We start from the raw sequence: 100,773 nt of genomic DNA, 5'->3' as shown, positions 1-100,773 counted from the left end.
ACACACATCGCTCTTCGACCATGCACCGTCAATCGGGCATGATAGTGATAGTCCATCCGTTCCTCCGGAAACTTCTATTTGCTCGTCACAAACAGAATCTCCAGATACAAACGGATGGACAACAACCTCTTGAAACATCACAGGCACCCGGGCAAAAATATCGGTCGTAAAACCCATATTCGAACTTCGCTCGAATCTCCCACCCATCGTTGTCACGATGGATGGGGCACCCAGAGTTGTGCTCTCGATCGGCTTACTTCCACCCACCGCCCAGCGCTGCATACAACTGCACCAGTGAGTTCGCTTCCTGCGATTGCGCCTGGGCCAACTGGAGCTGTGCATCGTAGAGGTTGGTATCCGTGGCCAGCACCTCGATGTAGCTGGTGTTGCCGCCGGCATAACGCAGACGCGCCAGGCGAACAGCATCCGCGGCTGAAGCTACGGCGCGTGTCTGCTCTTCCCTGCGGCTCTGTGTCTCCTTGTAGGCTGTGAGTGAGTTCGACACGTCCTTCAGCGCGTTCAGAATGGCTTTCTGGTACTGCACCACCATCTCCTGCTGCTGTGCCTGCGAGTACTTGTAATTACTGCGGATTCGCCCACCGGCAAAGATCGGCTGCGAGAGCGAACCTGCAGCGTACCAGTAAGCATTGCCTCCGTCGAAGATCTTCTGCAGCTGGTTGCTTGCGGAGCCTCCCATGCTGGTCAGCGAGATCTGTGGGAAGAACTGCGCTTTGGCCACACCGACACGCGCATTCGCTGCCATCAGGGTAGCCTCTGCCTGGCGGATGTCAGGACGGCGCTCCAGCAGCTCCGACGGCAGCCCGGTCGGCACTGCTGCTGGATGCGGCTGATCCTCGATCTTCTGTCCTCGCGCGACATCCTGTGGAGCGTGACCGAGAAGGACGCTGATGGCGTTCTCCTGTGCGGCGATCTGACGCCGAAGCTCCGGCAGGTTGGCCTTTGCCGTATACAGCAGCTCTTCGGCTTGTCTTGTGTCGGCGCGGGAGCCGGCGCCGTAGTTCTCCAACGACTGGGTCAGACGGAGCGAGTCCTCGCGTGCCTGGATGGTGTTCTTCGTGATCTCGAGCTGCGAGTCCAGGCTGCGGAGCTGGAAGTACGATGCCGCCAGTTGCTGGACCAACGCTGTCCGGGTCGCACGCTGCGCCCACTCGGTCTGCAGCAACTCGGCGCGGGCGGCCTCAGTCTGGCGGCGATAGTATCCCCAGAAGTCGAGGTTCCACGCAGCCGACGCGCTGAAGCCGCCACCACGGATGAAGTCGTTCTTCGTACCATCACTGTTCTGCGGAGCAAGGCCCTGCGGAAGCTGCAGTGCCGAGAAGCTGCCACCGGCGTTCACCGAAGGCAACTGCTGTGAGCGCACGATACCGACAACCGACTGAGCCTCCAGTACGCGTTGCGCCGCGATCTTGAGATCGAGGTTGTTCTTCAGCGCCTCAGCGATCAGCGCCTGCAGCGCAGGATCGGTAAAGATGCCCTGCCAGTCCTGCTCCGCGATGGAGGCCTGTGGCGCGGGCGAAACAGCCGTCTGAGTTGATGGCTCAGTTGCGATTGGGGGCGCCAGGGCCCCGCGATAACTCTGCGGAGCCACGGCATCCGGACGCTTGTAATTCGGGCCGACCTTGCAGCCGGTCACCAGCAGCGCGAGCATGCCGCCGAGTATGGCGATGCCTGCGCCGCGAAGTAGAGACTTAGCGGAGTTCGACATGTTGGCCCTCACTAAGCAGATCTCCCGGGCTTGCGACCAGCGACTCGCTTCCCTTCAGTCCGGCAAGGACTTCCACCTCTTTGCCCATGTCCTTACCAATGGTTACCGGAACAAAATGCACCTTCTGCCCGGCATCGACCGTCACCACGTGCATGCCCGCATGGTCGATGACAAGCGAGCTGGTGGGAATGATGAGCGACGTATGTTGCTGCGACAGGGTGAAGTGCACCTGCGCATACATGCCCGGCAAAAGCGAGGCGTCGTGGTTATCGACCTGCACCTCCGTCCGCATGGTGCGCGCGGCGTCGTTCAACGACGATGCGTTGCGAGTAACGGTGCCGGTGTAATCACGTCCCAGGCGCTCGGTGACATCGATGCTCGCCTTCTGTCCGTCGCGAATGTTGACCGCTTCGGACTGCGGCACGTCGACATAGATCCGCAGCATGTCGCTCTGCGCGATGCTGAAGAGCGGCCTGCTCTGAGCCGATGCGCTGACCAGGTCGCCGCGCTCCACATTGCGCTGCGTGATCACGCCGTCAAAGGGAGCCACGATGCGCTCGAAGTTCTGCATCTGCTGCAGCCGCGCCACGTTGGCCTGGTTCGCAGCCACGCTGGCCTCAGCCGCCGCGATATTGGCATTGGCAGCAGAGACATCCGCGACGCGCGCATTGTGATTTTGCACAGCACTATCCACAATCTGCTGCGAGATAGCGTGCTGCTCTCCCAGCGGGACATCACGCTCACGCGTCAGCCTCGCCAGTTCGGCATTGGCCTTCGCTTGCTCCAGCGCTGCGCGAGCCTGCAGCAATGCCGCCTGTGACTGGGCGAGGGTCGCTTTTGCCTGGCTCAACTGCTGATCGATCTCCGGCGAAGAGATCACCGCCAGTACCTGTCCGGCGCGTACCTTCGTGCCGATATCGACATTGCGGCGGTCGAGATAACCGTCCACGCGTGCATACAGGTTCGCCGTATACAGCGGCTCGATATTGCCCGGCAGAATAAGCTGCGATGTCGGCTCACCCTTGGTCGCGTGGATCACGCTGACGACGGGGTGCGTCACCGGAGCTTCGTTCGTCGCCGCCAGCGCCTCGCGATAACTTGCGATGCGAGGGAAGGCGCCGACTGCGGCAAGGGCAAGAAAAACAACGGCGCCGGCGCCAATCACTTTAGCTTTGCTTCTGGATTTCGCCTGGACGCGGTCGCGGGCGGGGGTTTCCTGAGTGCTGATCATGCGGCCTCCTGAGCTGGTTTCTTTCCGTGGATCAGAGTGAACATCAATGGAACAAAGAAGAGGGTTGCGAAGGTCGCCATACTGAGACCGCCGATCACGGCGCGAGCGAGCGGAGCGTTCTGCTCACCGCCTTCGCCCATGCCCAGGGCCATCGGCAGCATGCCGATGATCATGGCGCAGGCTGTCATCAGAATGGGTCTCAGTCGAGTAAAGCCTGCCTGCACAGCAGCGCCGACCGCCGTCTCGCCACCGACACGCAGTTCATTCGCGAAGGTGACCAGCAGAATGGAGTTCGCTGTCGCTACACCGATGGACATGATGGCGCCCATCAGTGAGGGAACATTGAACGTTGTCTGCGTGAGGAACAAAGCCCAGACGATTCCGCAGAAGGCTCCGGGCAGCGCGCAGATGATGATGAACGGGTCAAGCCAGCTCTGATAGTTGACGACCATCAGCAGGTAGACCAGCAGAGCGGCGAAGGTAAGACCGAGACCCAGGCGGGTAAAGGCCTCATTCATGCTCTCCACCTGACCGCGGACGACAATCTTCGTGCCCGGCGGCAGATGTGCACTCTCTTCCTTCACGATGCGGTTGACCTTCGACGCCACCGAACCCAGGTCGCTGTTCTGCGTGTTGGCGTAGATGTCATAGACCGGCGCGCCATTATGGTGGTTGACCACCACGGGCATGATGGCGGGTTTCAGCGTCGCCATATTGCCCAGCATCTCGGTGCGGTTGGCCAGGGTATGGATCGGGATCGGTGTGTTCTGCAGAGCATTAACCGAATCGATGCTGTATTGCGGTGTCTGCGCCGCAACGGCGTAGGTGATGCCCATCTTCGGATCGAGCCAGAAGTTCGGCTGCACCGCCGCGCTGGAGCTCAGCGAGATATACAGGCTGTTCGCCACGTCCTGCTGCGTGAGTCCGAACTGCGCCGCACGTACGCGGTCGATATCGAGATGCAGGTCAGGCGCATTCACCACCTGGTGCATGTGAACGTCGACTGCTCCGGGAACCGTTGCCAGCCGCTCGCGCAGATGGCGTGCGATCTCGTAGTTGGCCGGATCGTAACCCTGTATCTGGATATCGATCGGCGCAGGCAGACCGAAGTTCAGAATCTGCGTCACCATGTCCGCGGGCTGGAAAAAGAAAGTCGCATCGGGGAACTTCTTTGGAAGCTCCGCACGCAGCCGCTTGATATAGCCCTCGGTGGAGTGATGCTTCTCATTCAACGCGATCAGAACCTCGCCGTCGGCACTGCTGATGGTCGAGCCATCACCAAAGGCATAGTTGAAGGTCTCGGGCGTGAGGCCGATATTGTCCATCACCAGCTCGGTCTCATCCGCGGGAATGATCTTGTGGATCTCGTCCTCGACATGGCTGAAGACCACCTTGGTGCTCTCAATGCGAGTGCCGGGACGTGTGCGGACGTGTAGTTTGATCTGCCCGGCGTCGACGCTGGGGAAGAAGTCTCTGCCGATGAAGGGCAGCAGCACAAAGGCTGACAACATCACTGCCACCGAGGCAAACAAGGCGGCACGGCGATGAGCAAGGAAGCTCTCGAGTGCCGAGGTATAGCGATGTTGCAGCCAGGTGTAGCCCTGATTGAAGCGGTCGTTGATGCGGCGGAAGAACCCGCCTGCGCCGGCGGTCAATACATCGCCGGTCGTCTGGCCTTCAAAGTTGTGCTCGGCTCCCAGAAGATAGTTCACCAGCACCGGCACCAGCGTGCGCGATAGCACGTAGGAGGCCAGCATGGCGAAGACTACGGCCAGCGCCATCGGGGTAAAGAGGAACTTCGCCGGTCCAGTAAGAAAGACCACCGAGACGAACACAATGCAGATGGTCAGCGTAGAGATCAGGGTCGGTCCCGCAATCTCGGAGGCGCCGATCAGCACCGCCTCACGCAACGTCTTGCCGTGCATGTGGCGGTGAATGTTTTCGATCGTAACGGTCGCGTCGTCCACCAGGATACCGATGGCCAGCGCCAGACCGCCGAGGGTCATGGTATTCATCGTTTCGCCGAGGGCGGAGAGCACGATGATGGAACTCAGGATCGAGAGCGGGATTGACACCGCGATAATCAGCGTACTGCGCCAGCTTCCGAGGAAGAGCAGGATCATCAATGCGGTGAGTGCTGCCGCAATGACGCCTTCACGCAACACGCCCACAATGGCTGCCTTCACAAAGATCGATTGATCGAAGAGCTCCGTAATCTTCAGTCCCGGAGGAGCGGCAGCACGCGAGGCCGGCAGGACATCGTCCTTGATCTGCTTGACGATATCGAGTGTCGAGACCGAGCCGGTCTTCATGATGGTGAGCAGAGCCGCGGGCTTTCCATTCGAGCGCGCAACGTTCTGCTGCACCGACCATCCGTCACGCACATGCGCCACGTCGCGCATGTAGACCATGGCCCCGTTCACTTCTTTGATGGGGACGTCGTTCAACGAAAGGGCGTCCACCGGGCTGGAGTTGGTACTGACGGTATACTCCGTGTTTTCAACTTTGGCGGTACCCGATGGCAGCGTTACGTTCTGCGCATTGATGGCGCTGGTAATGTCAACCGGCGTAAGGCCTTTTGCCAGCAGGGCATTCTGGTCGAGATCGACCATGATCTGGCGAGCCACTCCACCATAAGGCGTAGGCAGCAGCGTGCCGGGGACTTTAGTGAGTTGCTGACGGACGCGGAAGAGACCGTAGTCGTAGATTTCGGATTCGGAGAGGGTGTCGCTCGAGAGCGATAGCTGGATGATGGGTACGGTCGAAGCGCTAAAGCGTAGAATCCACGGCGGATTCACACCCTGCGGCATGCGGAAGCGGATGGAGTTTACGGCGGCTCCAACCTGCGACATCGCAGCATCGATGCGGACCTGCGGCTGGAAGGAGATCTTGATCACCGCAGCGCCGCTGGTGGTCTGCGAGTCGATGGATTTCACGTCGTTCACCACCGCCATGACGAACTCGCTGAAGGTGGTGATGCGCTGTTCCATCTCCTTTGCCGGAAGGCCGGAGTAGGACCAGATCACCGTGATCTGCGGGATATCGATATTGGGGAAGATGTCGGTCGGTGTCGTCGCAATCGACGAGAAACCCATGATCAGAATGAGGATCGACGCTACTATGAAGGTGTAGGGGCGATCGAGAGCAAAGCGGACGATCCACATAAAGTCGTCTTCCCTTTCGAAGGTCGATTTCCGTTTCGAGTATTTTGATGCGCGTCGAATTAGTTGGATTCAGCTTTTGCAATCGCGCGTCGTTTTAGGTGGGGAGCACGTCTAATTTCGTATGGGCAAGTTGACCGATAAAGAAGCGGCACAGATTGCGAAGGCGCTGGGAGATCCGAACCGGCTCGCAATTTATGGACAGATTGCCCAGGCCGACGAGCTCTATTGCGGCGAGATCTGTGAACGGCACACCATCTCGCCGGCAACGATCTCACACCATCTGAAGGTATTGACGGATCTTGGCCTTGTCACCTCGCGCAAAGAGGGCCTGAACGTGTATTACCGTTCGCAGCCGGAGACGATCGCGGCGTATCGGAAGTATCTGACGGAGCTTGGTGGGAAGTAGCGCTTTTGTTTGTCATCCTTTGCTTCGTTGCGAAATGACGAATGTGCGGTCCGATGTCGTGCATCGACGCCGGTGAATTTTGACCTCAGCGGCTGAAGCCGCACGTTTTGCAGACTTTGTACGGCACGGCTGAAGCCGTGCCCTTAAACGACAATCGCGCTTCGCGCGACTAAAGCACGATATTGCGCTGCGCGCGATCGGATACAGGGCGGATCGTGCGCAGTTCCATCCTTCCGTTGAGCGCAGCGCAACCACTTCGCACCACAGGTGCGAATGCTTTGCTTAAGGGCATGGCTTCAGCCATGCCGTACGGACACCTAAACGAGGAGCGGCTTCAGCCGCTGAGGGCAGCGTCGCAAGAGAAGCAGATTTCTCCGCTGTCGCTACGAAATGACAAAAACGAATCGAGTGTATGGATTTATCGTTTTGAGGTCTTAGGCTTGTCTTCTTCCGCGCGGAAGAGATGCACGATTGCGGCGAAGACTTCGTCCACGATCTCCGGCATGAGACGCTTCTGATCTCTTACCCAGATCTCCACGCACATTCCAGTTGCGGTCATCGTGAGGCTTGCAAGGATTCTGTGTTCCAGTGCGGACTCCTTCACTGCCCGCTTTGAGCGGCTGACAAAGGCCTGCGTTACCTCTCGCTCCAATAAAGGAACCTGAAGAAACTGCGCCATCCGCGCCGCAGGACTGCGCTCTGCTACCTGGACCACGCGTTCCGTCGTGTGCAGTGTCGGTGCGAGCACCTGTTTGATGGCGGCCTTCGCGGCCTCCAGCGAGTTCAGATCCGCCTTCTGATCGCGGATCGCCTGCGCCAATGCCTCTCCGTAACGTTTTACGGTCGCGCCCATCACATCTTCCTTCGACCCGTAGTAGCGGAAGAAGGTACGGCGCGAAACGCCGGCTTTGGCCGCGATCTGGTCGACGTGCACATTGTCGAAGCCGTGCTCAAAAAAGAGATCGATCGCCGCGTTCCAGATCTCGCCGCGTACGACCTCCTGTTTCTTTGCCTGCAGCGAGTTGCGGGGGGAGGGGTCGTGGACTGCCATACGGCGATTGTAACCCTGTTGGCCACGATTGGCACATTAAGTTGACAATGGCACAGTGTGCCATTACGCTCAAATCAGATATTCACCTCGCGACCCGGAAGCTGCCCGATGCCGACACGCCCTTTGCACGACCTTTCCTCCCGATCCAGAAATCTTGCCGCCCTGCTGCTGGTTACGCTGCTGCCTGCCGGCTGCTTCCGCAAGAAAGCAGACAACACGGTCAACGCCGCGACGGTTGTGCAGGTGAACGCGGCACGTGCGATTGGAAGGCAGGTTGCCGTCACCCTCTCTGAGACAGGCAGCTTCGTCGCCGAGGAGTCTTCGGATGTTGCGCCTGCGGTCTCCGGCCGCGTGATTCGCACACCAGTCTCCGTCGGAGCCTTCGTCAAGGCCGGCGAGGTGATCTGCGAGCTTGACCATCGTGATGCCGAGCTGAAGCTGACTCAGTACAAGGCGCAGCTTGCCGAAGCACAGGCTTCACTGCGTCAAGCACAGTCGCGCATCGGCTTGGGTACCGGCAACTTCGACGCCTCACACGTTCCTGAGGTCGCCGCCGCCAAGGCCACCTACGAATCCTCCGCCGCACAGGCCAGACTCGCTGCGGCCGATGCCAAACGCTACGCCAACCTGGTCGCTACTGGCGATGTCTCGCAGAGTGTCTACGAGAAACAGCGCACCCAGGCCGAGACCGCCGAGGCCCAGGCGAATGCATCGCGGCAGCAGTACGAAGGCGCGCTCAACACCGCCCGGCAGAGCTACCAGGCGGTCAACTCCTCACAGGCATCGCTCGAAGCCATGCAGGCGCAGGTTGGGCAGGCGGAGAAGGCGCTCGCCGATACCACCATCCGCGCGCCTTTCGATGGTTATGTCAGCGCGCGGCCAATCGCTGTCGGTGAGTACGTCACCACTTCGAGCTCGGTTGCCACGGTAGTCCGTATGGACACACTCAAGCTGCAGTTGCAGACACCGGAGAAGAGCGCTGCGGGCCTGAAAGTAGGCATGCCGGTCACAGCTCGCGTTGCTGCCTACGGTGACCGTGACTTCACAGGCGCGACCTCCGCCCTCAATCCGGCCGTCAATCCCGACTCACGCTCCTTTGTCCTTGAAGCACGCTTCGCTAACAGCGACAGCACACTGCGCCCGGGCATGTTTGCCAGTGCACGCGTGGTTCTTCCTGGAACAGAAAACGCCGTCTTCGTTCCAAAGGCAGCGGTCGTCCGCGACCGCACTACCGATTCCAACCAGATCTTCGTCGTCGATGGCGGCAAGGCGCATCTGCGCGTTGTCACCTTGGGCGAGACCGAGAACGGCTCCCTTCGCGTCCTCAGCGGCTTGACCGCCGGCGAAATGGTAGCCCTCAACAAGCAGTCTGACCTGTACGACGGCGCCTCCGTCGCAGTACAGGCAGCCCGGTAAGGAGTTCAACCCATGCACGGTTTAGCTAAACTCTGCGTCCGCCGGCCTGTCTTTGCCACCATGCTGATTCTTTCGCTTATGGTGGTGGGCGCCTTCTCTTACTTCAGCCTCGGCGTCGATCTGCTGCCCAAGGTTGATGTGCCTACTGTCGCTGTGACAGTCGCCGATCCGGGAGCTTCGCCGGAAGAGATCGAGACCGAGATCAGCAAGAAGGTCGAGGACGCGGTCAACACCATCAGCGGCATCGACGAACTGCGCTCCAACTCCTCCGAGGGCCAGGCGCAGGTCATCATTACGTTCGACCTGGATAAGAACGGCGACGTCGCCGCTGAGGAAGTCCAGAACAAGATCAACCTCATCCGCAACGATCTTCCGCAGACAGCGAAGGCGCCGGTGGTGCAGAAGTTCGATCCCGATGCCGCTCCCGTGCTACAGATTGCGGTTTCCGCGCCACGATCGTTGCGCGATCTTACGTTGATTGCCGACAAGCTGCTGCGGCAGAAGCTTGAGAACATCAGCGGCGTCGGCCAGGTACAGCTCGTCGGCGGAGCCAAACGCGAGATCCACGTCAACGTCGATCCGGAGCGTTTGCGCGCCTATAGCCTGACTATCACCGATGTGGTTAACGCCGTGCGCCAGCAGAATCTCGAACTGCCCGGAGGCTCGCTCAACGCGGGGACGCGTGAGTTCACGGTGCGCACCATGGGCCGCATCACCACGGCGGCACAGTTCAATGACATCGCCATTGCGCCGCGCCAGGGCTATATCGTCAAAGTCAACGACGTAGGCTCTGCTGACGACAGCTACGCGGAACCCAGAACCTCAGGACGTTTGAACGGGACGCCGGCGGTCATGCTGGTGGTCTCCAAGCAATCGGGAGCGAACTCGGTCGAGGTAGCCACCGAGGTCAAACAACGGCTCGCTGAGATTGCGCCGACGCTTCCCAAGGACGTGCGCACGCAGGTCGTGCAGGATCAGTCCATCTTTATCGAAGCTGCGATTGAGTCCATCAAGCATCACCTGATCGAAGGCAGCATCTTCGCCTGCGCTATCATCTTCGTCTTCCTTGCCAACTGGCGTACGACGCTGATTGCCGCGATTGCTATTCCCACCTCCATCATCTCGACCTTTGCGCTGATGAAAGCGATGGGCTTCACACTGAACCAGATCACCATGCTCGCCCTGACGCTGATGGTCGGTATCGTGATCGACGACGCCATCATCGTGCTGGAGAACATTTACCGTTTCATGGAGGAGAAGGGCATGTCTCCCTTCGAGGCGGCGATCGAAGGAACGCGTGAGATCGGTCTGGCCGTGATGGCGACGACCTTGTCGCTGCTCGCGGTCTTTCTACCGGTGGGTTTCATGGGTGGCATCGTCGGGCGCTTCATGAGCTCCTTTGGCTTTACCTCGGCCTTCGCCATCGCGGTCTCGCTGCTGGTCTCGTTCACACTAACGCCGATGCTCTGCTCGCGGTTCATCAAGGTTCCGGCGAAGAAAGACGGCCATCAACACGCTGCTGGACAACAGGGTTCCGGTCGCCACGGTTCAAAGGACTCGCGCTTCTTCCAGTACATCAACGGCCACTACCTGCGGCTGCTGCAGTGGTCGATGGCCCATCGCAAAGCCGTCGTGATGATCTGTGGGGGCACCATCCTGAGCCTGATTCCGCTTTTCATCCTCGTCGGCAAAGACTTTACTCCCGCCGACGATCAGTCGCAGTTCAACGTCCTGATCCGCACGCCCGAGGGAAGCTCCCTGGCAGCAACTACGCAGGAGACTGAGGCCATCGCACAGGCCATCCGCAAGCTGCCCGGAGTAAAGACCACGCTGATGACAGCGGGTGGTGGAACCGATGGCGCGGTGAACAGCGCCAGCATCTACGTCAAGTTGGTGGATGTCGCCGACCGTCATAACACCCAAACCGACCTGATGCAGCAGACCCGTAAGCTGCTGACCACCTTCCCCAGCAACCTGCACACCAGCGTCGAGCTGGTGGCCGCCGTCGGCAACGGAGCCAGTAATGCCCAGGTGCAGTACTACATTCAGGGTCCGGACCTCGACAAGCTGACGCAGTATTCCGACGAACTGCTGGCGCGGATGAAGAAGATTCCCGGTGTGACCGATGCCGACTCCTCCCTGCGCAGCGGCAAGCCTGAGGTTCGCCTGGAGATCGATCGCGCCCGCGCTGCCGACCTCGGCGTCTCCGTCAACAACATCGAACAGGCACTTAATACCCTGGTCGCCGGCGAGACCGCATCGACCTTCAACGCAGGTGATGAGCAGTACGATGTTCGCGTCCGCGCCGGGGAGCAGTTCCGCAGCCGCATCGAGGAACTGAATAAGATCACGGTTCCTTCGACACGCCAGTTAGGCTACGTCGGGCTGAATGAGGTGGTATCTACCCAGAGCTCCACCGGCCCTTCCTCCGTGAACCGCATCGCGCGGCAGCGGCAGGTCACGGTAAGCTGCAACGTTCTGCCCGGCTACTCGCAGTCGCAGGTCCTCACGTCGCTGCAGAAGGCCGTCGCCGAAATGCACCTGGACCCCGACTACCGCACCGGTCTCGCCGGAGCCTCCAAAGAGCTTGGCCGCACCGGCTACTATTTCCTGCTGGCCTTCGCCCTGACCTTCATCTTTATGTACATCGTGCTGGCAGCTCAGTTCGAGTCGTTCATTCACCCGGTGACCATCCTGCTGACGCTGCCGCTCGCTGTTCCCTTCGGCATCCTGGCACTGCTGCTTACCGGGCAGACGGTCAACATCTTCTCCGCGCTTGGCCTGCTGCTGCTCTTCGGCATTGTGAAGAAGAACGCCATCCTGCAGATCGACCACACCAACGGCCTGCGCGCTGAGGGCATGCCTCGGTATGATGCGATTCTGCAGGCCAACCAGGACCGTCTGCGCCCCATCCTGATGACCACACTCGCGCTGGTCGCGGGCATGCTGCCGCTGGTCATCTCGCGTGGAACCGGCTCAGCCACCAACCGCTCCATCGGAGTGCTGGTGGTCGGCGGCCAGTCGCTCTGCCTTCTACTGACGCTCATCGCTGTGCCGGTCTTCTACTCCCTGTTTGAGGACATCGCCGAACACCCCATCTGGAGCAAGCCGGTCCGTATGGCACAGTCTCTCTTCGCTCGCATTCCCACGTGGAAGCGCAATACGGTCTCCGCGCCGGAACCTTCGAATGAGGTCGCCTAGCATGAAGCAGTTTGTTCTCGCACTCTCTCTCGCTTCGGCGGCCACATTTGCGCAGGAGGTTGGGCCGACATCGCCACCGCTGCCGCCTGCGGTTACGCTGCAGATCGCCCCACGCATCGGCATCACCGGCGAAGCTCCCATTGCGCTGCCTGACGTGATTCAGGCGGTCCTCGCCAACAACCGCGATATCGAGGTCTCGCACCTGGCGCAGCGAAAGGCCGTGCTCAACCTGAAGGCAGCCCGGGGATACTTCGATCCTGTTATCGGCGGCAATGCTCACACCATGCGCCAGGTCACGCCGGTCTCGTCGTCGCTCGGCGGTGCTACGAACGGCGCCCTGACACAGAAGGAGCTCTATGCCGATCCGCAGATCAGCGGCAACTCACCCTGGCTGGGCACGACCTACAAGCTCGACTTTGCTTCGACCCGGAGCAACAGCAACAACACCTACAACACGCTGAACCCCACCTACACCACATCAGCCACAGCCAACTTCACCCAACCGCTGTGGAGCGGCCTGCTCTTCGACCAGAACCGCGAACGCCTCAAGGTCGCACGCAAGAACATCGCACAGAGCGACGAACAGTTCAGGCAGCGCGTGATTGAGACGACGACGCAGGCGATCCATGCCTATTGGGAGCTCGACTATGCGCTGCGCAACCTCGATGTGCAGATCGAGGCCGTGCGCCTGGCCGAGCAGCAGGACGCCAGCAACCGTCGCCAGGTGGAACAAGGCACGCAGGCGCCGATCGACGTCATCCAGACACAGACGCAGATGTCGACCTATCAGCAGAACGTCTTCAACGCGCAGCAGCAGGTCACCAAGGCGGAGAACTCTCTGAAGGCGCTGATACTGCCCAATCGCAGCGATCCGCTGTGGAGCGTTGCTCTGAAGACAGCCAGCAGCCCCACGGAGTCATCGCCTATTCCCACACTTGAGGAGGCAATGCAGCAGGCGCTTGCCGATCGTCCTGACCTCAAAGCCGGAGCCATCGGAGTCCAGGTCAGCGGTCTCGACGCACGTCTCGCCCACGAGCAGGCAAAGCCGCAGATCGACCTTACGGCACAGCTCGGCGTGCAAGGGCTCTCGGGCCGCGCCGTACCGCAGTCCTCCGATCTCTTCGGGAGCTTGTTTGCTCCAGTGATCACGCGCATCAACGATCTTTCGACCCTCGCTGGCCTGGCGCCGATCTCGCTCTCCGGTGGTGGAAGCTCCAGCTCGGTACCATCGTTTTTTGTCGGCGGCTATGACCAGTCGCTCGGCAATCTGCGCGATGGACGTTTTCCCATCGTCAAGGTCGGAATCCAGATGTCGTGGCCTATCGGCAATCGGACTACACGTGCACAGGCCGCCGTTGCCGATGCCAATAAGAAGCAGACCATCGCACAACAGCAGCAGCTTGAGATGACTGTCGAAAGTGACGTGCGGAATGGTTTGCAGCAGCTTATCAATGCGGATCTGGTGCTGAGTGCCTCGCACCGTGCCGCAATACTCGCGCAACAGCAGTACGACAGCGAGCAGCGTCAGTTCAAGGCGGGCACGTCGACGGTTTATCTGGTGCTTCAGCGGCAGAATGAGTTGATCAGCGCCAAGCTGCGTGAGATTCGCGCGGCTGCGGATAGGGGCGAGGCCGAAGCAGACTTTGATCGCGCCACGGCGAATACATTGCGGCGGCAGAATATTGACATTGTTGCGGTTTCGAAGAAGCTGTAATCAGCTACTGCAATCCCTACTGGGTGCCCCACCCTCGCAACGCTAGGGTGGGTTAGGAATACCCATGAACTCTCAATAAGAACAACCCATTTTTGCTATTTGAAGTGATGAATCGATCGTTCATTGCTCTTGTGACTTCCCTGCCCACCCTAGCGTTGCGAGGGTGGGGCACCCCGGTAGGAAAGAACAAGAGCGGTCGCGCGTAGCGCGATACCCCACCCTTTGTCTTTCACCCCAGCGAACAAGTTCGCCGGGGACCCCGATTCGACAAAGAATGGGGCAACGGGATTATCAGCTCAACTGACGATCTGCTTCCTTGATCGGCATGTCATTGATGCTGGCTTCACGGCGCTGCATCAACCCAGAGGGCACAAACTCCCATAGCTCGTTGCCGTAGCTGCGGAACCACTGGCCGCTGTCGTCGTGGCACTCATAGAAGAACTTCACTGCGATGCGGTTCTCGCGAAAGGCCCAGAGTTCTTTCTTGAGCTTGTAGTCGAGCTCCCGGTTCCACTTTCGCCGCAGGAACTCGATCACCGCCTGACGGCCATCGAGGAACTCGGCACGGTTTCTCCAGTGCGTGTCCTCGGTGTAGGCCGCGGCAACGCGCTCCGGATCGCGCGTGTTCCACAGGTCTTCCGCAAGCTGCACCTTGCGTGCTGCCTGTTCGGGATCGGTAAAAGGCGGGGCGATGACGGTGCTCATAAGGAATCTCCTGCTGCAATCATGGTACGGAATTGAGATTACGCCCCGATCAAGGGCAATGCACCTGATTGGAAGTCGTGCGGCGGAAGGGATAAAACAAAACGGTTCGCGCACAGCGCGAATACCCACGTCCCAGAAGCGGGACATGGGGCACCCGGTATGTGCTTGCTAAATTGTCGGGTGGCAGAACCATCCGAGCTCTGATGCCACGGCGAAGGTCTGTTGTATGGTGGCTACTTGTTCTTCACCAGCAATAACCTCCACGGCTTCTGCGATCGTCTTTCCCTCTTGCAGTGCGTCCAGCAGCCGGAACTCGCCTTCTTCCAGCGCGCGGTAGTACACCACGTCGTCATAGCGGTGCACGGCAAGGTATCGCTGCTCCGGAGCCATCTCGGGCAATGTGGTTGTGGCGCTTGCCTGCCGCAGTTGCGCCGCGCCGCTGGTTACGGCTTTCTCATCCGGCTTCTTTACAGCGAGCACAAACTCGTCGACGGGATAGTCTACGACAAGCAATCGGAGATGCGGCTGGAGCGCAAGCGTTGACTCCGGCCCAAGTTGAGCCAATTCATCCGCGGCGAGCGGCTCGATCTCTGCGCCGTCGAAGGCTTCGACATAGGCCCACTCCAGCCGTGCGATATCCACAGCTAATCGATGCTGGTCGCCTGCAAACTCAGAATGCTTTTGCAGGAACTGCGGCAGATCCGCGCTCAGATCCCGCAAGGTCCACGAGGTTGAGGGGCGCTGCTTCAGATACGCCAAGACCAGCGCGTCGAAGTGCTCGTCGCCCAACAACGCCTGCACCGCAGGGTAATCCTCTGAGACGGCGCCGATCGCGCGAAACCAGTACTGGCGGTTGTAGATCTCCAGCCGCTCGAACGATGTCAGCTCACTGTTCTGACGGATATAAGCAGCAGCGATCTCCTCCATCGACTCACCTTCGGTTGTCCGCGGCTGCATCGTAAGCTCTGCCGTCAACGGTCGGCGGACATCCTGCTCCATGCGGCGTTGCAGCTCCAGCAGTGTCATGCGACCGCCTCCTCCACACTTACAGGCTGCAGAAACCGATTCGCTTTCAGCGCCTCGGCATGTACTTCATCGAAGGTTGGAATATTGTCGTCCCACTCGAGAAGCGTCGCCGTCGGCCCGCAGCGTTCAATCGCGCGTGCATAGAGAGCCCACACCGGATCGAGCACCGGATGATCGTGCGTGTCGAGCGTATAACGCTCGAACTGCGAGTGACCGGCGATATGGATCTGTGCCACGCGATCCGCCGGGATGCTGTTCACATACTCCATCGGATCGAACTCGTGGTTCCGCGAGGAGACGTAGATATTGTTGACATCGAGCAGGATGCCGCAGTCGGCAGCATGCACCACCTCGTTCAGGAACTCCCACTCGGTCATCTGCGACTCGTGGAACTCGGCGTAGCTGCTGACGTTCTCTACCGCGACAGGGATCTCAAGGAAGTCCTGCACCTGGCGGATACGCTCTGAAGTTGTCCGCACTGCTTCCCATGTGTAAGGCAACGGCAGCAGATCATGCGTGTAGCGTCCATCGACGCTGCCCCAGCACAGATGGTCCGAAAGCCACGGCGTTCCGGTACGCCGCACCAGGTCTTTCAACCGCCGCAGATGATCACGGTTCGGTGCCTGCGCGCTGCCAAAGTACATCGAGACGCCATGCTGCACTACGCGGTACTGATCGAGGATCTGGTCGAGGATACGTAGCGGCCTGCCGCCATCGACCATGTAGTTCTCTGAGATGATCTCGAACCAGTCGACCACCGGCTTGCGCGAAAGAATGTGGTCGTAGTGCGGGACGCGCAGACCAATGCCAACACCATAGTCTGTATATCCATTGAAGCGATTTGCAGGCATAACAGCTCCATCAAGAGATTGCCGATGAAGGCTCGCTATATGGCTTGCGAGTCTTCACCGGCTTGCCACTGTTACTTCTTCGGCTTGGAACCGTCGGTGGCGCAATCTCCCTTGCCCTTGCAGGAGTTCTTGCCGGCATTCTTGCCGCCGCCCTGACCTTTACAGTCGTTCTTGCCCTTGCAGGAGTGCTTGGGCAACTTCTGGTCGTCCTGTGCCGTCATCGCCACACCTGCTGCGATCGCGGCGCCGGAGACGCTGGCCTCGTGGCCAGAGACAGGCTGTGCATTCAAACGAGCTGTGGTGCCACTCAGCAGGCCGGCGAAGGCTGCTGCAAGTGCGAGATTGCTTGCCTTGTAATTCATGGTGAAGTCCTTTCGGTATAAGCGCCGGGCTTCAAGCCTGCGCGGAGGGAATTGGGCTCAGGATGTTTTCAGTTTTCCCTTGCCGCTTGGTTGGAGACTCCACAAGGCATTTAGTTACAGAGCGCGAAAGATATTTTTATTTACTTCACATTGAGCGCCACGCTCGTGGCGCCGAGAATCTCTTCCTGATGCGTCGTCTGCGCCAGCAGCACCAGGTGCTGTGCTCCATGCGCAAGATGCAGGCTCGACGGCAGCGCCAGATGCGCGCGCTGTTCACCGTCACCACGAACCGTCGCCACCGTGGTCATTAACCGCGCCACCGAAACATGCGTGAGCGAACGTCCGGAGTTCTCTCCGCGAAGCACACTGGATCGATCTGTATCGTCAGTAATCACGGCGACGATCTCTACCGGCTTCGCCTTCTCCGAGCCTTGCGCCAGACCTTGCACCGCGAACCGCAGATCGATCGTCTGCGCCTGCACATCCACCGAGGAGATGGTGACATCTACCGACTTCTTTGCCGCCTCACCATGCAGGGCCTCCTGCAACGCATGAGCATCGCTGCCAAGCAACTGCACACGGCCGTTCAGCACCGCCTGCGGTGTATACGGCTGTCCGTCAGCAAGCCGCGCGGCGTACTTCTCCTGACGGGTCGTAAAGGTCTCCGCCGAGTAGGGGTCTTTCCATCCCAGGCTGTTCCAGTAGGTCACATGCTCGCTTATACCGATCACCAGTTGACCGTCCTGTGTCGTCTTGCCATGGACCTGCTGCAGCAAGACATCCGCGGGAGGACAGCTGGAGCATCCCTCTGAGGTAAACAGCTCCAGCACCGCAACCTTCTGATTCTGGGGTGGAACGGTTGCGGCATCGCCGCGCAGAGTGAGGAAAAGGCCGGCGGCAAGAAAGATTCGAACGTACATAACAACACCTCCATCAGGCGACTACAGCATTTCTCCTGTTGCTGGGTATCCCGGGAGCAGCGTGCGGCGGCGTTTTCATTGCGGAAAACGCCCATAGATGCACAAGCCCTGCACTACACCCACAGGAGAAATGCGACTATCTGATGCCCGCCGAGGCAGGAACGTTACAAATCACACCGGCTGTAACCTTTTGCCCCCTGTCCTCTCTAACGGTGCGGAAAGGGCGGGCGGTACGACCTGCCTCCCCACAGGATGGTTCATGGAACCGCTACTTCGTCTCTATCGCAACGCCGCCGATGCGCTCTCACGGCTGCAGTCTCCCATGCTGCTGGCCGTCCGCCTCTACTGGGGCTATCAGTTCGCGCAGACCGGCTGGGGCAAACTCCACCATCTTGCGCGCATTACCGACTTCTTTACCAGTCTGGGCATTCCCTTCCCCGGTCTGAATGCGCACTTTGTCGCCGGCCTGGAGTTCGCCGGCGGCACTCTGCTGATGCTTGGTTTACTGTCTCGTCCGGTCGCTTTGCTTCTCGCCGGCAACATGTTCGTTGCATACTTGACTGCAGACCGCGAAGCGCTGTTGGCCATCTTCTCGGATCCCGGCAAGTTCTACGTCGCCGATCCGTATACGTTTCTTTTCGCCTCCGTCATGGTGCTGATCTTCGGCCCGGGATGGTTCGCGATCGACACCATCATCCGCAGGAGGCTTGCGAGGCAGTAGCGATGACGCTCCAGGAACAGCAGGGAGAAGCCGAGCTCATCGCCGCCATTCTGGCCGGCGAGACGCAGCTCTACCATGATCTGATCCGCCCCTATGAGCGGCCGGTCTATCTGCTGGCGCTCTCGTATATGAAGAACGAGACCGATGCCGAGGATGTCGCACAGGAAGCCTTCTTGAAGGCCTTCCGGCATCTCTCGTCCTTCCGGGCAGACGCCAAGTTCAGTACCTGGCTCATCAGCATAGCCCTGAACGAGGCACGCGGACGTCTTCGCCGCCAGGCGGCAACTCGCACCGAATCTCTGGACAAAGATCCCGATGAAGAGGGAGCGGTCTCCCCTGCGCTGCTGCGCGATTGGCGTGAGATCCCATCGGAGGCGGTCGAGCGCGGGGAGATCCGCGATTTGCTGCGAAAAGCCGTCGAGACACTGCCGGAGATCTATCGCGAAGTATTTCTTCTGCGTGACGTGGAGGAGCTTAATATCAATGAAACCGCGGAGGCCCTGAACATCAGCGTCTCTGCCGTGAAGGTCAGGCTGCACCGCGCGCGGCTGATGCTGCAGAAGTATCTCGCGCCGCAGTTGAAGTCGGTGACGAAGCCGAAAAGGAGGTGGTTCGCGTGGTCATAGAGTGCAAACACGTGTGGACCTACATCTCCGATTACCTTGATGGAACACTCTCTGAGGAGATTCGCGTGACCGTCCAGAAGCATCTCGAACACTGCGAGCTCTGCTCGGCGATCCTGGACTCGACGCGCAATATCCTTGTGCTTACGGCGGATGACCGCGTCTTTGAGCTGCCGGTCGGCTTCAGTGAGCGTCTGCATCAGCGGCTGGAAGAAGAACTTAAGCAGAAGAAGGGTCCGTGAGGACGGGCGTCTTTTGGTTTGTCATTTCGTAGCGATAGCGGAGAAATCTGCTTTTAGAGCTGTACCTCAGCGGCTAAAGCCGCGTATTTTTAGAGTGTGTACGGGACGGCTGAAGCCGTCCCCTTAAGCAAAACTATTCGCGCTCCCGCGCGAACGTCCCATGTCCCCGAGGGACATGGGGCACCCGATTCAGGCCTCACCGGAGAGCTAGAGCATTTCTCCTAAAGGTGTAGAGCGGAGCCTTGACTGTTTGCGCCGTTTTCCTACGAAGAAAACGGCATTCGCAGATTTATCCAACACTACAGTATTAGGAGAATTGCTCTAAGGCCTTGCCCAACTAGCAACCAGGAACCAGCAACGAGCAACGAGCAACTGCCTTTACGGGACGTGATGAATGATGTGGTGCGTCGCTGCTTCGGCTGTCACCAGCACCAGCGTCACGACAGCCAGTGTGATCTGGAATCGCTCCGACCACAGCGTCTTCGATGTTGGCGGCGTGATGCGCCACTGCGAGGCCGGCCGGTTACGCAGCGATCTGATCCTCCAGATCACGTAGAGATTTACCAGAGAACCAAGAACCGCGATGATCATCATCGGAATGCGGATCGCATCCTGGTGAAAGCCCGACGCCGGATGATGCACCCCAGCTGCAGCCGCCAGGGCACTGAGGCCGATCACAACGCGCACCCCGCTGATTGCCATCACGGCCGTACATGCACTCTGCAGCACAATGAAGCCAAAGCTGGTCAGCGTTACCAGCCAATTCGGCTTCGCCTGCTTTTCCATCTCAACCGACACAATGTCCCTCCGGCCTCTTTATCGTACTCGTGGCGCATAGGCAGAAAATGAGGATGCTTCCTAACGTCTGCGGCGGCGAGGCGCCGGCTTTGCCACACGATGTACGGTCTTCTTTACAACAACAAGCCTCGCCGGCGGAGGCGGCAAGGGCGGCAGGCCTGCCATGGAGAGCAGCAGATCGTTCGCGCCGTAGAAGAGATTGAAGCCGGTGCCTGCCGGACCATCGGTTGCAGCGAGAAATACAGCGGTATGGTGCGCCTGGTTGATAGCGATGTATGTCCGAAAGCCGGCGCCGCCACCGGTCTTCTGGACTATGTGCGATGGGTCGTCGGTAGGAAGAAGATGAATCCACCCCAGCCCCACGCCGCTGGGCATACCGGCGTGATCCAGGCCGACCTGGTGGACAAGTTTCTCCGGCGGGAGATAGACGTCCTGCGCAGCCTTATCCTGAGCCGGCATCCCGTTATCTCCGCTACGGAGCAGATACTTCAGCCAGATCGCCATGTCGGTTGCGGTGGAATAAAGGCCGGAGCTGCCCGCGGTATTCTCCGTCACGGTGCATGGACCTTCATCGTGCGCGCTGACCAGCAGCTTGCTGCACTGGACATCGTTCGGAAAGAAAGTGGTGTTGACCATGTGCAGCGGATTCAGCGTACGGTCCGCCAGCAGCGAGGCGTACTGCTTATGCGTTGCGGACGACAGTGCATCACTCAGCAGATCGAAGCCTACGTTCGAGTAAAGCGCCGACGAGCCAGGAGCATTGTGCAGCCGTTGCTTCGGCAGCCAGCGCCAGCGGGTCTTGTAATCCGGATAGGTAAAGTGCGGCGTATGCGGTGGAACCCCTGCAATCTCACGCGACAGTCCGGCCGTGTGCGTCGCCAGATCCACCAGCGTGATAGGCGAGTCACCGCGTGTCGGCACGACGATCCGCTTCGGGGCGTACTGCTGCAGCGGATCGTCCAGACGGACGACTCGATCGGTAGCAAGCTTGCTAAGTACATCGGTCGTGAAGATCTTCGTCAGCGAGCAGAGCCGCAGCACTGAATCTTGTGAGGGAAGCTGGTGCGACCCCGGAGCCGTCTCTCCGTACCCATGAAAAAAGACCTTGTCGTCGCGCACCACGACCAGAACCATGCCTACCGAACCGGAAAGAACGAACAGGTCCTGGCCCATCTCTTCGGCGTTCTGAAGGGCGGGTAACGCCGTCGAGGCCGCTGCTGCTTTTGCCGAGGCAGAAGGAACACCGCAGAGAGACAACAAGACAGGCAGCAGATACCGCAGACGTGCGCGACGCATGATTTCCATCTAATTCGCAGAGTACAAAAAAATTGCGCGGCCCGGGGGGCGAAAATCTCATGTTTTCGGAGAATGTCTTTAGCAAGATACCGCACGTCCGGTACAGATTCTGCCCGCAACTCTCTATCCCGGAAAGGGTTATCTGACACTATACTGATTGTCGATCAAGCACGAGGAGCACGAAACCCTTGCTGAGCCAGACCGAAGGTTCCTCGAAGAGCGAAACTCAATGGCCATTTGACGATAGCGTTGTGGCAGAGGCGATTCGCGCCTTTGACTGGTCTTCCACCGAGCTTGGGCCCATCGACACCTGGCCGGCCAATCTTCTTTTCGCCATCGACTTGATGCTCGGCTGCGCCTTCCCGGCAACGCTGCAATGGGGACGCAATCTCATTCTTTTCTATAACGATGCATATATTCCCCTGATCGGCACGCATCATCCGCATGCCCTGGGACAACCGCTGCTGTCGAGCTTTCCTGAGATCGCCGCAATCTATCCACCGTTCGCTCAGCGTGTGTGGAACGGAGAGCGCATCGTGCTGGAAGACCAGCTCTTCCACTACACCAGCAACAACGTTCCCGAAGATCGGTGGTTCAACCTCTCCTACAGCCCTGTCCATGATCGCGATGGAAGTATCTGCGGCATCCTGGCCATTGGTCTGGAGACTACCCGGAAAGTGCTGGCGGAACTGGCTCGCTCCACAGCCGACACGCGCCTGAAGCGCGTTCTGGAGACCGATGCCGTCGGCGTTATCTTCTTCGACTACACCGGCACCGTCGTCGACGCCAACGATGTCTTCCTTCGCATGGTCGGTTACACCAGGGCCGAGATCGAAACCCGGGCCGTCACGTGGCGCACCATGACTCCGCCGGAGTGGGTGAAGGTCAGCGAAGAGCAGATGCTGAAGCTCGAACAGACTGGACGGATTGGGCCCTACGAGAAGGAGTACATGCTGAAGGACGGGAGCCGGCGATGGATGCTGTTCACCGGACGAGACCTCGGCGGCGACCGCATCGTTGAATACGCCATCGATATCACCCGCCGCAAACAGGCGGAAGCGACCTCCCAGGCGATGGAAGAACGCTTCCGCGCCCTGGTCGAAGCGAGCTCCGATGTGATCTATCGCATGAGTCCGGACTGGAAGGAGATGCGGCAGCTTCAGGGACGAGACTTTCTTTCCGAAACCGCAGAGCCGGAGAGAACCTGGCTGGAGAAGTACATCCATCCGGAAGACCAGGCCTTCGTCTGGACATCGATTCAGGACGCCATCACACACCAGAAGATCTTTCAGTTAGAGCACCGCGTCTTGCAGGCCGATGGAACCATCGGTTGGACCTTCTCGCGCGCGGTCCCACTTCGTAACAAAGATGGGGAGGTCATCGAGTGGTTCGGCGCCGCCAGCGATGTCACCGCACGGAAACGGGCCGAAGAGGCCCTGCTCCGCAGCGAGAAGCTGGCAACACTCGGCCGCCTGGTGGCCTCGATCGCGCACGAGATCAACAACCCTCTCGAAGCGATGTCGAACCTCATCTACCTGGCGCATCACAGCATAGGACTTCCTGAGGAAGCCCAGGACTTACTGCAACTGGCCGATGCTGAGTTGAAGCGCATTGCGCATATTACCCGGCAGTCACTCGGCTTCTATCGTGAATCCAACGTTCCGGCCGATACCTCAGTGACGCAACTGCTGGAGTCGTCCATCGATCTGCTTCGCGGAAAGATCAACACCCGGCACGTCAAGATTCATTGTCAGTGGCAGGATGACATCACCATCAAAGCCGTTGCCGGCGAGCTGCGACAGGTCTTCTCTAACCTGCTGGCGAACGCCCTGGATGCTCTTGAAACAGGCGGACAGATTACCATTCGGGCAAAGCGTCATCACGGGAAAGACGGCGCCTATGTCAGGATCCTTTTCCTCGACAGCGGACGCGGCATTCCGCTGGAGACACAGCACAAGATCTTCGATCCCTTCTTCAGCACGAAGGGCAACCTCGGTACGGGTCTTGGGCTGTGGGTCACCAAGCAGATCGTCGACAAGCATCACGGATCGATTCGCGTGCGGAGTCGCATTCTGCCTCCAACGACGGGTACGGCATTTCAGATCACGCTGCCAGCGTAGAGCAGGTTACGGTTTTCTCCTGCTTTCCAAGCCGGGGTGCCCCACCCTCACAACGTTAGGGTGGGCAAGGTGGCCACAAATCTTCAGACAGGTATCGTCTGAGAAAATCTCTCGGTCGTCCCTACCCACCCTAGCGTTGCGAGGGTGGGGCACCCAGTAATACCAACCGCATTCAAACCAAAAGCCGGCCTGCAATGCAGGCCGGCTTTGTTCTTGTACAAATTAGAGAAGAGACTGGATCGTTTTCTCGAAGTCTTCCTTGTTGCCGAAGCCCTGCTTCACCGCGCGGATCTTTCCCGTGCGATCGATCAGATAAGTAACCGGCAAGGCATCGGTAATGCCATACGCCGCAGCAGACTTCCCTTTATTCACGCCCATGGGATAGGTGACCTTCAGTTTGCGAGCAACCGGACCGGCGACCTTCCATCCACCTTCATCCATGGAGACACCCAGGACCACAAAGCCCTTGTCCTTATACTTCTGCGAAAACTCTTCGAACCACGGCATCTCGACTCGACATGGAGCACACCACGTCGCCCAGAAGTTGAGCAGAATCACCTTGCTTTTGTACTGCGACAGGTTGATGGTCTGCCCGGACTCGGAAGCGACCGAAAGCGCGGGAGCCACCTTGCCCACAGGCAAAGGGTCCGCAAAAAACGGCTGCGCGGAAGCGAACGTGAGTGCTGCGAGAACTGCCAAACGAAGGAGTTTCATCGTGTGTTTATTGTAGATGGCGTGGTGCGCGGCATGTCTTTTGTTTGTCATTTCGCGCTTTTCTAGCTGTACCTCAGTGGCTAAAGCCACGTGTTTCCAGCGCTGATACGGGACGGCTGAAGCCGTCCCCTTAAGCAAGACGGAGCGCCTTTGGCGCTACCTCCTAGCAAGGCCTCCTTGGGCGGGAGCAGCGGGCTAAAAGCCCGCTGATATCAGGCCTACAAATGGTTGGACTTTAGCCCTGGGCCTTTTGTTTCACATGCAGAAAAGCCCAGGGCTAAAGCCCGAGATCATTTGTTCTTATAACCGCGGGCTAAAAGCCCGCGGCTCCCACCGGTTCGCGCGTAGCGCGAATGCCCGATCCGTCGCCACTCTAGGCCTGCTTCGCCTCTTCATGACGGTGCGCTGTCAGCAGGTAATAGACCACCGGTGTCACGATCAAGCTCAACAACATCGAGACCACCAGGCCGCCGATCACCGCGATCGCCAGCGGCTGCAGCATCTGCGAGCCCGAGCCCAGCGCGAAGGCCAGTGGCAGCATGCCGCAGATCGCCGCAGTCGCTGTCATCAGAATCGGCCGCAGCCGGCGCTGCGCTGCATGCAGCATCGCATCATAAGGCGAGCCACCCTCGCGGCGGTAGCGTTCGTCGGCGTCGAGCAGCAGGATGCCGTTCTTCGCCACGATGCCGATGACCATGATCAGGCCCATAAACGAGGCCACGTTGAAGGTCGTTCCCGTCACCAGCAGCGCCAGCACCACACCCGAGATCGACAAGACCGATGAAGTAAGAATGGCGATCGGAGCCCACAGATTGCGGAACTCTATCAGCAACACACCGAAGACCAGCGCCAGGGAGAGGAGCAGCACCTGCAGCAGCTGACGGAACGACTGCTGCTGTTCCTGGTAGGTTCCGCCGTATTCGATACGCACCGACGACGGCAGATGCATCGCATCGACCGTCTGCTGCACGCGCACGATGGCGCTGCCGAGATCGGTTCCTTCAAGCTGTGCCGTCACTGTCACCAGGCGCTGCAGGTTCTCGCGCCGGATCTGGTTCTGTGGCGGAAGCGGCGTCACCTGTGCCAGTGAACCGAGAGTGGCCAGCTTGCCCGTCGCGCTGTTGAAGACCGTGTTCTGCATCGCATCCAGCGACCTGCGGCTTTCATCACCCAGGCGCACACGGATGGTGTACGGTCTTCCATTCGCAATCAGCGGATCAGTCGTATTCACACCATCAAGGATCGAGGTCGCGTCTTCAGCAACCTCCTGCGGCGTGAAACCCAGACGAGCGGCCACCACGGGATCGACCTGGAAGTTGGTTCCCGAACCGCTGATGGTGTTCTCAATGCCGTTCTCCACGCTGACGACACCGGGAATCTTACTGATGGCATCACCGACGCGCGGTGCAACGTCATCCAGAACCGCGAAGTTATCGCAGAAGAGTTTGATCTGGATCGGCTCCGGCGCATTCGACAGATCGTTGATCATGTCCTGCAGCACCTGGATGAACTCCACATCCAGCTCCGGCTCAGCCTTCTTGATCTCCGCGCGTGCATCGGCGATCACCTCGTCGATACCGCGGTCACGACTCTTCTTCAGCTTCACGGTCATGTCACCTGTGTTCGCTTCAGTCACCGCCGCCAGGCCCATCTGCAGGCCGGTACGCCGCGAGGTGCTCTCCACCTCCGGCATGGAGTGCAGGATGCGATTCACGTGCTCGAGCACACGATTCGTCTCTGTCAACGAGCTGCCCGCGGGCATGATGTAGTCCAGAATGAAGCCGCCCTCATCCATCTCCGGCAGCAGGTCCGAACCCAGGGCGCGATATCCGAGGTACGTGCCCACCACGAGCAAGCCGCAAATACCCAGCAGTATCGCCGGGCGTGCCAGGGACCATGTCAGCACACGATGGTGCGTGGCAATAACCCGCGTCATCAGCTTGCCGTGATGCTCTTCGTGACGCTTCCCTTCTTCGCTGTCCTTACGGTCGCGCAGCAGTGCGAGACTCAACGCCGGGGTCCAGGTGACGGCCAGAAGCAGTGAGGTCAACAGCGCCACCGTCATCGTGATGGCCAGCGCGCGGAAGAAGCTTCCAGTCACACCCGTAACCGAGACCAGTGGAAGAAAGACCACCACTGGCGTAATGGTGGAACCCACCAGTGGCGCCGAGATCTCCTTCAGCGCGAGCCGCGCAGCGCTGGCCCGTGACTGGCCGGTGTCGCGGTGCAGCACGATGTTCTCGACCACTACGATGGCGTCATCGATTACCAGGCCGATGGCCGCCGCCAGACCGCCTAGCGTCATGAGGTTGAAGCTCTGCCCGATGGACCACAACACCAGCACGGTGATCGCCACCGTCACCGGAATTACCAGGCCAGCCACGAGTGACGAGCTCCAGTCGCCAAGGAAGAGAAAGAGGATGACGCAGGCCAACAGCAGGCCGATCATGATGGCGTCGCGTACGCTGCGAATACTCTCGCGCACCAGCTCTGCCTGATCGTAGTAGAGCTTCATCTGCACGCCGGCGGGCAGGTTCTTCTTCAACTGCTCCACCTGCGCGGAGACAGCATCAGCCACGGCAACCGTATTGCTGGAAGGCTGCCGCGTGATGTTCAACAAGACCGCCGCATGATTATCGGCAGTCACTGTCGTATACACGGGCAACACACCCGGCTGCACCGTCGCGACATCGCTCACGCGCACGGCGGTTCCACTGGCGGTCGCCTTCACCACCAGACGTCCTAGCTGATCAGCATCATGTGCTTGCGCTCCTACCAGGCCAAGGATGAGCTGATGGTTCTCCTCGTACAGTCCAGGCGAGTCGACGATATTCGAGGCCTGCACCGCATTCACGATATCCATGATGGTGACGTTCGTCGCCTGCAACCGCGCCATGTTGGGCACGATATGGAACTCCGGCACCTTGCCGCCCTGAACCGTAACCATGCTGACACCGGACACACGGTTCAACGGCGGCTTCAACGCATAGGTCGCCAGTTCCCATAGCTCGGTCTGCGACAGCGTATCGGAGGTGAGGCTGTAACCAATGATGGGGAAGGTAGCGAAGGTCAGACGATTAGTAGTGATGACCGCGGTAGCCGGCAGAGTCTGGCGCACCTTACTCAGCGCCGCATCCACCAGCTGCAGCGTGCGGAACATATCAACGTTCCAGTCGAAGAACAGGCTCACCTCAGCCGAGCCTCGGCTGGTATTGGAACGCACGGTCGCCAGACCGGGGACGGTGTTCATCGCGTCCTCAATCGGCTTGGTGATCGTGACCTGCATCTGCTCCACCGGCATGACGCCGTTGTCTACGCCGATGACGACACGCGGGAAGTTCGTCTCGGGAAAGACGCTGATCGGCACCTTCTGCGAGGCGAAAATACCAGCCAGCGACAGCACGATCAGAAAGAAGAAGATCGATGAGCGATACCGCTCCAGCCAGAAGGGCTTTTCCGGATGGGAGATCATTCCTTCTCGTCTCCCTCACCGGCTTTGCCGACCTTTACCTTGGTGCCCTCTTCCAGCGCATAGGCGCCGTTGGTGACAACGGTCTCTGAACCGTTCAGTCCCTGTGTGATCTGAATATCTTCACCATCGGTAATACCGGTCTGCACCTTCACCTTGTGCGCCGTGCTGTCGGCCTTGACCACCATCACCGACTTCCCGCCATCCTGCGCTGTGACCACCGCAACCACGGGCACCTTTACGGCCTGAGGCACCGAGCGTCCTGCAATCGCGACCCGTACGGGCGTACCCGCCTTATACTTGCCGGCTGCATTGTCGACACGCAGCCATACCTCGACGGTTGTGCTGCCGGGATCGACCGCGGGACTGATGAGCGACACCTTCGCAGGCACCGGATCGGTCACACCGGGAACCATAATCTGCGCCTCGTTCCCCAGAGCCAGCCGCTGCACCATGGTCTGCGCGAGATGCACCTTGGCGATCAGCGCCGAGGTGTCCATGACCGTAATCAGAGGAGAGCCCGCGGTCACCGTCTCTCCGGGAAAGAGAGGACGGTCGGTCACCACACCGGAGATGGGACTACGGATCTCCGAGTAAGAGACCTGTGCAGCCGCTGCCTGGTACTTACCCTCAGCCGATGAAAGCTGTCCCTCCGCCGACTTCAACGACGCGGTGCGATTTACCTTCTTCACCGAGTTCAGATGGTTGGCGGCAACGTCATACGCTGCCTGTGCCTGCACCAGAGCGGCGACAGCAGTGTCATAGTCGCGGCCAGCAATCGCGCCCTCGTCGAAGAGCTTCTTGCGCGCTGCCACAATCTCCTGCTGCAGCTTGAGCTGCGCCTGTGCCTGTGCGACATCCAACTCAGCCTTGGCGGCATCCTCGGGAACCTGAGACTTGGTCTGCATCTCGTAGGTCGCCTGCGCCGAGGTGAACTGTCCCTTGGTATCGAGCGCCTGGGCCGCCAGGTCGCGGTTCTCCAGCAGGGCCAATAACTGGCCCTCTTTCACCTTCGCCCCACGCTGCACGTAGAAGGTCTTGACCGGAGCGGAGATCTTGGGCGAAATTGCTGCCTGCGCCAGCGGCGAAAGCGTAGCGTCGGCCATGATGCGCTCGGAGATCTCTCCGGTCTCCGGCTTTTCGGCCTCTACCGCCACCAGAGTCTCCGCTGCGGTATCGGCAGCCTTCTTACAACCGCCAAGAGTAAAGGAACATGCCATCGCCAGGACCGGGATGCACCCGGCCAATGCCAGCGTTCGTGATGTGTTCTCGATCAATCGTGCCGTGTTCTTCATTACAGGGTTCCTGTCAGGATCTGAAGTGCGGACAATGCGCTCTCATAGCGCACAACACCGTCGGCCTGGGCCGTCTGAGCAGTAAGCAAAGCGTTCTGCGCGTCGACGACCTCCAGCACCGTGGACTCACCCGCCGCGTACCGCAGCCGTGTCAGCCGAAGACTTTCGGCCGCCGTCTGCGCGCTTTGCTCCAGCAGCGCCAGTTGATTGCGCGCTGCCGCGGCTTCGGCATAACTTTCTTCCAGATTGGCGATCAGCCGGCGCTGTGCCGCGGTCAGACTGACCTTGGCTACATTGCGCTGAATCTGGCTCTGCTGAATCTTCTTCTGCGTCGAAAACCAGTCCCACACCGGAATATCCAGCGTTCCGCTGATGGAGTAGCCAAGGTTCCGCACGCCATCGGGGCCATTTTTGGCAAACTGCGGAGAGTCGATACCGTAGGTGAAGTTGAGACCGAGGTCGGGTAGATATCCCGCTTTGGCCGAACGCACACTGGCGTTGGCTGCCGCCAAGTCGGCCAGTGCGCTGCGAACCTCAGGATTGTTGGTCGAGGCAAGTTTGTTCACCTCGTCGCGCGTCGGCAGCTCCGGCGGGTTCTGCGGAGCGTCCGTCACATAGGGCGTACGCGGATCCGGAAAGAGCAGCACGGCAAGCTCCAGCCGCGCCTTATCCGCGGCAAGCTTCGCATCAGCAATATCGCGCTGACGGCCCTGGAGCTGCAGTTGCGCCTTGACCACATCGGCACGCGCGACCTCACGGCCGGCCTCACGCTTCTGCGTAATCTCAGCGAAGCTCTGCGCCTCGGCCAAGCCCTCTTCCATGAGGGTCTGCTTCCGTGCGGCCACGTAGACCATGTAGTACAGATTCACGACCGCACTTACCAGGCCGCGGCGCGCAATCTCCGCTTCGGCCTGTGCGCGGGCAGCAACCGCAGAAGCTACCTGCGCGTTGGCAATCCCCTTCAGACCGACGGTCTCGTTGATCACGGCCTGACTGATGTACTCATGCACCGTATTGTTGGCGATGAAGATCGGCGATGCCTGCGTTCCGACCTGTCCGCCCTGATTGGTCTGGCCATTGGGCTGGGTGTAGAGCATCTGGTTGTGATACGTCGCTGAAGGCAGCAACGCCGCCTTGGCCAGATAGCTGTCAATCTTTGCGGAGCGCCCTGCCGCAACGGCCGCGGCAAAGATGGGTTCATTCGCCTGCGCACGGCGAATGGCCTCGGTCAGCGTGATCTTTTCCGGCTGTGGGTCCTGTGCCCAGCTCACCGGCGCTACAGAAAGCAGCAAGGCGGCACTGACCACATAACCGCCTGCCCGACACACTCGAATCATGTAGATCACTGTAGTTTGCCAACCTTAATGAAAGCTGAACTATTTACACAGGCCGTATTGGGTTTCTTACTGCGCTGATGAATCCTGTGTAAAACGGAGGCTGCTGTATGCCCCATCCATTGCATATCGGGGTCCCCGACGAACTTAGGCGTGTCGACAAATTCGATTGATCTGAGACAGTCCGGAAACCGGGTGGGAGCAGCGGGCTTTAGCCAGCTGGTACAGGCATAAAAGTAAATGGGCTTTTAGCCTTGGGCCTTCTCCGTCCGTCAGCAAAAAGCCCAGGGCTAAAGCCCATTTCTATATTGAGCCCATACCGAGGGCTAAAAGCCCTGGGCTCCCACCCGGTTCGAGCTTCCCTCGAATAGTTCACCCATTGCGAGTCACCCCAACGAACAAGCGATGCCGTCGCCGGTCTCAGTTATTTCACACATTCCCTCAGGTCTGGCTTCAGACTGCCGATAACCAGCTAGCGGGTGGACTGTATGCTCAGCCAGCAGTCTGAATTTCAACCATTACACAAACCGATTCAGGAACAGATCGACCACTTACGGTCGCACAGACTTGCGCGCATGCGCTTTGTTCCAGCGCTGGAGACCCAGTTCGAGCAGAACGTCTCTCGAGTGCGATCCCGCCGTCTGTCGCACGCCATGCTTCTGCTGGCACTGTTCAATGCCTTTCTGTTTCTGGGCGACCTCCGGTCCATTCCCGGCCGCATTCGTATCTCCGGATTTTTACGTCTGGTTTTCTTCCCGCTTCTCGCGTTCGCGGCTGCATTGTTTCTGCGGTTTAATCCACGCCGCCTCGTCCGCGGCATCACCGTGATAGCGGTGGCGGGCTTAGCGGCCGGAAGCTTCTTTTATCTCTATTCCGGTCCCGGAGAGACGCTGCTGGCCCACATGCAGGCAAGCCTGATGTTGTTGCTGCTCATCACCAATATCGTGATGCGCCTGCGCTGGAGCTATGCCCTGTTCTGTTCGGTGGCATACATCGTCACCTCCATCGCGTTTCTCCGTATCAACTGGACCGCATCGCTCCTTGGAACCCTGGGGCTTGGCAGCGTCTCCGCCTGCTGCGCCGCCATGATGCTGCTTGCCAACTACAGCCTGGAACGGGATGAGCGCCTTTCCTATCTCCTGCAGCAGAGCAATGACCTGAAGAACACCGAACTCCACCAACTGAACATAGAGCTTGGACAATTGAACCGTGAGCTGGAGGCGGTGTCGCATCTGGACAGCCTGACCCAACTGGCTAACCGCACAGCCTTTGACCGCCGCGTACGGGAGCTGTGGCAGAACGCGGCAGAGACCGGCCAGCCGCTGTCGGCCGTCATGATCGACATCGATCATTTCAAACTGGTGAATGACACCCAGGGACACCTCTACGGAGATGCGGTGATTCGCCGCGTCGCTGCCCTGGTGCAGCAGTCCATGCGCGGCCATGGCGACTTCGCTGCACGTTATGGCGGCGAAGAGTTTGTGCTCCTGCTCCCCGGCGCTGACCTGATGACGGCTCTGTCTGTCGCGGAACGTGCCCGCATGATGGTGCATACCGCCGGAGCTCCCGCACCGAAACAGCCCATAGCTCGACCGGAGATCGGTTTGTGGACAACCGTGAGCTGTGGCGTCGCGACCGCCCTCCAGATGCCGGACACCGATTTCGTTCGCCTGCTGCACGCGGCCGATACCGCCCTTTACCGCGCGAAAGCGGAAGGGCGTAATCGTGTATGCGCGGCGGCTCCTTTGGTGTAGAACAACCGTAGTACGGCCATAGCAGAGCTATTCGATGGCGATTTCATCTCCAACTCCCTACCGTATCCATCGACCTTTGCCGAGCGAAAACAATAGATAATCGGTGGCAGCATCCGCCAATTCAGAGAATTGTCTGGTGCATTGGTATCCCGCCCCCAGTGAGTACCAGCCAACAGTAAAGCCGTAATCGTTCTCCGTTATGAATGAGGACGGACTGAACCGCTTGTCGCAGGACTCAAGGAGCAGGTCGTTGGCAACGTCGGGGTGTCGGCGGAGATAAGCTGCAATATCTGCCGGCGGAAGATCGGCAATGGCTAATGCTGACTCAAGCCGAATGTTCCTGGTATGGAAATCGTCGGGGTATATTTCATCCCCCGACTGCCCGCTTCGATCCGACATGACATAATTGTCGCTCCTAAAGAAGCCGAGAATTACAGCTTTCAACAAATGGGGCATTCTCCTATCCCCTGAAGTAGGGCGGGACACATCCCCCCAAAGTGGCTGTGACATTGCTTTCCTCTCTGCCATCCTCAAAGCATCGGGACTGATACGGACCTGCAAGAACCATCCCCCTGGAGGATTTCCGTGCCTACATCGTTTGCCCATTTACCGCACAATACTCAGCAGAGAGCGACCGCCCCGCAGAGAATGATCGCCCAGCAGACAACCATCAACTCGGAAGAGCTCGTCGCGCTAAGCCGCACAGGAGATCTCTCGGCCTGGAGCGAGCTGATGAAACGGCACAAAGGAACGGCTTACAAAGCGGCACTGCGTATCCTGAAGAACACTGAGGATGCCGAGGACGCCGTTCAGGACGCCATGTTCCGGGCCTTTCGCAAGCTTTCCACCTTCCGCGGCGAAGCCACCTTCGCAACCTGGATCACCCGCATCTCTATCAACTCCGCGCTGATGCAGCTCAGGAAGAAGAGACGGCACCCCACCCTCGCACTCGAAGATCTGCTCGGCAATGAGACCAGTAAACCGGTCCTGCACCTGGCAGCCACCTGCCCTACACCGGAGGAGCATTATTTCGACTGGGAGGCACGGAGGCGGCTGCACAAGGCGATCGGCCAGCTCCCCACGATCCTGCAGGGCGTCGCCAAGGACAGAATCGTGAAGGAGCTTCCAGTGGAAGAACTCGCCGTCAAGCATGGCCTGTCGAACGCCGCCGCCAAATCTCGCCTGATGCGCGCCCGCCGCATGATTGCCCATCGCCTGGCGCCGGCGGCCAGGGTGGAACCTCCGGTTTACTGCTAACCTCCCCGGCGGGTCTTGCTTTTAATCTCGCTTTCGAGGATAATTTTCCTCGAAAGCGAGGAATGCTCATGGCAGCCGCCGCAACGCTCGTTCTTCCCAGGGTCGCAGGCTATGACTTTGACTCCGGCGCCGATCTCGGCAATCCATCTGAGCGCGCGGAGCTCTCCTCTGCGGCGATTAAGGCGTTTCTCAATCTCCGTAAAAAGTGGGACCTGAACGAGGAGCAGTCGCGCGCGTTGCTCGGTGGAGTTGCCTCTTCCACCTTTCATGCCTGGAAGACCAACCCCAGGCGGACGCTCGATCAAGACACCCTTACCCGTATCTCGCTGTTGATCGGCATCTACAAGGCGCTCCACATCTACTTCGGCAAGCCTTGGGCAGACCGCTGGATTACGCTTGAAAATCGTGGACCGCTCTTCTCCGGCCGAAGCCCGCTAGCCTATATGATCCAGCGTGGCATGCCCGGCATGCTGGATGTCCGCCGTATGCTCGATGCCTGGCGGGGCGGGCAGTGACTCCGCCTGTCCGGCGAATTGACCAGGACCGAATGCATCGCTTGATCCCCTCCCGCTACAGCGACAGCGGTACCGTGCTCAGCGGTCTTGCGGACGATGACGAGATGCTCGCAAAGCTCATCCGTCTCGACGGAGCCACGAACGATCGTATTCAGGGCGAACAGTCTGGTCTGATTGGCATCAGCACCTATGAGCTCGTCTATGGCATCCCAAATGCCCATATCATCCGCGCGGCTTACCTTCATCCAAGCCCTACTGGATCGAGGTTTAACGACTCCACCCGGGGAGCCTGGTATGCCGCGGACAAGCTTGAAACCTCACTGGACGAAGTTGGCTATCACAAGGCAAAGCGTCTGGCGGAGATCGTAGTTCCGGAGTCGCCCGATGGCGTGCCACTCTCCGAATCATCCACCTATGACGATTGGCTCGCCGATTTTCATGCCGACTTTCATACGCTGGAGCCCGCAACCGACTACGCGGCTTGCCTCGCTGCTGAGCCCGTTCCGGAGTGCTATGCGGAATCACAGAAGCTCGCAGTGCGGCTTCTGAAAACGCAGTCAAACGGCATCTCTTACCCGAGCGTCAGGCGCAAAGGTGGACGATGCCTCGCATGCTTTCGACCGGCACTTGTCTACCAGCCCCGACGGGATAAGCGATATGAGATCTCGTTCCGCTGGGAGCGCCGACGGTATAAGCGCGAAGTCCACGAAGTGCCGATAGGCTAGGGTCCTGCGTCAATAATTCGTAGACGGACGTCATCTACGTCAATGAATTGATGACTCGGCTAGACGTTTCGACAAATTAGGTTGATCTGCACAGCCCAGAGCATGACTGAACCGGGTGGGAGACGCGGGCTTCAGCCCGCGTTTGTGGCTCTATAAGAAATGGGCTTTAGCCCTGGGCCTTTTTCCTTACGGAGAAAGAAAGCCCAGGGCTAAAGCCCATCTACTTTTACGCCTTTATCAGCGGGCTGAAGCCCGCTGCTCCCACCCAATTCGAGCTTTGCACCAGCTCCTATTCGATGGCCTGGCTGAGACTGGCTGCAGTTGCCGATACGTCCAGTTCGACCTCTGCTTCTGGTACAGCGAAGAACGTCCGCGAGATGACACCTCCCAGAACCGCTCCGACGATAGGAGCTACCCAGAAGAGCCACAATTGACCCAATGCCCAGCCTCCGACAAAGATCGCCGGGCCGGTGCTGCGCGCCGGATTGACCGAGGTATTGGTCACCGGGATGCTGATCAGGTGGATCAGCGTCAGGCAGAGACCGATGGCGATCGGCGCAAGGCCCTTCGGAGCACGTTCATCGGTAGAACCCAGAATCACCAGCAGGAAGAAGGCCGTAAGCACCACTTCCGCAACCAGACAGGCCAACAGCGAGTAGCCGCCGGGCGAGTGATCCGCATAGCCGTTCGAGGCGAAGCCGCCGGCAAGACTGAAGCCCGGTTTGCCGCTGGCGATAATGTAGAGCACGCCGGAGGCGGAAATGGCGCCGAGCACCTGCGCGATGACATACGCAGGAAGATCGGAGATCTTGAAGCGTCCGCCGACAACCAATCCCACTGAGACAGCAGGATTAAGATGGCAGCCGGAGATATGACCGATAGCGAAGGCCATGGTCAGGACGGTTAGTCCGAAGGCTAATGCTACGCCGACGAATCCGATGCCGAGAGATGGGAAAGCCGCAGCCAATACAGCGCTGCCGCACCCTCCGAAAACCAGCCAGAACGTTCCAAAAAACTCAGCGAGAGCTCGCTTAGACAGGGGCACACCCATGAATCCCTCCAGGGTACGGCGGTATGAGATTTGCGGCGGGATCATCCTAACACGCGGGGAAAAACAGGAGATTTTTATTCGGTTGCGGCGCGTCTGATCTTCGGGGCGTGTCAAGCAATTCGGCTGCTTCCATTCGTTACATCCCGTTCGCGCGTAGCGCGAATGTATTGCTTAAGGGGACGGCTTCAGCCGTCCCGTACCGAGCCCCAAAAGTTACGCGGCTTTAGCCGCTGAGGTCAGCTGTCACTTCTTATGCCGCCTCTGTAGCAGATAAGACAAAGAAAGCCGTACCTCAGCGGCTAAAGCCGCGGTCCCTGTGGACCTTGTTACGACACGGCTGAAGCCGTGTCCTTAAGCGAGACATTCGCACCTGCGGTGCGAAGTGGTTGCGCTACGCACAACAGTGTTGGTTTCGATGGCGGAGCAAATGCGACGAAACGCCTCTATCTATAGGGGATTTCAATATCCGATTCTTGTCCTCGCCGCGGGTATATCGATACTCCTACTGCACATGCTCCTTCACCCAATCCTGAATCTCCTTTTTCAGAATGATGTGTTCACCCAGGCGGCGATAGCTTTCAAACTGCGACTCGGTAAAGAACTGATCGAGTGTCGTATCGAAAGGAAAGGCGTTATGCACACGGTGGTAGTTCAGGATGTCAGCCGGCTCGTCACCCGTGAGCGTGCTCTTCAGATAGAGCAGCTTTCCATACGGCTCGCCCCTCTTGTCTTCGGGATAGTAGATATCTGCCTCCAGCGCGTGGAAGAGGTTACCCGGAAAATGCTTGAACTTGAGCAGGCCTTCTGCTCCTGACGGCTGGTGCTGATTCGGAGGTAAGTTTGCAACAGCATCGACGGGCGGCTCAACGATCTCTACCTGCAACGGCTCATTCTCGTTGGGTTTCTCCTGAAGCGGCGCCTTATCGGAACCCGTGCTGCCTTCTCCTCCGGGAGTCGGGTAGTCCACCGTACTCCTGATCCGGATCTCGATGCCGAAGTCCACACGTACCTTACGAATCGCCATGCCGATGCCTTCAAACCGCAGCGAGCCGTCTGCCTCTGCATCGCAGACGATCACTGTCCGGCAGCGACGGCGCAACAACTCATAGAGACCCATGTTCTCAAAGTGACCACCGTCTGAGAGATATACATATCCCGCGGTGTCGTTCGTCACTCCCCAAAGTTCCTTCACCAGTTGCGCCAGGCCATTGCGCGGATAGTCGGGAATTCCAGCCCGGCGCGGGTTCCTGATCCACCAGCCCAGACGAACATTGAAGACGGTCATAAGGAAGGCCATCGCTTTGCTGGAATGGAAGCCCATGTTGGGCGATGCCGCCGCTCCGGAGATAGCGACTGTGCTTGCAACCGTAATCCCTTTGCCTCGCTTGATGTGATCGATGGTAGGGACGAAGCCGTTGTATTGCAGCGTGTCGTTGGTGCCGTCTGTCCAGCCGGTCGAATATCCGGAATAGAGCGGCGTGATCGCGAAGCTGGCCGCCTTCCGTTCCTGGTACGCAAGCTCGCGTCCGGTGGTGAGGTTGAGCGCGGTACAAAAGATGGGGAACGGCCCCTGATAGGCGCCCGGCTGACCGTTGAGGTCTACCCAGGAAGAAGGCACCAGGTCTTTAACCCGCAGCCTGCCGTCTTCGACATCAAAACCTGTGAAGCGATTCGGCACGCGGTTTGGGTTTGATGCTCCGGCATAGCAGCGCGCCAGGCGGTCGCGGTAGAACGCGTTCATTGAGAACTCATTGATGTCGATGCGGCTGCTGAAGAAGAACGACGTTGCCACCATGGCCAGGAGCAGCCATGCCCACCGGGAGGTAACCTCCATCACGACCCTTTGATCGTTCCCTTCCAGCAGCCAACTGATCAGCGTCGCCAGTAGAACGAACAGGCCGACAATAAAGATGGGCGGAGCGACTTTGACGACCAGCTCAGCTGGACTCCAGCTACCGCCCTGCCCCGGAGCGTCAGGGTCTTCATTCGGTTTGCCGCTGGTCAGACGGCTCTTGCCAAGCAGAACGCCTGAAATTGTGCTGACGACCCATGTGCTCCAGACCGCGTACTTCACGATCACCTGCTGTGCAATCAGTTCCGACACATAGCGCCCAAGCAGCGAGACGCCAAACAAAGCGAACCACACCACGCCATATTGCACTGAGACAGCACGCAGCCGCGCAACCCACTCACGTTGTGCACTGCCGAAGAGCGTGCCCATCAGGCCGGTACAGAGTTCCAGCGAGATGAATGGAACGGCAAGCAACAACGAAGGAAGTACGGCGATACCCAAAGAGGCGATCAGTTTCTGATGGACAAGGAAGGTTCCCACAAAAAACAGATACCCAATGCCGTAGAGCAGCACGATGCAGAAGATACCTCCGAAGAGTGGGAACAGGAGAGAGGTAACCTTCCAACGGAGGGTGGCCGATTCCTTGTGCCCCGCCCAGATGGCAAGGCAGAAGAGGACGCACAACAACGGGAAGGCATCGTAGAGCCAGATCAAGGGAGACTCGTCCAGCCACGTCGACTGCGGCGTGATGAGGTGACGATCCACATATGCCTGATGGGTCGCCTCGCACGGAATCCACTTGGCCTGAAGCATAGCCGGAACACTGCACTTGGGCTTGTAGTCTGACCAGGCGTGAGCAAGGCGCATATCATTCTGCGACGAAACAGACTTGCAGCTATCCCCCTGGTCTTTGCAGATCGTCCACTCTGCCTTAGTTGTGTCAGAGTTTGCCTGGACGATCACACGGTCCGCGGGCAACTGCTGTCTGGGCCGTTGCGCATAAGCGCGATTGGCGCGCCTGCTGAACTGCGATCCACCCGGCACCGAAAGTTTGTACACCACAGGTGCGGCACAAGCCGCAAGCAACAGCCAGCTTGCCACAATCGCATGTACATGCCATGGGTGCGTGCGGTCACCGCAACGGGCTTTCCGGGTTTTCTTATCGGCCTCTGTGACGGCATCGCAGAACCGTGGGAACGCATACCAGAGCACCCCGGCCGCCCAAAGGCCGATACCGGCAAGAAGTGCAAAGATCAGCAGGCGGACCGTGATGCTGCCTACACTACCGACGCCAAGGTGGCGCACCACCCACTCCGTCACTGCGGCATGGGGCAGCAGCAGAAGCGTCATGATGGCCGAGATCAGAATCACCAGGTTGAGCAGCATGTTGCGGATCCAGACGGTAAAGATGGTCCACACATCCGCTCCGAAGAGACTGACGGAAGGCGACAGGTAGTTCGAGTACCGGCGCAGCCAGCGAATCGGCTCCGGCGGAATTATGCGTCCGGAGTCCGCGGCAGGAATGGGGACCATCTTCTCCTGCACACTCGCTATCCCAGCGCGCTTGATCCACGAGGCCAGGAACTGATGGATATAGCCGCCGCCGGAGACACTGGAGAGATAGTCAATCTCTCCCAGCTTCCGCAGTTGCGCCAGTCCCTGAAGCACGCCGAGGTTGAAGGTGGCGCTGCGAATGCCGCCACCGGAGAGACACACCCCGACATCCCGCACCGTCTTCGCACGGTCGTACACATCGGTCGTCGTGTCGGCCGGATCGATCAGGCGCTTGCCTGGATTCTTCGGGTCGAGGCGCGCTTTGAACTCCTGCTCAAGCAGCCATTTGCCAGGCGTGTATTGCGTGAGCAACGCGATCCGCGACTGCAAATCAGGATGGCGCTGGAAGTTGCGGATCAGTGCAGCCTCATCCAGAAACTGCCCTCGCACAACGTCTTCCGTACCGGCATAGGTACCGCTTTCGAGAAGCTGGACAATCTCAGGGCAGCACGGGTGTTTGGCATCGCCACAGCACATCGCGATTGCAGTCTGAGCAAGCCGATGGCGGTATTGCTGGTCGGAATCGAGGGGAGGATTCTGCTGCGTTTGCGAATCTGACATGATGTTCTCTCTCAGCCACGTTGCTTTCCGCTGTGACCGCATGCATGAATTGGGGAAGCCGACGTCTTACGACGCCTTGTTACTCCGGAGAAACCACATACACGAACGGCGCGCTCGACGTGGTGCTTTTATCCTGGGCTGTCTTCGTGACGCTGAAGGAGATCTTTGCCCCAGGGGTAATGTCATTGGCTCCCACCACGGCGCTGAAAGACAAACTGGTATCGGAACTCGCGACCGGCATAGTCTTCACACTGGCCAATGCCGTTGTCGATGCGGAGCCGGTTGCGTCGATCATCGTCATGGTCAACGCGCCGCCAGACAGGAACGTACCGGTCACAGTTCCCGTAATTGTCTGGCCGCTCTTCCAGGTGCCGAGCTGGCGATCGTTCTGGATCTGGACAGAAGAGATGATGGCGGGGACCGACGATACATCCACCGTCATGATGCCGCCGACGACCACGCGAATGTTATTCAGGCTGGCCCGGTTCAGCAGCGCCACGTTCAAGCAGTCCTTTTGCAGGCCGGGGGCGGCTTTTTCATCCGCACATGGACTGGGCGGGCTCGCTCCGCCTGTCTGCCGGGCCTTCGCCTGTTCGTAAGCCACCTCATACCGTGTGACGGAACCAACCAGCGTGCACCGCACGCTTTTCTCGGACGAGTTTTCGCCACACGGTGAGGGCTGAATGAGCCCGGACTCCTCGATCAACCGCAACAGATGTCCCGCGCCGTGACGGCTGGACCGTTCAAAGACCAGCTCGCTGGGGTTAAAGAAAGCCGCGGGAGCCTTCTTATAGATCTCATGCAGCGTCGGAGTGAGGAACCGCTCTGTGGGGAAGAATGCGACCACGATGTCAGCTGACTTGGCGGCGATCACGTGGTTCGTACGGAATCCGATATCGTTCAGCAGATTCAACTGGCTTTGGGAGTTATCAGGCCAGACCAAACCGAGCGCCGGTACCACGTTGCCATTGAACGCCGCCACGCTTGGGGCGAAGAGATCGCTCGCGGTAGAGAAGGAAACAGCTCCCGCCGCCGCGCCGACCGCCGAAGCAATATGGATAACCCAACTCCTCGTACTCCAAAGTTGTGCGTCCTGAAAGTCCGTCCTCACGGTACGCACCTCGGCACTGGCAACCTGCGATGGTTGACTCTGTTGCTGCCAGGTCTCCGGAGGAGCCTGCGCACGATTTGTCAGGCCGGCAAAGACGCCGCTGAAGAGCCATCGGCTGTAATCGAGGAAGACGCTCTGCAGTACGACTCCCTGTTTCGGGTCGCGATTCGAAACGGTGAGCGAGACCACGGCATACTTCTCTGCAACTTCCTTCCCAAAGGTTCGTTTTACGACGCTGTAGGGCAACAGCACCGCCTCTACGCTGACCGTTGAGGAAAGGTCGCTGGCGGTCGAGACCGCAATTCCCTGTTTCGCAGCATTCTCCGCGGCGATCTGTGCCGCATTGGCCGCCGGAGCCTGTGCCGCTGCGGCGAAATCAGACCAAAAGCTGGCCATCAGCAAAAGAAACATGAAGCGCATTGTCCGTAACTCCCTGGGAAACGACCTATCCAATCACTGAATGCGCAACTCAAGGCTGCGGCGGGACACAGACAATTTCAGGGAGAAAAGAAATGCACATCGAAACCTGCTGCGGACGCAGTCAGGAGCTGGGATGAAATGTGTTTTAAACTCCACCCACTATGGCCCACTGATTCGGCATCGTCAAGTATTCGTATCGCGAGACGAGGCCGGGCGCGGTGCTAGGGCGTGTCATCCAACTCGTGCCAGTCAGCGCCGGGAGCAGATTTTTACGAGATCGAGGAATGAGGAGAGAACTATGGCCGGTCCACTGGAACGACGAGTGACGAAGAGATCGGGAAATCGGGGTCCCCAGTCAGCTTTGCTGGCTGGGGTGAAGAAAACCTGCCCCGGCCCTTGGGTTGCGGCGCAAATTGGTCCATACTTCGTTGCAGGCCTCGACTGAACTAATTTGCGCTCGCAACGCTGACGGCAGGAGTTGGATGGCATGCCCTCGACTGTCCGCGTTTCCGGTATTCATCTGTTTGTAGCGGCCCGCTTGTATAGATGTGTCTGCCTGTTTTGAGGAGGAGTTGATGGCAGTCGTTACCGCAACCAAAGGTTCATTCTCAGTAAAAGCCTATATAGGCGATTCGAAAACCCTGCTGGCTTTCAACTTTGCCAGTGCCGCCGATGCCAAAAACCTGGCCGGTTTCAGCATCTACTGCCAGCCACCCAGTGGCGCGAAGCCGTACTACCTCTCCAATAATCTGCGCTTCGCACTTCCCGCGAATCACGCGCAGGTCGCCAGTGAGCCCGATACCTCCACGGCCAACGCTCCCATTCAGAAGTACCGCTGGGTCGCGTTCCCCGGGCTGATGCATGGCGGCACCCAACCGCCGGCGGGCGACTACCTCTACACGGTCACGCCCCGATTCTTCGATGGCAACGGAGCAATGCTCCCGATGGATTCAAGCCGCGCGGCCACGGTCAAAGTGCCCGTCGGCCCCTTTGCCAAAGGTGCGCTGACGGTCGGCTTCACGCGCGGCTACATGCAGTCGCAGGCGTATGCCCACCACTTCGGCACAGCCACACGCATCGAACCGCCAAACCGCGGCCTGCAGTACAACACCTCCGCACAGGCGGGAACCAACGCCGAGGGCACACCCTGCACCTACAACGACATTTATGCCTGGATGGGAGCCTCGGCTCGTAAGCTGGTCTTCGATCTGCTGAGCGAGGTGGAGAATGATGACTCCCTCACGCTCGATGTCTTTGCGTACGACCTTGATGAGCCGGACATTGTCACCATCTTTCTGAAGCTGGCGGCACAGGGCAAGGTCCGCATGATTCTGGATGACGCGTCACTGCACATCCAGCACACGGACTCGAAGACGCATAAGACGATCACGCCTCTGGAGGTGCCCTTTTCGCAGCAGTTCCAGGCGATGGCCAAGGCTCCGGCGGCGCTGGTGCGTGGATGCTTCGACCGCTACTCGCACGACAAGATCTTCATCCTCTCGAAGGACGGCAGTCCAATCCGCGTTCTGACAGGCTCGACCAACTTCTCGGTCACCGGGCTCTATGTCAATGCCAACCACGTGCTGGTCTTCGACGACCCAGGTGTAGCCCAGCATTACTCCGATGTCTTCGAGCAGAGCTGGACCCTGCTGCAGCAGTTTCCGAACCTGTCGCAGGCGGCGGCATCCAGCTTTGCCAGTACGCCTTTGGCGGAGCAACCGTTTACCCCAACCGGACGGCGGGTGCCGCAGATGAGCGTCACCTTTTCGCCGCATACGCTCGACACGACGCAGAGTCTGCTGACTGCCATCTCTGATCGCATCACCAGCGAGGCACAGGCAGACAAAGGAAGCGTCATCTTCGCGGTGATGCAACTGACCGGCAGCAACACACCCGTCTACAACACCCTGGACTCTATCCACAACACAACCACGCTCTACAGCTACGGTATCTCCGATGCGCCCGAGGGAACATACCTCTACAAGCCGGGCACAGCGAATGGCGTGCTCGTTACTGGAAGGCCGGGCAAGACGACGCTGCCGCCGCCCTTTGATCAGGTGCCGTCGCCCCCGGGACATGAGATCCACGATAAGTTCGTGGTCTGCGGCCTGAATGGAGAGGATCCCGTGGTGTATTGCGGCTCCTCCAACCTGGCGACCGGCGGCGAGCAACAGAACGGTGACAACCTGCTGCAGATTCACGACGCGGATGTCGCCACTGCATTTGCGATCGAGGCGCTGCTGCTGGTGGATCACTACAGCTTCTTGAACCGTTACGCGAATCCGAAGAAACCGCATGCGGCACCGAAGCCGGTGGCCACCAAATCGGCCACAAAGAAAGCAGCAAAGAAGACGGCAAAGAAAGCAGCCGTGAAAAAGACCGCCGTCAAGACAGCAACGAAGAAAGTGGCGAAGAAGGCCGTCAAGAAAGCTGCGAAGAAAACAGCAAAAAAGGCCTCAAAGTAAGGCCATAGCTGAAAGGAGACCGTATGGCACCGCGCAAATCGAAAAAAGCCGCCCTAGTATCGACGCCTCAGCCTCAACCGCTGCTAGCCGCACAGCCACAATCTGCTCAGCAGGCCGCGGTGCAGAAGGGGCTGTTTCTTTACACCGATGACTCCTGGTCGCAGGACTACTTCAATAAGAACGACCTGCACTTTATTGAGCGGGAGTTGTTTGGGTAGAAGGAAGTGTCGAATAGTCGTAGAGATCTATTCATCAATCAACAAAGCGCCCGAAGGCGCTCCGTATTGCTTAAGGGCACGGCTTCAGCCGTGCCGAAATAGCGTCGGGAAAGATGCGGCTTTAGCCGCTGAGGTCAATCACTTGGTACCTCAGCGGCTAAAGCCGCGTTCTCTGCTGGTCCGATATGGGACGGCTGAAGCCGTCCCCTTAAGCAAGACATTCGCACCTACGGCGCGAAACGGTTGCGCAACTCGCAACGGTCTTAGTACGATGTCCTCTTCTAGCTCGGACCTTTTGTTTGTCATTTCGCAGTGACCGAAGGAAACGGAGAAATCTGCTTCTCGACTGGTTATCCATACTTAGGTCAGGAAAAACCCACCTACGAACACACCAGCAACCGCTGCGGCTCGAAGCGGAACATATCCGGGAAGCTGCAGAACTCTGGAATACCCAGCTCCAGCACCGGGACAGCTTCTGCAATGCGCTTGACATGCACCCGCATCAGGTCGCGATAGGCATTCCGCTCTTCCGCCGTAAACGGAGCCATCTGGTAGGACATCGTCATGTGGAACTGATACTCCGCGTGGTCGTTCAACCGGAAGGCAAAAGCCTCGGCAAGCTGATCGCGCAGTGACCGCAGCTTCTTGTCTTCCTCCGCATCCGCTCCCACCAGGCGAAGGCTGCACGCCATCGGATAGTTGATGGTGTACTCCTGATCGACGCGCACGCGTATGGGCAATTGGCAAGCGAAGCGCTTCTTCGCGATGCGCTCGCCGACCATGCGGGTGCAGACTTCGATGGGAGCGTCAGAAGGGACATACGAAGGCCATCCATAGGCAGAACGGTTCTGGTCGTTCGCTCCGGGGAAGACGGTCATGTGATAGCTGTCTGTCGAAGTAAGTCCCAGCTTGGTGTGATAACTCGAGCGCTTCAGCTCCTGATGGAGGGTCACCATCGCATCGCGCATCGCGGACTGAACCGGGAGATGACAGATCACGGTATTCCCCGCAAACGGACGCGGTGTGCCGTCGGGGTTGAACTTGAGCGTGGTGTCGCGATTGGGAATCTTAGGTGTCTCTGCCGCGGTGGTTTGCGCGAACAACGAGGACGGAAGCAGCGATGCGGCTGCGGCAGCAGAGGACTCGATAAGAAACTGACGGCGGGTGTGATTGGTCAAATGGATGATCCTTTCCTGAGAGCGTTTTTGAAAAGAAAGGCCGGCAGAACCATGCTCTGCCGGCCTGGGAGGGCGGTGCTGTGGTTAGAACATTTTCCTGTAGGTGTCGTCCAGGGCTTGTCCATCTATGGGCGTTTTCCTCAATGAAAACGCCGCTGCACGCCCCTCTCGGGATACCCAGCAACAGGAAAAATGCTCTTAGAACGCTACGCGCAGTACAAGCTGCACCTGGCGTGATGGATACACACTGGTGCTGCCGGTGAAGCTGCCGAAGCTGCTGCTATAGCTCGGTGCACCTGAGGTAGCATTCACCGACCCCACGCTGGCAGAGGGGCTGATGTAGTTGGTGGCATTGAGCACATTGAAGGCCTCAATCCGGAACTCGGCGTTGTACCGTTCGTTCGGCAGCGCAAACCGCTTGTGCGCCGAAAGATCGAACTGGCCGAATGCCGGTCCGCGCAGAATATTGCGGCCCGCATTGCCGAAGAGCTGTGTGCCCGCGGGAATCGACACACCCGGAGGCGGTGTCGTTCCCGAGCCCGCGATCAGATAGCCGTTCAACGCGCTCGCCGTCTTGACCAGCGCCTTGCCATAGACTGCCGACGGAGATCCGGTAAGATTCGGCCGGATAGCATACGCCGAGCTGGTGGTCGACACTACCTGGTTGCTGCTCGGCGTATAGGTCAGGTTGATGGGCACACCGCTCGTCACCACGTTGATGCCGGTCAACTGCCAGCCACCGAGGATCTGCTGCTGCCATCCAGGAGCGGATGAGCCGAAGCGGCGTCCTTTGCCGAACGGCAGATCGACGATCGCCGACGTAGTGTTGTTCAGCGGCTGGTTGTAGCCCGAAGGTCCACGATCACCCGCCGGGTTCGCCTTGTTGATCATGGCACTATCGCCGTTCTGTGTCTCCAGATCAGCCGAGTTCAGATCGATGCCACGCGACCAGGTGAACGAGTTGATGAGGAAGACGCCACCGCGGAAGCGCCGCTGCAGCTTGGTCTGCAGCGAGTGATAGATCAGAGATCCTGCGTTGCTCTCCGTCAGGATGTCCGAGAAGTTGGCAATTGGCCGGCGGTTGAGTACTGACGTCGTGCACTGGCCCTGCGCTGCAGCCGGAACTTCGCTGGGCAGACACAGGCGGGCCTGGTTGAAGTCCAGAAGAGCCGGAATGTGGACGGTGTGATTGCCCACGTACGCCACTTCCAGCGTGGTGTCATAAGGCAGTTCCTGCTGTACCGACAAATGGAAGGCCTGCACATACGCCGGCTTGAAGTCCTTCGGCGTATATCGCGTCTGAGCCTTGGTGGTGGAGAAGTTTACTGGTCCCGCAAAGTTGGTTTGATAGCCATCCTGCGTTCTGCGGAAGCAGGTCGTCGGATCCTGCGTCAGCGAGGTGCACAGACCCTGGCTCGGTGTCTGGTTTGCGGGCAATGTCGCCGCATAGTTGTTCGGGCCGTTGTAGGCAAGAAGACCTTCTCCGCCGAAGCGGAAGAGATAGGCATAGCTGATGGCGTAACCGCCGCGAATAACAGTCTTCGGCAGCGCCTGGTAGGCAAAGCCTACACGCGGACCGACGTTCTTATAGTTTGGATCGACCAGACCACGATCGGCCAGTGAGTTACCGCCGACGTAGTGAAGGTTATAGACGTGCCCTGGCGCTGTGCTGCTCACATCGGTTCCACTGCCGGCGGCCAGCAGGCGGTTATTGACGGGATCGAAGTTGTAGAGCTTGTTGTTCTCCTCGTAGTTCGGCGTCATGAACTCATAGCGGAAACCGAGGTTTAAGGTCAGCGAAGGCAGCGGCTTCCAGTCATCCTGCAGATAGCCCATGTGCCAGTAGCGCAGATAGTTCACCTCATTGACCGCGTTCAACTGGTAGTTGCTGCGCGCGCCAAAGAGGAAGTCCGCAAGGTTTGCCGCCTGCGCCGTGGTCGCACTGCCCGCCGAGCTGAACGAGCCGGCATAAGTATCCGAACCGAACTTGGGATGGAAGTCGGAGATCGCCTGCGACATCCAGCCGAACTCATAACCTATCTTCAGACTGTGGCGGCCCCTGATCCAGGTGTAGTTGACCTTGGGATTTGCCTGCGTTGGATTGTTGAACTGCGGATTGGTTCCCTGCTCGCCGAACTGCGTGAAGCCGGAGACAGACTGCGGGCTCAGACCTCCGGTATAAGCAGGGTCCTGCGGGACGTTAGGAATGGCTGCCAGAAGATTGGCGGCGCCGAGGAAGATGGGGAACTTACCGCTCTCGGTCCAGGTCTCACCGAAGCGCATCTCCAGGATCGAAGTCGGCGTCAGTGTCCAGTTGTATCCGGCAGCGAGCTGTCGTGTCCGGGCATAGAGGGTTCCATTGCTGTTACCACCCGCGGCACCGGGAAACGGTGGCGGCTGAAAGTAGGTGACGGCGCGCTGGCTGTAACGGAAGAAGCCGTTCTGGCGATCGTTACGAACGAAGTCGACACGGCCATCGCCCTTATCGTCCACCGTCGGCGCGGCGGGAAGATATTGATAGTTCGCCGCCGTCAGTGCGGCGCCGGGGATATTCGGCTGCGGCAACCGGCTGAAGACCTTCAACGCGACAGGATTGATGTTCGGGTCGCCGAGCGGTACACGGCCATTGCTATACACCACGCCGGTATAGGGATTCTTGATCGGGATCGGCGTGCCCGTCGCCGTGCCGTCGGTCGTAAAGATGCCGTTCAGCTCAGCGGTAGTCGGCAGGGTCGCGGTAGTGAGAGAGTGTGAGACAGCGCGCAGGCCTTCGTAATCCACGAAGAAGAAGAGCTTGTCACGCAGCACCGGACCGCCGAAGGTGCCACCGAACTGGTTCTGCACCAACGTTGGCTTGATGCCGGTTCCGTAGAAGGGGCCGAAGGCGTTCAGGACTGTGTTGCGGAAGTACTCGTATGCTCCACCGTGGAAGGCATTGGTTCCGCTGCGGGTGGTGGCGTTGACGATGGCGCCGCCGGCGCGGCCGTACTCCGCCGAGTAGTTATCGGTCTGTACCTTGAACTCCTGCAGCGAGTCAGGCGACGGAATCACGGCCTGGTTCGAGTATCCCTGGTTGGCTTCCTGGTAGGCGTTGTTGTCGATGCCATCGAGGACGAAGTTGTTATCCATCGAGGTGAGGCCGTTGACGTTGTACGAAGCATCGCGTGGTGGGTTAGAGGCAACCGTTGCAATCAACGAGCGGCGAACGCCCGGCACCAGCTGCGCCAGATCGGCATAGGAGCGCCCATTCAGCGGCAGGGTCACCGCTTCGGTTCCCTGGATCGTCTGGCCGCGGTCGCTGGTCTCGGTCTCCAACTGCTCGGCCGCGCCCGTCACCGTGACACTGTCGCCGGTCTGGCCGACGCTGAGGGTAAGGTCGACGCGCTGACGTGCTCCGACGTTTACCCGGAAGGTGTCTGTCTTCAGATTCTGGAAGCCAGACGAGGTCACCGTCATGATGTAGTCGCCCGGCTGTATGCTGTCGAACTCATAGGATCCGCTCGCGTCTGTCTGCCGGGTGCTCTTGACGCCCTTGGCGACGTTCGTCAGTTCGACCGATGCACCGTTGATCGTCGCTCCCGAAGGATCCTTGATCGTACCCAGCACCGCGCCCGAATCGAACTGGGCATAGACCCTGCCTCCGGCCGCCAGCATCAGCAACACGGCCAGGCGAAGAAGTAGCCCATACCATCGGGCAGATTGTTTCTTGTTTATGTTCGGCGTCATTGCATTCGCTCCATAAGTAGTGCTTCCAACAGAAGTAGTGGTTCCAACAGAAAGCCCGCGCATGTTTGTCTCTGGTCAGCGTCAGGAAGAGGGCCGTTGGGGAGAGGAATAGCAGCGACGCTTCCAGCGAAGAAGCGAATTCACGGCGACAACTGCGATACACGCGTGAACTGCTGTGGAATAAATGGTTTACCTAACCTTCATGTATCTTGATACAGTGAATGCCGTGTGAATTAGTTCATGGCGCATTCACACGATCTGCGTAGACTGACGGCAACTCATGCTCACGGCGAAGCAAGATCGCTCCGTAGACTCCCCTTGGTCTGCACGCACGGCTTCTGTGACAGACTGGCCGGAGAGCGCACAACGCGAGTTGATACGGCGTATCCTCGCCTCTCCGACCTTTGCCCGGAGCGAACGGCTCTGTTCTCTGCTGACCTATGTCTGCGACGTTACCTTCCAGGGCCGTGAAGCAGAGCTCAACGAACAGAAGATCGGTCAGGCTGTCTTCGGCAGATCGCCGGATTACGACTCCTCCATCGACGGCATCGTCCGCACCCAGGCGAGCCGTCTGCGCCAGCGGCTGGAGATGTACTTCGAGCAGGAGGGCGCCGAAGAAGTTCTGCGGGTCATTATCCCGAAGGGCAGCTATATCCCTGTCTTCACTCCGCGCCACACCGCCGAGCCGGTCGCACCTGTATCCCCGGTCCGAGATATACCAGCCCTCCCTGCGGAAGTAGCATCACCACCGAAGGAGCGATCTGTAAGCAGTCTGATTCCGTGGCTGCTATGCGCCGCCCTGGCCGTCGCACTGGCGATGGTGCTGATTTGGAATCATGCAACGGCGATGGCGGCTCCTGCCGCTCCTCCAACTCATCCGCTGTGGAGCCAGATCTTCCTGCCACAGCAGCCAACGCTGGAGGTTCCGGGAGACTCGGGCCTGGTGCTCTCGCACACCTTCGATCAGCGCAACATCTCACTGAACGAATATCTGCTCGGTGATTATCGGACCTCGACCTTCAACGCCTCGACCAATCCCCTGCCCTCGGATATACGCTCGCTGCGAGTCGAGATGGCGAACCGGCGCTACACCTCGATCGTCGATCTCGATGCCGCAGTGCGGCTGGCGCAGATCGCGCAGACATTGCACAGCAATCTGCAGGTGCGCTACTCCCGTGACCTGCGGCCCAATGATCTGAAGACCGGCAACGTCATCCTGGTTGGAGCCTTCGAAGCCAATCCGTGGGTCGAGCTTCTGGAACGCAACATGAACTTCCTGTTGCAGAACAACTACAAGGCAAAGGTCTTCTCGGTCATCAACAAGTCTCCGCGCGAGGGAGAGCCTACGCACTGGGACTCCCGGCTCGACGATCCGCAACGTCGTGTGTATGGAGTCGTCGCCTTCGCTCCGAATCTGTCAGGCAACGGCAATGCGCTGCTGATCGAAGGCACCTCGATGGCCGGTACAGAATCCGCATGGGACTTTGTCTCGGATGATTCGGAGCTGCTGCCCTTCCTTAAACGTATCCAGCGGCCAGATGGAAAGATTCCCTACTTCGAGCTGCTGCTCGAAACCCAGAATATGAGCTCCAGCGCGGTGCATAGCAACATCCTCGCGTGGCGGGTTACGAATTAGAGAACCATACACCGGGTGCCCCATGGGTTGCTCTTATCCCGTAACTTCAGCATGCCTTAATGGATACGACGCAGACTGGTGAGGCTGTGCGGAGTTCCCTGCACAGAGTGATATCCAATTCAAAACGAGGAGGGCTCCATGCAACGAGTGATGCGCATTGGAACCATCGTATTTTCCCTTCTGCTTGCCGGCGCTCTGCCGTCTCTGGCACAGAACAAGTGGGCCGAAAAGCAAACCTTTCCCATCGGCGGACAAGGTGGATGGGACTACCTGACAGTCGATCCGGCGACTCATCGGCTGTTTGTTCCACGCGGCACGCACACGCTGGTGATCGATGCCGAGTCGGGCAAGACGCTGGGTGATATTCCAGGCCAGAAGATCGCGCATGGCGTAGCGATCGATTCGCAGGCGGGACGAGGATTCATCAGCGACGGCGGCGGCGAGGGAGCGATTGTGATCTTCGATCTGAAGACATTTGCCATCCTGGGCAAGATCACCGCCCAGCCCGATGCAGACGGAATCATCTACGATCCTTCTCTGAAGCGGGTGCTGGTTGTCTCTGGAGATAAAGGTGTCCTGATGACGTTCAGCCCGGAGATCGATCCCGCGACAGGTAAGATCGAGGCGCCCATTGATCTGGGTGGATCGCCTGAGTTCCTCGCGTCCGATGGCGCCGGAAAAATCTACGTCAACCTGATGGACAAGAACGAAGTCGCGGTCGTCGACATGAAGACGCGCAAGGTGACTGCGCGCTGGCCGGTCGCTCCTGGTGGTGCTCCGGTCGGCATGTCGATCGACACGAAAAAGAAACAGCTCTACATCGGGTGCCGGAAGCCACAGAAACTGATCGTGATGAGCCTGACGGACGGTAAGGTGCTGTCGGCGCTGCCCATCGGTGACGGAGTCGATGCGACCAAGGCCGATGGTGGCGAGATCTTTGCAAGCTGCCGCGACGGTTCCCTTGCAGTCGCGCGGGAGACCTCACCGGGTAACTTCGAGATCGTCCAGATGGTGAAGACGCGGACAGGCGCAAGGACGATGGGAATCGATCCGATGACGCATCGTATCTATTTGCCGACAGCGGAGTATGAGACCGGCCCGAATGGTAAACCGGTTACCAAACCGAACAGCTTCATGATTGTTGTCGTCGCCAGGCAGTAGCTCGCTCGCCTAACGAGTCCTCAACCGAGCGCTGAAGGCCGGGGCTCTATGAACTTGTTCATAGGGGGAAAGGCGCGTTCTGTACCAGCCTTCAGCGCTCTCCCAGCGAACAAGTTTACTGGGAGAGCGGAGCATTGGGGAACCCAATGGTGAGCTACTGTAAACTCTTCTCCAGCTCACGCACCAAGGCTGAATCAGGATTTTCCCCTATGAGCTGTTCCAACTGCCGCTTCGCAGCCATCGTCTGACCAGCCTTCCGATACAGAGCAGCCAGCAGCAGATGCGCCTGTGGATTCACCTTTTCGATCGCGGCTGCCTTCTCTTGTAAAGCTGCCGACGCGTCGGGCGCGGCAGGAACTGGTAAACGGCGATCCTGCAGCACAGCAGCCAGTACCGTCAGTTGCTCCGCGGTAAATCCTGCAGGCGCAGTGAGAGTGCCATCCGGATGCAGCTTCAACTCACCGCCGGCATCGTGAACCGATGCGACAACCTCAGTCGAACGCTGCTTCTGGCGTCCCGCGAGCCCAATCAGCAGCACGATGATCGACACCACTGCCGCCAGCGCAAAAACCCATGTGGGAAGTCGATGAATCTTCTTCGTAGAAGATGTCGACGGATTCGGTCTGGCCGGTTGCGGAGCGGGCATTCGTAGAAAATTTTAGAACAGAAGATCGAGCATCCCACCAAAACCCATCTCGTGCTGATCGCCGATCTTTTCGAGGGCGGAAATGCAAAGGCCATGCTCGCCCGCATTACCGCGCTGAAACAAAGCGGAGTTAACGTCATCGTGCTGCTTGCGCTCTCCGACGATGGTCATCCGGGTTACGGCGCCCGGCATGCGGAACAGATTGCCGCCATGGGCTGCCCTGTCTTTGCCTGCACTCCGGACAAGTCCCCCGACCTGATGGCGGCGGCACTGATGCGCCACGACATCCAACTGCGGGCCGCGAGCCAGGAGATCACCCTTGTGTGTGGCCATGACCAATAAAAACCAGCGGAAGCAGGTCTCGCCCATCGCGGATAGAGTTGGCCTCTGGGGGTGTGCAGTGTCACACTTAGGGCGATCGGTTATTTCGTTGTGAAGCGCCTCTCGATGCCTCTGAACTTCAGCCCGTTGAAAACTGACCTTCTCGCAGTTGCGGCTTGCGTCCTCGCCCTGCCGCTTGCCTGGGAGCTGGATGCGCCTTCCTCCTGCCTTCTGCTTGCGGTGATGGTAAGCAGCCTCTATGGCGGCCGCCGTTCCGGTTATATTTCGGTTGTGGTTGGGGCGGCGCTTTTTTATGTCTTCTTTCTTACGCCAAAGTTCAGCCTGTTTCACCCAAGGGGAGAGTTCCTGCGTCTGTTTGTCTTCATCGTGGCCATGGTGCTGGCGACGGAGTTGATTGCGGCGAGGCACCGCGCGGAAGAGTCACTCCGCCAGACACAGACGAAACTCGCACAGGCAACACAGACCGCGACAATAGCCGAGTTCTCCGCCTCAGTAGTTCATGAGATCAGCCAGCCGCTCAGCGCCGTCGTCGCACACGGGCAAGCCAGCCTGCGCTGGCTGCAAGCCGATCCTCCGGACTTCGCAAACGCTCAGGCGTCGGTCGAACGCGTCGTTCGAGACGGCAAAGATGCCGTCGGCATCATCAAAGGCTTGCGGACGCTCTTCCGCAGATCGCCGCTGCAGAAGGCCCCGATCGACCTGCGGCCCGTCGTCAGCGAGGTCGTCTCGCTGGTGCGCGGCCGCGCGGAGAAAGACGGAGTTGTCGTCGAGGTCCAACTCTCGAAAGATCTGCCGTTGATCTTTGCCGATCGTATTCAACTGCAGCAGGTACTCATGAACCTGGTGTTGAATGGCATCGAATCCATGCGGGATGTCACCGGACGGCCAAAGACATTGGTGATCCATTCGCGAGAACAGGATGACATGCTGTTGGTGGAGGTCCGCGATCAAGGTATCGGCGTCGAGAACTTCGACAAGATCTTTGAGACATTCTTCACCACGAAAGAAAGTGGAATGGGAATGGGTCTCTCCGTCTGCCGCTCGATCATTGAAGCTCATGACGGTCGTCTGTGGGGAACGCCGGGGCCGGTTGCCGGAACGGTCTTCAGCTTCACTATTCCGGTTTTTCGGGAGCATACCGCATGAGCGGCAGGCAGCCGATCGTCTACGTTGTCGATGACGACTACAGAGTGCGGGAGGCACTGCAGGCTCTGCTCGCATCGGCGGGGTACGAGGTCGTCGTCTTTGACTCAGCCGCGTCCTACCTGAACTTCAATCGGCCGGACAGAGCCGCATGTCTCATCCTCGATCTGGATCTTCCCGGTATGAATGGTCTGGAACTGCAACGAAAGATCACCGGAGAAGATACGCCTCCCATTGTTTTTCTTACAGCGCACGGAGATATTCCCTCTACCGTCAAGGCGATGAAGGCAGGCGCGACCGAGTTTCTTTCAAAGCCCTTTGACGACGAGGAATTGCTCCGGGCCATCGAGGCCGGTATTCAACTCGATACATCGACCCGAGCCAGGCTCGCTGAGCTTGATGTCATCCGGAAGCGGTACGCCCTGCTGACTCCGCGGGAGCGGGAGGTACTTCCCTTCGTGATCGCAGGGCTTTTGAACAAGCAGACCGCATGGGAACTGGGTACCAGCGAGATCACCATTCGCATCCATAGGGGCCAGATTATGAAGAAGATGGAAGCAGAGTCCCTTGCAGATCTCGTTCGGCTCGCCGCGAGGCTGGGAATCGAGCCTCTGTCGTCTAATACAAAACGATAATTGTTGGCCCCCTGCCGAATTTCCTACGATGAAACTCGATCGTAGGAGACCGCATGGCCGCTGGAAAAACATCCCGTATCGTCGCAGTCGTCGATGACGACCACCGCGTGCGTGAATCGCTGAAGCAACTCTTCCGGTCCTCAGGCATAGAACATCTACTCTTCTCCTCGGGGGAGGAAGCTCTTGCCCATGAAGGAACGCAGCAGATCGGTTGCCTGGTCACGGATGTTCGCATGCCGGGCATGGACGGCTGTGAGCTGCAGCGGCGGATAGGAAGCAAGCTGCCTAATCTAGCCGTGATCTTCCTCACAGCGCATCAGGACGATGCCGTGTGGCGTCAAGCCCGGCAACATGGGGCCTTCGCCCTTCTCTACAAACCATTTGACGGTGAAGAACTTGTCCGCCTTGTAATGCTGGCCCTAAGGTGGAGCCGCACACGGGAGGCTTTCGATGTGGATTGTTAGGCTGGCGCTTTCGCGTCCGTACACCTTTGTCGTTCTCGCGCTTCTGCTCTTTCTCATTAGTCCGGTCATGCTGATGCGGACACCGGTCGATATCTTCCCTTCGATCAATATTCCGGTTGTAAGCATTATCTGGACCTATAACGGTCTGGTACCAGCGGAGATGGAGTCACGCGTCACGTCCATTTACGAGCGCGCGCTGACCACGACGGTGGGCAATATCGATCACATCGAATCGCAGTCGCTCAACGGGGTTTCTGTCATCAAAGTCTTCCTGCAGCCGCAGGCGAATGTGGATGGCGCTATTGCGCAGGTTACGGCTGAGGCACAGGCAACGCTGAAGCAGCTCCCCTCCGGCATCACGCCCCCACTCGTGATTCAGTACAGCGCCTCCACGGTGCCCATTCTGCAACTCGGCCTGAGCGGGAAAGGGCTTTCTGAACAACAACTGAATGACTTCGGATCAAACTTCATCCGCCCACAGCTTGCCACCGTTCCCGGCGCCGCTGTTCCCCTGCCGTATGGCGGTAAGGTTCGCCAGATCATGGTGGACATCGATTCGGCACAGCTCACCTCGAAGGGCCTCTCTCCGGTCGACGTGGTCAACGCTATCAATGCGCAGAATGTGATTCTGCCCTCGGGCACGGCAAAGATCGGTAAAACCGAATACACGGTGGGCCTGAACGGCACTCCGATCACGGTCGACCAGCTCAATGCGCTTCCGGTAAAGACCATCAATGGCGGATCGATCTTCATGCGCGATGTCGCCAACGTCCGCGACGGATTTGCCGTGCAACAGAACATTGTTCGTCAGGATGGCCAGCGCGGCGCCCTGCTCACGATTGAAAAGGCGGGCAGCACCTCAACCCTTGCTATCGTCTCCGGCATCCGGTCGATCTTGCCGCGCATCGCATCAACACTTCCGCCCGAGTTGGTGATGCGGCCCATCGCCGATCAGTCCGTCTTCGTCAGGGCGTCGCTCAACGGAGTTCTACGCGAAGGGATGATCGCGGCCTGTCTCACCTCGATCATGATCCTGGTCTTTCTTGGGAGCTGGCGTAGCACGCTGATTATCTGCATCTCGATTCCACTCTCGATCCTTACCTCGCTCCTCATCCTCAGTGCGCTTGGCGAAAGCATTAACATCATGACGCTCGGCGGCCTAGCGCTTGCGGTTGGCGTGCTGGTCGACGACGCGACCGTAGAGATCGAGAACATGCAGCGCAATGTGGCCATGGGGAAAGATCTCCGCCAGGCCATTCTCGATGCCGCCCAGGAGATTGCCGTACCCGCCTTTGTCTCAACGATCTGCATCTGCATCGTCTTCGTGCCGATGTTCTTTCTCACCGGCGTCGCGCGCTATCTCTTCGTTCCTCTCGCCGAAGCCGTTGTCTTCGCGCTACTGGCCTCTTACTTCTTCTCGCGCACCATCATCCCCACACTGGTGATGTTCCTGCTTCCCAAAGAGGTGGAGGAACACCGGCATCCTGCATCAGACGCCAGGCCTGGCCGCTTCGCACGGCTCCATCAGCGGTTTGAGGCTGCCTTCGACCGGTTGCGCGATCGTTATACTCACCTTCTCTCGCAGTGCCTGGAACACCGCACAATCTTTGCAGCGTGCTTCATTACCTTCTGCCTGGGAAGCGTGTTGCTCATTCCATTGCTGGGGCGCGACTTCTTCCCCTATGTCGATGCCGGACAGATTCGCCTGCATGTACGGGCAAAAACGGGTACTCGTATCGAAGAGACTGCGCGTCTGGTGGACGAGGTTGACCGGTATGTCAGAACCCAGATCCCCGCAGAGGAGATGGGCGGAATTCTGGACAACGTCGGTCTGCCGACCAGCGGCATCAACCTTTCGTACAGCAACGGCGGCACCATTGGAAACGCAGATGCCGAGGTGCTGATCTCACTCAACCAGAAACACCACCCAACGGCAGAGTATGTGGCACAGCTGCGCGAAGAGCTGCCAAAGCAATTTCCTGGGACAACGTTCTTCTTCGAGCCCGCCGACATCGTCAGCCAGACGCTGAACTTCGGCGTCCCGGCTCCGATCGATATCCAGATCGCCGGCAAGGACTTCGAGAGCAACTTCGCGCTCGCCTCCCAGATCGCAAACAAGATGCGATCGGTTCCCGGAGCCGTGGACGTTCATATCCAGCAGCAGGTTGATCAACCGCGCCTGCAATATGACATTGACCGCACTCGTATTCAGCAGGTGGGCCTGACGGAGCGTGATGTCGCCGGGAACGTGCTCGTCTCTCTCAGTTCCAGCTTCCAGACGACGCCAAACTTCTGGCTCAACCCAAAGAATGGCGTCTCCTACAACATCGCGGTGCAGACGCCACAGTACAAACTCAGCTCTATCGACGCCATCGGAAATATTCCCATCAACTCACCCAGCGCGCCCACGCCGCAGCTCTTCGAGAACCTTGCCACGAGGAGCCGGACCTCTGAGCCCGCGGTCGTGAGCCACTACGATGTACAACGTGTTATCGACATCTATGGCAGCGTGCAGGGCCGCGATCTCGGTGGAGTCGCCAACGATGTACAGAGGATCGTGGATGACGCATCGCATCATCTTGTTCGCGGCAGCCGCATCTTCACTCGCGGACAGGTAGCGACGATGCAGGCGTCATTTACAGGGCTCTTCGCTGGTCTGGCTTTCGCCATCGCGCTCGTCTATCTGCTGCTGGTCGTGAACTTCCAGTCATGGACTGAGGCCTTCATCATCATCACAGCCCTGCCAGGAGCACTGGCCGGTATCTGCTGGTTCCTCTTCCTGACACATACCTCGCTCAGTATCCCGGCGCTGATGGGAACCATCATGAGCATCGGAGTGGCGACCTCGAACAGCGTACTCATCATCACCTTCGCCAACGAGCATTTCCAGGAGAACAAAAATGCGATCAAGGCAGCCATGGAGGCTGGGGCGACCCGCCTGCGGCCGGTCATCATGACCGCCATGGCAATGATCATTGGCATGATTCCGATGGCGCTCGGCCTCGGCGATGGAGGCGAGCAGAATGCGCCTCTCGGACGGGCCGTCATCGGCGGCCTTCTCTTCGCGACCGTCGCAACCCTGTTCTTTGTTCCCACGGTCTTCGCGCTCATTCGCAACAAGCGCAGCACAAACTACGCCCCCACGCCGGGCAACGCATAGGGAGATCAACCATGACTGAACTCACTCCATCTAATTCCGTTTCACCTTCTTCCAACGGCAGACGGCTTCTGTTCTTCCTTCTGGTTCCCGCGGTGCTCTGCGTTGCCGGAGTTCTGACACTCGGCCTGCGGGGGCGGCAGACGAAAGCTCTCGCCGCAACCACGCGCGCCCTGGAATCGGAACCGGTCTCGATCATCCATGCCAAAGCGGGCGCGCCTAACAGCGAACTCACGCTGCCCGGAACCCTGCAGGCCTACTCCGATTCACCGATCTATGCACGGACAAGCGGCTACGTCTCCCACTGGTACGCCGACATCGGTACCCACGTGCGCCAAGGCCAGCTCCTCGCCGAGATTGACTCACCTGAGATCGACCAGGAGCTGAATCAGGCGCGTGCAACCGTGAACCAGGTACAGGCGAACCTCACCCTGGCGAATATCACCGCCAAACGCTACCAGGACCTGATCCGGACGAACGCGGTTTCGCAGCAAGAGGTGGATCAGAACAATCAGAACCTCGAAGCACAGAAGGCAAACCTGCAAGCCGCCGCCGCCAATGTGAACCGCTTGCAGCAGATGCAGGGTTTCGAGCGTGTCGTGGCGCCCTTCGACGGCGTTATCACACAGCGCCGGACCGATATCGGCGATCTCGTCAATGCCGGCAACGGCGGCGCTGCCTTTGAACTCTTCCGCATTTCGAAGATCGACACGGTGCGCATCTTCGTTCCGGTGCCGGAAGCTTACAGCCAACAGATCACTAACGGGCTGAAGGCGGCACTGGAGCTTACAGCGATTCCCGGAAGAGAGTGGAGCGGCAGTGTCACTCGTGACAACCACGCAATCGACGCAGCCTCACATACGCTGCTTACTGAGATCGACGTGCCGAACCCAAAAGGTGAGCTAATGCCCGGCGCCTATGCCACGGTACGCTTCCATATCACACAACCGGTCTCATCTTTGACCGTCCCGTCCGGGTCTGTTCTCTACCAGGCGAGCGGGCCACAAGTCGCCACCGTGACTTCGCAGAACACCATCCTGCTCAAGAAGGTCACCGTCGGACGCGACTTCGGCGACTCAGTGGAAGTCACAAGCGGCATCTCGGCAAACGATGCCGTTGTCTCCAGCCCACCTGATTATCTGATCGACGGCATGCGCGCCGACATTCAGAACGCAGCAGCAGGTCAAAACTAAGGAGGAACCATGCAGAGCAAGCAGCGTTTCACTTCGGCCGTCCTCGCCTGCGCTTTCACCGTGCTGTTAGCGGGTTGTATGGTAGGCCCGAATTATAAGAAGCCGGTCGTTCCGGTGCCTCCCACGTTCGCCGGTGCAAACGCATCGTCCGACAATTCCCAGAGCTCGATCGCATATACAAATTGGTGGAAGGTCTTCAACGACCCTGTACTCAACGACCTTGAGACCCAGGCCGACCAGGCGAATCGCGATATCAAGATCGCCGTAGCCCATGTCGATCAGGCATCCGCCTTTACCCAGGGCGTACGCTCGCAGTTGTATCCGACGCTCGGCGTCGGCGGATCCGCGCTTCGCGCGCGTGAGGCACAGAACCGCCCCAACAACGGCAATACGGCGGGACGGTCGGCCACGTATAACGATCTTCAGCTATCCCTTGCGGCCAGCTATGAGTTCGATGCCTGGGGACGCATCCGGCGCTCGATCGAATCTGCCCGGGCGACACAGGAGGCGTCCCAGGCGGACCTTCGCTTCGTGACGCTCTCCGTCGAGTCCGATGTTGCAGCGACGTACTACAACCTCCGCCAGACGGACCAGGAGTTGCAGATTCTCAGCAACACGATCGATACACTTCGTCAGAGTCTGGAGCTGACGACGAGCTTATTCCAGAAAGGGCTCAGCAGCGAGCTTGAAGTCAAGCAGGCACAGACGCTGCTCGATCAAACGGTGGCGCAACAACATGCCGCCGAGCTGCAGCGGGCGCAGATGGAGCATGGCCTGGCGGTGCTACTGGGACGTACCGTGGAAAGCTTCTCACTGCCCGCCGCTCCGTTGCAGGCTCTTCCTCCACGGATCCCCATCGGGCTGCCGGCGAACCTGCTCGAGCGACGCCCTGACATCGTGGAGGCCGACCGCTCCGTCGCTGCAGCCACTGCACAGATCGGTGTTGCGAAGGCTGCCTACTTCCCGCAACTGTCGCTTACCGGCCTGGCTGGATACGAGAGCAGCAATGCAGTCCATCTGCTCAACTGGCAGAACAGCATCGCCTCCCTCGGAGCGTCTGTGGCAGCGCCTCTCTTTACCGGCGGCAGACTGAAAGCCGGTGTAGAACAGGCTCAGGCTGTCTACAGACAGTCGTTGGCGCAGTATGAGAAGACGGTCCTCGGCGCCTACCGCGAGACCGAAGATCAGCTCTCCGCACTTCACTTCCTGGAACAGGAGGCCGACGCACAAGGCAGAGCGGTGCAGGAAGCGCAGCAGGCACAAGCCATCGCAACAGCAAGGTACAAGAGCGGCCTTGTAAGTTATCTTGACGTAGTGGTCGCGGAGCAGATGGTGCTGGCCAATGAGCGCAGCGCGGCTCAGATCGCCGGAGAACGCATGGTCGCCTCAGTCGTTCTGATCAAAACCCTGGGCGGCGGATGGAATGGGACCGCAACTCCCTAGAATGCCACAGCCAGGCCTAATAAAACCCGGCGATGAGCGAGTTTCGCCCACCGCCGGGACCCTGGAGGCTAACCAAGGAACTTATCTCTTCGCGGAGAGATACTTCTGAATCTTCACGTTTAGACGACGGCAGGACAGAGAAAGACGCATTATTACGAGCTGCGCCTCTACCTTAAGGCGCACTGAATGTCGTGTGATGGGATGATGCAGAATCGCAGCGATGACTACACGGCCGATGCTGTCGTCGATGCCCGATGCGTCTCGCGCCAATCGCCCGGCGGCACACCTTCCCACGAGCGGAAGGCACGGCCGAAGGAGTTCGGGTCCTGGAAGCCGAGCAGATAGGCGGCTTCATTCAGTTCCAGCGCTGAGTTGCTGAGATAGTACCTTGCCATCTGGTGACGCGCCTCATCGAGAACCCGCTGGAAGCTCGAGCCGCCTTCCTGCAAGCGGCGCTGCAAGGTACGCGAGCTCATATGCAGCGCACGCGCCACCACTTCAATGGATGGCCGCTGGCCGGTCAGCCGGTCCTGAATTGCTCGTCTCACCAGCTCGACGAGGCTGTCCGTCGCCTGGTGCAGCTTCATCTGCTCGTCAAACTGCGGAGCCAGCATATCCAGCAGCTCCATGTTCCTGGTCACGAACGGAAGCTTCGCATCTTCTGCGCGAAAGACAATCACGTTCTGGAAGGCGCCGCTCGTCACCGGACAGCCAAAGTGCCGCTCCATCTCACGCACTTTCGATCGTGGCTGAATGTACTCCACGCGCAGAGGCGTCACTGGCTTTCCCGTGCCATGCTGCGCAATCGTCACCATCCACGCGAAACAATGATCCGTTAGCGCCCGGGGCTCCGCTTCCACCGCCTGCAACCAGCGGAAGTTGATGCTGAACTCGTCATCGTTCATCGAGGAGACAATCTCCTCCGGGACGGTCAACTTCTTGAAACGGGCCATGTGCTTCACCGCCGCGACAAAGTTCTCGGTCGACAGAGCAGCGATCCCCATGGGATGAAAGCGCTCCGTCCTTGTCTCCACAGCAAGCCTCAGGCCGATCAATGGGTCGGAGCTCACACTCTCAACCGCATGCCACAGAGCGAAGAGCTCTTCGGTCGATACCAGGATGCGCGTCTGCTGAAAGAGATCCTGCGGCAACCCTGCCTTCCGCAGCACCTCGTGGACAGGCACACCAAGTTCAGTGAGCTTGAGGGCAAGGCGGCCCGCGACACGGAAATGTTTCAGCATGGAGTTGGCCTCCTCCTTACAGCCTACCGGAGTACGTCCAGGCGCAGCATGCCTATTGCGCCATATCACATACAAACCACGCCAACTTCGGCGGCGCGGAATGGCGTATCTTGCAGGGAGATTGGCGGGTGATGTTGGGCGCCGCCGGCCGGTACAGGATTATCGTCAGAGCATCGGAACACTGCCTCCTGCACTCCAACAGGCACGGAGTGGTCAACGGCAGACGGTGTTCAGGAGGAAAACAAGATGCAGAAGCGTCTCTTAGGAAAGAGCAACCTCGAAGTCTCGGCGCTCGGTTTTGGCTGCATGGGACTCAGCTCCGGGTTTGGCCCGCCGACCGAGAGGTCGCAGGCCGTCTCCCTCATCCGCGCGGCCTTCGATCGCGGCGTCACCTTCTTTGATACGGCGGAGGCCTATGGACCGTACCTCAACGAAGAGGTCGTCGGTGAGGCCCTGGCTCCGGTGCGCGACCAAGTGGTGATCGCCACCAAGTTCGGGTTCCGCTTTGCCGACGGCAAAATCGCCGGACTGAACAGTCATCCCGATCGCATCCGCGAGCATGTCGAAGCGGCGCTGAAGCGGCTCCGCACCGATGTGATCGATCTGCTCTATCAGCATCGCGTCGATCCGGAGGTGCCGATCGAAGATGTCGCCGGCACGGTGAAAGAACTCATCGCACAGGGCAAGGTCAAGCACTTCGGTATGTCCGAGGCCGGCGCGAAGACCATTCGCCGTGCACACGCCGTGCAGCCGGTCACCGCTCTGCAGAGCGAGTATTCGCTCTGGTGGCGCGAACCCGAAGAGGAGATTCTTCCCACACTCGAAGAGCTCGGCATCGGCTTTGTCCCTTTCAGCCCACTGGGCAAAGGGTTTCTCACCGGCGCCATCAACCAGAACACAGAATTCGCCCAGAACGACTTCCGCAACCTCTCCCCCCGCTTCAACGAAGAGAACCGGAAGGCCAATCAGACACTCGTTGATGTGTTGGGTTCCATCGCGGAGGCGAAGAACGCTACCCGTGCACAGATCGCCCTGGCGTGGCTGCTCGCGCAGAAGCCGTGGATCGTACCTATCCCAGGCACCACCAAGCTGCATCGCCTGGAAGAGAACCTCGGCGGGGCGAACGTCACGCTGACTGCAGGAGACCTCAAACAGATTGACGAAGCACTCGCGGGCATTGAAGTTCTGGGAGAACGGTATCCGGAGTTCCTGCAGCGCATGATCGATCGGTAGAACGAAACATCTATTTCCTGCCCGGGTGCCCCACCCTCGCAACGCTAGGGTGGGTTGGGAAGCCACAAAACATCTGGGGTATTCCGTACCCACCCTAGCGTTGCGAGGGTGGGGCACCCGGTGGGAAAAGGCTGCGTTCCATTACGTCTCCAGCACGCCCTTCAACCGCCGCACGCCTTCTCGAATCTCCGTCTCCCGCAACCGCGCAAATCCTAAGATCAGTCCCGGCCTCAACGGCTTGCCAACATAGTGCCCAGAGACTCCATAGATCCCAACACCACGCTCGGCCGCGCGCGTGATCACCGCTGCCTCGTCGATACGGCGCTTTGGCCAGAGAACGATGTGCGCGCCTGCACCCTGTCCCGTCACCGTCACCTCATCGCCGAAGACATCCTCCACCGACTCCAGCAAAGCATCACGGCGCGCTACATTGCTTCGCCGCAGCCGCCGCAGATGGCGCTCATACATGCCGCTGATAAGAAACTCCGCCAGCGTCTGCTGTTCCAGGGTTGAGGTGTGACGGTCACACAGCCACTTTGCCGCCATCAGTGCCGGCATCAACGAACGTGGAGCGATCAGATAGCCGATACGCAGTGCCGGAAAGACCGTCCGTGAAAATGTCCCCAGATAGAGCACGCGGCCCTCGCGATCCAGTCCCTGCAACGACTCCAGCGCCTGGCCTCCATAGCGGAACTCGCCATCGTAGTCGTCTTCCACGATCACCGCGCGATTGCGCTTAGCCCAGTCCAACAGCTCCAACCGGCGCGAGAGCGGCAGCACCGCACCCGTCGGAAACTGGTGCGACGGCGTCACAAAGACCATCCGGGCCTCTGCGGGAATCTTTGCCGGCACAATGCCTTCGTGATCCACCGGCACCGACCGCACGCGCGCTCGTGCCGCGCGAAGCCCCTCGCGAATGCCGCGATATCCGGGATCCTCAATCGCGACCGAGTCCTCCGGCTCTACCAGCACACGTATGATCAGGTCCAGCGCCTGTGCCGATCCGTTCACGATCAACACCTGCGATGCATCGCACACCACACCACGCGAACGCTTCAGATGTGCCGCGATGGCCTCCTGCAACTCCGGAGATCCAGCCGCGGAGCCGTAATCCAGCTCATGCACCGGAGCCTTGCGGGCACTGCGCAGCAACATGCGCCTCCACGCCTCGAACGGAAATAGATCGATGTTGCTGCGGCCATAGACAAAGTCATACCGCAGGGGCCGCGGTCGACGATCGGCTGCACCCAGCTCCGCGGCCGTCTGCTCCACAAGCTTGCCGAAGCGCGACATCCGGAACCGCGTGGTGTGCATCCGCTCCTGCACGGCACGCAGATTCAGCGCATCGGTCACATAGGTTCCCGCACCGCGGCGGCCGGCGACGTATCCCTCAGCCAGCAGTTGATCGTAGGCAAGCAGCACGACCGTGCGCGAGACATGAAGCTGTTCCGCCAATTCGCGTGTTGACGGCAGCCGCTCGCCGGATCGCAATTTGCCCGCCAGCACGGCATCGCGCAGGCCATGATAGATCTGCCGGGAGAGCGGTTCACCAGTCGAAGAAATTGGTATCACCAGATTCATAAAAAGTGGACCTTTGAGATTACCACGCAGTCTGGCACGATGAAATCCATGACAGATCAGGTACAAAGGCCCATGACCGAGCGTTCCCAGGTAAGACGTGTTCCCAAGCGCGCCGCCTACGACGCCGCCACCATTCACGCCATCCTGGATGCGGCGTTTCTGGCCCACGTCGGCTTCGTCGTCGAAGGACAGCCATTCGTTATTCCCACGCTCTACGGTCGCAGGGGCGACAAGTTGTATCTCCACGGCTCGGCGGCCAGTCGCATGCTTCGCGAGTCGGGTAAGAGCATCCCGCTCTGTATCACCGTCACGCTGGTCGATGCCCTGGTGCTGGCTCGCTCTGCCTTTCATCACTCGATGAACTACCGCTCGGTGGTCGCCTTCGGTAACGCGCGTCTGATCGATGGCGCGGAGCAGAAGAATGAGGCTCTCCGCCTGATCTCTGACCATCTCCTCGCCGGCCGGTGGGATGAGGTGCGGCCGCCTACTGCACAGGAACTCAAGGCGACGTCGGTGCTGGAGTTCACCATCGAAGAGGCCTCCGCCAAAACCAGAAGCGGCTTCCCAGTCGATGATGAAGAAGATTATGCGCTGCCGGTATGGGCAGGCATTCTGCCTCTGCCGGTCATACCGCAGGCGCCCGTCGCCGACCCGCAACTCCCCGCCGATATTGCTGTATCTGCAAGCGTTAGAGCATTTTCTCTGTAGGTGTAGCGCAGGGCTTCCGGATCTATGGGCGTTTTCCGCAATGAAAACGCCGCGGCACTTCTCTTCCGGGATACCCAGAAACAGGGAAAATGCTCTAGCAACCGATTTACCCGGTGACCGGGGACTACTAACCCGATCACCGGTCTGCCGGTCTAATATGGAGACGACATTTTCGGTCTGGAAGGAGAGGTCCTATGCGCCGCTATTACCTTCTCGCCCTTGCCGCACTGCTTTCCACGACAGGCTACCCACAACAGCCGTCGCCGGTCGTCCAGTATCGGCTTCCCGAACTTCAGGCCTCGCCCGCTGCCTGCCCCATCGGTTTTACCGCGCGTGCCAGCGGAACAGCGGTGATGGTGCAGACAAAGGATGGAAGGGGCAAAGAGTCCGCCCACTCCGTCGCGCTGCAATTCAAGAGCAACGATACCCGCCGTGTTGAAAGCGCAACGGTGACGATCCACGGCATCCGGCAGACAAACCTCTATCTCAAGACCCGCGGTGCTACCCAAGCCAACATCTCCCGCACGTTCTATCTGCATCCCAACGTGGGATCAGATGGACTGGCACAGGATCAGGTCTCAGTAGCGGGAATCACCACACTGCGATCGGCCGAAATTACCGAGATGCGTTATAGCGACGGAACAGTCTGGCATCCTTCAAAACTCTCAGCCTGCCAGGCAGCGATCAGCGGTTTTCGGCTCATCAATACGCCTGTTAAGTAAGAGTTATGGAGCGGGCCCCTTTAACCGCAGTGGGTATAGAGACCTGGGGCGTCGCCCCAGGCTGGTATAGAACGCGCCTTCAGCGCTTGAAGCCTACACCTTTTGTTTGTCATTTCGTAGTGACCGAAGGGAACGGAGAAATCTGCTTTTTAACTCATTTTCTCTACCCGGGTGCCCCGCCCTCGCAACGCTAGGGTGGGTGGGGACTACCGCAAATTTCGAACAACCCACCGACCCATTAACATAAAAAACATGCAGGAGTTCGTGATCGGCAACAAGCAGAAGGTAGACCTCGAAACCTGGGAGCGCCGCTCCATCTTCAACTTCTTCAAAAACTTCAGCGAGCCCTATCACGGCGTATGTCTTCGCATGGACTGCACCGAGACCTTCCACTACGCCAAAGAGCATGGCCTCTCCGTCTTCCTCTCCCTGGTGCATCGTTCACTCGTCGCCTCTCACCTGGTGGAGAACTTCAAGACCCGCATCGTCGACGGTGAGGTGTGGCGCTATGACCAGATCCATGGCGGCAGCGCGATCGGCAGATCGAACGGCACCATCGGCTTCGGCCACTATCAGTTCCGCGAAGGGATCCAGCAGTTCGTACACGAAGCTTCTCTCAAGGTCGATGAAGTAAAACAGCGCGACGATATCGAGCGCTTTCCGGAAGACAACCTGATCCGCTTCTCCGTGCTTCCCTGGTTCGACTTCACCTCCATCTCCCACGCAAGGGAGTTCGCACGAGTTGACTCTGCACCGAGGGTCACCTTCGGCAAGATCAGAGACGCGGACGGACGCTGCACCATGCCCGTCTCTATCCACGCGCATCACGCCCTGGTAGATGGCCTGCATGTCGCGCAGTTCGTCGAACGCTTTCAGGAGTTGCTGCTCGCCCCGGAGGCTCAGCCGGCGCTGCGCAGTGGCGCATAACGGGAAATTCATTGCCGCACACATCCCCTCGGGATACGCTTTTCTTCATGCGCACGACCCGTCTTCGTAATACCATCGCAGTTCTTGCGGCCTTCGGCCTTAGTCTCACTGCCTCTGCACAGATGGAGCATCATCACCACGATGCCGCACCGCCGGCCGCGTCAGAGAAGCTCGGCGCCGTCTCCTTCCCCACAAGCTGCGCCGTCACATCGCAAAAACCCATGGAGCGCGGTGTAGCGCTGTTGCACTCGTTCGGATATACCGAAGCGCAGCAACAGTTCGAGGCCATTGCAAAAGCTGACCCCACCTGTGCGATGGCTCACTGGGGCATTGCGATGACACAGTTCCGGCCGCTGTGGGAGCGCCCTGATGCACAGGCGCTCAAGCTCGGCGCCGAAGAGATGGCCAAAACCCGCGCCCTGGCCGGCAGTGCCACGCCGCTTGAACACGGCTACATCGATGCCCTCAGCGCCCTGTACAAACCGGAGACCACGGCCTACGAGCAACGCACCTCCGACTACGAACGCGCCATGGAAGCGCTGCACGCCGGCTTTCCCAACGATGTAGAGGTGGCGGCCTTCGATGCCTTGGCTATTCTTGCCGCCGCGCCACCCAACGAAGGGAACCTGGAACATCCGCGGAAGGCGCTCGCCATCCTGCAGCCGCTCTTTGCGGCGCATCCCAATCATCCCGGCCTGGCGCACTACATCGTGCACACCTGCGATACACCGGCACTTGCTCCTCAGGGACTGCAGGCGGCTCGCGTCTACGCTTCTATCGCACCATCGTCCGCACACGCTCTGCACATGCCCGGACACATCTTTGCCCGTCTGGGCATGTGGCAGGAAGATATCTCGTCCAACCTTGCTTCGATGGCAGCATCGGAAAAGGCAGAGAAAGCGCACCAGACCGGCGCCGCACACCAGATGCACGCAGATGAGTTCCTGATCTATGCCTGGCTACAGACCGGTGACGACGAGAAAGCCCGCGCTCTGACCGCGAAGATGCGCTCTGTCTCGGCAGAGATGGCGGCCATGCCGTATATGGACGACATGAAAGACTACGGCCCTTTCTTCGACAATGAGCTGCACTCGATCTACGTGCTGGAAATGCGTGACTGGAAATCCGCCGCTGCATTGCAGATCGCACCGAAGGCGCCTCCCTCGTCGCAGTTCTACGTGTACTGGGCAAACGGCCTGGCCGCAGGACATCTCCACGATGCAGCCGCGCTCGATACGGCGATTCACAATATGGATGGCGAGATCGAAGCGGTAAAGCAGTCTCCCTTCGCATGGCTGATCGATGTACTCAATATTCAGCGTTATGAGCTCGTCGGCTGGAAGAGCCTTCTCGCAGGCAAGCCGGACGACGCCATTGCCTCGATGCAATCCGCAACTGCACTGCAAGACAAACTCGGCCAGCAGGAGGTCGACCTGCCGGCGCATGAGATCTTCGCCGATATGCTGGTCACCATGAAGCAGCCGGAGCAGGCGCTGGGCGAATACAAACAATCGCTGAAGGTAAGCCCCAACCGCCTGAACACCCTGCTCAGTGCCGGTCAGGTCGCCGAGCAGTTGGGCCGCACCGCCGAAGCCCGCGGCTTCTACAAGACCGCCGCCGCGCAGACGGCGAACGGTGCCCATAGCCAACGCGCCGATCTGAAACACGCTGTCTCGATTGCCAACGCAAAAGGATCCGGGTTGTAGTTCAAACCGGATCAGCGATGAGATAACGAGCCATACGATCCGCAGCCTTGGTAAGGCCGATGCGGGGCGTTGTGATGATCTCTCCAGCTTTATAACCATCGTCGAAGATGCGGAGGGCGGCATCGGGTTCTGTCATATCGATGCCATCTTCCGTCTTCCGCGCAATGCCGAGGGCCTGGCACAAACGTCCAGGTCCTCCCGTAAGCTGCTTTGCAGATGCCTTGGGCGTTAGCTTCCGAAGCCTCGCCATCGTCTCCAGACCTTGCAGTGGATAGAGAGCGCGAAAGAGCACTCCGCCTGCATGTCCATCGGGCAAACACGATACGTTCAGGCAGTAATACATACCGTAGATGAAATACACATACGCCACTCCCGGCGGCCCGAAGAGCACGGCGTTGCGTGACGTGCGTCCGATATATGCATGCGAGGCCGGATCTTCGAGGCCGAAGTACGCTTCTACTTCGGTGATCCTGCCGCTTAGCTCTTCATCCCCCAGACGGCGCACCAGCACCTTGCCCAGCAGCGCCTTCGCTACGACATCGGGAGTTCGCTCATAAAAGCGGCTTTCAAGCTGGATCGGACGTTTCTTTCTCATCGTTCTTATTTGATTCTCAACCCTAGGGTGTGTCATCAAACTCCTGCCGTCAGCGCCGGGAGCAGATTTTTCTGAGGTCTAGGAGCGAGGAGAGAACTGTAGCTGGTCTACTGGAACGACGAGCGACGAAGAGATCGGGAAAATCTGCCCCGGCCCTTCGGGTTGCGGCGCAAATTCGCCCATACTTCGTTGTCGTCCTCGGCTGTGGGCCCGCCACAGCCTTCGGCCTCCGCCTCGTCTGAACAAATTTGCGCTCGCAACGCTGGCGACAGGAGTTTGATGACACACCCTAGCTCTCCATATCGAGAAGCCGAGCCTTTACATCCAGACCTCCGGCGAAGCCTGTCAACTTACCGGAAGAGCCGATCACCCGATGACAAGGCACAACGATAGAGATCGGATTACGTCCGTTCGCCGCCCCCACGGCACGGCTTGCGGAAGGCCGTCCCAATTGCTTCGCCAGTTGCCCGTAGCTCCGTGTCTCTCCGTATGGGATCGCGAGCAGAGCCTCCCACACATCTTTCTGAAATGTGGTTCCTCGCATATCCAGCGGCAGATCGAAGGCCCGGCGTGAGCCGGCGAAGTACTCCTCAAGCTGGCGTTCCACCTTCAACAGGACCGGATGCCTGTCGTTCTCGACCAGGCCTGTCAGAGGAACGCGTCGCGGGCTATCGTTCTCCCACAGGATGGCTGCCAATCCCTTATCACTCGCAACCAGTTTCAGTGCCCCGACCGGGCTCTCGACAAATTTATAGGCGAGGTTCATTGCATGCTCCTTCCTGGTGGTTGTTACTTCGAATCTCCATCCGCTGCCCAGAGATGTTGTGCGGCATAGGCTCGCCAGGGTCTCCATGTCTCGGCCCTGATGTGGAGCTGCTTCGCCGTCAGCAGATCGCCTGTCACCGTCTTCGCTCCCCGCAGTAGGCCGACATCCGATGCAGGAAAAGCGTCGACCTCTCGCAGAGCCCGCAGAGCGATGTACTGTGCCGTCCACTCGCCAACTCCAGGAATGGCTTTCAGAGACGCAATCGCCTGCTCTATCGAACTCGCCGACTGAAAGATCTCAGGCGACTTCGCTGCGGCACGTGTCACCGATCGCAATGTTTCGAGCCGGGCTGCCGGCATACCGAGACCAAGCGATGACGCCTTTGCCAGGTGCTTCGCCGCAGGAAAGGCATGCGTAAGATCGGGATGCATACCTCCGCCAGACGGCAGAGCCCTGCCGTGCAGCTCAACCAGCTTTCCCGCTAAACGTCTCGCTGCGGCGACACTGACCTGCTGTCCCAGCACGGCGCGGATCGCGAGCTCAAAGCCATCCCATCCTCCCGGCGCCCGGAGCCCCGGCCTGCGGGCAACAAACGGCGCAAGCTGCGCATCGCGCGCAAGATGCTCATCGATGGTGCCGATATCGATATTCAAATCGAACTGCCGGCGTACCCGATGCACAATCGCGGGCAGTGCCTTTACGCTGGGGAATTGAATCGTCACGCACAGGCTCTCGCGTTTGGGCAGATGCTTAACCGCAATCGCGCCCAGCTCACCATCAAGTTCGATGACGCGGTGATAGACACGATTGGCAACCACCTCCACCCCGGGGATCGCGCGTGCTTCAAGAAAATGCAGCATCGCGTCCCAATCGTAGGGAGGCCGGTAACGCAGCCGAAGCATCGTGCCGGCCTCTGTTGCCACAACACTCGATCTGCGGCGCAGCGCGCTGGGAGGTCGGTGAAAGAGATTCTGAAAGACCTCGTTAAATCGGCGCAGGCTGCTGAAGCCCGAGGCCAGGGCCACTTCCGTCATCGGTAGATCTGTATCGTGAATCAACTGCTTCGCAAACAGGACACGACGGGTCTGCGCCACGGCGATGGGTGACGCTCCAAGATGCTGTAGAAACAGCCGCCGTAGCTGGCGCTCGCCTACGCCGAGCCTCTCGGCCAGGGTTTCAACCGTCTGCGCTTGACCATCCAGGGCGCCTTCTTCGATCAGCCTCAGCGCGCGCGAGACGGTGCTGCTTGTTCCCTGCCATGCCGCAAGCTGAGGCGCCGTCTCAGGGCGGCAACGCAGGCACGGACGGTAGCCGGCCTCCTGCGCTGCGGCAGCGGAGCTGTAAAACGTGCAGTTCTCAAACTTCGCCGTGCGTGCCGGACATACGGGCCGGCAGTAAATTCCGGTGGATTTGACGCCCACAAAGATCTGACCGTCGAAACGCGCGTCACGACTCTGCAGCGCCCTGTAAGCGACCGCCTTATCGGGGACAACCATGCCATAAGTGTCGCTTGCTCGCACCCCGGAATACTCGCGGAATTCGGACATCAATGAAAAGAAGGATGTCCCTTGCATTACGTCATGTCAGGCGAGCGTAGGAGGAACGAAACGCAGAAGGCTCTCGACGCGCGCAGCTGGACTAGAGCATTTTTTCCTGCCGGTGTCGTGAAGGCTTGTGCATCTCTATGGGCGTTTCCTCAATGAAAATGCCGCTGCTGGCTCCTCCCCCGGAATACCCAGCAACAGGGAAAATACTCTAACTATGCGCTCTTCAATCACTTAGCTCATCAGAACAGGGCGCCTTTCACCGGCCCGTCATAGCTAACGTGCTTCTCCGTACAAAGGAAAGTAAGATCTTTCCTCAACTTCGCGACCCGGTCGAAACAACACGAGGGGGTTTTATGTGTCTCTAAACGTGAGTCGGTGCCAGATCTGTACCAGGTCTACGCGTAGGCGGATAGGGAGTGTTTTAAGAGTGTTGCAGCCACTACAGCTCGAAGAGGTGAAGAGTCGTTACGCAAATGAGATCGCTGAATTGCGAGACTTCCTCCAGAAAGCTGGTTGTACCCCTGGAGCGCCCGAATCGCTGCGCGCCATCGTCAATCGGTTACAGCGAGACCGCTCGTTTCATCGCGATCTGACCTCGTACATCTGGGTCGCCATTCACAGCGGCCATCGAAACATCAGCTACGCCGACCTGCTTGGCGTACTGGCGGTTGCAGCCGCCGGCGGCCGGTATGCGGCTGAAGCAGAGGAAGACGACGCGCACGCCCTGCTTCGCTTTGTTATCGAAGCGCGAGAATCGCTCGATGGAACAAGCCGGCAAAAGACCCCACCGCCTATCGATCATCTCCCGCCAATCGTCCCGGCGTCTGTAGCCCCACCGCCGCCGGTCGAGCCCAAAGCGGTCCATCCGCAACCCGCTAAGCCAGAACCGACCCCGCAACAGTCTGTAGAGGGACAGCCCGTCCAGTCACAACCGGTGCAGTCACGACGTGGCCGCTCGCGGCACGTCCGGTTGCAGCAGGTCGAACCACAGCACGTCGAGCCGCAGCACGCTGAGCCACAGCACGCTGAGCCGCAGCACGCTGAGCCACAGCAGGCGGAGCTGCAACAGGCCGAGCCGCAGCAGATTGAGCCACAGCAGGCCGAGCCGCAGCAGATTGAGCCACAGCAGGCCGAGTCACAGCCTGTCGAGCCAAGGCCGGTAGAGCCAAAGACCGTCTACGATCATGAGCCGTTTTATCCGCACGCACGTCCTTTTCCCGAAGAGTTCTCTCCTCTGAAAGACGAAGAGGAAGGCACGGGCACGCGGAAACGTTTGATCTGGCTCACAGTGTTTTTTTTGGTGGCCGGTTTAATCGCCAGGGTCGCGTTCCACAATCGCACCATTCTGGATGAGACCGCCGCACCTGCGACAACCGCTCCGGCGGAGAGCCCTGCTCCAGGCTCTACTCCTCCCAGCCCTCGCTCTACCCCCTCCAGTCCTCGCATCGACACAGCGCCGGCGCCCGCACCCGAGCCCGAGGTGGCCGCACCTACTCCTCCTGCAACGGAGGAACGAGGCGGTCGCACTCCGGGCGCCGGCACACGGGCGCGGGGTGCCCACAGACCTCCGCCAGTGAACTCCCCGGCCTCCGCTTATCCCTCAACTCCCTTAGCATCTCCGCAGCCTCGCGTCACGACTCCATCCGGCCCGGCTCCAAAGATCCCCCCTCCACCTGAATCTCACTCAGCGCCAACTCCGGCTCCCGCGACGATCCCGGCTACGCGCCCTGCCTCTCCCTCTGGGCCGGATCTCACTAACACCGACCGAGGCCGCGCAGTCCCCCGCCTTTTACGCCGCACTCCGGAAGATCAGGCAGAGCTGGCCGACGCATCGCCACCCGCGAACTTGCCGTCTCCCACCAAACCGTCCACGGCCGCGGCGTCCAGACCCGCTCCCGTTGCCGCTCCAGCAGCACCACACGGTAGCGTCCGGGCCATCTCGCTGGGGGTAAATGCGTCCAATGTTCTTTACAGCCCCACCCCGGTTTACCCCCAGGCTGCTTCTGACGCGCATATACAAGGCGACGTGAAGGTAGAAACTAATGTCGACCGTAATGGCAACGTCGCTTCCGTACGCGTCGTCAGTGGGCCGCCGCTCCTGCGGGATGCCGCACTCGATGCAGCGCAGCGCTGGCGCTACCGCCCACACTTCATCGGAGGCGAGCAGGCTGCCATGAGCGCCATCACGGTCTTCGAGTTCCAGTTGCCGTAAAACCCTTAAATGCCCTGGCGTCTCTCATAAAACACACCGATTTGCCGATATGATCCAGATCCGCTGTCTCTATGAACTTTCAGCGGCGTTAGGAGATTTATTTGCGGTTTACCGCCAATATCCTAAAATATTGCAATCTGTGGTTCACCGTTGAGCTACTCAGAAGAACCTCGCTCTCTGGATAGCTTGGCTTACGGGGTCCCTTTCCCCGTGGCAATGTCGATGCAGAAGCAGCTATCCAATCCGAAGGCTCCCCTCATCCTGACGCTGCTTGCGGCTCTTGGATCGATCTGCTTCGCCGTGGGTTCCGGACTCTTTCTCTACAGCAATACAGAAAAGCTGATCGCTGCCCGCGAGTGGGTCGAACACACGCAACAGAGCCAGCTTGCGATTGAACGGTTGTCGCGACAGGTCGAGCGCATCGATACACAGACACGGCTGTACGCGGCCAACCATGATGACAGTGCATTGCGCTCCGCGGTTTCAGCAGCAATCGCCCTGCAAAGCGGATCGCTGCGCATGAAAAGCCTGCTCGCCGACAATCGCAAGCAGGACCAAAATGTCGAGCAGATCCAGGAGTGCGCAAACCACCTGCTCGGTACGCTGACCTCGCAACCGCAAGCACCCGAGCTTCGCGAGGAGACGGTGCAGTGCCAGCACTCCCTGTCCCTGATGGCGGCCCAGGAAGGTGACCTGCTCCGGCAGAGAAACCAGGCATCAGAGAGCCGTTCCAAGTTGTCCTTCGTGACCGAGCTGACGGTCGTTCTCATTACGGTAGTGGTCCTGCTCGCCCTCTTCGGTCTGTTGGTACGCGACATCATCATGCGGAACCGGATCGCACGACATCGGGAAGAAGCCTCCGCCGAGCTGGAAGAGAGCAACCGAGGCCTGGAAGCAAGCATGAAGACTCTCCAGCAGCTGGCCGACGAGGGTGTGCTGCTCTCTGCGTTCCGTGACGATCTGCAGCTCTGCACCACAACTGACGAGGTCTATGAGGCGGCATGCGTCCGCTTCCCTCAGATCTTTCCACAGACAAGCGGAGCAATCTGCATCATCAATAACTCGCGGAATGCGCTGGAGAGCATGTCGACCTGGGGAGAGTCGTCAAGCCAGATCTCCGAGGTCTTTCCGCCGGATGCCTGCTGCGGCCTGCGCATGGGACAGTTTCGCTTCCGCAAACCGGGTGCTTCAGAGGTCCAGTGCGGGCACTTTGTCGGCAAACCTCCGGTGCGTTACGCCTGTGTCCCCCTCATGGCGCAAGGCGAGACGCTGGGGATAGTCTTTCTCCAGTGCCCCACGGAGGAGATCGCAGCACAGGTCGAGACCAGAAACGAAGCTCTCCGTCAGCTCGTACAGCTCACAGCGATCACGCTGGCCAGCATCGACCTTCGCAACAAACTGGAAGCTCAGTCCGTTCGCGACTCCCTCACCGGCCTGTTCAATCGTCACTTCATGGAGATCGCCCTGGACCGCGAGCTGGCCCGCGCCGCACGCCGCAAGAATATGCTGGCGGTCTTTATGGTCGACGTCGACCATTTCAAGACATTCAACGATCGCTACAGCCACGCGACCGGCGACAGTGTGCTCAAGAAGGTTGCCAAAGTCATCGGCGCTTCCATCCGAACGGAAGATGTTGCCTGCCGGTACGGCGGCGAAGAGTTCACCATCATCGTGCCCGACACGACCATTGAGGCCGCGCAGGAGAGAGCGGAACGTCTACGTGTCGCAGTCGAGGCGCTGCCGGCGGCTCTGGAGAACGGCCTCCACACCCATGTGACAATCTCAATTGGCATTTCCATCTTCCCAAATCATGCAACCTCACCCGATCACCTGTTGCGCAGGGCCGATGAGGCTCTCTATCGCGCAAAGCACGAAGGCCGCAACTGCGTGCGGGTTGCAGATTCTGTAGCAGAAGTTGTGCTTACCTAACCCCCCATGCACAGGGTGCCCCATCCATCGCATCGCAATGGGTGGGATATCGCGCTACGCGCGAGCATTGTTGCCGTGCAAAGCGAATCAGGGTCCATTAAAAATTACGGAAGCCAAGACTATAGAACTATAGGACGGGCCTTCAGCCCTCTTGCTCTTCTTGGCCCGGAGACCTGGGGCGTTGCCCCAGGCTGGTATAGAACGCGCCTTCAGCGCTCAGTGTCGAACCAGCCCTCTACTCCTCCGAACCCAGGGGCGCTAACACTTCCACGGTCGCCATCGTCTCTGCTTCCTCGCCCACATCCGGCTTATGGATATCCGGCAGAAACCCGGTAAGCAGACCAAGAGCCGGCAAGACCGAGCAGACCTTGTAGACGAAGTCGATGCTGGTGCGGTCCGCAAGCGCGCCAAGGACGGCCGCCCCTAATCCACCCAATCCGAACGCGAGCCCGAAGAACAAACCGGAGACCATGCCGACCCGGCCCGGCAGGAGCTCCTGCGCGTACACCAGAATCGCCGAGAATGCGGAAGCGATCACCAGCCCAATCACAACGCTGAGCGCGACCGTCACCGGCAGAGCGACATAGGGCAACAACAGCGTGAGCGGCAGCACACCCAGGATCGAGATCCAGATCACCTTCTTGCGCCCGATGCGATCGCCCACCGGGCCGCCGATCACCGTGCCCGCAGCCACTGCCGCGAGAAACAGGAACAGGTAGAGCTGCGCATCGCGTTCGCCGGTGTGGAAGTGCTGCATCAGGTAGAAGACGTAATAACTGGTGATGCTGGCCAGATAGAAGTACTTGGACAGCGTCAGCATAATCAGAACCGCCAATGCCCCGCCGATCCGCTTCCTGCTCAGATTCAGCGTGTGCTTCACTGCAGCATGCTTCTTTTGAATCGCCTGGCCGTGCTGCTTATACCAGTGACCAAGACCTGTCAGCAGAACAATCCCAAAGAGCGCTGCCAACGTAAACCATGCCAGGCTCTTCTGTCCTTGGGGAAGCACAACGAAGGCAATCAGCAACGGTCCAAGCGAAGAGCCGAAGTTCCCTCCCACCTGGAAGACGGACTGTGCCATGCCATGAGCTCCGCCCGATGCCAGGCGCGCAAGACGGGATGACTCCGGGTGAAAGATCGACGAGCCTACCCCCAACAGTGCACCGCCAACCAGCAGCATTCCGTAATTCTGCGCGAAGGCAAGAACCAGTAGCCCGCTCATCGAGATCGTCATGCCAACCGGCAGCGAATACGGCTGCGGCCTGCGATCGGTGTAAAGCCCCACCAGCGGTTGCAGCAGCGATGCCGTGATCTGGAAGACCAGGGTCAGCGCGCCGATCTGCCCGAACGACAGGTGAAAGTTCCCTTTGAAGATGGGATACGCAGCAACAAAGAGTGACTGCAACATGTCGTTGAGCATGTGGCAGAGACTCGCCCCTCCCAGCACGCGATAGGTTGCGGAGTTTTCCTTCGGATTTCGTATCGCTTCACTCATGACCATTTCCGTATTTCTCTTCACCCTCGAACGATACAATCTCTTCAACGCGGCCCACAAATTCTTATGCGATTGGGCCATCGGTTCAGAGCATTTCCTTGTTGCTGGGTATCCCGGGAGAAGTGTATAGCGTCGTTTTCATTGCGGAAAACGCCCATAGATGCGCAAGCCCTGCAATACACCTACAGGAGAAAGGCTCCAGTGTGGTGAGTCATTAATTCGCCGACAGTATCGTGCGATGGAATCGTTCTCTGGCAGACAACGACGGCAAAGAAACACGAGGAATTTGCCGTGATCAGATCTCCCGTCATCATAAAACCCAACAACAGGGAAAACGCTCTAAGCGTGTACCTCAGCGGCTAAAGCCGCGATTCTTCTTTTCGCTTGATACGGGACGGCTGAAGCCGTCCCCTTAAGCAAGGCATTCGCACCGACGGTGCGAAATGGTTGCGCTACGCGCAACGGAAGGATGGAGCTGAGCCCGACTCGCCTTGTACCCGGTCGAGCGCAGCGCGATGTCATGTTTAAGGGCACGGCTTTAGCCGCTGAGGGCTTGCATCTAGGTGTGGTGAGTCATTGAATCCGCTCATAGGAAACACGCTTCCCATAGAACTTCGAGTGGTGTACTATCTTCTCCCATAGAAGTTCGAGTGGAGACAAGTGGTCCATAATCCATGGGGGTGTCCGAATGAGCTGGCAACGGTTTTTCCGTCGCAAACGTTCCGACTTCGAGTTACAACAGGAGATTCGCGCCTACGTCGAAGCCGAAACGGAAGAGAACATCGCCAAGGGCATGCCGCCGGAAGAGGCTCGGCGCCGGGCTCATATCAAATTCGGCAATCCCCAGCGCATTCGCGAAAAACTTTGGCAGCAGAACACTATGGCCGCAATCGACCATCTGTGGCGAGACCTGGCGTATGCAGGCAGAACCCTAAAACGGACTCCTGGATTTACGACGATCGCCGTGCTCGTAATGGCTCTGGGTATCGGAGCCAATGTGGCGCTGTTCACTGTGGTGCGCCATGTCCTGCTGAATCCTCTGCCCTTTTCTAATCCGAGCCAACTGATTGCGTTGGATGAAACCTCCGGTCAGGGCAACAATCAGGGCAAGAAAGACAGTGTGGCCGGCGGAGATTTCTACGACTGGCAAAGCGCATCCCACGGCTTTCAACAGATGGCGATCTGGCGATTCAGTGGTTACAACATCTCGGGCGATCGCAATGAGCTTCCAGAGTTCCTTCCCGCGATGACATGTTCCTGGAATCTGTTTCCCACTCTTGGCGTGCAACCGGCTGTGGGGCGATTGTTCGTGGAAGCGGACGATACGGATAAGGAAGGCCTTACTGTCATTCTCTCGTGGAGCCTCTTCAAACGCCGCTTCAATGCAGACCCCTCCATCATTGGGAAGACGATCCGGCTTAATACATTCGCCTATACCGTCATCGGTGTACTTCCGCAGAGCTTCAGCTTTCCCGATCCAAAGGTCCAGTTGTGGGTTCCCTATCACAAAGGGACTCCCAGCATCATCCTGCATAGCCATTACAGCCATAACGGTCATGTGATTGCGCGGCTCAAACCTGGCTATTCCGCACAGCAGGCGGTTCAGGAAGTTCAGGCAATCCAGCAGGGAATCTTCAGACGTTTCTCCGGCACCGGTCCGGTCAGCTCCGAGGTCGTCTCGCAGCCCCTGATCGATGACGTTGTCGGAGACACCAAAGCTCCGCTGTATCTCCTGATGGCTGCCGTAAGCTGTCTTCTGCTGATCGCCTGCCTGAACCTGTCGAACCTGCTGGTTGCCCGCGCCGTCGCCCGCCGTAAGGAGATGGCGGTGCGATCGGCACTGGGTGGAAGCCATGCTCGCCTGATCTGCCAGCAGATTACGGAGTGTGTGCTGATCTGTATCTCGGGCGGTATCCTTGGTGTCGGTCTCGCTCACCTGGCTGTTCGTTGGCTGACCAGATACTGGCTCAATCTGCCACGGGCGGAAGCGATTCACATTGATGCCACGGTTCTCTGCTTCGCCCTCGGAGTAACTGCTTTCGCTGGAGCCGTGTCAGGAATTCTTCCGGCGCTGCTGTTCACCGACGCCAATGTCTCCACCGCGCTGCAGGACAGTGCCAGAACAGCCGGCAGCTCCGCATCTAAAGCATCGCTGCGCAAAGGGCTCATGACGATTGAGTTCGGAATCACTGTCGTCCTGCTGATCTGCGCCGGCCTCTTGTTCAAGAGCTTTCTCCAGCTCGGCGCAGTCGATCTCGGCTGCACCACACGCAATGTCCTTACCATGCGTTACTTCCTGCGAGGACAAACCTATTCCAAGCCGGATCAGGTTATTTCGTTCCAGGAACAGCTTCTCGAACGTGTCCGCCATCTGCCTGGTGTGACCGCGGCGGGGCTCACCAATGCAGTCCCAGGTGAGGGGCCGTACGGCGAGATGACCTTCACCATTCCCGAACATCCACCGCAGCCTCCGGAGAAGCATGATTCGGCGCTCTTCCGCACAGCGGATCCTGGCTATTTCCAGGCGTTGCAGATTCCGCTGCTCGCGGGCCGCTTCTTCACCTCGGCCGAACGGTTAGGCAACAGCAGCTTCGTCATCATCAACCAGAAACTTGCGCATGAGTTCTTTCCCAACGAAGATCCTCTGGGAAAGCATCTCGCCGTAAGCTGGCGCAGTCCATCGGCTGAAAAGCTGGAGATCGTCGGCATCGTAGGTGACACGCGCCATCGTCTGAATGAACCAGTCCAGAGCATGATGTGGTTCCCCATCTTCTCCGGAGCCCCCGGTATCACCGCGGAGACAGCCCTTGTTGTCAGGTCCACGGCCGATCCGGCGCCGCTCTCCATCCCCATTCAGAAGGCCATCGCCGCGACTGATCCAGACCTCCCCGTGTCGAATGTCCTCACCATGCAGGAGCTCCTCGGCAGATCCATCGCCAACTCCAGCTTTGAGACCAGCCTGCTGGGTGCATTCGCCGCACTCTCTCTTCTGCTTGCTTCCGTGGGATTGTTTGGAGTCCTCTCCTACCTTGTCGCCCAGAGGACAAGCGAGATCGGCATCCGCATCGCATTGGGCGCGCAGCGGGAACAGGTACTTCGGCTGATCCTGTCCGATGGCTTGCGGCCGGCACTCGTCGGCCTGGCGCTTGGACTATGTATCAGCGCCGCTCTCACACGCAAGCTCCAGTCACAGCTGTACGGAACCCATCCACTCGATCCGGCGGTCTTCGGGCTGGTTGCGATCGTATTACTGCTGGTTGCTGCCGCAGCCTGCACCTTTCCCGCATGGCGGGCTTCACGGCTTGACCCGGTCAAAGCGCTACGGATGGAGTGATGCCAGAAGTACCTCGTCGGGAGATGAATTAGCGTTCAGCCATGTGAGAAGACCACGAATGCTGCCTGTGGCTAACGCGATGCAGGAGTCGCCCGCACCGTAGTAGAGGCGGATCGTATCGCCATCCGGCTCTATGACCTGGCCGCAAGGGAAAACAACATCGTTGACATCGCCTCCCCGCTCGTATGGAGCTTCCGGCCCAAACATCCAGGAATCTCCTCGCTGAAGGCATAGATAAGGCTTTTCGAGATCAAACAGAGCAAGTCCCAGGCGATAGATACTGCCCGATGCCGTGCATCGAACTCCGTGATAGAGCACCAGCCACCCCTTCTCCGTTTCAATCGGCGGAGAGCATAGACCTATTTTGTTGGCATCCCACCAGCCTCCACGCCGGGCCTCAAGCATGACTTTGTGGCTTCCCCAATGTCGTAGATCTGGAGAATAAGAGATCCACATATGCGTACCAAGGGTCGTCATCGGCCGGTGTATGAGAGCCCAGAAGCCGCCGATCTTGCGTGGTAACAAGGCAGCATCTTTGTCTTCCGGCGGCATGATGACGCCAAGGCGCTCAAAGCTTCGAAAGTCTGTCGTCAACGCGAGAGAGACTCCAGGACCACCTCGCGCGAATGAGGTATAAGCAACGGCATATTTCTCCAGCTCTGGCACATACGTAATTCTGGGATCTTCAATGCCCCAGATCTCCTCTGGATACTCACGAGGGTTGGCCATCAGGGTCGGTTCCTCATCAATGCGCCAACCATCGACTCCATTGGCAGAACGTGCAGCGCACAGGTGCGATAGACCTCTCCTGTCTTCCACACGGCAAAGCAACAGGACGTCACCGTCAGGCAGCCTTACGGCTCCTGCATTGAAGACGCTGTTGATGGGATACGGCCAGTCGCTACGGCTCAGGATCGGATTGCCCGTGTGACGTGTGAACAGAGATTCTTCCACGGACAGCTTTGGTTGAGTTGAAATGTCCGGCCATTCAGCCGGCAGAGTAATCGGAGTCAACGGGGAACACTCATTTCCAGATGCGTATTGGTGGAGGTTGTGATTTCAAGGTTCTGCATATCGAGAAGAGCCATGAGGAACGACAGGGTGGATTCAGCTCCCTGATTTTCATTGACGCGATCTGGATGCAACCCGTCCCGGCAACCGCCAGTTACCGGGTCGTAAAGCGAAATCTGCAGGTCATTCTCTCCAAGGAACCAGCGGAAGGCGGATCTTGCTTCGTCGAGCCATTGCTGCTGATGCGTTATCCCGTAAGCAAGCAGGCACGAAGAGACTGTGCCACACGCTTCGATCGGTTGCTGGTCAAAACGTGCCTTCATGCCGGCGGCAAACGCAAACCCTCTTGACCCAATCGGAACAAAGGTAGCTTCGTCTCCTCGATGCTGCTCTGCAAGAAGCCATCGCAGGGATTCCAATCCCGCTTCCACCATTCTCTGATTGCCGCTGCTGCCTCCCGCCAGGATGAGGGCCTGGGGCAACCTGGCATTCGAATAGGCGAGAGTCTTCTCAAACCAGAGCCACTCTTTGCTGCGAGTGGCTTCATAGATCGTCAGCAGACGGTTAGCCAGCTCGTTGCGGTAGCTTTGCACATGACGGTCTCCTGGAAACTTCTCCAGATAACCCTGCATGCCCAATATGGAAAAGGCCCACGCCCGTGGACTTGTGAACGAGAGAGCGGTTGCGGAAGCAGCTTCAAAAAGCCGCCCCGCCGCAAGGCGAAGCCCGGTGTCATCCGTACTCGCCAGAACTGTCCCTAATGCCCACAAAGAACGCCCATGGCTATCCTCAGAGCCAACGTCCTCCAACCACTCCCTGCCATAGCTGAGGAAGTTTCTGAACCTGCCGCTCTTTTCATTGAACGCAAGCCATAGAAACGCAAGGTACCGCCGTGACAGGGCAACGTAGTCCTCGCAACTTGTCAGCGGAGAATTGTTGAGCCGCATGGTGACAATCAGTGCTCGGGCGTTATCGTCCGTCGTGTAGCCTTCACTGTAGTTTGGAAGAGAGAAGATGGCGTGTTGCAGGATGCCGGTATCGTCGGTCATCGTCTGCAGATGGCCACTATTGAATTCCGGCAGTAAGTCCATCGCCTTCGCAGTGAAAAGATCAGATAGCGCAGGACGTGGCCGCAACATACGCTCGATACGAGCATGTTGAAAACACGCCATATAAGCCTGTGCTGTCTGCTGCCATGTTGTGCCGCGCGAGTAAAGGTAGGCCCGCTTGCGCATTGCGTGGCGGATCGCGTCATTACGCAATAAGTCGATTACTGCTCTCGCGATGGCTTCATGGTTGTCGAACGGAACCAGTATGCCGCGGTCCGCGGCGAGAAGTTCCTTCGCATGCCAATACGGCGTAGAGATGACGGCTTTGCCTGCGCCAAGAGCGATTGCGAGCGTTCCGGAAACGACCTGGGCCTCTTGCCGGTACGGTGTGATATAGATATCCGCAGAGCCAACATGCTCAAAGAGCTCTTCAGAACTGACAAAACGGTTATGGAAGACGACATGGGACGCAACGCCCAGATCTTCCGCCAGCCGCTGTAAGCCATTTCTGTAGCGCTCCCCTTCCGATCGCAGAACATGAGGGTGCGTAACGCCGCAGACGACGTAAACCACGTCTTTGTTTTCTTCAAGAATCCGTGGAAGAGCGCGAATGACATTCTCAATGCCCTTATTCGGCGAGAGGAGCCCGAACGTCAGTAAGACCTGTTTCCCTTCGGTCCCAAACAGATCTTTAAAGTAGTTTGGATCAGAAAACGGGAGATCCGGTACTCCATGGGGAATCAGGTCGATCTTCTCAGCCGGCACGTCATAGATATCACGCAGCAGGCCGGCGGCGTATTCACTCATGACGATTATCCGGTCTGAAAGAAAAACAATCTCTTCCAGGACCTCACGCTGCTCACGATCCGGTTCGCGAAGAACCGTATGAAGGGTTGTCACCAGGGGCATTTTCAGCCTTCGCAGTAACGCGAGGATATGGCGTCCTGCCGCTCCGCCGTAGATACCGTACTCGTGCTGCAGGCACACCAGGTCGTTCCCATTGAAGTTCAGGAAGTCGCCGGCGCGCTCATAGGAAGACTCGTCTTCCTGCGTAATCTCCAGCCGCACGCGAGCAGGATACTCATAAGCGGACTCTGGATCGTTGACTGGAATGACGAAGAGTCCCAGGCCGGGATACTCACTCGCGATCGCATCGCTGAGGTCTGCCGTAAAGGTCGCGATACCACATTGGCGCGGCAGATGATTGCCGATCAATGCGATTCGCGTGGGCAGGGGCAGCGCTACGCCTTCCAGGGGAATTGGATCATGCGGAGAGCTCATACGAGCCAACTTTCACGAATCGGGTGTCGCAACTTTCAGGATGGGAACTGGCCGGCCCTTCTCTGGGCCGACATGCTTGATCCTTTAGACCAAAACCTCTCGAAGGAGCATCTCGTCGACCAGCCCCAGAGAGGTCTGCTGCTGAATTTGTCGCGTATGCAGCGTCACCTTGGCTACATAGAATCCCGGATATTTGGTAACCCTTACCGGACCCAATTCAGCCGTGTTGAAGCGAGCGTGAATCCGATTCAGAGCCAGAGCAGCAGCATGGTTACATGCTGCTGCTTCTGACAGGCCTGCGGCCATACCGGCGGCGGACTCCACCAGGCAGACAAAGTGCCAGCCGGCCTGACGAATTGCTGTATCCATAGTGTTCGCCGCCGTGGCTTCGACAGCCATCCATCCTTCGCAGAAAGATGTCTGCACAAATTCGACGTTGTCCGGCAAAACTGCGCCGATACGGAGGAACATCGCAGGAAGGTTCACGCCGGCCGTTTTCTGGTCGCGACCACAGCGAGCGCCCCCTCGGGATTAAGAACGTCCTGCGTTCCAGGTTCATTCTCCAACGGTGATATCCCGGTGGAATCTCCTGTTGCGTCAGGTTCAGACAGTGGCTTGAAAGGAAAGATGTTCTTATGGGGTTTGCGCCGCAGATGATTCTTTACATCAGAAGATTTGCCAATCATGGGGAGTCTCCAGCCGTTCGGTTGCTTACTTGAAAGACGCTCGTCTGGAGCAAAGCAATGAACCGCTGAAGGCGAGAAACAAGATCTTGGCTACTTGTCTCGAGCATACGCTTCCAGATAGCAGCGTGCCGCCGCAGACGAAATATATAAATCCGCTCTTTTCGTTATCTTGGTCGAAGAAACCATGCCACTATAGATCGAAACTTCGTTCCAATATCGACGTAGTGGGCCGGCACATGCCGTGAATCACCGGCTGCCGCAATAACTTTGTCCTTTCTCGCGCTCTGCCTCATCATTCATCCAAAAGCAGACAACATCGAGTGTTCTGAACAAATAATCACTTATTGCGACGTTCGCAGTTCTTCGGCAGTTAGTTTTGATCGGTCGCAGTAGCCATAGCCGGTTTTGCATGCACTAATGTTGCGTCGCTGTTCTACTCGCTTCAGAACGGAAAGTTCAGATGCGCTCAACAGCGCGTAATTACATCCCGCATCTCTATCCTCACAAGCGGAATAGTTGCGTTGACGTTCACTACGTTCCAGGATGAGGGCGTCCTTTGGCGCCAGCTTGGAGCGATCGCAGGTCTTCCATCCATTTGTGCAATCAAAGAGGTTGTGCTCTTTCTCAGCATCGGACACGGCAGCTCTTTCTGCATGCGTAAGACTCTTGTGATTGCAGGTATCCATCAGACTTAGGCAATCGAACAAATTGCGCTGAGCAACGCCCTCCGCAACGGCTGCTCTTTCGCCTGCACTCAAAACGGAAGAGTCGCATGGCGCCCACCCACCCTTGCAGCGCGAGACATTGTGTTCCCGTTCAGCATTTGCGATTGCAAGCGCCTCCTTCGGAGTCAACATCGCGCGATTGCACGCCGCGATTCCATCCATGCAGCCCAAGACATTACGCTGGTGTCTGGCGACCGCTAATGCAGTTGCCTCTTGCTCCGTGAGCGCCGACTGGTCGCAAGAGACGTCCCCCTTTTTGCAGTTCGTGAGGCTCCTTTGGCGGATATCCGCCGCAGATATGTTGGGGAGCGTCTCCGCACGTGGAACCTCACAAAGCTGCGTGTCAGTAATACAGCCTGCTAAACCGGCGTCATGGTGGGGCGCTTGTCCGGCGAGAAGGCCATTCCATGAGATCACTAAGGTCATCAGAAAGCCGGGCAGGATGAGGGATGTAAGTTTCATTTTCAATCTCCTTCTGGAGATACGTCGCCAGGCACGCATTAACTTGATCGCAGTTGCCTGAACCCGGCCCTCATCATTATTGGCCTATCTGCATGCGAAAGATGATCAAATTTGATCACTGTTTGCCGCGTGCTCGCCAGCTGCGGCAATATGCGTATCGCGAATCGCACAAGCCTCGAACGCCGGGCATGTGGAGGCGATGTAAGCATGCGCCGGCTCGCCGCACGGGTGATCCTCTGATCGTCCAGGATGCGGATGCGTATGTGACTCACACCACATAAGCTTTTCTGGAGGTGTCTAGCCGCAGATGTCCGCATCTATGGCAAGAGGTTGCACCATGCGTCTTTCCTTCGCGAGCCGACTTCAATTGGTGGGACATCGTCCTTTTGCAAAAATTGGGCCTGGCCCGGTGCGTCTCATAGCGAAGCATGACGCACTACGCAGTCCAGATGGCAATCTCGCGTACGCCACCAGCGTCCCTGGCAGTAATCCTCTCCTTAACAACTTAGAGTGAGCTATTTTGCTCACTCTTTAAGCCGCGTCTTTTGAAACAATCTAAGCGTTATTCAAGTGTTGCAGAATGACAACATGGTTTCCATTTCGTACTGTTTTACTGATTTCGCCGCTCTTGTTCTGTATAGGTCAGCGCCAGATGGCAAATGCGCAACAACCAGGTGGATTCTCTCTGGTTACGAATCCTCCGCTTCTGACAGAGCAAATCATCGAAAATCTGGTTAAGAGAAATATCGAGCGTGCCCAGGCGCTTCATGCCTACTCGGGGACTCGAATTTACCAGGTGAAATACCGAGGGTTTCCGGGCGGCAGCAGCGCTGAGATGGTTGTGGACGTAAAGTACCGATCACCCGGTACAAAGGAATTCACGATTCGGTCTGCAACCGGATCCAAAATGATTATCGAAAAAGTGTTCAAAAAGCTCTTACAGGCTGAAAAAGAGGCCCTGGCCCTGGAGGCTCAGAAGCGTGCGGCGCTGAATAGCGACAACTACAGTTTCACACTGGTCGGCTACGAAAACACGTCATCCGGTTTGACGTACGTGCTCACCGTCGAGCCTAAAACGAAGGACAAGTTTCTTTACCGGGGCCGAATCTGGGTAGATGCAGGAGACTTCGCGGTTGCCCGTTTAGCAGCAGAACCCGCAAAGAACCCCTCCTTTTGGACGAAGAATAGCGAAATTGAGCAGGTGTACATGAAAGTGAACGAGTTCTGGCTTCCTGTACGCAACCACAGCATCACTGAGATCCGGCTTGGCGGAACCGCCGAATTGACGATTCTCTACAGCGATTACCGAATCATCAGTAAGGAAGAGGTCAACAAACTGTCGGCGCTGGAATCGGGTCGACCGGCAGAGGCTATACCCGCAAAGCACTGATTGCTGCGGTGAACTCGTTCGACTGTCATGTATTAGTTGGTAATCCTCGACCTCAGACTTCGGTTGCGGAACCCTTGTCCTGTCGTTCCTGTCAGCAGGCAAGGTTAGAGGAACCACTAGTCGCTTAGGCTGCTGTGAAGCGCGGCTTCTAGCACTGTCGATTCTTCGAAGAATCCTGCGTGCTGAGCTCTGTTCCAGTTCGTGTTCGCTAACAAGACGACTGATCACTGCGCACTCTGCACGGCCAGCTTCGAACCAAAGCGCATCTAATAAGGACCGGTGCACTTAGAATGGACGGAGCCGGGCAGTGATTTTTATGTTATTTCCGCATCGGAGCTGTTGAACGAACGGCCCTGGGAAAGGGGGATCCGATGGCAGCATTCGAAAATGCGACGTTTGACGTGGCTGTCTTTTTAGCAAACGCCGGTTTAGGACGAAAGATTGTTCAAGTGAAGGCCGGGCGTAATCTTTTTGCTCAGGGAGATGCCGCGGACGACGTCTTTTATCTCCAGAAAGGGCGGGCAAAGCTAACCGTCGTTTCGACACGTGGCAAGGAGGCGACGATTACCCTTCTGTCTTCCGGACATTTTGTCGGCGAGGAAGCTCTTGCAGACAACAAGGGGCTGCGGATGGCAACGGCAACTGCGATCACGGCATGCACAGTTCTCAGGATCAAGCGGGAAGAGATGATCCGGGTCATGCATGAGGAGCACTCCTTCTCCGATCTTTTCTTGAAGTTTCTTCTTGCGCGCAGCATGCGGACCCAGGCCGATCTCGTCGATCAGCTCTTCAATTCCAGCGAAAAGCGCCTGGCTAGGATTTTGCTATTGATGGCAGAGTTCGGAAAGCCCGGCGAACCTGAGATGCTGATTCCGCCTATCACGCAGGAGACATTGGCGGAGATGATCGGAACGACACGATCTCGCGTCAGCTTCTTTATGAATCGTTTTCGCAAGCTTGGGTTCATTCAGTACAACGGCCGCATTCTGGTACACAAATCTCTCCTCAATGTTGTTCTGTATGACCGGCTATCGCCGCATAATGCAGAAGCTGCGCCAATTGCACTTGCCAGGCCTGCAAAGACAAAGATGGCGCGCGCACCAAAGAGTGAGCAAATGTGAACTGCAGAAAGAAGATAGGGATGGAATACTCGGCATTGAGGCAGCCTTTTCGATGTCTCGGTCGAGGTTCGGCGTGTCCCTTACAAAAGTAAATCTTCTCATCGTCGACGATGACTCATTGCTTCGGAGTTCCCTGTCGCAGATTTTCAGCGGAATGAACTATGAGGTTCGATCCGCGGAAGATGGAGTTTCCGCACTATGCGAGATCGATCGGAAGATTCCGGCGATCATCCTTTCAGATCTCTATATGCCCAGAATGTCCGGATTTGACCTGTTAGCCGAGGTTCGCAGCAGGTTTCCTTCGATCATGCTGATCGCAATGAGTGCTTCGTTTTCGGGTTCCTTCATACCGGACGGAGTAGTAGCGGACGCTTTCTATGAAAAAGCTGCCGGTCTCAGACCATTGCTCAAGATCATGCACAACATGGCTACACGCTGCATCTCATCCCGCCCGATGCTTGTCCAGGCCTATCCTTAGCACCCAGCGAGCACCGTATTTCGACAGAGTGCCCTCCTGAGCTATTTAGCTCAGACAACTCTCCTTGTATCTGCTCCAATGAGTCTGGAGAAGAGTCCGTATTATCGGCTCCCAGATGGTTTCTGAGCTAAGTCAGCACATCTGACCGTTGTCCCCCTCTTAGCTCTCCCGCACTCTGCGAGGAACCCAATGAAAACTATTTCTCTGCTCCTGGTTAGCGCCTTTCTAATGGCGAACGGAAGCGTCTGGGCTACAACCGGACGCCAGGACGCAATCGAGCGCCTGCGTATGTCGTCCGACGTACTTCACGACATCATGGAAGCTCCGGATAAGGGAATTCCGGAAGAAGTGTTAGGTAGTGCCAGGTGCATCGTGGTTGTGCCCCATCTGGTGAAAGGTGGCTTCATCTTTGGCGGTAAGCATGGCAGAGGCATCGCCTCCTGCCGTACGGCCTCTGGATGGAGTGCGCCGGCATTCGTCTCGATCGGCGGCGGTAGTTGGGGACTACAGATCGGGCTGGAAGGTGTAGACCTTGTCATGGTTGTAATGAATGAGCGGGGATTTCAGCACCTCTTGACCAATAAATTTCAGCTCAGCGGAGACGCTTCCGCCGCCGCAGGTCCAGTGGGACGCCATGCTTCCGCGGGTACGGATTGGAAGCTTGACTCTGAGATTCTTACCTACTCCAGGTCACGCGGAGCCTTTGCGGGAATCACACTGGAAGGCGCTGTCGTACAGCACGACAGTGATTCGACGAAAACTATCTACGGGCGCGACCGCTCATTTGAGTCGATCCTGTCAGGCAAAGTCACCGCTCCACAATCTACTCGTGGCTTCATGAAGGCCATTGCTCAGACAGCTCGCGCGGCTGAGGTCTCTGAGCTCAAGAAAGACAAGTAGCAGGACATTTCACTGCTCTGGAAGGAGGTTACAGACTTCCTTCAGAGCAGCGCTTTCGCGTTTCGCTTGCTCTCAAAATGAGATGACGACATCCGGCGGCGACGACATTACAGCAACGATACCGGAATCGCCCACCGCAACAGGACAATCCTCTGTCCAATGGAGAAACCTTGAAAATCGCACATATGCTTCTTGCTACAACCACCCTATGCCTGAGCGCCATTGCTCAAACCAATATTCCAACAACCATGCCTGCACATGCACCTTTCTTTCTTGCGCCCGGCCCTCTTGTTCAGATCTTCCGTATGGCTACCATCAGCCGGAGTACCCAGGCTCTCAACTACCAGCATCGTAGCGGTGCTACGAAGGTAGACTTCAAAGGGACCGAACTCATGCCTCTGGCGAACGGCCAGGCGAAGGTAGAGAGCAAACGTGGCGCGATTGAGATCGAGGTTGAATTCGCCAATCTGCAGACCCCGACGACCTTCGGCAGTGAATATCTCACCTATGTCCTGTGGGCCATCTCTCCCGAGGGCAGAGCGTCAAATCTGGGTGAAGTCCTGGTCGGCGACAATCACCGTAGCAAGCTGGATGTCACCACCGAGCTCCAGTCATTCGCGATGCTTGTGACGGCTGAGCCGTATTATGCGGTCCGTCAGCCCAGCAACGTCGTCGTACTCGAAAATGTTATACGGACGGACACTAAGGCAACCACCGAGGCGGTGAGCGCGAAGTATGAACTTATGGAGCGCGGGGGCTATATCCCGACAGGCTACAAGCTTGACCCAGTCGTTCTGGATGCCAAGGTACCCCTGGAATTTCTCGAAGCACGGAATGCGGTGCGCATCGCGGAATTAGAAGGAGCTGGGCAGTATGCCAACGATAGCTATCAGCATGCACTCCAGCTGATGAAGATGGCAGATGGTTACGCCACGGATAAGCGCGCTTCCAAAAAGCAGCTCATCGCGACCTCCCGCGAGACTGTCCAGACAGCGGAAGACGCACGCGCGATTGCAATTAAGAACAGGACCGAAGAGAGTCTGGCGAAAGATCGCGCGGCCTCGGCGGACGCGCAGGCAAAGTCGCAAGGGCAGGCAAACGACGCAATGCGCGAGCGGGATGCGGCGCAAGCCGAAGCCGCTCAATCACGCCTGAACGCGGAGCAGGCGCAACAGGCTACCGTTCAGGCGCAGGACGATAGAGCAAAGATGCGTGCTCGCTTATCACAACAGCTAAACGATGTGTTACAGACGCGCGACAGCGCTCGCGGACTCATCGTAAACATGTCAGATGTCTTATTCGACACCGGTAGATATTCGCTGAAATCCGAGGCACGCGAAAAGCTCGCGAAGGTCTCGGGGATTCTTCTCTCATACACAGGGCTCAGCATTCAGGTGAGTGGCTACACGGACAATATCGGTGGCGATGTCATGAACCAGGAGCTCTCAGAAAACCGTGCCGGAGCAGTCCGGGATTACCTGGTACAAGAGGGCGTAGCAACTGGCTCTGTCAGCGCGAAAGGGTTTGGCAGCACAGTCCCTGTTGCTTCGAATGACACTTCCGCCGGGCGCCAGCAGAACCGCCGGGTAGAGCTGCTTGTATCTGGCGATACCATCGGAGGCACTACGAGTGCAATGTTTGGCGGGCCACGTTGAACACGGCGCAAACACCAGGCAGTTCGACCGCCGATATGGCTGTCGAATTGCCGATTTCTTGCTGCGTACTGGTCAATTTTGACCATATGACCCGATGGCCGGTGGCCTATGCTGGCCTTGCCAGGCGTCAGGAGCCCTCAGTTTGAACCCAGCAACGAGACTGCCCCCGAACGACCCAACCATCCGCTTTGGAGAGTATGTCATTGACCCACTGTCCTTGCGCCTGCTGCGAGGGATGGATGTCATTCATACGACTGTGAAACAGCTTGAATTGCTTAGGCTGCTTCTTGAAGCGAAGGGAGAAGTGGTGAGTAGGACCACTCTGATGGACCGGCTCTGGCGTGATACCGAGGTGGAAGAGCACAACATTACACAAACAGTTTTTAGGCTCCGCCGCGTCTTAGGCAAATTGCCCAATGGCAAGGAATACATTGAGACTATCCCTCGACGCGGCTACCGCATGTCCTCGGCTTCGTTTGCGGTGTTACCGCTTGCTTCCGACCCGGCCTCCGGGAAAAGAGGGGCTCGATCTGAAACAGATCAAGGTCCCGCACGACGCAAAATCTTCACAAAGATACGATCCCATCGTGCTGCCATTGTTATTCCGCCCTCATGGTCAAGAACTCTAAGCCAGCTTGTCTTCATTTTTGCGATCCTTGCGAGAGCTTCCCGGAAGCGTCCGAGTGGAGGATTCAGCATCGGAGATGGAAAACGCTGAAGCACACGGGCGCCTTTCAAAGATTATTCCCATAGAACTCTGAGTGAAGAAGAATCCCTGCGATCCCGGATGAGGAAGCTACGCCTTTATGAACCGGATGGTGTTTCCGGACCCGACACAGTGGGCGGTGCTTGCCGCGGATCGACGATGCCCGCTTTGGCGATCAGGCCACCCAGAAGATCAAGTGGAAGCGGGAAAACGACGGTGGTGTTCTTTTCAACTCCGATCTCAACCAGTGTCCGCAAATAACGGAGCGTGATGGCGCTGGGCTCACGGCTCAAAATGGCGGCGGCTTCAGCCAGCTTGGTGGAAGCTTGAAACTCGCCGGTTGCCGCAATGATCTTTGCTCTTCTCTCGCGCTCTGCTTCTGCCTGAGCGGCGATGGCTCGCTGCATCTCCTGGGGAAGATCTACCTGCTTTACATTGACGCGCGTTACCTTCACTCCCCATGGCTCGGTATGTTCGTCCAGGATCGTTTGGAGCTTTGTGTTCAGCGTCTCGCGCTGTGATAGAAGATCGTCCAACTCCACTTCACCGAGCACCGACCGCAGTCCCGTCTGCGCTGCCTGCTCCACGGCAAACCGGAAGTTCTCGACTTCGATGATGGCCTGAACCGCCGCGACCACTCTGAAATAGACGACCGCATTTACCTTCAAAGAGACATTGTCTTTTGTGATCACATCCTGGGGCGGAATCACCCAGGTCACGACACGAAGCGATACCCTGACTAGCCTGTCGATCGGCCAAAGAATGGCAACGATGCCTGGGCCCCTCGCATTTTTCCTCACGCGGCCCAGGCGAAACACTACTCCGCGCTCATACTCTTGCAGAATGTTGATCGATTTGACGATCCAGATCAGAAACACGAATACGAAAATCGCTAACGGAACAACAGCATTGGTATTCATGGCATTGTCCTTCCAACGAACTTCAAGCTCAGCCGTTCGTTTACCACCCGCTCGAACCGGACAACATCATAGCTCGTCTGGACAACAAGCGAAGCACCTATCATGGCGGCGATCGTGGTGACTCGCAACAAAGTTTCTCAAAATGGGCGAAGAGATCCGTGGGAGTAGCGATCCGGGTGCCCCGGGTCCCATGGGGACCTGGGTATCGCGCTACGCGCGACCGTTTTCGTTCAGTAGTAAGGAGAAGCTTGCCTGGAATCCGAAGTTTGACGCTTGGTCCAAGAAAGGCCGGGCCCAGGTCCCCGAGGGACACCACCCCAACGAACAAGTTCGTTGGGGACCCCGAACATGGGGCACACGGTGCATGGGCCATCTCAAAACCTCACCTTCGCTCCAAGCTGTACCTGCCGAGCCGACGACGCCGAGGTAATCACGCCGAAGTTGTTGTTCACATTCACTCCTCCAGCGCCTGCCGTAAAGCTGGTGTTCGGCATGCTTAGATTTACATGATTGAAAGCGTTGTAGCCTTCCAAGCGCAGTTCAAGCGACGATCCTTCGGTAAGACGCGTGGTCTTGAAGAGCGAGAGATCGAAGTTGAGAGTGCCCGGACCACGCAGCGCGGAAAAGTAACGCGGCGAATTGCCAAACGTATAGTCCGGAGGATTGATAAACGCCGCCGTATTGAACCATCCATTCTTTCCGCGATTCGGGACGGTGAGACTCGCGCCCGGGACAAGATTCGGCCGTGTCGCAGTTCCCTGGTTCGAGGCGCCGGTGATCCCGAGCGGCCTGCCGCCCTCCGCCGTCATCACGACATTGAACTGGTATCCGCTCACCAGCCGGTCGAAAGCACCGGTATCGTTGAGGAACCGCTTTCCTTTCCCGAAGGGAAGGTTGTACAGCGCGGCGATGGTGCCACGGTGACGTACATCGATGGCATCGATCGAGTAGTCCGCATCCAGATTGCGCCAGTTCTGCAGACCGTTTCCTGTCGGTGTCCCCGTTACCGTAGAAAGATCCGTATAGATGGGAAGGCTCATGAGCTTGCCATAGGTATAGCTGGCGATGAGCTGCAGGCCTGTGTCCGAACGGCGCTGCACGTTGACGAGCAGATAGTTTCCATCGAAATGCGCTGCACGAGGGAACCCCAGGGTGATGGCGCTCATATAGGGAAACGGCTTCAGCAGATTGGCCCGGGTAATCGTCGGCGCTCCTAAGGCGCCAGGAACCTGCCCGGAATATGGGTTCGGCACGGATGCGTTCAGATACGCCGTACCCAGGCTGTAGTAACTCGGATCCAACGTATTGATATTGATATTCGGCATGTCAAAGTGTCTGCCATGGTTGCCGAGATAGGAGACATCAACCACCGTCCTCGAAGGAAGCTCATGCGATAGCGTCAGGGTGTACTGCTGTGACGAAGGATCCTTCAACGAAGGAGACACATAGGTTGCCGACTGTCCCAGGAACGCATTCGGTCCACCTGCGGCGCCAAGAGGTGGCGTTGCCGGATATGGGATGCCGCCGGCAAGTGTAAAGGCCGGTCCGTAATTCGTTGTGGAGGTCCAGCTTGTGCCCAGGCTGCCGAACCCATTGGAGCTTCCTGCTCCCTGCATATAAGCATTCTGTGCGGTCGTGGGATAGTACACCGCATATCCGCCGCGAGCTACGGTCTTTCCGTTCGGAGTCAGCAGCAATGCGAAGCCGGCACGCGGTCCCCAGTTATTCCAGTTCTCGCGTACGAAGTTCGTGCCGTATCCTCCCTGGCCGGCATATACCGCAGCCCCTTTGAAGCCGTTCGTCGGATTCGTTACGTTGATATTGAAGTTGGAATAGCCATTATGTTTTTCGTACGGCTGCCTCATAAAGTCATAACGAAGACCGAAGTTCAACGTGAGACGCGCGTTCACGTGCCAGTCGTCCTGCAGATATGCTGCGTACAGCCACTTACGGTACTCTGTTCCGGCGGCCAGTTGTGCCGTCGCATTATTGACAGCGCCGATCAGAAAGCTGGCATAGATGTTGCCGGGAGCGGCCGATGTCTGCACCGTCGTGCTGGTGCCTGCAGCCGTCTGGTTGCCGCTGAAGTTGAACAGTCCGGATGCGTAGTTCGACTGCAGGTTGAACGACTGCGCCAACCGTCCGTCAAAACCGAGGCGGAGCGTGTGTGACCCCATCGTCCTGGTCACATCGTCCATAACCTCCATCGTCGTTGAAGCGCGGAAGCCAAGCGCGTTATTGGGCACGTTCAGCCCGTTGCTGAACGCCGGAATCAGATCGGGGCGTGAGTTCTTTAGGCCCATCTTGCTTGCGTAGTCCTGGCCATAGGTCTGCGGCAAAAATGGCAGGGTGGCACGAAGCACCGCGATACGGAAGTCATTGAGCAGCGACGCGGAAAAAGCATGCGTCTCCGACAGCACACCGTTCCACACACTTAAGGTGTCGTTGCGATAGTAAAGCGGACTATATCCGAAGGTCGCATTGTTCTGGTAGTTGCGGTAAAAGGCCAGCCGACCGAACAAACTGTCCTTGTCGGAGAGGCGATAGTCGATGCGGCCCATCGCGGTACGTTCATTCGAGATGAGCTTGGGATTCGCCACATAGTTGTTGGCATGCGTACAGGAGTCATAACTTCCCGCCGTGTTATTGGCGCGCGGATACATCAGATCCTGTGCGGCCAGTGCGACCGGGTCAAGATTGGTCAGCTTGTTATTGGCGTAAGGCTGGCGCGACTGCGTTGGAGTGGAGGTAAAAGGGTTGTAGAGCTGCAGGGTGCTGTCTGTTGGATACTGCGAGCAGCCACCATTGCCCAAACGGCGACCGAGATCGCTATAGTCCCCGGCCCGCTCCTGATCGGTCGGGACCGACGAATAGTACGTCTGCGCGTTAATGAAGCGGTATTCTTCATAGTCTCCGAAGAAGAAGGCCCGGTCATGACGAATAGGGCCACCGAGCGTACCGCCGTAGTTATTGAAGCGCAGCTCCGGTTTGCCGAAGACCGGTTTCGGTAAGGCAAGAGTGGCGTCCAGTGCGTCATTCCGAAAAAACTCATAGACAGAGCCATGAAGCCGGTTGCCTCCGGACCGTGTAATCACGTTCACTACACCGCCCGAGGTGTACCCGAACTGCGCAGGAATTACACCGCTCATAATGCGGAACTCTTCCACCGCGTCAGACTTAACATTGATGCCGATCTCACCGTGGAAGTTCTGGAGGTTATTCGCACCATCCAGCAGATTGTTATTCAGTCCAGGCACACCGCCGGAGATGCGGATAGCAGAAGGCTGCGTGCCGCGATTGGTAAACCCCTGCGAGGTTGCCCCCACCGCCGAGGTCACACCGGCAGAGAGGGTCGCCAGCGCCAGCACGCTGCGCCCGTTCACTGGAAGGTCCTGGGTTGCCCGTTGGTCGACGGTATTCGCGATCTGGGCGTCAGTCGTATTCAGAGTTGGAGCCTGCGCCTGAATCTCAACATACTCGGTCGACGCACCCACCTTCAGCGAAGCATTTGCCGTGACACGAGCTGCGGCGTCCAGCGCCAGGTTGCTCAAGGTGGTCGTTGTAAACCCGGGCGCCGTTACGGTGAGGGTGTAACGCGAAGGATGAAGAGGTTGCGATGTGTAGTACCCGCTCTCATTGGTCACAACATCGATGGCCACTCCGGTCTGATCGTTTTGGATATGAACCCTGGCGGCCGGAACCAGGCTTCCGGTGGTGTCGGTCACGACGCCGCTGATATATCCAACGTCCTGTTGCGCTAACGCGTGGAACGGCACAGCCAGCAGTACGACGAGGAAGAGAAGACGGCCTGCCAACGTAGGAATGGAAAAACTGGAAGAAGACTTCATGGTGGACTCCTGAATAAGACTGCGGTGAATCGTTACTACGGTTATTTCTGTCGTCGAGTGAAGAACGCTACGAGCACAGCGCTCGCCTCTTTTCGTGAAACCGCCTGCTTCAGATCCAAAGCGACGGAGGCGAGAGGTGTATCGCGTGTCAGGTCGGCGTAAAGCGCCTGCAGGTCAGCCTGCTGTTCGTGCGGAGCATCTATCGAACACAGCGTCCGCAGCAGTTCGCTCCAAGTCACCGGTTGCTCGGGATGGAATGCGGTAAATCCCATCGCCTGGCTGAAGCCGCCGAACTTGGCCTGGTCATATCGACCGAAGCTCGGCCACTGCGGAATGACACCGAACGCGCTTAATTGCCCTGCGTCATAGAGCGTCTCGATCTCGCGGAACGCTGACATCGTCCAGGGAACATCGCTGAAGTGCTGATTGCTGACGGAAGGCGACAGACGCTCAGCGTGAACCAGCCAGTTCGCCAATGCTGCCCTGGTCAGCGGAGCATCGGGCTGGAACTCATGCTTATCGCCACCGTCCTCGCCGGTCAGCAGGCTCAGCCGGTCGATCGCCTGCAAATATGGCTCAGTCAGCGGAACATCCCAGAGGAAAACCAGCCGGCAGTGCTGTTGCAGCAGACTGGCCTGCACATCGGGCAGAGAAACATGACGGACACTCGTGCCTTCCTGAAGACTCAGCGCCGCCGCTGTTCCCGCCGCTTGCCCTAACGCCATCCATGTGGGATCCATTCTGACGGCTGAGAACGCCACATGAGTCGCCGAGAGCGCAACCGGTACCAGCAATCCTTCAATACGCTGCGGCACGATGGCGCCGTAAGGAACCTGGAACGGCTGCATGGTATTTGCGAGGAAGAAGTCGCCATCTCCTTTGTCTGGCGTACTCAGGTCCGTCTTCTCGCGAACAGCCTTTGCGTCGATCGGATAGTGGCCGATCGCAATACTGTCTTCATGGAATGGCAGCGTCAGGCCGCGGCCCAGGACAAATGGGTTCACGTCCGCTTCTGTCATCGTGGCTTCGCCATGGATGCGACGGCCTTCGCGCAGAAACATCCGGTACGGGACATTGCCGTTGTCGGTGTATTCATCGGCTGCCAGTCCAATGCCGGTGTGACCGCGATCGTGCTGCAGGTAATAGAGGTAACCCAGCGCATGATTCCGATACAGGCTCTGCAGCCTGATGCGCTCCAGCGGCTTCAGTTCCGGCCAGTCCCAGTTGCCGCCGGGCAGTTCACTGCCTACCGGGTTCACGTTGAACTCGGTCTTGTGATGAGGGACTGACTCATAAAACCTGTACTCGCCGGAGACCGTGTAGTCCTCTGCGCGATAGCCCGGGGGAGGGCTCGCAATCATCGGAGCCTGCTTCCCAATCGCCGCATAGTCCTCGACCGTCAAACGGAAGCCAGAAGAAGGGATTGCCCGATCCTGCTCGCCGGTGGTGCCGGGCAGCATCTCTCCTGTCCAGTTGAAGTAAAAGACGCGGCCTGCGTGCGGCTCCAGGGCAGACCGCGCCTCCCGCCCGATGGAGTAAGGAACGCCTGCCCACGCAGCGATATCCCCTTCATGGGTTGCGTCAATGATCACTTTGCCCCGGAAGGTCCGGCTTCGGCCACTCTTGTCCTGCACCGTGACGCCGGTGATGCGATTTCCCTGCATCACCACTCCAGTCGGCACCTGGTTGTAGAAGACCTCAACATTGGGCTGAGCGGCCACCATGGAGCGAAAGATCTCGGCTGCGATGTGGGGCTCCCAGCGGCCGCCATCACTCGGCAGGTTCGACTGCTGTGACCGTCCGTCCAGAAACATGGACTTCCTTACCTCCATCCGGAAGATAGGATCGGTCGCGGCGTCCCCGGTATAGTGCTCTTTCACGCGCAGGCGGAACTCATCGAAGATGCCCGACAGTGACTCGTAGGAAAATGCATCGATGTTCGAGATTCCGTTAGAGAGCATTCCACCCAGGACAGGTGTGTCCTCCAGCAGAGCTACGTGCGCACCGAGTCGCCCCGCAGCCAGCGCCGCTCCGAATCCCCCGGAGCTGCCGCTGACCACAACAACGTCGAACGTCTCCTTCTTCGTAGCTGACGCTGGTGCGTCTGCAGCGCGTCCCGCAGAGGTGAGAAACAACGATCCTAAAACCAGAACTCCAAGAGCCAGAGCTCCAATCCACTGACGAAGTGATTGCATGCCGGTGAACGTTGCGCATGAGAGATTCCATCGTCAATGTTTTGGCTGTCCGCAAACCGTTGCAACCGTTTACCGCAGGTGTAACGGGCAGAAGAATGTGCGATTTAGTTCACCCTATCGGCGGCGGCTGCCGGCTGCCCGGAGCATGGGAAAAGAGCAGCAACCGCGTGCTATGCTTCTGATTCCGTGAAGACTGTATTGAACCCGGCACAGGAAATCGACGAAGCGAAACTCGCCGCGCTGGTGGCGGTGGAGGCGAGCCGGACCTTCCAGCGCCATGAACAGCTCAGGGCCTTCCTGCGATTTGTCTGTGAGTACGAGATGGCGGGACGCGGCGACGACCTGCACGAGTATCTGATCGGCGTTGAGGTGCTAGGCCAGAAGCCTGGCTATTCGACCATGGAGAACTCGGTGGTTCGGAACCGCGCACACAGCCTCCGCAAGAAGCTGGCCGAATACTATGCCGGAGAAGGCTCCGAAGCGCCCCTGCGCATCGAGATCCCGAAAGGATCCTACTGCCCCTACTACATTAATACGCACATCGCGGCGCCTTCCGCCGATACGGTGGAGCAGACGTCCTCCTTGGAAGAGCGGCCTCGCAAGTTCTACCGGATCTGGCTTTGGGTCGCGACTGCTCTCCTGCTTTGCGCCGTGTGCCTTAGCGTCGGGTTCCGCTGGGGTGAATCGCGCACACGAGCGATTGACGACATTCTGCGACAGGCATGGGGACCACTGGTCTCCAAAGCCTCTCATCCGGTGATCTGCATTGCCAATGCACCTGAACTCTTCGTCCGAAGCCTGCCTGACAGCCTGGCCAACTACAAGCAGCTTCCCGACGAGCTGAACCTGAAGGCCTGGTATGCGGAGCGGTATCCCCTAAAGCAGGGAGACAACCTTTATTTCGTCCCAAACCATAACTCGCCGCTCTGGGGCGATGCTGCGAGCGCCATCACCTTGTCCCGCCTTCTCGCCCACGCCGGAGCCGATACCGAAGTACTGCCGGAGAGGGTACAGTCCGCCTTCGCGCTGCGTAATCGCAACGCTATCCTGATCGGCAGACCGGAGATCAGCCCCGCAGCCGCCGTGTTCCTGAAAGACATGTACTACAACATCCACTACTCCCCGGAGATCCACGATCAGGAGGTGTACTGGACCGATGCGGCAACAAGCCAGGTGAAAGAGCTCAGCCGCAAGCCCGGAACCGTACATGGTCTAATCACCGTCATCAATGAACAACGCAACGACGGCGTGGAGACTAGGCTCGTCGTCATCTCTGGCGAGAATTCGGCAGGCTCTCTTGCGGCAGCAGAATATTTCTCCTGCGCTTCCTGCATGCGGGAGTTCAAAGACCGGCTTCGCGTCGATGGAGTTAAGGACTTCCCCAGGACCTATCAGATCGTCCTATCGACCGAGCAGAACGAAGTCCTTCCCTTCAACTACTCGCTTGAAACGTATCGGGTGATTCAGCGGTAGCGCGGGCGATCAACCGGTGAAGCCGGCCCTAGGCGTATCGACGAATTCGATTTGAGTTTGTTAGGAATTTTGGGTATTCCGAACCCACCCTAGCGTTGCGAGGGTGGGGCACCCGGACACAATAAAGACTAAGCGCTGAAGGCCGGGGTCCCCAATGAACTTTGGTCATTGGGGTCGAAAGGCGCTCCATACCAGCCTGGGTGCCTGTGATGTTTCAAGAGGTTGTTGTCCATCCGTTTGTATCTGGAGATTCTGTTTGTGACGAGCAAATAGAAGTTTCCGGAGGAACGGATGGACTATCACTATCATGCCCGATTGACGGTGCATGGTCGAAGAGCGATGTGT

73 protein-coding genes are annotated in these 100,773 nt (G+C 58.4%); 38 read left to right on the top strand and 35 right to left on the bottom strand.

Annotated features, from left to right (window positions below; genetic code table 11):
• Positions 1-253 precede the first annotated feature (253 nt).
• The 3 genes from AB4Y89_RS20680 to AB4Y89_RS20670 are packed head-to-tail and all read right to left on the bottom strand — an operon-like array spanning position 254 to position 6,121.
• On the bottom strand, positions 254-1,726 hold the full coding sequence (locus AB4Y89_RS20680) for an efflux transporter outer membrane subunit (protein WP_442302835.1): 1,473 nt from the start codon (positions 1,724-1,726) through the stop codon (positions 254-256).
• Positions 1,710-2,957 carry an efflux RND transporter periplasmic adaptor subunit gene (locus tag AB4Y89_RS20675; protein ID WP_442302834.1) on the bottom strand — a complete coding sequence of 416 codons (1,248 nt, stop codon included), beginning with the start codon at positions 2,955-2,957 and terminating at the stop codon, positions 1,710-1,712. The genes AB4Y89_RS20680 and AB4Y89_RS20675 overlap by 17 nt, the downstream gene beginning before the upstream one ends.
• Complete coding sequence (locus AB4Y89_RS20670; protein ID WP_442302833.1) at positions 2,954-6,121, bottom strand: efflux RND transporter permease subunit; 3,168 nt, start codon at positions 6,119-6,121, stop codon at positions 2,954-2,956. Before AB4Y89_RS20670 ends, AB4Y89_RS20675 begins: the two co-directional genes overlap by 4 nt.
• 121 nt (positions 6,122-6,242) lie before the next feature.
• On the opposite strand from AB4Y89_RS20670, the gene AB4Y89_RS20665 reads away from it, so the two are divergent.
• Positions 6,243-6,527 carry an ArsR/SmtB family transcription factor gene (locus AB4Y89_RS20665; RefSeq protein ID WP_442302832.1) on the top strand — a complete coding sequence of 95 codons (285 nt, stop codon included), beginning with the start codon at positions 6,243-6,245 and terminating at the stop codon, positions 6,525-6,527.
• Positions 6,528-6,945: 418 nt separating this feature from the next.
• Here the strand turns inward: AB4Y89_RS20665 and AB4Y89_RS20660 are convergent, their stop codons facing one another.
• Positions 6,946-7,578 (bottom strand): TetR family transcriptional regulator, encoded by a 633-nt coding sequence (locus AB4Y89_RS20660; RefSeq protein ID WP_442302831.1) that lies wholly within the window; start codon positions 7,576-7,578, stop codon positions 6,946-6,948.
• A 108-nt stretch (positions 7,579-7,686) separates the two neighbouring features.
• Here AB4Y89_RS20660 and AB4Y89_RS20655 point away from each other — a divergent pair, with 108 nt between their 5' ends.
• From AB4Y89_RS20655 to AB4Y89_RS20645, 3 genes are read left to right on the top strand one after another with little or no spacing between them, the layout of a single operon-like run.
• Complete coding sequence (locus AB4Y89_RS20655; protein WP_442302830.1) at positions 7,687-8,994, top strand: efflux RND transporter periplasmic adaptor subunit; 1,308 nt, start codon at positions 7,687-7,689, stop codon at positions 8,992-8,994.
• Positions 8,995-9,006: 12 nt separating this feature from the next.
• Positions 9,007-12,195: an efflux RND transporter permease subunit gene (locus tag AB4Y89_RS20650; RefSeq protein WP_442302829.1), complete on the top strand. Its 3,189-nt coding sequence runs from the start codon at positions 9,007-9,009 to the stop codon at positions 12,193-12,195.
• A 1-nt stretch (position 12,196) separates the two neighbouring features.
• Complete coding sequence (locus AB4Y89_RS20645) at positions 12,197-13,909, top strand: TolC family protein (protein WP_442302828.1); 1,713 nt, start codon at positions 12,197-12,199, stop codon at positions 13,907-13,909.
• 291 nt (positions 13,910-14,200) lie between these two features.
• Here the strand turns inward: AB4Y89_RS20645 and AB4Y89_RS20640 are convergent, their stop codons facing one another.
• From AB4Y89_RS20640 to AB4Y89_RS20620, 5 genes are all read right to left on the bottom strand, one after another.
• Positions 14,201-14,614, bottom strand: coding sequence for a DUF1348 family protein (locus AB4Y89_RS20640; RefSeq protein WP_442302827.1), 414 nt, complete (start codon positions 14,612-14,614; stop codon positions 14,201-14,203).
• 168 nt (positions 14,615-14,782) lie between these two features.
• Positions 14,783-15,640, bottom strand: a complete 858-nt coding sequence (locus AB4Y89_RS20635) for an HvfC/BufC family peptide modification chaperone (protein ID WP_442302826.1) — start codon at positions 15,638-15,640, stop codon at positions 14,783-14,785.
• A complete protein-coding gene (bufB, locus tag AB4Y89_RS20630; protein WP_442302825.1) occupies positions 15,637-16,491 on the bottom strand; it encodes an MNIO family bufferin maturase in 855 nt (284 codons plus the stop codon). The genes AB4Y89_RS20635 and bufB overlap by 4 nt, the downstream gene beginning before the upstream one ends.
• Positions 16,492-16,562: 71 nt before the next feature.
• On the bottom strand, positions 16,563-16,853 hold the full coding sequence (locus AB4Y89_RS20625; protein ID WP_442302824.1) for a hypothetical protein: 291 nt from the start codon (positions 16,851-16,853) through the stop codon (positions 16,563-16,565).
• 140 nt (positions 16,854-16,993) lie between these two features.
• Complete coding sequence (locus AB4Y89_RS20620) at positions 16,994-17,773, bottom strand: DUF1223 domain-containing protein (protein ID WP_442302823.1); 780 nt, start codon at positions 17,771-17,773, stop codon at positions 16,994-16,996.
• Positions 17,774-18,032: 259 nt separating this feature from the next.
• Between AB4Y89_RS20620 and AB4Y89_RS20615 the strand changes: the two genes are divergently transcribed.
• Genes AB4Y89_RS20615 through AB4Y89_RS20605 form a run of 3 tightly spaced genes read left to right on the top strand, consistent with a single transcriptional unit; the run spans position 18,033 to position 19,359 of the window.
• Positions 18,033-18,494 carry a DoxX family protein gene (locus AB4Y89_RS20615; protein ID WP_442302822.1) on the top strand — a complete coding sequence of 154 codons (462 nt, stop codon included), beginning with the start codon at positions 18,033-18,035 and terminating at the stop codon, positions 18,492-18,494.
• 2 nt (positions 18,495-18,496) lie between these two features.
• On the top strand, positions 18,497-19,120 hold the full coding sequence (locus AB4Y89_RS20610) for a sigma-70 family RNA polymerase sigma factor (protein WP_442302821.1): 624 nt from the start codon (positions 18,497-18,499) through the stop codon (positions 19,118-19,120).
• Complete coding sequence (locus AB4Y89_RS20605) at positions 19,111-19,359, top strand: anti-sigma factor family protein (RefSeq protein WP_442302820.1); 249 nt, start codon at positions 19,111-19,113, stop codon at positions 19,357-19,359. Before AB4Y89_RS20610 ends, AB4Y89_RS20605 begins: the two co-directional genes overlap by 10 nt.
• Positions 19,360-19,737: 378 nt before the next feature.
• On the opposite strand, the gene AB4Y89_RS20600 is transcribed toward AB4Y89_RS20605, so the two are convergent.
• Positions 19,738-20,157 carry a hypothetical protein gene (locus tag AB4Y89_RS20600; RefSeq protein ID WP_442302819.1) on the bottom strand — a complete coding sequence of 140 codons (420 nt, stop codon included), beginning with the start codon at positions 20,155-20,157 and terminating at the stop codon, positions 19,738-19,740.
• Positions 20,158-20,217: 60 nt separating this feature from the next.
• Entirely contained in the window at positions 20,218-21,453 is a 1,236-nt protein-coding gene (gene ampH / locus AB4Y89_RS20595; RefSeq protein WP_442302818.1) for a D-alanyl-D-alanine-carboxypeptidase/endopeptidase AmpH, read from the bottom strand.
• Between the two features lie 188 nt (positions 21,454-21,641).
• On the opposite strand from ampH, the gene AB4Y89_RS20590 reads away from it, so the two are divergent.
• Positions 21,642-23,573 (top strand): PAS domain S-box protein, encoded by a 1,932-nt coding sequence (locus tag AB4Y89_RS20590; RefSeq protein WP_442302817.1) that lies wholly within the window; start codon positions 21,642-21,644, stop codon positions 23,571-23,573.
• Positions 23,574-23,795: 222 nt separating this feature from the next.
• On the opposite strand, the gene AB4Y89_RS20585 is transcribed toward AB4Y89_RS20590, so the two are convergent.
• The 4 genes from AB4Y89_RS20585 to AB4Y89_RS20570 form a co-directional block, all read right to left on the bottom strand.
• A complete protein-coding gene (locus tag AB4Y89_RS20585; protein WP_442302816.1) occupies positions 23,796-24,338 on the bottom strand; it encodes a TlpA family protein disulfide reductase in 543 nt (180 codons plus the stop codon).
• A gap of 322 nt (positions 24,339-24,660) precedes the next feature.
• Entirely contained in the window at positions 24,661-27,759 is a 3,099-nt protein-coding gene (locus AB4Y89_RS20580) for an efflux RND transporter permease subunit (protein WP_442302815.1), read from the bottom strand.
• A complete protein-coding gene (locus AB4Y89_RS20575) occupies positions 27,756-29,051 on the bottom strand; it encodes an efflux RND transporter periplasmic adaptor subunit (RefSeq protein WP_442302814.1) in 1,296 nt (431 codons plus the stop codon). The genes AB4Y89_RS20580 and AB4Y89_RS20575 overlap by 4 nt, the downstream gene beginning before the upstream one ends.
• Positions 29,051-30,388 (bottom strand): TolC family protein, encoded by a 1,338-nt coding sequence (locus tag AB4Y89_RS20570; RefSeq protein WP_442302813.1) that lies wholly within the window; start codon positions 30,386-30,388, stop codon positions 29,051-29,053. The genes AB4Y89_RS20575 and AB4Y89_RS20570 overlap by 1 nt, the downstream gene beginning before the upstream one ends.
• A 572-nt stretch (positions 30,389-30,960) precedes the next feature.
• Between AB4Y89_RS20570 and AB4Y89_RS20565 the strand changes: the two genes are divergently transcribed.
• Entirely contained in the window at positions 30,961-32,139 is a 1,179-nt protein-coding gene (locus AB4Y89_RS20565; protein WP_442302812.1) for a diguanylate cyclase, read from the top strand.
• A gap of 57 nt (positions 32,140-32,196) precedes the next feature.
• Here the strand turns inward: AB4Y89_RS20565 and AB4Y89_RS20560 are convergent, their stop codons facing one another.
• Positions 32,197-32,583, bottom strand: coding sequence for a hypothetical protein (locus AB4Y89_RS20560; protein ID WP_442302811.1), 387 nt, complete (start codon positions 32,581-32,583; stop codon positions 32,197-32,199).
• Positions 32,584-32,724: 141 nt separating this feature from the next.
• On the opposite strand from AB4Y89_RS20560, the gene AB4Y89_RS20555 reads away from it, so the two are divergent.
• The 3 genes from AB4Y89_RS20555 (at position 32,725) to AB4Y89_RS20545 (ending at position 34,636) form a co-directional block, all read left to right on the top strand.
• Complete coding sequence (locus AB4Y89_RS20555; RefSeq protein WP_442302810.1) at positions 32,725-33,396, top strand: sigma-70 family RNA polymerase sigma factor; 672 nt, start codon at positions 32,725-32,727, stop codon at positions 33,394-33,396.
• Positions 33,397-33,464: 68 nt separating this feature from the next.
• Positions 33,465-33,911: an MbcA/ParS/Xre antitoxin family protein gene (locus AB4Y89_RS20550; RefSeq protein ID WP_442302809.1), complete on the top strand. Its 447-nt coding sequence runs from the start codon at positions 33,465-33,467 to the stop codon at positions 33,909-33,911.
• Positions 33,912-33,943: 32 nt separating this feature from the next.
• Positions 33,944-34,636, top strand: coding sequence for an RES family NAD+ phosphorylase (locus AB4Y89_RS20545; RefSeq protein WP_442302808.1), 693 nt, complete (start codon positions 33,944-33,946; stop codon positions 34,634-34,636).
• A gap of 289 nt (positions 34,637-34,925) precedes the next feature.
• Here the strand turns inward: AB4Y89_RS20545 and aqpZ are convergent, their stop codons facing one another.
• The 3 genes from aqpZ to AB4Y89_RS20530 all read right to left on the bottom strand — a co-directional run bounded on the left by aqpZ (position 34,926) and on the right by AB4Y89_RS20530 (position 41,125).
• Complete coding sequence (gene aqpZ, locus AB4Y89_RS20540) at positions 34,926-35,687, bottom strand: aquaporin Z (protein ID WP_442302807.1); 762 nt, start codon at positions 35,685-35,687, stop codon at positions 34,926-34,928.
• Positions 35,688-36,189: 502 nt separating this feature from the next.
• A complete protein-coding gene (locus AB4Y89_RS20535; RefSeq protein WP_442302806.1) occupies positions 36,190-39,594 on the bottom strand; it encodes a hypothetical protein in 3,405 nt (1,134 codons plus the stop codon).
• Positions 39,595-39,673: 79 nt separating this feature from the next.
• On the bottom strand, positions 39,674-41,125 hold the full coding sequence (locus AB4Y89_RS20530; RefSeq protein WP_442302805.1) for a hypothetical protein: 1,452 nt from the start codon (positions 41,123-41,125) through the stop codon (positions 39,674-39,676).
• Positions 41,126-41,700: 575 nt separating this feature from the next.
• On the opposite strand from AB4Y89_RS20530, the gene AB4Y89_RS20525 reads away from it, so the two are divergent.
• Positions 41,701-43,590 carry a phospholipase D-like domain-containing protein gene (locus tag AB4Y89_RS20525; protein ID WP_442302804.1) on the top strand — a complete coding sequence of 630 codons (1,890 nt, stop codon included), beginning with the start codon at positions 41,701-41,703 and terminating at the stop codon, positions 43,588-43,590.
• A 23-nt stretch (positions 43,591-43,613) separates the two neighbouring features.
• Positions 43,614-43,808 carry a hypothetical protein gene (locus AB4Y89_RS20520; protein WP_442302803.1) on the top strand — a complete coding sequence of 65 codons (195 nt, stop codon included), beginning with the start codon at positions 43,614-43,616 and terminating at the stop codon, positions 43,806-43,808.
• 380 nt (positions 43,809-44,188) lie between these two features.
• Here the strand turns inward: AB4Y89_RS20520 and AB4Y89_RS20515 are convergent, their stop codons facing one another.
• Positions 44,189-44,986 carry a DUF1868 domain-containing protein gene (locus AB4Y89_RS20515; protein WP_442302802.1) on the bottom strand — a complete coding sequence of 266 codons (798 nt, stop codon included), beginning with the start codon at positions 44,984-44,986 and terminating at the stop codon, positions 44,189-44,191.
• Positions 44,987-45,184: 198 nt separating this feature from the next.
• Positions 45,185-48,712 carry a carboxypeptidase regulatory-like domain-containing protein gene (locus tag AB4Y89_RS20510; protein WP_442302801.1) on the bottom strand — a complete coding sequence of 1,176 codons (3,528 nt, stop codon included), beginning with the start codon at positions 48,710-48,712 and terminating at the stop codon, positions 45,185-45,187.
• Between the two features lie 340 nt (positions 48,713-49,052).
• On the opposite strand from AB4Y89_RS20510, the gene AB4Y89_RS20505 reads away from it, so the two are divergent.
• Both AB4Y89_RS20505 and AB4Y89_RS20500 read left to right on the top strand, forming a co-directional pair.
• Positions 49,053-50,348, top strand: coding sequence for a hypothetical protein (locus AB4Y89_RS20505; RefSeq protein WP_442302800.1), 1,296 nt, complete (start codon positions 49,053-49,055; stop codon positions 50,346-50,348).
• A gap of 138 nt (positions 50,349-50,486) precedes the next feature.
• Positions 50,487-51,509 carry a YncE family protein gene (locus tag AB4Y89_RS20500; RefSeq protein ID WP_442302799.1) on the top strand — a complete coding sequence of 341 codons (1,023 nt, stop codon included), beginning with the start codon at positions 50,487-50,489 and terminating at the stop codon, positions 51,507-51,509.
• A gap of 154 nt (positions 51,510-51,663) precedes the next feature.
• Here AB4Y89_RS20500 and AB4Y89_RS20495 read toward each other — a convergent pair whose 3' ends face one another.
• Entirely contained in the window at positions 51,664-52,155 is a 492-nt protein-coding gene (locus AB4Y89_RS20495) for a hypothetical protein (RefSeq protein ID WP_442302798.1), read from the bottom strand.
• A 9-nt stretch (positions 52,156-52,164) separates the two neighbouring features.
• On the opposite strand from AB4Y89_RS20495, the gene AB4Y89_RS20490 reads away from it, so the two are divergent.
• The 7 genes from AB4Y89_RS20490 to AB4Y89_RS20460 all read left to right on the top strand — a co-directional run bounded on the left by AB4Y89_RS20490 (position 52,165) and on the right by AB4Y89_RS20460 (position 60,532).
• Complete coding sequence (locus tag AB4Y89_RS20490) at positions 52,165-52,497, top strand: VWA domain-containing protein (protein ID WP_442302836.1); 333 nt, start codon at positions 52,165-52,167, stop codon at positions 52,495-52,497.
• Positions 52,498-52,602: 105 nt separating this feature from the next.
• Complete coding sequence (locus tag AB4Y89_RS20485) at positions 52,603-53,643, top strand: sensor histidine kinase (RefSeq protein ID WP_442302797.1); 1,041 nt, start codon at positions 52,603-52,605, stop codon at positions 53,641-53,643.
• A complete protein-coding gene (locus AB4Y89_RS20480; RefSeq protein WP_442302796.1) occupies positions 53,640-54,275 on the top strand; it encodes a response regulator transcription factor in 636 nt (211 codons plus the stop codon). The genes AB4Y89_RS20485 and AB4Y89_RS20480 overlap by 4 nt, the downstream gene beginning before the upstream one ends.
• 53 nt (positions 54,276-54,328) lie before the next feature.
• Positions 54,329-54,739 carry a response regulator transcription factor gene (locus AB4Y89_RS20475; protein ID WP_442302795.1) on the top strand — a complete coding sequence of 137 codons (411 nt, stop codon included), beginning with the start codon at positions 54,329-54,331 and terminating at the stop codon, positions 54,737-54,739.
• The gene (locus AB4Y89_RS20470) at positions 54,726-57,899 is read left to right on the top strand and encodes an efflux RND transporter permease subunit (protein ID WP_442302794.1); all 3,174 of its coding nucleotides are present in this window, start codon (positions 54,726-54,728) and stop codon (positions 57,897-57,899) included. Before AB4Y89_RS20475 ends, AB4Y89_RS20470 begins: the two co-directional genes overlap by 14 nt.
• Before the next feature lie 11 nt (positions 57,900-57,910).
• Complete coding sequence (locus AB4Y89_RS20465) at positions 57,911-59,089, top strand: efflux RND transporter periplasmic adaptor subunit (protein WP_442302793.1); 1,179 nt, start codon at positions 57,911-57,913, stop codon at positions 59,087-59,089.
• Positions 59,090-59,098: 9 nt separating this feature from the next.
• On the top strand, positions 59,099-60,532 hold the full coding sequence (locus AB4Y89_RS20460; RefSeq protein WP_442302792.1) for an efflux transporter outer membrane subunit: 1,434 nt from the start codon (positions 59,099-59,101) through the stop codon (positions 60,530-60,532).
• Positions 60,533-60,756: 224 nt separating this feature from the next.
• Here the strand turns inward: AB4Y89_RS20460 and AB4Y89_RS20455 are convergent, their stop codons facing one another.
• Positions 60,757-61,773 carry an AraC family transcriptional regulator ligand-binding domain-containing protein gene (locus AB4Y89_RS20455; RefSeq protein ID WP_442302791.1) on the bottom strand — a complete coding sequence of 339 codons (1,017 nt, stop codon included), beginning with the start codon at positions 61,771-61,773 and terminating at the stop codon, positions 60,757-60,759.
• A gap of 246 nt (positions 61,774-62,019) precedes the next feature.
• Here AB4Y89_RS20455 and AB4Y89_RS20450 point away from each other — a divergent pair, with 246 nt between their 5' ends.
• On the top strand, positions 62,020-63,006 hold the full coding sequence (locus AB4Y89_RS20450) for an aldo/keto reductase (protein ID WP_442302790.1): 987 nt from the start codon (positions 62,020-62,022) through the stop codon (positions 63,004-63,006).
• Positions 63,007-63,147: 141 nt separating this feature from the next.
• Here AB4Y89_RS20450 and pdxR read toward each other — a convergent pair whose 3' ends face one another.
• Positions 63,148-64,587: a MocR-like pyridoxine biosynthesis transcription factor PdxR gene (gene pdxR, locus AB4Y89_RS20445; RefSeq protein ID WP_442302789.1), complete on the bottom strand. Its 1,440-nt coding sequence runs from the start codon at positions 64,585-64,587 to the stop codon at positions 63,148-63,150.
• A 72-nt stretch (positions 64,588-64,659) separates the two neighbouring features.
• On the opposite strand from pdxR, the gene AB4Y89_RS20440 reads away from it, so the two are divergent.
• The 4 genes from AB4Y89_RS20440 to AB4Y89_RS20425 all read left to right on the top strand — a co-directional run bounded on the left by AB4Y89_RS20440 (position 64,660) and on the right by AB4Y89_RS20425 (position 68,650).
• On the top strand, positions 64,660-65,295 hold the full coding sequence (locus tag AB4Y89_RS20440) for a pyridoxamine 5'-phosphate oxidase family protein (RefSeq protein WP_442302788.1): 636 nt from the start codon (positions 64,660-64,662) through the stop codon (positions 65,293-65,295).
• Between the two features lie 194 nt (positions 65,296-65,489).
• Complete coding sequence (locus AB4Y89_RS20435) at positions 65,490-66,017, top strand: hypothetical protein (RefSeq protein ID WP_442302787.1); 528 nt, start codon at positions 65,490-65,492, stop codon at positions 66,015-66,017.
• A gap of 252 nt (positions 66,018-66,269) precedes the next feature.
• Positions 66,270-66,944 (top strand): CatA-like O-acetyltransferase, encoded by a 675-nt coding sequence (locus AB4Y89_RS20430; protein ID WP_442302786.1) that lies wholly within the window; start codon positions 66,270-66,272, stop codon positions 66,942-66,944.
• 47 nt (positions 66,945-66,991) lie between these two features.
• A complete protein-coding gene (locus AB4Y89_RS20425; protein ID WP_442302785.1) occupies positions 66,992-68,650 on the top strand; it encodes a hypothetical protein in 1,659 nt (552 codons plus the stop codon).
• A 1-nt stretch (position 68,651) separates the two neighbouring features.
• Here AB4Y89_RS20425 and AB4Y89_RS20420 read toward each other — a convergent pair whose 3' ends face one another.
• The 3 genes from AB4Y89_RS20420 to AB4Y89_RS20410 form a co-directional block, all read right to left on the bottom strand.
• Positions 68,652-69,245 carry a DNA-3-methyladenine glycosylase gene (locus tag AB4Y89_RS20420; protein WP_442302784.1) on the bottom strand — a complete coding sequence of 198 codons (594 nt, stop codon included), beginning with the start codon at positions 69,243-69,245 and terminating at the stop codon, positions 68,652-68,654.
• A gap of 289 nt (positions 69,246-69,534) precedes the next feature.
• Positions 69,535-70,011: a methylated-DNA--[protein]-cysteine S-methyltransferase gene (locus tag AB4Y89_RS20415; protein WP_442302783.1), complete on the bottom strand. Its 477-nt coding sequence runs from the start codon at positions 70,009-70,011 to the stop codon at positions 69,535-69,537.
• Positions 70,012-70,034: 23 nt separating this feature from the next.
• Positions 70,035-71,507 (bottom strand): AlkA N-terminal domain-containing protein, encoded by a 1,473-nt coding sequence (locus AB4Y89_RS20410; RefSeq protein WP_442302782.1) that lies wholly within the window; start codon positions 71,505-71,507, stop codon positions 70,035-70,037.
• A 478-nt stretch (positions 71,508-71,985) separates the two neighbouring features.
• On the opposite strand from AB4Y89_RS20410, the gene AB4Y89_RS20405 reads away from it, so the two are divergent.
• Together AB4Y89_RS20405 and AB4Y89_RS20400 are read left to right on the top strand one after the other, a co-directional pair.
• Positions 71,986-73,770 (top strand): TonB family protein, encoded by a 1,785-nt coding sequence (locus tag AB4Y89_RS20405; protein ID WP_442302781.1) that lies wholly within the window; start codon positions 71,986-71,988, stop codon positions 73,768-73,770.
• 222 nt (positions 73,771-73,992) lie between these two features.
• Positions 73,993-75,699 (top strand): sensor domain-containing diguanylate cyclase, encoded by a 1,707-nt coding sequence (locus AB4Y89_RS20400; protein WP_442302780.1) that lies wholly within the window; start codon positions 73,993-73,995, stop codon positions 75,697-75,699.
• A gap of 235 nt (positions 75,700-75,934) precedes the next feature.
• Here AB4Y89_RS20400 and AB4Y89_RS20395 read toward each other — a convergent pair whose 3' ends face one another.
• Positions 75,935-77,194, bottom strand: coding sequence for an MFS transporter (locus AB4Y89_RS20395; RefSeq protein WP_442302779.1), 1,260 nt, complete (start codon positions 77,192-77,194; stop codon positions 75,935-75,937).
• A 688-nt stretch (positions 77,195-77,882) separates the two neighbouring features.
• Between AB4Y89_RS20395 and AB4Y89_RS20390 the strand changes: the two genes are divergently transcribed.
• Positions 77,883-80,528, top strand: a complete 2,646-nt coding sequence (locus tag AB4Y89_RS20390) for an ADOP family duplicated permease (protein ID WP_442302778.1) — start codon at positions 77,883-77,885, stop codon at positions 80,526-80,528.
• Here AB4Y89_RS20390 and AB4Y89_RS20385 read toward each other — a convergent pair.
• The 4 genes from AB4Y89_RS20385 to AB4Y89_RS20370 all read right to left on the bottom strand — a co-directional run bounded on the left by AB4Y89_RS20385 (position 80,514) and on the right by AB4Y89_RS20370 (position 85,742).
• Complete coding sequence (locus tag AB4Y89_RS20385) at positions 80,514-81,482, bottom strand: glycosidase (protein ID WP_442302777.1); 969 nt, start codon at positions 81,480-81,482, stop codon at positions 80,514-80,516. The genes AB4Y89_RS20390 and AB4Y89_RS20385 overlap by 15 nt on opposite strands.
• 56 nt (positions 81,483-81,538) lie before the next feature.
• Complete coding sequence (locus AB4Y89_RS20380; RefSeq protein ID WP_442302776.1) at positions 81,539-83,869, bottom strand: glycosyltransferase family 4 protein; 2,331 nt, start codon at positions 83,867-83,869, stop codon at positions 81,539-81,541.
• An 84-nt stretch (positions 83,870-83,953) separates the two neighbouring features.
• On the bottom strand, positions 83,954-84,355 hold the full coding sequence (locus AB4Y89_RS20375; protein ID WP_442302775.1) for a hypothetical protein: 402 nt from the start codon (positions 84,353-84,355) through the stop codon (positions 83,954-83,956).
• Between the two features lie 541 nt (positions 84,356-84,896).
• Positions 84,897-85,742, bottom strand: coding sequence for a hypothetical protein (locus AB4Y89_RS20370; protein ID WP_442302774.1), 846 nt, complete (start codon positions 85,740-85,742; stop codon positions 84,897-84,899).
• Positions 85,743-86,322: 580 nt separating this feature from the next.
• On the opposite strand from AB4Y89_RS20370, the gene AB4Y89_RS20365 reads away from it, so the two are divergent.
• The 6 genes from AB4Y89_RS20365 to AB4Y89_RS20340 all read left to right on the top strand — a co-directional run bounded on the left by AB4Y89_RS20365 (position 86,323) and on the right by AB4Y89_RS20340 (position 92,004).
• Positions 86,323-87,132: a hypothetical protein gene (locus AB4Y89_RS20365; protein WP_442302773.1), complete on the top strand. Its 810-nt coding sequence runs from the start codon at positions 86,323-86,325 to the stop codon at positions 87,130-87,132.
• 371 nt (positions 87,133-87,503) lie between these two features.
• Entirely contained in the window at positions 87,504-88,253 is a 750-nt protein-coding gene (locus tag AB4Y89_RS20360; RefSeq protein WP_442302772.1) for a Crp/Fnr family transcriptional regulator, read from the top strand.
• Positions 88,141-88,731: a response regulator gene (locus tag AB4Y89_RS20355; protein WP_442302771.1), complete on the top strand. Its 591-nt coding sequence runs from the start codon at positions 88,141-88,143 to the stop codon at positions 88,729-88,731. Before AB4Y89_RS20360 ends, AB4Y89_RS20355 begins: the two co-directional genes overlap by 113 nt.
• A 189-nt stretch (positions 88,732-88,920) precedes the next feature.
• A complete protein-coding gene (locus AB4Y89_RS20350) occupies positions 88,921-89,631 on the top strand; it encodes a lipid-binding SYLF domain-containing protein (protein ID WP_442302770.1) in 711 nt (236 codons plus the stop codon).
• Positions 89,632-89,816: 185 nt separating this feature from the next.
• Positions 89,817-91,286: an OmpA family protein gene (locus AB4Y89_RS20345; RefSeq protein WP_442302769.1), complete on the top strand. Its 1,470-nt coding sequence runs from the start codon at positions 89,817-89,819 to the stop codon at positions 91,284-91,286.
• Positions 91,287-91,380: 94 nt separating this feature from the next.
• On the top strand, positions 91,381-92,004 hold the full coding sequence (locus AB4Y89_RS20340) for a winged helix-turn-helix domain-containing protein (RefSeq protein WP_442302768.1): 624 nt from the start codon (positions 91,381-91,383) through the stop codon (positions 92,002-92,004).
• A gap of 86 nt (positions 92,005-92,090) precedes the next feature.
• Here AB4Y89_RS20340 and AB4Y89_RS20335 read toward each other — a convergent pair whose 3' ends face one another.
• The 3 genes from AB4Y89_RS20335 to AB4Y89_RS20325 form a co-directional block, all read right to left on the bottom strand.
• Positions 92,091-92,912, bottom strand: a complete 822-nt coding sequence (locus tag AB4Y89_RS20335; RefSeq protein WP_442302767.1) for a slipin family protein — start codon at positions 92,910-92,912, stop codon at positions 92,091-92,093.
• A 374-nt stretch (positions 92,913-93,286) separates the two neighbouring features.
• On the bottom strand, positions 93,287-96,760 hold the full coding sequence (locus tag AB4Y89_RS20330) for a TonB-dependent receptor (protein ID WP_442302766.1): 3,474 nt from the start codon (positions 96,758-96,760) through the stop codon (positions 93,287-93,289).
• Positions 96,761-96,801: 41 nt separating this feature from the next.
• Entirely contained in the window at positions 96,802-98,955 is a 2,154-nt protein-coding gene (locus AB4Y89_RS20325; RefSeq protein ID WP_442302765.1) for an FAD-dependent oxidoreductase, read from the bottom strand.
• 186 nt (positions 98,956-99,141) lie between these two features.
• Here AB4Y89_RS20325 and AB4Y89_RS20320 point away from each other — a divergent pair, with 186 nt between their 5' ends.
• Positions 99,142-100,428, top strand: a complete 1,287-nt coding sequence (locus AB4Y89_RS20320; RefSeq protein WP_442302764.1) for a hypothetical protein — start codon at positions 99,142-99,144, stop codon at positions 100,426-100,428.
• Positions 100,429-100,773: the final 345 nt, after the last annotated feature.

Source organism: Terriglobus sp. 2YAB30_2, from assembly GCF_052114765.1.
Taxonomy (GTDB): domain Bacteria; phylum Acidobacteriota; class Terriglobia; order Terriglobales; family Acidobacteriaceae; genus Terriglobus.
The sequence above is the reverse complement of the archived record's forward strand: the minus strand, read 5'-3'. Positions and strand labels throughout refer to the sequence as shown.

Coding starts and splice junctions, on each gene's coding strand:
- AB4Y89_RS20680 (WP_442302835.1), bottom strand. CDS start 1,726: ATGTCGAACTCCGCTAAGTCTCTACTTCGCGGCGCAGGCATCGCCATA.
- AB4Y89_RS20675 (WP_442302834.1), bottom strand. CDS start 2,957: ATGATCAGCACTCAGGAAACCCCCGCCCGCGACCGCGTCCAGGCGAAA.
- AB4Y89_RS20670 (WP_442302833.1), bottom strand. CDS start 6,121: ATGTGGATCGTCCGCTTTGCTCTCGATCGCCCCTACACCTTCATAGTA.
- AB4Y89_RS20665 (WP_442302832.1), top strand. CDS start 6,243: ATGGGCAAGTTGACCGATAAAGAAGCGGCACAGATTGCGAAGGCGCTG.
- AB4Y89_RS20660 (WP_442302831.1), bottom strand. CDS start 7,578: ATGGCAGTCCACGACCCCTCCCCCCGCAACTCGCTGCAGGCAAAGAAA.
- AB4Y89_RS20655 (WP_442302830.1), top strand. CDS start 7,687: ATGCCGACACGCCCTTTGCACGACCTTTCCTCCCGATCCAGAAATCTT.
- AB4Y89_RS20650 (WP_442302829.1), top strand. CDS start 9,007: ATGCACGGTTTAGCTAAACTCTGCGTCCGCCGGCCTGTCTTTGCCACC.
- AB4Y89_RS20645 (WP_442302828.1), top strand. CDS start 12,197: ATGAAGCAGTTTGTTCTCGCACTCTCTCTCGCTTCGGCGGCCACATTT.
- AB4Y89_RS20640 (WP_442302827.1), bottom strand. CDS start 14,614: ATGAGCACCGTCATCGCCCCGCCTTTTACCGATCCCGAACAGGCAGCA.
- AB4Y89_RS20635 (WP_442302826.1), bottom strand. CDS start 15,640: ATGACACTGCTGGAGCTGCAACGCCGCATGGAGCAGGATGTCCGCCGA.
- bufB (WP_442302825.1), bottom strand. CDS start 16,491: ATGCCTGCAAATCGCTTCAATGGATATACAGACTATGGTGTTGGCATT.
- AB4Y89_RS20625 (WP_442302824.1), bottom strand. CDS start 16,853: ATGAATTACAAGGCAAGCAATCTCGCACTTGCAGCAGCCTTCGCCGGC.
- AB4Y89_RS20620 (WP_442302823.1), bottom strand. CDS start 17,773: ATGTACGTTCGAATCTTTCTTGCCGCCGGCCTTTTCCTCACTCTGCGC.
- AB4Y89_RS20615 (WP_442302822.1), top strand. CDS start 18,033: ATGGAACCGCTACTTCGTCTCTATCGCAACGCCGCCGATGCGCTCTCA.
- AB4Y89_RS20610 (WP_442302821.1), top strand. CDS start 18,497: ATGACGCTCCAGGAACAGCAGGGAGAAGCCGAGCTCATCGCCGCCATT.
- ampH (WP_442302818.1), bottom strand. CDS start 21,453: ATGCGTCGCGCACGTCTGCGGTATCTGCTGCCTGTCTTGTTGTCTCTC.
- AB4Y89_RS20585 (WP_442302816.1), bottom strand. CDS start 24,338: ATGACAAACAAAAGACATGCCGCGCACCACGCCATCTACAATAAACAC.
- AB4Y89_RS20580 (WP_442302815.1), bottom strand. CDS start 27,759: ATGATCTCCCATCCGGAAAAGCCCTTCTGGCTGGAGCGGTATCGCTCA.
- AB4Y89_RS20575 (WP_442302814.1), bottom strand. CDS start 29,051: ATGAAGAACACGGCACGATTGATCGAGAACACATCACGAACGCTGGCA.
- AB4Y89_RS20570 (WP_442302813.1), bottom strand. CDS start 30,388: ATGATTCGAGTGTGTCGGGCAGGCGGTTATGTGGTCAGTGCCGCCTTG.
- AB4Y89_RS20565 (WP_442302812.1), top strand. CDS start 30,961: ATGCGCTTTGTTCCAGCGCTGGAGACCCAGTTCGAGCAGAACGTCTCT.
- AB4Y89_RS20550 (WP_442302809.1), top strand. CDS start 33,465: ATGGCAGCCGCCGCAACGCTCGTTCTTCCCAGGGTCGCAGGCTATGAC.
- AB4Y89_RS20545 (WP_442302808.1), top strand. CDS start 33,944: ATGCATCGCTTGATCCCCTCCCGCTACAGCGACAGCGGTACCGTGCTC.
- aqpZ (WP_442302807.1), bottom strand. CDS start 35,687: ATGGGTGTGCCCCTGTCTAAGCGAGCTCTCGCTGAGTTTTTTGGAACG.
- AB4Y89_RS20535 (WP_442302806.1), bottom strand. CDS start 39,594: ATGTCAGATTCGCAAACGCAGCAGAATCCTCCCCTCGATTCCGACCAG.
- AB4Y89_RS20530 (WP_442302805.1), bottom strand. CDS start 41,125: ATGCGCTTCATGTTTCTTTTGCTGATGGCCAGCTTTTGGTCTGATTTC.
- AB4Y89_RS20525 (WP_442302804.1), top strand. CDS start 41,701: ATGGCAGTCGTTACCGCAACCAAAGGTTCATTCTCAGTAAAAGCCTAT.
- AB4Y89_RS20520 (WP_442302803.1), top strand. CDS start 43,614: ATGGCACCGCGCAAATCGAAAAAAGCCGCCCTAGTATCGACGCCTCAG.
- AB4Y89_RS20510 (WP_442302801.1), bottom strand. CDS start 48,712: ATGACGCCGAACATAAACAAGAAACAATCTGCCCGATGGTATGGGCTA.
- AB4Y89_RS20500 (WP_442302799.1), top strand. CDS start 50,487: ATGCAACGAGTGATGCGCATTGGAACCATCGTATTTTCCCTTCTGCTT.
- AB4Y89_RS20495 (WP_442302798.1), bottom strand. CDS start 52,155: ATGCCCGCTCCGCAACCGGCCAGACCGAATCCGTCGACATCTTCTACG.
- AB4Y89_RS20485 (WP_442302797.1), top strand. CDS start 52,603: ATGCCTCTGAACTTCAGCCCGTTGAAAACTGACCTTCTCGCAGTTGCG.
- AB4Y89_RS20480 (WP_442302796.1), top strand. CDS start 53,640: ATGAGCGGCAGGCAGCCGATCGTCTACGTTGTCGATGACGACTACAGA.
- AB4Y89_RS20475 (WP_442302795.1), top strand. CDS start 54,329: ATGGCCGCTGGAAAAACATCCCGTATCGTCGCAGTCGTCGATGACGAC.
- AB4Y89_RS20470 (WP_442302794.1), top strand. CDS start 54,726: ATGTGGATTGTTAGGCTGGCGCTTTCGCGTCCGTACACCTTTGTCGTT.
- AB4Y89_RS20465 (WP_442302793.1), top strand. CDS start 57,911: ATGACTGAACTCACTCCATCTAATTCCGTTTCACCTTCTTCCAACGGC.
- AB4Y89_RS20460 (WP_442302792.1), top strand. CDS start 59,099: ATGCAGAGCAAGCAGCGTTTCACTTCGGCCGTCCTCGCCTGCGCTTTC.
- AB4Y89_RS20455 (WP_442302791.1), bottom strand. CDS start 61,773: ATGCTGAAACATTTCCGTGTCGCGGGCCGCCTTGCCCTCAAGCTCACT.
- AB4Y89_RS20450 (WP_442302790.1), top strand. CDS start 62,020: ATGCAGAAGCGTCTCTTAGGAAAGAGCAACCTCGAAGTCTCGGCGCTC.
- pdxR (WP_442302789.1), bottom strand. CDS start 64,587: ATGAATCTGGTGATACCAATTTCTTCGACTGGTGAACCGCTCTCCCGG.
- AB4Y89_RS20440 (WP_442302788.1), top strand. CDS start 64,660: ATGACCGAGCGTTCCCAGGTAAGACGTGTTCCCAAGCGCGCCGCCTAC.
- AB4Y89_RS20435 (WP_442302787.1), top strand. CDS start 65,490: ATGCGCCGCTATTACCTTCTCGCCCTTGCCGCACTGCTTTCCACGACA.
- AB4Y89_RS20430 (WP_442302786.1), top strand. CDS start 66,270: ATGCAGGAGTTCGTGATCGGCAACAAGCAGAAGGTAGACCTCGAAACC.
- AB4Y89_RS20425 (WP_442302785.1), top strand. CDS start 66,992: ATGCGCACGACCCGTCTTCGTAATACCATCGCAGTTCTTGCGGCCTTC.
- AB4Y89_RS20420 (WP_442302784.1), bottom strand. CDS start 69,245: ATGAGAAAGAAACGTCCGATCCAGCTTGAAAGCCGCTTTTATGAGCGA.
- AB4Y89_RS20415 (WP_442302783.1), bottom strand. CDS start 70,011: ATGAACCTCGCCTATAAATTTGTCGAGAGCCCGGTCGGGGCACTGAAA.
- AB4Y89_RS20410 (WP_442302782.1), bottom strand. CDS start 71,507: ATGGTTGTCCCCGATAAGGCGGTCGCTTACAGGGCGCTGCAGAGTCGT.
- AB4Y89_RS20400 (WP_442302780.1), top strand. CDS start 73,993: ATGCAGAAGCAGCTATCCAATCCGAAGGCTCCCCTCATCCTGACGCTG.
- AB4Y89_RS20395 (WP_442302779.1), bottom strand. CDS start 77,194: ATGAGTGAAGCGATACGAAATCCGAAGGAAAACTCCGCAACCTATCGC.
- AB4Y89_RS20390 (WP_442302778.1), top strand. CDS start 77,883: ATGAGCTGGCAACGGTTTTTCCGTCGCAAACGTTCCGACTTCGAGTTA.
- AB4Y89_RS20380 (WP_442302776.1), bottom strand. CDS start 83,869: ATGAGCTCTCCGCATGATCCAATTCCCCTGGAAGGCGTAGCGCTGCCC.
- AB4Y89_RS20370 (WP_442302774.1), bottom strand. CDS start 85,742: ATGAAACTTACATCCCTCATCCTGCCCGGCTTTCTGATGACCTTAGTG.
- AB4Y89_RS20365 (WP_442302773.1), top strand. CDS start 86,323: ATGACAACATGGTTTCCATTTCGTACTGTTTTACTGATTTCGCCGCTC.
- AB4Y89_RS20360 (WP_442302772.1), top strand. CDS start 87,504: ATGGCAGCATTCGAAAATGCGACGTTTGACGTGGCTGTCTTTTTAGCA.
- AB4Y89_RS20355 (WP_442302771.1), top strand. CDS start 88,141: ATGTTGTTCTGTATGACCGGCTATCGCCGCATAATGCAGAAGCTGCGC.
- AB4Y89_RS20350 (WP_442302770.1), top strand. CDS start 88,921: ATGAAAACTATTTCTCTGCTCCTGGTTAGCGCCTTTCTAATGGCGAAC.
- AB4Y89_RS20345 (WP_442302769.1), top strand. CDS start 89,817: ATGCTTCTTGCTACAACCACCCTATGCCTGAGCGCCATTGCTCAAACC.
- AB4Y89_RS20340 (WP_442302768.1), top strand. CDS start 91,381: ATGGCCGGTGGCCTATGCTGGCCTTGCCAGGCGTCAGGAGCCCTCAGT.
- AB4Y89_RS20335 (WP_442302767.1), bottom strand. CDS start 92,912: ATGAATACCAATGCTGTTGTTCCGTTAGCGATTTTCGTATTCGTGTTT.
- AB4Y89_RS20330 (WP_442302766.1), bottom strand. CDS start 96,760: ATGAAGTCTTCTTCCAGTTTTTCCATTCCTACGTTGGCAGGCCGTCTT.
- AB4Y89_RS20325 (WP_442302765.1), bottom strand. CDS start 98,955: ATGCAATCACTTCGTCAGTGGATTGGAGCTCTGGCTCTTGGAGTTCTG.